Origin of the sequence: Streptomyces sp. NEAU-W12, assembly GCF_026242095.1 — a bacterium.
Lineage (GTDB): Bacteria > Actinomycetota > Actinomycetes > Streptomycetales > Streptomycetaceae > Streptomyces.
In genome coordinates this window covers 116737-203602 of the sequence record NZ_JAPJDM010000016.1, presented here as the reverse complement: position 1 = coordinate 203602, position 86866 = coordinate 116737, and the positions used below count along the sequence as shown (strand labels likewise).

General features: G+C 71.8%; 68 protein-coding genes, 1 rRNA gene, 1 pseudogene and 1 riboswitch (1 of these 71 cut by a window edge). Of the genes and pseudogenes, 22 read left to right on the top strand and 48 right to left on the bottom strand.

The genetic code is table 11. The annotated features are described in order from the left end of the window. Positions 1–107 (bottom strand): 16S ribosomal RNA (locus ORI94_RS21585); the annotation flags it as partial. A 558-nt stretch (positions 108–665) separates the two neighbouring features. On the opposite strand from ORI94_RS21585, the gene ORI94_RS21580 reads away from it, so the two are divergent. Both ORI94_RS21580 and ptsP read left to right on the top strand, forming a co-directional pair. Further along, positions 666–1115, top strand: a complete 450-nt coding sequence (locus tag ORI94_RS21580; RefSeq protein ID WP_266078176.1) for a PTS sugar transporter subunit IIA — start codon at positions 666–668, stop codon at positions 1113–1115. Positions 1116–1191: 76 nt separating this feature from the next. Then, positions 1192–2862 carry a phosphoenolpyruvate--protein phosphotransferase gene (gene ptsP, locus ORI94_RS21575; RefSeq protein WP_266078174.1) on the top strand — a complete coding sequence of 557 codons (1671 nt, stop codon included), beginning with the start codon at positions 1192–1194 and terminating at the stop codon, positions 2860–2862. Between the two features lie 113 nt (positions 2863–2975). Here ptsP and ORI94_RS21570 read toward each other — a convergent pair whose 3' ends face one another. Both ORI94_RS21570 and ORI94_RS21565 read right to left on the bottom strand, forming a co-directional pair. Continuing rightward, positions 2976–3863, bottom strand: coding sequence for a hypothetical protein (locus ORI94_RS21570; RefSeq protein ID WP_266078172.1), 888 nt, complete (start codon positions 3861–3863; stop codon positions 2976–2978). Between the two features lie 99 nt (positions 3864–3962). Beyond that, positions 3963–5930, bottom strand: coding sequence for an acetoacetate--CoA ligase (locus ORI94_RS21565; protein ID WP_266078170.1), 1968 nt, complete (start codon positions 5928–5930; stop codon positions 3963–3965). Between the two features lie 212 nt (positions 5931–6142). On the opposite strand from ORI94_RS21565, the gene ORI94_RS21560 reads away from it, so the two are divergent. Further along, complete coding sequence (locus ORI94_RS21560) at positions 6143–8509, top strand: glycoside hydrolase family 31 protein (protein WP_266078168.1); 2367 nt, start codon at positions 6143–6145, stop codon at positions 8507–8509. A gap of 67 nt (positions 8510–8576) precedes the next feature. Here ORI94_RS21560 and ORI94_RS21555 read toward each other — a convergent pair whose 3' ends face one another. The 6 genes from ORI94_RS21555 to ORI94_RS21525 form a co-directional block, all read right to left on the bottom strand. Continuing rightward, the gene (locus tag ORI94_RS21555; RefSeq protein WP_266078166.1) at positions 8577–9113 is read right to left on the bottom strand and encodes an NUDIX domain-containing protein; all 537 of its coding nucleotides are present in this window, start codon (positions 9111–9113) and stop codon (positions 8577–8579) included. A gap of 989 nt (positions 9114–10102) precedes the next feature. Beyond that, positions 10103–10708 (bottom strand): GTP-binding protein, encoded by a 606-nt coding sequence (locus ORI94_RS21545; RefSeq protein ID WP_266078164.1) that lies wholly within the window; start codon positions 10706–10708, stop codon positions 10103–10105. After that, entirely contained in the window at positions 10689–14384 is a 3696-nt protein-coding gene (locus ORI94_RS21540; protein WP_266078163.1) for a hydantoinase B/oxoprolinase family protein, read from the bottom strand. Before ORI94_RS21540 ends, ORI94_RS21545 begins: the two co-directional genes overlap by 20 nt. 24 nt (positions 14385–14408) lie before the next feature. After that, positions 14409–14804, bottom strand: coding sequence for a DUF742 domain-containing protein (locus ORI94_RS21535; RefSeq protein WP_266078161.1), 396 nt, complete (start codon positions 14802–14804; stop codon positions 14409–14411). Between the two features lie 9 nt (positions 14805–14813). Further along, positions 14814–15248: a roadblock/LC7 domain-containing protein gene (locus ORI94_RS21530; RefSeq protein WP_266078159.1), complete on the bottom strand. Its 435-nt coding sequence runs from the start codon at positions 15246–15248 to the stop codon at positions 14814–14816. Beyond that, positions 15245–18214 (bottom strand): nitrate- and nitrite sensing domain-containing protein, encoded by a 2970-nt coding sequence (locus tag ORI94_RS21525; RefSeq protein ID WP_266078157.1) that lies wholly within the window; start codon positions 18212–18214, stop codon positions 15245–15247. Before ORI94_RS21525 ends, ORI94_RS21530 begins: the two co-directional genes overlap by 4 nt. Before the next feature lie 420 nt (positions 18215–18634). Here ORI94_RS21525 and ORI94_RS21520 point away from each other — a divergent pair, with 420 nt between their 5' ends. Next, entirely contained in the window at positions 18635–19267 is a 633-nt protein-coding gene (locus ORI94_RS21520) for a hypothetical protein (protein WP_266078155.1), read from the top strand. A gap of 78 nt (positions 19268–19345) precedes the next feature. On the opposite strand, the gene ORI94_RS21515 is transcribed toward ORI94_RS21520, so the two are convergent. From ORI94_RS21515 to ORI94_RS21470, 9 genes are all read right to left on the bottom strand, one after another. Next, on the bottom strand, positions 19346–23995 hold the full coding sequence (locus tag ORI94_RS21515; RefSeq protein ID WP_266078153.1) for a hypothetical protein: 4650 nt from the start codon (positions 23993–23995) through the stop codon (positions 19346–19348). Positions 23996–24093: 98 nt separating this feature from the next. Continuing rightward, positions 24094–24975 carry a hypothetical protein gene (locus ORI94_RS21510; protein ID WP_266078151.1) on the bottom strand — a complete coding sequence of 294 codons (882 nt, stop codon included), beginning with the start codon at positions 24973–24975 and terminating at the stop codon, positions 24094–24096. Continuing rightward, positions 24972–25166, bottom strand: a complete 195-nt coding sequence (locus ORI94_RS21505) for a hypothetical protein (RefSeq protein ID WP_266078149.1) — start codon at positions 25164–25166, stop codon at positions 24972–24974. The genes ORI94_RS21510 and ORI94_RS21505 overlap by 4 nt, the downstream gene beginning before the upstream one ends. Further along, a complete protein-coding gene (locus tag ORI94_RS21500) occupies positions 25163–26689 on the bottom strand; it encodes a hypothetical protein (RefSeq protein WP_266078147.1) in 1527 nt (508 codons plus the stop codon). The genes ORI94_RS21505 and ORI94_RS21500 overlap by 4 nt, the downstream gene beginning before the upstream one ends. Before the next feature lie 69 nt (positions 26690–26758). Next, positions 26759–27055, bottom strand: coding sequence for a hypothetical protein (locus tag ORI94_RS21495; protein WP_416237864.1), 297 nt, complete (start codon positions 27053–27055; stop codon positions 26759–26761). 297 nt (positions 27056–27352) lie between these two features. Beyond that, on the bottom strand, positions 27353–28687 hold the full coding sequence (locus ORI94_RS21485; RefSeq protein ID WP_266078145.1) for a glycosyltransferase: 1335 nt from the start codon (positions 28685–28687) through the stop codon (positions 27353–27355). Next, a complete protein-coding gene (locus tag ORI94_RS21480; protein ID WP_266078143.1) occupies positions 28684–29808 on the bottom strand; it encodes a glycosyltransferase family 4 protein in 1125 nt (374 codons plus the stop codon). The genes ORI94_RS21485 and ORI94_RS21480 overlap by 4 nt, the downstream gene beginning before the upstream one ends. Before the next feature lie 162 nt (positions 29809–29970). After that, complete coding sequence (locus ORI94_RS21475; protein ID WP_266078141.1) at positions 29971–31389, bottom strand: HEAT repeat domain-containing protein; 1419 nt, start codon at positions 31387–31389, stop codon at positions 29971–29973. A 403-nt stretch (positions 31390–31792) separates the two neighbouring features. Further along, positions 31793–32185, bottom strand: coding sequence for an ankyrin repeat domain-containing protein (locus tag ORI94_RS21470; protein ID WP_042173970.1), 393 nt, complete (start codon positions 32183–32185; stop codon positions 31793–31795). Positions 32186–32499: 314 nt separating this feature from the next. On the opposite strand from ORI94_RS21470, the gene ORI94_RS21465 reads away from it, so the two are divergent. Together ORI94_RS21465 and ORI94_RS21460 are read left to right on the top strand one after the other, a co-directional pair. Further along, positions 32500–32694, top strand: a complete 195-nt coding sequence (locus tag ORI94_RS21465) for a membrane protein (RefSeq protein WP_042173973.1) — start codon at positions 32500–32502, stop codon at positions 32692–32694. Positions 32695–32744: 50 nt separating this feature from the next. Beyond that, the gene (locus tag ORI94_RS21460; RefSeq protein ID WP_266078137.1) at positions 32745–34478 is read left to right on the top strand and encodes an ATP-binding protein; all 1734 of its coding nucleotides are present in this window, start codon (positions 32745–32747) and stop codon (positions 34476–34478) included. Between the two features lie 68 nt (positions 34479–34546). On the opposite strand, the gene ORI94_RS21455 is transcribed toward ORI94_RS21460, so the two are convergent. Beyond that, the gene (locus ORI94_RS21455) at positions 34547–36046 is read right to left on the bottom strand and encodes a PLP-dependent aminotransferase family protein (protein WP_266078135.1); all 1500 of its coding nucleotides are present in this window, start codon (positions 36044–36046) and stop codon (positions 34547–34549) included. 98 nt (positions 36047–36144) lie between these two features. Here ORI94_RS21455 and ORI94_RS21450 point away from each other — a divergent pair, with 98 nt between their 5' ends. The 4 genes from ORI94_RS21450 to ORI94_RS21435 all read left to right on the top strand — a co-directional run bounded on the left by ORI94_RS21450 (position 36145) and on the right by ORI94_RS21435 (position 39612). Beyond that, on the top strand, positions 36145–36810 hold the full coding sequence (locus tag ORI94_RS21450; protein ID WP_266078133.1) for a YczE/YyaS/YitT family protein: 666 nt from the start codon (positions 36145–36147) through the stop codon (positions 36808–36810). Beyond that, a complete protein-coding gene (locus ORI94_RS21445) occupies positions 36807–37574 on the top strand; it encodes a glycerophosphodiester phosphodiesterase (RefSeq protein ID WP_266078131.1) in 768 nt (255 codons plus the stop codon). Before ORI94_RS21450 ends, ORI94_RS21445 begins: the two co-directional genes overlap by 4 nt. 47 nt (positions 37575–37621) lie before the next feature. Then, entirely contained in the window at positions 37622–38971 is a 1350-nt protein-coding gene (locus ORI94_RS21440; protein WP_266078129.1) for an MFS transporter, read from the top strand. Between the two features lie 266 nt (positions 38972–39237). Further along, complete coding sequence (locus ORI94_RS21435) at positions 39238–39612, top strand: RNA polymerase-binding protein RbpA (RefSeq protein ID WP_042173984.1); 375 nt, start codon at positions 39238–39240, stop codon at positions 39610–39612. A 139-nt stretch (positions 39613–39751) separates the two neighbouring features. Here the strand turns inward: ORI94_RS21435 and fxsA are convergent, their stop codons facing one another. The 4 genes from fxsA to ORI94_RS21415 form a co-directional block, all read right to left on the bottom strand. Further along, positions 39752–40333, bottom strand: coding sequence for an FxsA family membrane protein (gene fxsA, locus ORI94_RS21430; protein ID WP_266078126.1), 582 nt, complete (start codon positions 40331–40333; stop codon positions 39752–39754). 107 nt (positions 40334–40440) lie between these two features. Beyond that, complete coding sequence (locus tag ORI94_RS21425; protein ID WP_266078124.1) at positions 40441–41340, bottom strand: polyprenol monophosphomannose synthase; 900 nt, start codon at positions 41338–41340, stop codon at positions 40441–40443. A 526-nt stretch (positions 41341–41866) separates the two neighbouring features. Continuing rightward, positions 41867–43510, bottom strand: a complete 1644-nt coding sequence (locus ORI94_RS21420) for an amidohydrolase (RefSeq protein ID WP_266078122.1) — start codon at positions 43508–43510, stop codon at positions 41867–41869. Positions 43511–43604: 94 nt separating this feature from the next. Continuing rightward, a complete protein-coding gene (locus tag ORI94_RS21415) occupies positions 43605–44045 on the bottom strand; it encodes an Lrp/AsnC family transcriptional regulator (protein ID WP_042173992.1) in 441 nt (146 codons plus the stop codon). Positions 44046–44311: 266 nt separating this feature from the next. Between ORI94_RS21415 and ORI94_RS21410 the strand changes: the two genes are divergently transcribed. Further along, the gene (locus tag ORI94_RS21410) at positions 44312–44746 is read left to right on the top strand and encodes a hypothetical protein (RefSeq protein WP_266078120.1); all 435 of its coding nucleotides are present in this window, start codon (positions 44312–44314) and stop codon (positions 44744–44746) included. 379 nt (positions 44747–45125) lie between these two features. On the opposite strand, the gene ORI94_RS21405 is transcribed toward ORI94_RS21410, so the two are convergent. Further along, positions 45126–46301: an acyl-CoA dehydrogenase family protein gene (locus ORI94_RS21405; RefSeq protein ID WP_266078118.1), complete on the bottom strand. Its 1176-nt coding sequence runs from the start codon at positions 46299–46301 to the stop codon at positions 45126–45128. Positions 46302–46629: 328 nt separating this feature from the next. Between ORI94_RS21405 and ORI94_RS21400 the strand changes: the two are divergent. Then, positions 46630–47818, top strand: a pseudogene (locus tag ORI94_RS21400) (glycoside hydrolase family 18 protein). Positions 47819–47885: 67 nt separating this feature from the next. Here ORI94_RS21400 and ORI94_RS21395 read toward each other — a convergent pair. Both ORI94_RS21395 and ORI94_RS21390 read right to left on the bottom strand, forming a co-directional pair. Then, positions 47886–48542 carry a TetR/AcrR family transcriptional regulator gene (locus ORI94_RS21395; protein WP_266078116.1) on the bottom strand — a complete coding sequence of 219 codons (657 nt, stop codon included), beginning with the start codon at positions 48540–48542 and terminating at the stop codon, positions 47886–47888. 115 nt (positions 48543–48657) lie between these two features. After that, positions 48658–48816 (bottom strand): SCO1431 family membrane protein, encoded by a 159-nt coding sequence (locus tag ORI94_RS21390; RefSeq protein ID WP_266078114.1) that lies wholly within the window; start codon positions 48814–48816, stop codon positions 48658–48660. A gap of 162 nt (positions 48817–48978) precedes the next feature. Here ORI94_RS21390 and ORI94_RS35570 point away from each other — a divergent pair, with 162 nt between their 5' ends. Continuing rightward, complete coding sequence (locus ORI94_RS35570) at positions 48979–50160, top strand: IS3 family transposase (RefSeq protein WP_416237863.1); 1182 nt, start codon at positions 48979–48981, stop codon at positions 50158–50160. Then, the gene (locus ORI94_RS21385; RefSeq protein ID WP_266078112.1) at positions 50081–51196 is read left to right on the top strand and encodes a hypothetical protein; all 1116 of its coding nucleotides are present in this window, start codon (positions 50081–50083) and stop codon (positions 51194–51196) included. The genes ORI94_RS35570 and ORI94_RS21385 overlap by 80 nt, the downstream gene beginning before the upstream one ends. Before the next feature lie 3 nt (positions 51197–51199). Here ORI94_RS21385 and ORI94_RS21380 read toward each other — a convergent pair whose 3' ends face one another. Then, positions 51200–52177 carry a histidinol-phosphatase gene (locus ORI94_RS21380; protein ID WP_266078110.1) on the bottom strand — a complete coding sequence of 326 codons (978 nt, stop codon included), beginning with the start codon at positions 52175–52177 and terminating at the stop codon, positions 51200–51202. After that, complete coding sequence (locus ORI94_RS21375) at positions 52137–52523, bottom strand: hypothetical protein (protein WP_266078108.1); 387 nt, start codon at positions 52521–52523, stop codon at positions 52137–52139. The genes ORI94_RS21380 and ORI94_RS21375 overlap by 41 nt, the downstream gene beginning before the upstream one ends. Positions 52524–52896: 373 nt before the next feature. On the opposite strand from ORI94_RS21375, the gene ORI94_RS21370 reads away from it, so the two are divergent. Further along, positions 52897–54081 carry a glycosyltransferase family 4 protein gene (locus ORI94_RS21370; protein ID WP_266078106.1) on the top strand — a complete coding sequence of 395 codons (1185 nt, stop codon included), beginning with the start codon at positions 52897–52899 and terminating at the stop codon, positions 54079–54081. A gap of 18 nt (positions 54082–54099) precedes the next feature. Here the strand turns inward: ORI94_RS21370 and ORI94_RS21365 are convergent, their stop codons facing one another. Next, positions 54100–55086 (bottom strand): LLM class flavin-dependent oxidoreductase, encoded by a 987-nt coding sequence (locus ORI94_RS21365; protein ID WP_266078104.1) that lies wholly within the window; start codon positions 55084–55086, stop codon positions 54100–54102. A 196-nt stretch (positions 55087–55282) separates the two neighbouring features. Between ORI94_RS21365 and ORI94_RS21360 the strand changes: the two genes are divergently transcribed. Further along, positions 55283–56185, top strand: coding sequence for a glycosyltransferase family 2 protein (locus tag ORI94_RS21360; RefSeq protein WP_266078102.1), 903 nt, complete (start codon positions 55283–55285; stop codon positions 56183–56185). A gap of 212 nt (positions 56186–56397) precedes the next feature. On the opposite strand, the gene ORI94_RS21355 is transcribed toward ORI94_RS21360, so the two are convergent. The 8 genes from ORI94_RS21355 to ORI94_RS21320 form a co-directional block, all read right to left on the bottom strand. Beyond that, a complete protein-coding gene (locus tag ORI94_RS21355) occupies positions 56398–57306 on the bottom strand; it encodes a fructosamine kinase family protein (RefSeq protein ID WP_266078192.1) in 909 nt (302 codons plus the stop codon). 100 nt (positions 57307–57406) lie between these two features. Further along, positions 57407–59251: an ABC transporter ATP-binding protein gene (locus tag ORI94_RS21350; RefSeq protein WP_266078100.1), complete on the bottom strand. Its 1845-nt coding sequence runs from the start codon at positions 59249–59251 to the stop codon at positions 57407–57409. Further along, complete coding sequence (locus tag ORI94_RS21345) at positions 59248–61098, bottom strand: ABC transporter ATP-binding protein (protein ID WP_266078098.1); 1851 nt, start codon at positions 61096–61098, stop codon at positions 59248–59250. Before ORI94_RS21345 ends, ORI94_RS21350 begins: the two co-directional genes overlap by 4 nt. 188 nt (positions 61099–61286) lie before the next feature. Further along, positions 61287–62405: a Gfo/Idh/MocA family protein gene (locus ORI94_RS21340; protein WP_266078096.1), complete on the bottom strand. Its 1119-nt coding sequence runs from the start codon at positions 62403–62405 to the stop codon at positions 61287–61289. A 135-nt stretch (positions 62406–62540) separates the two neighbouring features. Continuing rightward, positions 62541–63899, bottom strand: coding sequence for a thymidine phosphorylase (locus ORI94_RS21335; RefSeq protein ID WP_266078093.1), 1359 nt, complete (start codon positions 63897–63899; stop codon positions 62541–62543). Positions 63900–64102: 203 nt separating this feature from the next. Then, on the bottom strand, positions 64103–65371 hold the full coding sequence (locus ORI94_RS21330; RefSeq protein ID WP_266078190.1) for a DegT/DnrJ/EryC1/StrS family aminotransferase: 1269 nt from the start codon (positions 65369–65371) through the stop codon (positions 64103–64105). After that, positions 65316–66482 (bottom strand): Gfo/Idh/MocA family protein, encoded by a 1167-nt coding sequence (locus ORI94_RS21325; protein ID WP_266078091.1) that lies wholly within the window; start codon positions 66480–66482, stop codon positions 65316–65318. The genes ORI94_RS21330 and ORI94_RS21325 overlap by 56 nt, the downstream gene beginning before the upstream one ends. A gap of 802 nt (positions 66483–67284) precedes the next feature. Then, a complete protein-coding gene (locus ORI94_RS21320) occupies positions 67285–68685 on the bottom strand; it encodes a peptidase C39 family protein (RefSeq protein ID WP_266078089.1) in 1401 nt (466 codons plus the stop codon). Between the two features lie 307 nt (positions 68686–68992). Between ORI94_RS21320 and ORI94_RS21315 the strand changes: the two genes are divergently transcribed. Then, complete coding sequence (locus ORI94_RS21315; RefSeq protein WP_266078087.1) at positions 68993–69613, top strand: hypothetical protein; 621 nt, start codon at positions 68993–68995, stop codon at positions 69611–69613. Between the two features lie 430 nt (positions 69614–70043). Then, positions 70044–71915: an AAA family ATPase gene (locus tag ORI94_RS21310; RefSeq protein WP_266078085.1), complete on the top strand. Its 1872-nt coding sequence runs from the start codon at positions 70044–70046 to the stop codon at positions 71913–71915. Between the two features lie 167 nt (positions 71916–72082). On the opposite strand, the gene ORI94_RS21305 is transcribed toward ORI94_RS21310, so the two are convergent. The 7 genes from ORI94_RS21305 to ORI94_RS21275 all read right to left on the bottom strand — a co-directional run bounded on the left by ORI94_RS21305 (position 72083) and on the right by ORI94_RS21275 (position 77004). Continuing rightward, positions 72083–72589 carry a PH domain-containing protein gene (locus tag ORI94_RS21305; protein ID WP_266078083.1) on the bottom strand — a complete coding sequence of 169 codons (507 nt, stop codon included), beginning with the start codon at positions 72587–72589 and terminating at the stop codon, positions 72083–72085. A 25-nt stretch (positions 72590–72614) separates the two neighbouring features. Continuing rightward, the gene (gene hisG / locus ORI94_RS21300) at positions 72615–73472 is read right to left on the bottom strand and encodes an ATP phosphoribosyltransferase (protein ID WP_266078081.1); all 858 of its coding nucleotides are present in this window, start codon (positions 73470–73472) and stop codon (positions 72615–72617) included. A 65-nt stretch (positions 73473–73537) separates the two neighbouring features. After that, positions 73538–73810 (bottom strand): phosphoribosyl-ATP diphosphatase, encoded by a 273-nt coding sequence (locus ORI94_RS21295; protein ID WP_266078079.1) that lies wholly within the window; start codon positions 73808–73810, stop codon positions 73538–73540. A 34-nt stretch (positions 73811–73844) separates the two neighbouring features. Continuing rightward, positions 73845–74330: a 6,7-dimethyl-8-ribityllumazine synthase gene (gene ribH, locus ORI94_RS21290; protein WP_266078077.1), complete on the bottom strand. Its 486-nt coding sequence runs from the start codon at positions 74328–74330 to the stop codon at positions 73845–73847. Between the two features lie 87 nt (positions 74331–74417). Then, positions 74418–75707, bottom strand: coding sequence for a bifunctional 3,4-dihydroxy-2-butanone-4-phosphate synthase/GTP cyclohydrolase II (locus ORI94_RS21285; RefSeq protein ID WP_266078075.1), 1290 nt, complete (start codon positions 75705–75707; stop codon positions 74418–74420). Beyond that, the gene (locus ORI94_RS21280) at positions 75704–76348 is read right to left on the bottom strand and encodes a nicotinamide mononucleotide transporter family protein (RefSeq protein ID WP_266078073.1); all 645 of its coding nucleotides are present in this window, start codon (positions 76346–76348) and stop codon (positions 75704–75706) included. The genes ORI94_RS21285 and ORI94_RS21280 overlap by 4 nt, the downstream gene beginning before the upstream one ends. Continuing rightward, positions 76345–77004 carry a riboflavin synthase gene (locus tag ORI94_RS21275; protein ID WP_266078071.1) on the bottom strand — a complete coding sequence of 220 codons (660 nt, stop codon included), beginning with the start codon at positions 77002–77004 and terminating at the stop codon, positions 76345–76347. Before ORI94_RS21275 ends, ORI94_RS21280 begins: the two co-directional genes overlap by 4 nt. 144 nt (positions 77005–77148) lie before the next feature. Next, positions 77149–77279, bottom strand: a riboswitch (FMN riboswitch). Between the two features lie 515 nt (positions 77280–77794). On the opposite strand from ORI94_RS21275, the gene ORI94_RS21270 reads away from it, so the two are divergent. Beyond that, positions 77795–78553 (top strand): SDR family oxidoreductase, encoded by a 759-nt coding sequence (locus ORI94_RS21270; protein ID WP_266078069.1) that lies wholly within the window; start codon positions 77795–77797, stop codon positions 78551–78553. Positions 78554–78643: 90 nt separating this feature from the next. Here ORI94_RS21270 and ORI94_RS21265 read toward each other — a convergent pair whose 3' ends face one another. Then, on the bottom strand, positions 78644–79852 hold the full coding sequence (locus ORI94_RS21265) for an ROK family transcriptional regulator (RefSeq protein WP_266078067.1): 1209 nt from the start codon (positions 79850–79852) through the stop codon (positions 78644–78646). A 156-nt stretch (positions 79853–80008) separates the two neighbouring features. On the opposite strand from ORI94_RS21265, the gene ORI94_RS21260 reads away from it, so the two are divergent. The 3 genes from ORI94_RS21260 to ORI94_RS21250 all read left to right on the top strand — a co-directional run bounded on the left by ORI94_RS21260 (position 80009) and on the right by ORI94_RS21250 (position 83738). Beyond that, positions 80009–81214, top strand: a complete 1206-nt coding sequence (locus ORI94_RS21260; protein WP_266078065.1) for an MFS transporter — start codon at positions 80009–80011, stop codon at positions 81212–81214. 207 nt (positions 81215–81421) lie between these two features. Then, positions 81422–82837, top strand: a complete 1416-nt coding sequence (locus tag ORI94_RS21255) for a uracil-xanthine permease family protein (RefSeq protein ID WP_266078063.1) — start codon at positions 81422–81424, stop codon at positions 82835–82837. A 214-nt stretch (positions 82838–83051) separates the two neighbouring features. Then, entirely contained in the window at positions 83052–83738 is a 687-nt protein-coding gene (locus tag ORI94_RS21250) for a DUF5995 family protein (RefSeq protein ID WP_266078061.1), read from the top strand. Positions 83739–83814: 76 nt separating this feature from the next. Here the strand turns inward: ORI94_RS21250 and ORI94_RS21245 are convergent, their stop codons facing one another. The 3 genes from ORI94_RS21245 to ORI94_RS21235 all read right to left on the bottom strand — a co-directional run. Continuing rightward, entirely contained in the window at positions 83815–85512 is a 1698-nt protein-coding gene (locus tag ORI94_RS21245; RefSeq protein ID WP_266078059.1) for a flavin monoamine oxidase family protein, read from the bottom strand. Between the two features lie 71 nt (positions 85513–85583). After that, positions 85584–86372, bottom strand: coding sequence for a carbon-nitrogen hydrolase family protein (locus ORI94_RS21240; protein ID WP_266078057.1), 789 nt, complete (start codon positions 86370–86372; stop codon positions 85584–85586). A gap of 353 nt (positions 86373–86725) precedes the next feature. Continuing rightward, on the bottom strand, positions 86726–86866 hold the 3' end of the coding sequence (locus ORI94_RS21235; protein WP_266078055.1) for an MFS transporter. 1101 nt of this gene lie beyond the right edge of the window; only the last 141 of its 1242 coding nucleotides appear in the window; its start codon lies beyond the right edge, outside the window — the gene reads right to left on this strand; it ends in the stop codon at positions 86726–86728.

The following is an 86866-nucleotide window of genomic DNA, read 5'->3' as shown; positions in this document are numbered from 1 at the left end:
CTCACCCGTTCGCCACTAATCCCCACCGAAGTGGTTCATCGTTCGACTTGCATGTGTTAAGCACGCCGCCAGCGTTCGTCCTGAGCCAGGATCAAACTCTCCGTGAATGTTTTCCCGTGATCGGGAACGACACGCACGAGAGCGGAACGGTCGGGCGGAATGAGCCCGGCCGTTCACAGCGTCCTCGCTGTGTTTGCTTCAAAGGAACCTCGTCCCGGCCGAACGACCGGAGACGGGGTATCAACATATCTGGCGTTGATTTTTGGCACGCTGTTGAGTTCTCAAGGAACGGACGCTTCCTTTGTACTCACCCTCTCGGGCTTTCCTCCAGGCGCTTCCCTTCGGTGTCTCCAACACTACCAGTGTTTCTCCGGCCCTCTGACCACCGTCCTGCGAGCATGCAGAAGGTGACCCCGGGATAGGATCTACACGTTGGATTTACTGCAGGACAGCGACGCGAGATCACGTCGTTCAGCCCCAGGCAGGTCCTCGACTGTACAGGGGGCCGTGCGGCGGGTGCAAATCGGCGAGAAGATGTGGTCTAGACCTCTAATCGGGCCTCTCGTACGGAACCGGTACTACCGGTGACATACGCTGCATCACAGTGCGCCGTCCGAGACCGACAGTGACGGGCCCCTATGAATCTCCGCCCTGGGAGGCTTCCCATGACCACCGTGACGTCCCCGCTCGCAGGACGGGCGATCGGACTCGACTCCGTGCCCGACCCCGTCTTCTCCGGGGCCATGGTCGGCCCGGGTGTGGCGATCGACCCCGTACGGGAGCCGTCCACGGCTGTCTCACCCGTCGACGGTGTCGTCGTCTCTCTGCACCCCCACGCGTTCGTCGTGGTCGACGAGAGCGGGCACGGCGTGCTCACCCATCTCGGCATCGACACCGTGCAGCTCAACGGTGACGGCTTCGAACTGCTCGTCCACAAGGGCGACACCGTGACCCGCGGTCAGGGCATCGTGCGCTGGGACCCTGCCGCAGTCGAGGCCTCCGGTAAGTCCCCGGTGTGCCCGGTCGTGGCCCTGGACGCCATGGTGGAGGCCCTCTCCGAACTGCGGGACGACAGCGAGGTGAAGGCCGGCGAACGCCTCTTCCTCTGGAAGTAACACCGGCGCCGTCTCCCGACGGCCGGCAGGGCAACCCACACAGCGGCGGAAACGCCGCACTACCGGAGACAGTGAGATGGAGACAACGCTGCAAGGCGTCGGTGTGAGCCATGGTGTGGCGATCGGCGAGGTTCGGCACATGGGAACGGCGGTGCTCGAGCCGCCGGCCAGGCAGATCCCGACTGAGGAGGCGGAGCGTGAGCAGGGGCGCGCCCGCAAGGCCGTGGAGGCGGTGGCGGCCGATCTGATGGCGCGCGGCAACCTCGCGGGCGGAGAAGCCCAGGCGGTGCTCGAGGCCCAGGCCATGATGGCCCAGGACCCCGAGCTGATGACGGACGTGGAACGTCGCATCGCCGAAGGCAGCACCGCCGAGCGTGCGGTGTACGACGCGTTCGCCGCGTACCGTGACCTGCTGGCCGCTGCCGGTGAGTATCTGGCGGGTCGTGTGGCCGACCTCGACGACGTGCGGAACCGCATCGTCGCCCGGCTGCTCGGCGTGCCGATGCCGGGCGTCCCGGACAGCGACGAGCCCTACGTTCTGGTGGCCCGTGACCTCGCGCCGGCGGACACGGCGCTGCTGGACCCGGCCCTGGTGCTCGGTTTCGTGACCGAGGAAGGGGGGCCCACCAGTCACAGCGCGATCCTGGCCCGGGCGCTCGGTGTGCCTGCCGTGGTGGCCCTGCCCGGTGCCGGTGAACTCCCCGAGGGGACACTGATAGCCGTCGACGGCAGCACCGGTGAGATCTTCGTGAACCCGAGCGAGGAGAAGAAGGGGCAGCTCGAGGCCGCTGCGGCCGAGCGCCGGGCGGCGCTGGGCGCGTCGACCGGTCCCGGTGTGACCGCGGACGGTCACACGGTGCCGCTGTTGGCGAACATCGGCGGTCCGGCGGACGTGCCGGCCGCGATCGAGGCGGGCGCGGAGGGTGTCGGTCTCTTCCGTACCGAGTTCCTCTTCCTGGACGACAGCAGGAACGCTCCCTCCGAGGAGAAGCAGGTCTCGGCCTACCGTCAGGTGCTCGAAGCGTTCCCCGAGGGCCGTGTGGTCGTGCGGGTGCTGGATGCGGGCGCGGACAAACCGCTGGACTTCCTCACCCCCTCGGACGAGCCCAACCCGGCCCTGGGCGTACGCGGTCTGCGGTCGCTGCTCGACCACCCCGAGGTGCTGCGCACCCAGCTTTCGGCCCTGGTCAAGGCCTCGGAGGGGCTGCCCGTCCACCTTGAGGTGATGGCCCCGATGGTGGCGGACCGCGCGGACGCCAAGGCCTTCGCCGACGCGTGCCGTGAGGCGGGTCTGCACGCGAAGTTCGGCGCGATGGTCGAGATTCCGTCGGCCGCGCTGCGGGCGCGCTCGATCCTGCGGGAGGTGGAGTTCCTGTCGCTGGGGACGAACGACCTCGCGCAGTACACGTTCGCCGCGGACCGTCAGGTGGGTGCGGTGTCCCGGCTGCAGGATCCGTGGCAGCCCGCGCTGCTCGACCTGATCGCGCTGTCGGCGGAGGCCGCGAAGGCCGAGGGCAAGGGCTGTGGTGTCTGCGGTGAGGCCGCGTCCGACCCGCTGCTCGCCTCGGTGCTGACCGGTCTGGGTGTCACCTCCCTCTCCATGGGTGCGGCGTCCCTTCCCTATGTGCGGGCGGCGCTGGCGAAGTTCACTCTGGCGCAGTGCGAGCGGGCCGCGGCGGCGGCCCGTGCGACGGACAGCGCCGAGGAGGCCCGTAGGGCTGCTCAGGCCGTACTGTCGGGCGAGTAGCAGGGCGAGCAGGATGCGGCGGGCGGGCCGAGGACCGCCGCTGCTCCCGGAGGGGCGCTCCACTCAAGGGGCGCCCCTTTCCGTGGCCCCGCTCCCCGCTACCCGCTCAGGGTTCAGTGGCGGTGGCTCGGAGGCGGACCTTCCCCGAGGTCGGGCGGCTCGCAGTAGTCGACGTTGGACTCCGGCGAGATGAGATCTCCCGATTCGACGTCGGTGCAGTAGGCGTCGAACACCTCGCCCGCGGTGAGGGGTTCGAGACCCTGGACGCGCAACCGCCAGCCGTGAACGCGGTCGGGGGCGCCCGGGGCGGTGGTCCGCATGACGAGCCCGCCCGGGCTGTCGGTGGCGAGGCCGACGGCCAGCACCGTGGTGAATTCGAGGATCTCGGCGTCATCCAGTTCGAGAGGCCCGCCGTTGTCGTCGGCGTGGAGGACCGCGACCAGGGTCTCGGGGGGTCCGGCGACGCTGCAGACGAGGTGCCGGCTTCCAGGACCTGCCGTTTCGAGGATGCGGACGACCAGCTGGGAGGCGCGGGCGAAGGCCTCGCCTCCCAGGTCCTCTCCGCACGTGGGGCAGGCGCCGAGACGGGCGAGCAGCATGGCCGCGTACTCCCAGGTCGCCTGGCGGACGCCCTCGTCGACGAGAGCGGGCAGGAGATCGGTCAGGGGCTGTCCCTCGTAGGAGACGGTGGGGCCGGTGGCCGCCAGTTCGGCCGTGAAGCGGGTGCGGCTGGCGTGGCTGTCCGGGTCGAGGCCGCGTTGTGCGCAGAACTCCGCGTACTCCTCGGGGTCGAAGAGGGCCAGTGTGGTGTGGCTGCCCTGCAGGGCACGGGACCTGAGGAGGGCCTCCATGTGCTCGAGATACGTACGGTGGTCGTCGAAGGTGAAGCTCCGGTAGTGCCGCATGGCGCGGAAGTCGTGTTCGTCGGTGAGCAGCCCGATGGTGCCCGCGATTTCGCGGCGCAGGACGCGTCGCATGGTTCGGTGGTCGGTGTACGTCATGTCTCCCCCTGCACGGTCGATCACTGCTCACTCACAGTAATCGGGGGTACTGACAGCGGCGTCCGGCCAGGCGGTCGGGACCCGGCGGCCGGGGTGGGTTCAGGCTCGTTCGCGGGCCAGGTCCTCGTAGAAGGTGAGCAGATCCGGATTGTCGACGGAGCCGGCGTTGACCGCCTTCTCCAGCGGGGTGCCCTGGAGAAGTCGTTTGACCGGGACCTCGATGCGTTTGCCCGTCAGGGTGTGCGGGACGCCGGGCACCTCGATGATCTCGTCGGGGACGTGGCGTGGGGACAGTTCCTCACGGATGGTTTGCCGGATGCGGCCCGCCAGGTCCTCGTCAAGCACGGCTCCCGGTGCCAGGTGGACGAACAGGGGCATCCAGTAGCCGCCGTCGGGCTGTTCGATGCCGATGACGAGGGATTCCTTGATCTCGGGAAGGCGCTCGACGGCCTCGTAGATGTCCGCCGACCCCATGCGGACGCCCTGGCGGTTGAGCGTGGAGTCGGAGCGGCCGTGAATGACGACGGACCCCCGGGAGGTGAGGGTGATCCAGTCGCCGTGACGCCAGACGCCGGGGTAGGTGTCGAAGTAGCTGTCGTGGTAGCGGCTGCCGTCGGGGTCGTTCCAGAAGTGGATCGGCATGGACGGCATCGGGCTGGTGACAACGAGCTCGCCGACCTCGTCGGTCAGGGGCCTGCCGCCCGGGTCCCAGGACTGCAGGTCGGTGCCGAGACAGGGTGCCTGCAGCTCGCCGACGTGGACGGGAAGGGTGGGTACGGCACCGGCGAAGCAGGAGCACACGTCCGTACCACCGCTGACGGAGGCGATCCACAGGTCCTCACGCACCTCGTCGTGCAGCCAGCGGAAACCGTCGGGCGGCAGGGGGGAGCCGGTGGTGGCGACGCACCGCACCGCTGAGAGGTCGAAGTCGCGCGAGGGGTGCACGCCCGCTTTGCGGCAGGCCATGACGTATGCGGCGGAGGTGCCGTAGAGGGTGGCGCCGGTACGTTCGGCGATCCGCCACTGGGCACCCGTGTCCGGGTAGCCGGGGCTGCCGTCGTACAGGACGACCGTCGTTCCGGTGAGCAGGCCGGAGACGAGGAAGTTCCACATCATCCAGCCGGTCGACGTGTACCAGAAGAAGCGGTCCTCGGGGCCCAGGTCGCAGTGGAGTCCGAGCTGCTTGAGGTGTTCGACCAGGATGCCGCCCTGGGACTGGACGATCGCCTTCGGCAGCCCGGTGGTGCCGGAGGAGTAGAGCACCCAGAGGGGGTGCTCGAAGGGCACCTGCTCGAAGACCGGTTCGGTGTCCGCGGAGGTCAGGGCCTGCCAGTCGAGTGTCCCGTCGGGGGCGTCCGTGCCGAGCAGGGGGATGTGCACGACGGCGCGCAGGGTGGGCAGTTCTCGGCGCAGTTCGGCGACGACGTCTCGGCGGTCGTGCTCCTTGCCCCCGTAGCGGTAGCCGTCGACGGTGAACAGGACGACCGGCTCGACCTGCTGGAAGCGGTCGAGCACGCTGCGGGCGCCGAAGTCGGGCGCACAGGAGGTCCACACGCCGCCCACGGCCGCGGTGGCCAGGAAGGCGACTACGGCCTGCGGGATGTTGGGCAGGTAGCCGCTGACGCGGTCGCCGGGACGTACGCCGAGGGCGCGCAGTCGGGCTGCGAGGGAGCCGACCTGGCGGCGCAGTTCGGTCCAGGTGACGGGCCTCGGGTCGTGGGTCTCGTCGACGTGGAGGAGCGCCGGCTCCTCTGCGCGGTTCGCAGCCGCGCGGAGGGCGTGTTCGGCGTAGTTGAGGGTGGCACCGGGGAACCACTGGGCGCCGGGCATCGAGCGGTCGCCCAGCACGCGCGCGTAGGGGGTCGAGAAGCGGACGTCGAACCACTCCGTGACGGCCTTCCAGAAGGTTTCCGGCTCGTCCACGGACCAGCGGTGCAGTTCCGCGTAGCCGCCCTCGGCGGGCGCGCCGTGGTGCTCGGCCGCCCATGTGTGGAACCGAGTGATCCGGGCACGGGCGATGCGCTCCGGATCTGGCTGCCAGAGCGGCTGGGGGTTCACGGTCGACATGGGCGGCTCCCGGACTGTGCGCGTCGTGTGCGTCCCGCGCGCACGGGCTGGGGTGGGCGCGTGACGCGGCTGACAGGGACGATGCCACGTGATCGTCTTCCGTACCAGGGGACGGCCCACATGGTCCCGGTCGTGAAGATGTGGGCCGATCATGGGTGAACGGCAGTTGAACGACACTCCCGCGAGGTGCCGGCAGTGGCAGGGTGAGCGCCATGGACGGTCGTGACCTGGTGCGTTCGGTGAAATCGGTCGGCTCGGTGGGGACGGCGCAGGGTTTGCGTACCGTACGGGCAGCGTGGCGCAGGCGGCGGGCCGATGCCACCGGGCTGCCGCCCCGCGGGGCGGAGCGCGCGCGCGTTCCCGGGCCGGTGCGGGAGGTGGAGCCCGGGCCCGGAGGGGGTGTCGTCCGGTTCGGCCGTGCCGAGCTGCGGATCCGGGTCGCCGTCAACGGGGCCGTCTTCTGGGGCTGGGACGGGGCGGCTCCGGAGCCGTCGTACGCACTGGCCGGGCGCTGTCCCGAACCGGACCCGCGAGCGGTGCTGGAGCCGGACACCGACGGCGGCTGGCGGGTGGTCGCCGAGCGGGTGACGGTCGCCGTCTCGAGGCACGGCGCGGTGGAGGTACTCACTCCGGGAGGCGTGGTGCTGCGTCGGGAGCTGCCACCGCGGTGGTGGGAGCCGGTGGCAGGAGGCCCGGCGCGCTGGATGCAGCGGTCCGAGGTACGTGCCGACGCACGGTTCTTCGGGCTCGGTGGACGGGCCTCGGGGCCGTGGCTGCGGGACGGTACCTACCGGCTGTGGAACACGGGTCCCGGTCGCGGTTTCGGGCCTGGCGAGGCTCCGCCGCCCGTCACGATGCCGGTGCAGCTGGTGGTGGCCGACGCGGGCACGCATCTCGCGTTCCACGACAGTTCGTGGGACGGCACCGTCACGTTGCGGGAGGGGGCGGAGGGCTCCGGTTCCGGGCACGACCGGGCGGGGTCCAGCGAGCTGCGGATGGAGGGAGGGCCGCTGCGCTGCTGGGTGGTGGTGGGCACTCCCGCGCGGGTGCTGCTCGTCTGGGCGTCACTGACCGGTGCGCCCGCGCTGCCACCCGCGTGGGCCCTCGGACATCATCACGCGCGGTGGGGCGACGACGGTGAGCAGGAGGTGCGGCGGACCGTCGCCGGCCACCAGGAGCACGGGCTGCCGCTCGACGCCGTCCACCTCGGCAGCGGCCACCACGACGCCCACCAGGGGTTCACCGTGGACCAGGAGCGGTTCCCCAAGCTCTCGGCGCTGGCCGACGAGCTGCGGCGGGACGGGATCCGGCTGGTGTCGGTCGTCGGCCCTGCGGTCCCTGCCGGGGACGGCCGTGCCGTGTACGACGCGGGGGCGGCCCGGGACGCGTTCGTGCGCGACGCGTCGGGAGACGTCGTCCAGGGTGTGTCCCGGTCCGGGGACGTGGTCTTCCCCGACTTCACCCACCCGCGCGTGCGCGCGTGGTGGGGCGATCTGTACGCGGAGCGGCTGAAGCAGGGGTTCGCGGGCTTCTGGCACGACATGAACGAGCCGACGTCGTTCACCGCGTTCGGGGAGCCGACGCTCCCCCGCTCGGCCCGCCACGCCCTGGACGGACGGGACGGTGATCATCGCGAGGCGCACAACGTGTACGCCCTGTGCATGGCCAGGGCGGCTCACGAGGGGCTGCGGGCGCTGCTGCCCGAGGAGCGGCCGTTCCTGTTCTCGCGCTCGGGCTGGGCCGGCATGCAGCGCTACGGCGGGATCCTGTCGGAGGAAGTGGCCACGGGCTGGCCCGGTCTGCGGGCCTCGCTGGCCCTGGTGCTGGGGCTCGGGCTGTGCGGGGTCCCCCACACGGGGCCGGACGTCGGCGGCACCGGCGGACATCCCTCTGCCGAGCTGTATCTGCGGTGGCTCCAGCTGGGCGCACATCTGCCGCTGTTCCGCACCCGCGCGGGGACGGGCACAGGACACAGGGAGCCGTGGGAGTCCGGTACCGAGGTGCTGGCGCACGCGCGCGCGGTCCTCGTCGAGCGCCGGCGGCTGCAACCGTACTTCGTGACTCTGGCGCATCTGGCCCGGCGTACCGGGGCTCCCTATGTGCGGCCGCTGTGGTGGTCGGCGCCGGAGGACCGGGGGCTGCGTGACTGCGAGGACGCCTTCCTGCTGGGCGACAGCCTGCTGGTGGCGCCGGTGCTGGATCCGGGTGTGGAGCGGCGTACGGTGCGGCTGCCCGGCGGGCGCTGGTACGAGACGGCGACGGGGCGGGCGTTCGACGGGCCTGCTCAGGTGGTGGTCGACGCGCCCCTGGACCGCGCTCCGGTGTTCGCCCGCGCGGGCTCCGTCATTCCCGTGTGCGGGCAGGACGGGGGGCTGGAACTGGAGGTGTGGGCGCCTGTCAGGGGGCGGACCGGCGGCGGGACGGTCGTCGCGGACGCCGGCGACGGCTGGGAGGAGCCGGACCTCGAGCGGTACACCGCCCGCTGGGCGGCCTCCCGGATCGTCGTCGAGCGGAAGAGCGAGGACGGCACCAGCCGCTTCTCCCACCCGGTGCGCGTCCGTGGGCTGGGACCCGACTGACCGGGGCGGGGCACGGCCCGCCTCCCGGCCGGGGCTGCGGACGGCGGGACCGAGGCGCGGCGTCGCGTCAGATGTACCGTCCCTCGAACCAGGCCCGCACGGCACGCGTGTGCAGCGGGAAGGCGAGTTCCTCCGCGTGCCGCAGCAGGTGCCAGCCCTCCGTCTCGTCCGTGGCGTCCGGCGGCGGCAGCCCTTCCGCGGGACGTTCCGGGAGCAGCCCGAACAGCAGCAGGTGTCCGTCGGGCGAGCTCATGGCGTCGGCGAGCCGTACGTCCCGGCTCGCCACGTCGATGCCGGTCTCCTCCCGGAGTTCACGGACGACGGCCTGGCGCCAGTCCTCCCGGTCGTCGATGTAACCGCCGGGCAGGGCCGTGCCTCCGCGCGCGGGGGCGATGGTCCGGGTGACGACGACGAGGGCGGTGCCCTTCGGGTCGTACACGGGCTGGAGGGCGACCGCGACCGGCAGCGGGTTGCGATAGGCGGCGGTGCCGCATGCCGGGCAGGTGCGGGGCCAGCCCGAGACGCCCTCGCCGAAGGGCGTGCCGCAGCTCGAACAGTGGGAGTCCGGCACGGGATCAGGGCCGGGGATCTGGGTTCTGGGCACGCGCGGACTGTAGCCGATCGGGGCGGAGGCGTCTCCGGGGAGTGTCCGGGGGCCGTTCAGCGGTGGCCGGTGAGCGGCCCCCGGGACACCGGAAAGCGGTGGAGAGTCGTGTCATGTCTCCTGTGTCCATCAGGCTGCGGTGGCTGCGGTGGCTGTGAGGGCTGTGAGGGCTGTGAGGGCTGTGAGGGCTGTGGGGGCTGTGAGGGCTGTGGGGGCTGTGGGGAAGCATCCTGCCCCTGCCCGCTCGGCCATGGCACGCTCCTGACGGCCCGTCGGGAGTTCTGGTCGGGGTGCCGGTGTCGGAGTTGTGCCCCGTGGAGGTGCGGTGACACGTGAGCGCACACCGGTGGCTGCGGGGTGGTTCGCCGAGGACGAGGACGGATTCCGGCTCCTCGGCACCCGCCGTTCGGGCCGCGCCCGGGTCTTCTTCCCACGAGGGAGGGGCCGTTGCCGCAATGCGTGATGCCGGGGAGGCGACCTGGTGGAGGCGCCGTCATGCTCCCGTGCGCTCCTGGACGGGCGGCCTTCGCTTCGCCCTCCCACCGGTGGCCGACCTGACGACCGGCGGGCCGGCGGGCCGGCGGGCCGGCGGGCCTGGAGACACGCGACCGTCCGGAGACAGGCGAGGACCTGGCCCGGACCTGCTGCCCCGGGCAGCAGGCAGCGGTCCGCGGGAGACGCTGTTTCCCCTTCACGTCAACGTGTTCGCCGGTACCCCCGCCGACCTCGGTGGGCCGGCCGTACCGTACGACGCCACGTGCGCGAGGCGGACGCTGTGCGACGAGTCGGGTGCGGTGCCCGCCGCGGAGTGCGTGGAGACGAGGAGCCAGTACGCGGCAGTGCCGGCGCACGGTGCCCGGTTGACGCGGGGCGGGCTGTTCGCGCCGTCCGCGCGGCTGTCCGGGGCGGTGCGTACGCGTCCGGTCCCGCGCGGTACGGAGAGGGCCGCGGCACTGGCCGGGGAAGGTCCGGCCGGGGCCGCCTCCGGTTCAGGTGGTGACGGCCTGGCGGCGCTGCGCCGCCTGTGCCATGGCGTGCTGGACGACGCCGACAAGAACCGTCTTGACCGACTCGCGGTCCCGGGCGTCGCCCATCAGGATCGGTACGTCCGGGTCGAGATCGAGCGCCCGGCGGACGTCCTCGGCCGGGTAACGCGCTGCTCCCTCGAAGCAGTTGACGCCGACGAGGAACGGTATGGAGCGCCGCTCGAAGTAGTCGACGGCCGCGAAGCAGTCCTGCAGCCGCCGGGTGTCGGCGAGGACGACGGCGCCGAGGGCACCCTCGGCGAGCTCGTCCCACATGAACCAGAACCGCTCCTGGCCGGGCGTGCCGAAGAGGTACAGCACCAGATCCTCGCGGAGCGTGATGCGTCCGAAGTCCATGGCCACCGTGGTGGTGTTCTTGGCCTCCACCCCGCTGAGGTCGTCGACCGGGCGCCCTGCCTCGGTGAGCAGTTCCTCGGTGCGCAGCGGCCTGATCTCACTGACCGCGCCGACGAGCGTGGTCTTGCCCACGCCGAAGCCGCCGGCCACCAGGATCTTGAGCGTGACGGGCTCGACCGGGGGCTTGTCGCGCTCAGAACGCCCGAAGATCATCGTACTTTTCTCCTGCTCGGTGAAGGTCCCGCGGTGGACCGTAGCCGCCGCCGCCGGGGGTTTCGACGACGAGCACGTCACCGGGGCGCACGTCCGCCGAATCGCTGCCGTCGAGTGGGGTGACGCAACCGTCCGCGCGGTCGATCCGGTTGGCGCCGAGCGCCCCGGGGGCGCCGCCCGCCATGCCGTACGGGGGGACCCTGCGGTGCTGGGACAACGTGGAAACGGTCATGGGTTCCAGGAACCGGATGCGGCGGACCGCGCCGTCCCCGCCGCGCCACCGGCCTGCTCCTCCGCTGCCCGCGCGCACGGCGAACGCGTCGACGCGGACGGGCAGTCGCCACTCCAGGACCTCGGGGTCGGTGAGGCGCGAGTTGGTCATGTGGGTCTGCACGACGGAGGCCCCGGGAAAACCGTCCCCCGCGCCCGAGCCGGAGGCGACGGTCTCGTAGTACTGGTGGCGGTCGTTGCCGAAGGTGACGTTGTTCATGGTGCCGGAGCCCTCGGCCTGGATGCCGAGCGCCGCGTAGAGAGCGCCGGTGATGCTCTGGGAGGTCTCCACGTTGCCCGCGACGACGGCGGCGGGTGGCAGGGGGGCCAGCATGGAGCCGGGCGGCACGATGATCCGCAGCGGCCGCAGGCAGCCGTCGTTGAGCGGGATGTCCTCGCCGACCAGGGTGCGGAAGACGTACAGAACTGCCGCGTTGACGACCGAGAAGGGGGCGTTGAAGTTGGTGGGCAACTGCGCTGTGGTGCCCGTGAAGTCGATGGTGGCGGAGCGGTCCGCGCGGTCCACGCGCACGCTCACGCGGATGACGGCGCCGGAGTCGGTCTCGTAGGCGTACCCGCCGTCCTCGAGGGTGTCGATGACGCGGCGCACCGAGTCCTCGGCGTGGTCCTGGACGTGCCGCATGTACGCCTGGACCACGTCGAGGCCGAAGTTCTCGATCATCCGGCCGACCTCGTCGACGCCCTTCCGGTTGGCGGCGATCTGGGCGCGCAGGTCGGCGAGGTTGGTCCGCGGGTCGCGGGAGGGGTACCGGGCGTCGGTCAGGAGGCCGAGGGTCTCCTCCTCGCGGAACCGGCCGTTCTCGGCGAGCAGCCAGTTGTCGAAGAGGATGCCTTCCTCGTCGATGTTGCGGCTTCCGGCGGGCATGGACCCCGGGGCGATGCCGCCGATCTCGGCGTGATGGCCGCGGGAGGCGACGTGGAAGAGGGCCTTCCTGTCGCCCTGCGTGGTGCCGACGGGCCCGGTGCCGAAGACCGGGGTGATCACGGTGACGTCGGGGAGATGGGTGCCGCCGTGGTACGGGTCGTTCACGGCGTAGGTGTCACCCGGGCGCATGGTGGAGCCGCGCCGCCGGATGACCTCCTTGACTCCGGTGCCCATCGAGCCCAGGTGGACGGGGATGTGGGGGGCGTTGGCCACCAGGTTTCCGTCCGGGTCGAAGAGGGCGCAGGAGAAGTCCAGGCGCTCCTTGATGTTGACGGACTGGGCGGTGGACTCGAGGCGGGCGCCCATCTGTTCGGCGATGGACATGAAGAGGTTGTTGAAGATCTCGAGCATCACCGGGTCGACTTCCGGGTCGGCCCCCCGGTCCGATTCCGTGCCCGGATCGGAACTCTGCGTAATCCCGACGCGTTCCATGACCAGATGCCCGTCCTGGTTCGGAGCGGCCCGCCAGCCTTCGTCGACGACGGTCGTGGTGCCGGCCTCGGTGATGATCGCCGGGCCGGTGACCGCCTCGCCGGGGGGAAGGTCCTCGCGGCGGTGGAGGGGGACGTCGCGCCAGGTGCCGCCGGTGTGGAGGCGGACGGGGCGCGCAACGGCGGGGCGGCCTTCGTAGGGGGCGAGGGCGGAGAGATCGGGGGGCTCGGTGATGCCTGTGGCTTCGACGGAGAGGGCTTCGACGACGATCGGGCGGTCGAGCGTGAAGGAGTAGGTGGCGCGATGACGTTCTTCGAAGGCGCGGCGCATGACGGTGGGGTCGGTCAGTTCGACCGTGAGGGTGGTGTCGGTGCCGTCGTAGCGGAGCTGGGCGCGCCGGGTGACCTCGATCCGGTCCTCGGGGACGTCCTCGGCAAGGAGTTCGGCGCGGGCCGCCGCTTCCAGGTCGTCGGCGATCCGGTGGATGCCGGGCATCTCGGCGGGTTCCAGGGGTGCCTCGGCGGAGTGTTCGCGCATGGCCGTGGTGTCGGCCAGACCGATGCCGAGCGCGGAGAGGACACCCGCCATGGGCGGCACCAGGACGGTACGGATACCGAGGGAGTCGGCGACCGCGCACGCGTGCTGCCCGCCCGCACCGCCGAAGGTGGTGAGGGCGTAACGGGTGATGTCGTGGCCCTTCTGGACGGAGATCCGCTTCACCGCGGCGGCGATGTTGGCGACGGCGATCCGCAGGTAGCCCTCGGCGACCTGCTCCGGGGTGCGGTCGTCTCCGGTCCGTTCGCGGATCTCGCGCGCGAGGGTGGTGAAGCGGTCGCGGACGAGTCCGGCGTCTAGGGGCTGGTCGCCGTTCGGGCCGAACACCGCGGGGAAGTGGGCGGGCTGGATGCGTCCGAGCATGACGTTGGCGTCGGTGACGGCGAGCGGTCCGCCGGCCCGGTAGCAGGCCGGGCCCGGGTCGGCGCCGGCCGAGTCCGGGCCCACGCGGTAGCGGGAGCCGTCGAAGTGGAGGACCGAGCCGCCGCCTGCGGCGACGGTGTGGATGTCCAGCATGGGGGCGCGCAGCCGGACACCGGAGATCCGTGTGGTGAAGACGCGTTCGTAGTCCCCGGCGAAGTGGGAGACGTCGGTGGAGGTGCCGCCCATGTCGAAGCCGATGACCCGGTCGAAGCCGGCGAGCTGCGACATGCGGGCCATCCCGACGATGCCGCCGGCCGGACCGGACAGGACGGCGTCCTTGCCGCGGAACTGCGCGGCTTCGGCGAGGCCGCCGTTGGACTGCATGAACATCAGCCGTACGCCGTCGAGTGCGTCGGCCACCTGCCGGACGTAGCGGCGCAGCACGGGCGAGAGGTAGGCGTCGACGACGGCCGTGTCCCCGCGCGGGACGAGTCGCATCAGCGGGCTGACCTCGCTGGACAGCGAGATCTGCGGGAAGCCGATGCGGGCGGCGAGTTCCCCGACCGCCTGTTCGTGGGCAGGGTGGAGGTGACTGTGCATGCAGACCACGGCGACGGCGCGGATGCCGTCGGCGTGGGCCCGCTGCAGCGGCCCGCCGAGGGCGGCGAGGTCGGGGGCGCGCAGGACGGTGCCGTCGGCGGCGACACGCTCGTCCACTTCGACGACCCGTTCGTACAGCAGCTCGGGCAGTTCGATGCGGCGGGCGAAGATGGCGGGGCGGTTCTGGTAGGCGATGCGCAGGGCGTCACGGAAGCCTCGGGTGACGACCAGGAGGGTGCGTTCGCCGGTGCGCTCCAGGAGGGCGTTGGTGGCGACCGTGGTTCCCATGCGTACGGACTCGACGGGATCGCGGGAGCCGGCCAGCAGTTCGCGCACGCCCGCGACCGCCGCGTCGGCGGCGGGTCGCGCCTCGCCGGGAGGAGGTCCGGGCCGGTCGAGGGCCGGGTTGTCCGACAGCAGTTTGCGGGTGAGGAGCCGCCCGTCGGGGCGACGGGCGACGATGTCGGTGAAGGTGCCGCCTCGGTCGACCCAGAACTGCCAGCCTGTCACGTCAGTACCTCGCTTCCGTGCCGCTCACAGCGCCCGGAGGCCGTTGATCACGTCGCGCAGAATACTCTCGTCCGGCAGTTCGGCAGGGGGGACGGGCCGGTTCACGTGGACGGTTTCCAGGTCGACGAGATCACCGACGAGGACGCGTACCACTCCGATCGGCAGGTCCAGTTCCGCCGCGAGTTCCGCGACCGTCTGCGGAGCGGCACGGCACAGTTCGACGATGTCCACGTGTTCCGGGGAGAGTGTGGGGTCCGTCTCCGGATCGTCGGCGTCGGGTTCGGTGACGACCACTGCGATCAGGTCGAGGCGGTGCTGGGCCGCACTCGAGGTGCGGCCCCGCGTCATGGCATACGGACGGACGACCGGTCCGGCCTCGTCGTCGAACCAGTGGCTGCTTCCCTCGCCGTCAGCACTCATGCCGTCCCACTACCCACCCGGGGGCAGATCGGTACGCGGTTCGGAATCCAGATGCGGCCCGACCCGCTTCACCAGGAGGGTCATCTCGTAGGCGACCTGCCCGACGTCCGAGTCGGCGTCGGCGAATACGGCGAGACAGCTGCCGTCCCCGGCGGCGGTGACGAACAGGAACGCCTCGTCGAGTTCGACGATGGTCTGGCGGACGCTGCCTGCCTCGAAGTGGCGGCCCACCCCCTTGGCGAGGCTGTGGAATCCGGAGGCGACGGCGGCCAGATGCTCGCTGTCCTCGCGAGTGAGGTCCTGGGAGGCCCCTGTGGCGAGGCCGTCGCCGGAGAGCACGACGGCCTTTCGGATACTCGCGACGCGGGCCACCAGGTCGTCGAGGAGCCAGTTGAGCTCCCCCTTGCCGTCGTCGGCGTGGCCGGTCGTGTGCGGTGCGGTCATCGACCGTCCCCCTTAGTCGTTCCTGGTCGGTTCTGGTCGGTCCTGGTCGTTTCTCGTGGTGCTGCCCCGCCGGAGGTGTTGTCGCCCGTGGCGTTCTCCTCACGGCCGCGCTGCCAGCCGCGCTGGAGTGAGGCCATGCGGCTGCGCACTTCCTCCGCGTCCCGTTCGACGGGCTGGGATCTCTCCTCGTTCCGTCGTGGCGCGCTCCGTTTGAGCTGAGGCGAGAGGCTGGCCTGCCGTACACGCCGGGGCAGCGAGGCCGGGTCTGCCGGGCCGCCGGTGCCTGTGTCCCGCGGGGCGCTGCCCGGGCCCGGACCCGCCGCGGAGTGCTCCTGGCGGGGGTCCGCCGCGACCGCGGGGTGTGCGGGACCGTCCGGGACGTCACCGGCGGCCGGGGCGACGGGGCCGTCGTCCCGGGCAGGGCCCCGGGGCGCCCGGTCCGCGGGACGGTCTGCGGCGTGTGCGCCGATCCGGGGACGGGACGCCGCCCCCCGCCGACGGGCGGGCAGGGGCGGCGGCTTCTCGCCCTCGGAGGGCTCCGGATCCCGCTCCGGGGAGGGTTGCTCACCTCGGCGGCGGGCCGGCAGTACGGGCGCCGGTTCCCGCTCCGGGCGGGCGGACGGGGCACCGGTGTCCTGGTCCGTCCGCTCCCGGCGGGCGTGCTCGTCGCCGACGGGGCGTCCGTGGGAGCTGACCAGCTTGGGCGTTCCCCTGCGGAGCGGGGCCTCCGGCCGCCCTTCCGTGTCCAGGTCCGCTCCGACGCCGTTGCCCTTGCCGGGGGCCTGCTGCTGGGGCTCGCGGCGGCGGCCCGGCCGCTCCTCCTTGGTGCGGGACGGGGAGCGGCGGTGCCCGAACAGGCCGCCGCGCCCCTCGTCCGCGGGCGCGCCCGGGTGGTCGTCGAGGGCGTCCAGACCGACGGGTGCCTCGAGTTCGACCGGGCCGTCCAGGAGCGCGGCGGGCAGCCCGGGCAGTCGGGCGGGCACCTGGGAGAGCGCGAGGCGGCGGCTGTCCTCCGGCTGCCTGTCCTTGGCCCGCCGGGGCCGGTCGAGACGGAAGCCGACGCCGTTGGTGTCGGGGACGTCGTCGGTGAGGAGCGCGTCCGGGATGAAGACGACCGCGGTGGTGCCACCGTAGGGAGACGGCTGCAGCGAGACCCGGACCTTCTGGCGCTGTGCGAGGCGGCTGACCACGAACAGTCCGAGCCGGTCGGTGTCGGAGAGCTCGAACTCCGGTGTCTCGGCGAGCCGCAGGTTGGCGTCGAGCAGCGCCTCGGCGGCCATGCCGAGACCCCGGTCGTGGATCTCCAGGGTGAAGCCGTTGGCCACGCGCTCCCCCAGGACCTGGACGGCGGTGTGCGGCGGGGAGAACACCGTCGCGTTCTCCAGGAGTTCGGCCACCAGATGGGTCAGGTCGGCGACGGCGGGGCCGGTGACGGCGACCCGCGGCAGCCGGCGGACCTCGATGCGCTCGTAGTCCTCGACCTCGGCGACGGCGGCGCGCACGACGTCCATGAGCTGGACGGGCTTGCGCCACTGCCGGGAGGGCGCGGCGCCGGACAGGATCACCAGGCCCTCGGCGTGCCGGCGCATACGGGTGGTGAGGTGGTCCAGGCGGAACAGGTCGGCGAGTTCCTCGGTGTCGTCGGTCCTGCGCTCCATGGTGTCGAGCAGGGTGAGCTGCTTGTGCAGCAGGACCTGGCTGCGACGGGCGAGGTTGACGAAGACCTCCGAGACGCCCGAGCGCAGTTCGGACTGCTTGACGGCCGCCTCCACGGCGGCCCGCTGCAGGGTGTTGAGGGCCTGGCCCACCTCGCCGATCTCGTTCCTGTCGTACTCCAGGCGGGGGACCTCGGTCTCGACGTCCACCTGTTCGCCCGCGGAGAGGCGGCGCATCACACCGGGCAGTCGCACGCCGGAGGCCTCGTGGGCCTCCAGACGCAGTTGCCGCAGGTCGCGGATGAGGCCGCGGCCGACGCGCACGGACAGGACGAGCGAGACCAGCAGGGCGACGAGTCCGAGGAGGCCGGCGACGACGGCCTGGGTGATGACGCCCACGGCGACGGGGCGGACGCGGTCCTGGTAGCGGTCACTCGCCTGGTCGTTGAGGGTGGCGAGTTCCTCGAGCACATGGCCGGCCGCGGTGTCCCAGCTCTTCGCGGTGATCCCGCGGGGCGGTCCGGTGCCGGAGGAGACGGCCGCCTCCTCGGCGACCCGCAGCGGAGCGGACGCCGCGTTCTTCCAGAAGCTCTCGTAGCGGTCCCGTTCCGACGCGGGAAGCTGCGGCAGGCCGACGCCGTACAGCAGCGTGCGCTGGGCCATGAGGTCGGAGATGTCCCGGACCTCGGAGGGGGAGAGCGTACCGACGATGAGGGCGGAGCCGAGCAGGGCGTCCTCGCGGGCGAGGAGTTCACGGGCGCGGGCGAGACTGACGAGGGCGCGGTACTGCTTGTCCAGCCCGACGTCGTCGACCACGTGCAAATCGGCCAACAGGATGTAGCACGGGTCGACCAGCCCGTTGTAGAGGTCGAGGGCCTGGGAGCGGTCGACCGTGCCGTCCTCGACACTGCGGCGCAGGGACTCGATGCCCTCGAGGGAGTCCAGTACCGCGTCCAGCGCTTCGGTGTCCTGGCCCATCGCGTCACGCACATCGGGTTTCGCCGCGTTCTCCCGCACGCTGTTGACGGCCTTGTCGGTGGCGATCCGGCTGCGGCGGAGTGCGGTGAGCCCGTCGGAGGCACGCGGGTCGGCAAGATGGACGAGGGTCTGGCGGCGTTCCTGCTGGAGGACGCGGACGGTGTCCTCAACGGGGTAACCGACCTCTTCCATCACCGACGACACCTCGAACAGATGGCTTGCCTCACGGCCCGTCAGCACGGTGGTGAAGGCCCAGATCGTCGTCAGGGACACCAGCGGTACGAGAAGCAGCGCCACGATCTTCCGGCGGATGGACTTCCCGCGAAAGCGCATGGCCTCCCCCAGCCCGGCTCCCGGAACGACCAGGAGCGCACATGTGCGTCAATAAACGGCGCGAGCCTACTACCGCGTCACGGCCAACTCGAAGGGCTCTCCGGAATCCGAACTTCCGCACTGACGGCGAGACATGACGAGTTGTCCGGGCATTGTGTGAGATTGACTCCCGGTTCACAGGGGGGACCGACGGGCTGGGCCGCAGCACCCGGGGGTAGGGTTTGGCCGGTTCCTTTCCTTACTCGGGAATCTTTGTGACGTGCCGTTCGTCCTTCTCTGTGGGCGACGGGGGCGGAATCGGCCACAGGAGCCACGTCCCGTATCCGGGCGGCGTAAATCAGTGCAAGCCGGGCAGTCGTTGGGGAACCGGGTCCTCGGACCCGAGAAAACGGTCTGCCGGCGGTGGGGAGTGACACGTTGATGGGCACGGCGGAGCGGTACAGGTCGCCCGAGGGCGACGCGGGGGCACGGGTGGTGGAGCGGCCGGATGCCGGGACTCCGAACCGCGACGAGCCCTCGGCCGGAAGAGGGGCGGCCGGCGCCCGGAACCTTCCGGCGACCGGGACCGACCGGGTGCCGGCGGGTGCGATCGGGGCACCGCCTGCCGGAACGACCGGTGGGAACGACGGCGCCCGGGCCGAGGCCCCCCGGCAACCGAACCACCGGCCGTTGTGGGCCGAGGAGCCCGCGCGGCGGCGCCGGTTGCCGGATCCGGTGCGTACGTCGGCCGTGCGGGCGGTCATCATCGTCGCGATCACGCTGATTCAGGCCATGGTGGCCTTCCTCTGCACGCTCGCCGGTTCCTGGCTCGCGTTCCCCATGGTCATCAGCAGTGTCGTCAGCACCGTCCTGGCCACCTGGGGCGTCCTCGACGTGTGGGTGACCCGCCAGGTCTGGAACCAGCGCAACGGCGTGGTGTCCGCACCCAGCAGCACCGCGCGGGGCCTGCGGCGCGAGCGGCGCCGCGCCCGTCGCCAGGAGCGGTCCGCGCAGCGTGCGCAGGCGCGAACACGCCGACAGGGCGGCGGCACCGGTCAGCTGTCCCACCCCTGATCCCGCCCTCCCCCTGCCGCTCCGCTGCCCTGCGGAAACACGCGGGCAGGCCCGGGGCACCGGGGGGAGCCTGCCCGGTCAACCGTTCGCCGGGGCGGGCCTCTTGAACATCCGGGTGGCCGTGATCTCGCTGTGCACGGCTTCCTCCCCGGAGGTCTCCCGGGGCAGGCCCGGCCTCAAGTGCTCCTCGACGCTGATGTACTTGAGGCCTGCTCGCAGGTCTGCGTCGTTCCGCAGGCGGATGACCAGGGGGAATTCCGCGAGGGCCGTCGTGTCGAACAGGCCGGTGGTGTAGAGGAGCTGCACACCGAGCGCGTCGGCCACGGCCCTCTGGAGCTCCAGCAGATAGGTGGCGTTGGCGCGGCCGATGGGGTTGTCGAGGAACAGGGTCCCGGCGTGCCGGTGCCGGTCGCGGCCCCGGTCGTTGGAACGCAGCGCGGCCATCGTGCAGTACAGGGCGATGGCGGCGGTGAGCAGCTGCCCTCCGGAGAATACGTCGCCCATCTGTCCGACGGGCACCCGCTCCGCGCGCAGCACCGCGTCCGGTTTGAGGATCTCGACGGCGATGCCCTTCGGCCGGACGGCGGCGGCGACTCCGCGCAGCAGCAGGGACATCCCGTCGCGGCGCAGGTCGGAGTTCTTACGGACGGCCGCGCGGGTCGCCTCGTCGACGACCTCGCCGAGCCGCTCGGTGAGGGTCGCCTGGTCGGGTTCCTCGAAGCGGATGCGCAGAAATTCCTGCCCGGACCACTCGCCGAGCCCTTCGGGCAGCCGGGACAGCCGCTGGGCGGAGCGCAGAGTGGCGAGAGCCGACTCGACGAGCCCTCTGAGCCGGTCCACGATCGAGTCGCGGTTGCGTTCCAGCTGTTCCAGTTCGTCGCTGAGGACCCGGAGTCGGGGCGCGAAGGCGTCCGCCCACTTCTGGGCGTGCTCGGGCAGCGCGGAGGCGGGCAGCTCCCGGATCTGCTGCCGCGCCGGGGTGCGGACCTGCTCGTAGCGTGTGGAGTTGGCCTGCCGGACGAGGATGTCGCTCGCTTCGCGCACCGCGGACTCGGCGGCCGACAGGTCGGCGGCGCAGCCGCGGAGTGACCTGCGGGCCTCCGCGGCGGACCGGCGGGCCTCCTCCGGGGTGCCGGGATAGGGGTCGGGCTGCTCCGGCTCCTCCTCGGATGCGTGTTCCCGCAGCAGGTCGCGGAGCATGGCGGCGATCTCGTCGAACCCTCCGGCCGCGTCCTCGGCGGCGCGGTGCGCGTCGAGGAGTTCGCCGTGGATCTCCCTGGCGCTGTCCAGCTCCTCCGTCCGGGTGGCCAGTTCGGCCGTGGTGGTCCGCAGCAGCGCCTGTGCGTGCTCGGCGTCGCGCGGCACCAGCTCCTCGGGAAGCACGGTGTGCCGGTCGCCGTCCTCGGGCGCCAGCCGCTCGGCCTCGCCGCGCAGCCGCCCGAGCTGCTCGCTCGCGCTCGTCATGCGGGTCTCCAGGAGCTGCACCAGTTCCTCGGCACGGGCGGCGGCGGCCTGCCGGCTGGGGCCGTCCGAGCCGTCGGTGGACTCGAGCAGCTGCTCCGCGCGGTTGCGGACCTTGTTGCTCAGTCGGTCCAGCTCGGCGCGGGCCGCGCTCTCGTCGCTCTCCGCGCGTGCCTGCTCGGCGCGCAGGTCGGCGCCGACACCGACCTTCTCGTACACCTGGGACGCGGCACGGTAGGCCTCACGGAGGGCAGGCAGAGAGATCCGCGACGGCTCGGTGCCGGCCCCGGGCACGTCGTCGGACACGTCGTCGGGGGCGCCGGCGATCTCGGAACGCTCGGCACGCAGCGCACGCGCGGTGCGCCGGGCGTCGTCGGCGGCCCGCTGTGCGCCGCGCCGGTCCTCGTCGGCGGCCCGCGCGCGCTCCAGACAGGCCCGGGCGCGGGCCTCCGCCTCGGTGGCGTCGTCGGCCAGTTCGCGCAGAGCGGTCTGCCAGCCTGCCCGTTCGCGGAGCCGGAAGGCGAGTCCGGCGAGAGCGTCGGCGGCGCGCCTGGCCTTCTGCGCGGCCTCCTGGCACTCGTCACGCACCCGGACGGCCTCGGCCGCGGCCTCCTCGGCCTCCGCCCGCACGGCTCGCGCCTCGGCCAGCTCCGCCTCCGACTCCTGTGCGAAGACGCGGGCGTCGTGGGCGGCGCGGGCCAGTTCGGTGAGCCGGCCGGCCGGGCAGCCGGTGCGCCAGGAGGTGAGCCGCGCGGCCAGTTCCCGGTCCTTGGCGAGCCGTGCCGCGAGCGCCCGGATCTCCTCGTCGCGGGCGGTCGCGCGGGCGCGCAGTGCCTGTCGCTCCTCGTCGGCGGCGTGTTCGTCGTGCATGGCCGGGTTCGGCGGTACGAGGAAGACATCGCCGGTGTCCGCCTCCGGTGCCGGGGTCGGCGCGAGGAGGGCCGCAGCCGTGCCGACGGCGACCGCGGAGCGGGGCAGCAGGGCGGCGTCGCCCAGGACCTCGCGGGCACGGGTGTGGGAGTCCGGGTCGGTGATGACGACGCCGTCGACCAGTTCGGGGCGGGCGGCGAGCACGCGCGCGTGGTCGGCGGGGTCGACCGCCTGGGCGAGGTAGCGCCAGCCGGGCAGGGCGGGGATGCCGTGCTCACCGAGGAACTCGACCGTGGCCAGCACGTCCGGCCCCGGCGGCAGCAGTCCGCCGTCGCCGAGGGCACCGAGGATGCGGGCGTCGTCGGCGGCGGCGGTGCGCAGTTCGAACAGCTGCCGTTCGGCGGAGGAGACCGCCTCCTCGAGCAGTTCGCGCAGGTCGTCGGCGAGGCGGTCCAGTTCCGTGGCGGTGAGGGCGCCTTCGGTGACGGGGGCGCCACCCGGTTCGGTGTCCGGGTCGGGCCGGGGCATCGGAACGGACGGGCGGGTCCCGGTACCGGCCAGGCCGAGCAGTTCGGCCGGGCGTTCCTCGGCGGCCAGGGCCTGGGCGGTGCGCAGCTCTCCCTCGTGGGCGCGGCCGGCCGCCGTGGCCGCGTCCGCCGCGCGGGCGGCGGTGAGTTCTGCGCGGGCCTCGCCCGCGGCGGCCTCACGCGCGTGCTCGGTCGCCCGGTGGGAGGCCTCACGGGCCGCGTCCCAGGCGGCGACCGCGGTCTTCTCCGCGTCGCTGGCCGCGAGGGCGGCGCGGGCCGGGTCGGCGTCGGGGGCGCTGTCGTCGAGCCAGCCGGCCCGGACGGCCTCGGTGGTCTCCTGCTCGACCTCGGCAAGCCGCTGCCGGAGGTGGCCGATCTCGCTGCGGGCGCGCTGCGTCTCGGTCGCGGCGGAGGTGGCGTCGCGGTGGGCCGTGTCGCTGACCTCCTGGAGAGCGGCGGACCGCTCCTCCTCCTCGTTGGCGAGGTTCTCGGCGTTCTGGGCCGCCGTGTGCAGGGCACGCACGAGGTCGACGGCGGCCTTGGCTCGGGCGGCGAGTGCGGGCGCCGCGTCCCTCTCGGCCTCCTGGATCGCGGCGGAGACCCTGGCGACCCGGTCGGCGGCGGCCCGGTGGCGCAGCGCCGTCTCGGCGGCCTGCCAGGCCGCGTACAGGGTGCGTGCGTCGGCGAGTTCACGCTTCTGGGCGGCGGCGGACTTCTCGGTCGCGGCCAGAGCAAGGGAGGCGTGCCGGTAGGCGATCTCCGCGGAGATCAGCGCGCTGTGCTCGCGCTCCGCCCCGGCCCTGGTCACGGTGCGGGCGGCGGCGGTGACCCGGTGGGCGAGGTCGGCGGCGCGGACGCGTTCCTGGTGGCCGCGCGCGGAGAGCCTGCGGGCCAGGGTGCGGGTACGGCGCTCGGCGGCGGCGTGGATCTCGCGCGCCCGGGTACGGGCGCCGGCGGCTTCGACGATCCGGCCGAGCAGTTCGACGGACCCGGCGGTGAAGTCCCGTTCGGCGATCAGTTCGGCGCGTCGACCGAGTTTGTTGCCGAAGCCGCCGACCAGGTCGGCGAGTCCGTCGGTGTCACGGGTGTCGGTGACCGCGCGCAGCAGCAGGTCGGTGAAGTCGGAGTCCTTCTTGACCGCGAAGAGGCCGGCGGCCTCGCCCTCGTCGGCGTTCATCTCCCGCTGGTAGCGGAAGAGTTCGGGGTCGAGTCCCAGCTCGCCGAGGTGCTCGGTCCAGCGCTCGTGGGTCTCTTCCCAGTGCACCTCCAGGTGCGGATACGTCCGGCCCGCCTCCGTGAGCGCGTCCCGGAAGCCCTTCATGGTGCGGCGGCGGCCCCGCGCGCCCGACTGGCCGTCGGCGGGCGGCCGTACGGAGGTGGCCTCGGCGACGGGAAGGTTGTCCAGGCCGAGCCCCGGGCCGGGCCGCAGGGAGTACCAGGCCTCGGCGAACTTCCTCGGGTCGTTGGAGACCTGGCGCCCGCGCCATTCGCTGACCTTGCCGACGACGACGCACTCGCCGGTCAGCACGTGCTGCCACTCCAGGGCCACGTGGCCGCAGTCGTCGGCCAGCAGAAACTTGCGCAGCACACCGGAGCTGGCACCGCCGAGGGTGTTGCGGTGGCCCGGGAGCATCACGGAGAAGATCAGCTTCAGCAGGACGGACTTGCCACCGCCGTTCTCCAGGAAGAGCACCCCGGCGGGTGCGGGCCGACGGGGCGGGCCGACGGGCTCCTCCTCGAAGAACTCCGCCTGCGTCGGCGCGGGGTGCGGCACGGCCTCGCCGACACCGCGCAGGTCAAGCACGGTGTCGGCGTAGCGCGCACCGGCGGGTCCGATGGAGTAGAGGCGGACCCGGGACAGCTCGTACATGGCGGACTCTCGAAGTCTTCGGCAGGTCGGGGGGGGAGGGAGGAAGGGGGCGGAGGGCGAGGGTGGGGGAGGTGGAAGCGTGCCGCGGGGCCGGCGGCTCAGGTGAAGTGGAAGGGCAGTCCTGCGTCGGCCGCCAGGTCCAGGTCCTCTCCACTGTCCGCGGGCAGCAGGGTCGGGGTGCCGTCGGTGACCGGGACGACGCCCAGCTCCAGCAGTTCGGCCAGGGCCGCACTGCCGGCCAGGTCGCGTACCTGGAGCTGGTAGCGGGCAGTTGTCCGGTAGGTTCCGCCGTTGTCGTCGCCGGTGCGTTGCAGGAAGCCGGAGTCGGTGAGGAAGGTGACGGCCTTGGCGACGATGCCGGTGGTCGAGCCCGCGAGCCTGCGGGCGTCCTTGGTGGCGCCGGTCGCGCTGCGTCTCGCCCAGATCCGCCAGGCCGTCTCCAGCCCGGGGGCGTCACTGGCCGGGTCGGTGTTCTCGCCCTGCTCCGCGGCGCGCTCCTCGAGCCGGTGGCAGGTCTGGCGCACGAAGGCGTCGACGCCGTTGACGGTGACCCGCCCGATGTAACCGTCGTCGGCGAGGTCCTCGGGGCGCGGGAACGCCATGACGGCGACGGCGAGGTGCGCGAGTCCGTGCAGGAACCTGTCCCCGCCGTCGGCGGAGGTGCGCCGAGCGTAGTCGCCCATGCGGATGGCGAACACCGAGTCCTCGGCGGCGGTCACCGCCATTCCCGCACGCGGGGACACCTCCAGGACGATCAGCCCGAGGCCGGTGGCCACGGCGTCGGCGAGCCGCGCGAACGGCGGGTCCTCGCGGTAACGGCGCAGCAGGTCCGCGTACTCCTGGTCGCGGGCCGGCTGGAGCTTGGGCTGGAGGCCGAAGGCGACGAGCCGCGCCGCGTCGGCGGCGTCGGCGGGGGTGACGGCGCCGCTCGCCGGTGCGGCGGAGGGCTCCGCCTCGCCCCACTCGGCATGCTCGGTCACGGACACGGGTCCTCCTCGCGCAGGACGACGACGGGGGCGGCAGGGACGGCAGGAAGGCCGGGGAAGGCGCCGCGGACGGCACGGTCCGCGCGGGCGGCACGGTGCGTGCGGACAGCGCGGAGCATGCGGACGGCTGCCCCGGGGCGGTCGGCCGCGACCGGCGGCCGGACCTCCGGCGAAGGCGTCGTCACGCCGCCTCCGTGCGGTCCGCGGCCATGCCCGCCGCGTCGAGCAGGGCCGTGCCGACGATGAGGTCGGCGCCGCCGAACTCGGGGTCGTCCAGCTCGGCGCCGTCGTCCACCGCGAAGAGCAGCCGCCGCTCGCCCTGGCGGTAGGCGGTGCCGACCGGCGGGCTGGCGGCGTGGACCGCCAGCAGGGCCACCAGGTACGGCAGCTCGGGATCCTGACGGCGGGCCTCGGCGAGCAGTCCGGACAGCCGGCGGGGCGCGTCGGCCGGCAGTTCCAGCAACGTGGTCGCGGCCGCCAGCTGCTCCTCGGTGAAGCGGCTGTCGTCCGGCGTGGCGATCAGGTCGGGTTCCGGCATCTCGGCGCCCAGGTGCTCCCGCTCCACCGGCGGGGTCAGCAGGATGTCCACGAGGTCGGCGACCCGGACGGACACCGGTGTACGCAGTCCGGTGCCGCGGGCGAAGAAGGCGTCGGTGACCCGGACCGCCTGCTCCAGGGGCAGCGGGAGCAGCGGTGCCAGGAGGTGTCCGTAGAGGTCCGTGCCCGAGGACGACGCGGGGGTGGCGAAGGCCTGCCGGTCCTGTTCGGCGCGGAACAGCGGGCCGGCCTCCAGCAGCCGGGACTGCAGCTGGGTGTGCCTGCGGATGCAGTCCTTGACGATGTCCACCAGCTCGGCGGCCCTGCGCTTGTGCTCCGGCTCCTCCGACTCGTCGCGGGCCCTGCGGATGTTGGTGAGGATCGCGTTCTCGTGGCGGTACCGGTCCGCGACGTGGTCCAGGGCCTCGGCGATCATGTCCGGGACGGCACTCAGCCAGTCCACCGCGCGCACGTTGCGCCGGGTGGCGTCCAGCGCACGGCGCAGGGACTCGGAGTACTGCACGGTCCGGTAGCGGGCCTGCTCGGCGGCGAGCTGGGCGTCGGCGAGCCTGCCGCGGTTGATGAGTACCTCGAGTTTGACCTCGGCGGCGATCTGGGCGCTGGTGACGTCGGTGTCCAGGGCCCCGACCAGGACGTTGACCGCCTCGTCCGTGGTGCGGAGGTAGACCGTGCCGCCGGGGCCGGGGACCTCCTCGATGAGCTTGAAGTCGTAGTCGCGGCGGACGTAGGTGCCGTCCGCGCCGAACACGCCGTACACCGCGCGGAAGCCGCGGTCGACGCTGCCGACGTTGATCAGGTTCTCCAGGACCCAGCGGGCCACCCGCTCGTGCTCACCGGCGGGCCGACGCGGGGCCTGGGCGGCGATGCGCGGGATGAGCCGGGCCACTATCTGTTCGTGGTCGGCGCCCGTGTCGAAGTCCATGTTCAGTGTGACCAGGTCGATGGCCGCCAGGGCGATCTCCGCCATGCCGTACACCGAGTACTCGCCGGCCAGGTTGGCCTTGCGCGCGTCCAGGTCGTGCAACGGCGCGGTGCAGGCGAGCGCACGCAGCCGCCGGGCCAGTCCCTCGTCGGCCGCCGGTCCCGAAGCGGGCCGCGGCCCCGCGCCGAACTGGGGCGGAGCACTGTCCGTCGATGCTGGTGAAGTCACGGTGCACAGACTAGGTCCTCGGTCTGACAACCACCCAAACAGCACAGATGCGCCACGGTGTCGCGGTGGTCACACACCCTGTTCCGCCGTCCCCGCCCTGCGCCGGTAGACCTCCGCCATGCGCTCGAGCGAGTCGTCGGGGCACCCCGCCGGCAGCGTCTCGGCCCGGTCCCGCTCCCCGGACCGCAGAGCCCGAAGGATATCCTCCTTGCGCGCTATATGCGGTTCGTGGAGCCGGTGGGGCTCGTCCACCGCGTGGAAAGCGAGCCTCAGTTCGGCGAACACGCCGCGCGTCGGCTCGTTCGTGCGGTCGCTGCCGGCCAGCGCCACCCGTTCCCGGTGGAAATGGATGTCGGCCGTACCCACTGCGTTCCAGTCGCGTCCGGTCGTCCGGCAACGGCGTGGATGCCGAAGCTCCGGCGCAGGGTGCTGTTGGCCCCGACGACGACCAAGACCGGTTCGGACCCCAGGGTCAGTGCCGCAGGCAGCTGCGCTTCGAGCACGTCGCACGTCTGCGCCCCGTTCCTCGCGGGGTTGCTGAACCGCGCGGCTGCTCACCGGGCGACCCGGCGAGCAGCGCGGCCCGGCCCCGTCGTCCGCCGGCGGTGCGGTCCTCCGCGCCCTCGGTCAGTGAGTCTCCGAGGGCCACGGAGCACACGGGTCTCACAGCGGGCCTCCCGGCAGCACCGCGGGCACGTACCGGACGGGCACCACGTCCTCCCGCCCGTCCTCCGGGGCGCTCTCCCGCACGCCGTCCGGTACGGACGCCCTCCGCGGGGCCTCGTGGGCGTCGAGGAAGGCCGCCACCGCCGCCGGCCACCCGAAGCGTTCCGCACGCGCGCGCGCCGCCTCGCGCCGCTCCGTCTCCGGCCGCTCCAGCAGGAGTTCGACGGCGTCCGCGAACGACTCGCCGCGGTCCCCGGCGGCCGCCCCGGCGGGGCCGAGCACCTCCGGCAGCGCGGACGAGGTGCTCGCCACCACCGGCGTTCCGCAGGCCATCGCCTCCAGCGCGGCGAGCCCGAAGGTCTCCGCGGGCCCCGGCGCCAGGCACACGTCGGCACAGGCCTGGAGGGCCCCGAGGAACGTCCGGTCGAGGACGTGGCCCAGGAAGACGACGGGCAGTCCGCGTTCCCGCGCACGCTGCTCGAGACGTGTCCGCAGCGGACCGTCCCCGGCCACCACCAGTACCGCCTGCCGTCCACGCCGGCGCAGCGCCTCGAGCGCGTCCAGCGCCGTGCCGGGCCGCTTCTCCACGGACAGCCGGGTGCAGGTCACCAGCAGGGTCTCCGCCGCGCGCGCGTAACGGGCCCGCACCGAGGGGTCGTGCAGCGCGGGATGCCGCTCCGCCAGGTCGACGCCGAGCGGCGCCCGTACGACGTTGCGGGCGCCGACCCGGGTGAACTCCCGCTCGGCGAAACCGGTGGTGCACACGACGCGTGCGTAGGTGTGGGCGGTACGGATGTTGAGGGCGTCGGCGGTGCGCCGTGCGGCCCCCTCCGGCATGCCCCAGGTGCGCAGCACGCCGTCGGCGGTCTCGTGGGAGACCATGACCGCGGGCACCCGCGCCCGCCGCGCCCATCTCCCGGTCCAGCGCAGGGTCGTACGGTCGGACACCTCGAGCCGGTCGGGCGCCAGCTCCTCGAGCAGGGCGGCCAGCCGCCGCTTGTCGGTGAGGACGCGGTAGCCGCCGGTGCCGGGCAACAGCGGTCCCGGCAGGGTGATCACCCGTCCCTGCTCGGTCTGCCGGTCACTCGGCCGGTCACCGGGGACGACGAGCACGGACTCGTGCCCCGCCGCCCGGTAGCCCTTGCCGAGCTCCCGCAGGGCGGTGCGCAGTCCGCCGGAGGCCGGTGCGACGAAGTTCGCGAGCCGTACGATCCGCAGCGGGCCTCCGGCCCCCTGGGTGCCGTCCGCCGTCGCCGGCACCGGGCGGACCGCCGGGGCTCCTGCGGGCGGGGCACCGGCCGGCCGGGTGCCCGCTCCCGCGGGCGTGCTCATGCCGCCACCGCCGTCCGGCGCCCGCTGAGCACGTCCGCGTAGTGGCCGATCAGCTGGTCCCCGACGGCGGCCCAGGTGCGTCCCTCGACCCTGGCGCGCCCCGCCGCCCCGTAGGAGGCCCGCAGTCCGGGGTCCGCGGCCAGGGACCACACCGCGTCCCGTACGGCGGCGGTATCGCCCGGCGGCACCAGGAGCCCGGTTCGCCCGTGGACGACCAGGTCCAGCGGGCCGCCCGCGGCGGGCGCGACCACAGGTACGCCGCTCGCCATGGCCTCCTGCACGGTCTGGCAGAAGGTCTCGAAGGGGCCTGTGTGGGTGAAGACGTCCAGTGAGGCGAAGATGCGGGCGAGTTCGTCGCCGGTGCGGCGCCCCAGGAAGACCGCGTCGGGCATGGCCTGCTCCAGGCCCGGCCGGCTCGGTCCGTCACCCACGACGACGACCCGTACCCCGGGCAGGGTGCTCGCCCCGGCCAGCAGTTCGACCTGCTTCTCGGGGGCGAGCCGGCCGACGTAGCCGATGATCAGCTCGCCGTTCGGGGCGAGTCCCCGGCGCAGCGCCTCGTCGCGCAGGCCGGGCCGGAAGCGGACGGTGTCCACGCCCCGCGGCCACAGTCTGACCCGGGGGATGCCGTGCGCCTGGAGGTCGCTCCGTGCGGCGCCGGACGGGGCGAGGGTGAGGTCGGCGGCCGAGTGCACGGACCTGATACGACGCCAGGCCGTGGCCTGGCCGGCGCCCATGTACGTGCGGGCGTAGCCGGCGAGATCGGTCTGGTAGACGGCGACGGCGGGCAGACCGAGACGCGAGGCCGACGCCATGCCGCGCACCCCGAGCACGAAGGGGCTGGCCAGGTGGACGAGGTCGGCCCCGTGCTCGGCGATCGCCGCGGTGACACGTCGGCTGGGGAGAGCGACGCGGACCTGCGGGTAGCCCGGGAGCGGTAGGGAGGGGACCCGGACGACCGGACACGGAGCCTGGTCGTCGGGCTCGTGGCCCGCGGTGGCGGGGGCGACGACGACAGGGGTGTGACCGCGGTCGACGAGGTGCCGGGCGGTCTGGAGCGCGCAGTGGGCCACGCCGTTCACATCGGGGGGAAAGGATTCGGTCACGATGACGACTCGCATACGGGTGTTCTCGCCGCGCCGGACGTGGCCACGTCAACGTGGATCTTTCCGGTGGGGGAACGTCCCATGAGCGTTGCCTCACGCACCCACGCGGGCCGAACGCCCTCCACGCGCGCCTGACCCGCGGGGCGTCCCTTGTTCACACTGCGCGCGTCCGGGCAGTCACACGACGGTCTCCCCGGGACCCATCCGGCTGCGTACGGCGGTCTGCACCTCGGCCTCCTCGGCCGGGTCGGCGGCGAGCCGGCGCAGGCGCTCGACCACCCGGGTGTCACCCGTCTCGGCGTGCCGCGCGGCGATCTCGCGGGTGGACTCCTCACAGTCCCAGAGGCACTCGACGGCGAAGCCGCTGCCGTAGGAGGGGTCGGTGGCCGCGAGGGCACGGGCGGCCCGGCCGCGCAGGTGGGAGGAGGCGGTCTCGCGGTAGATGTGCCGGAGCACGGGAGCGGCGCAGGCGATCTCCAGGCGTCCGGCACCGTCGACGAGAGTCCACAGGGTCGGCGCGTCGGGGCCCTCGCCCCGCACCGCCCCGCGCAGGGCGGCGAGGACCAGGTCGCGGTCCTGGACACCGCCCCGGCAGGCGAGGACGCGGCCGGCGGCGGCGCCCAGGACGTCGGGCCGGCAGGCCCAGAGGCGCGCGCGGTCGACGGCGGCGGGACTCCGCATCCGTTCGAAGGCGTCGACGGCGGCCTCCACGACGGGCGTGGGTCCGGTGGCCACGGCCCGCTCGATCAGGGTGAGGGCGTCCGGGTCGTTGCCGTCGGCCAGATAGCGCAGGGCGGTGCAGCGGGCGCCCTCCGTGCCGTCCTCGGCGGCGCGGACGATCCCGGGCCGGTCCTCGGGGCCCGCGACGGCGGTGAGGCAGCGGGCGGCCGGGACATGCAGGGCGGCACCGCGCTCGATCCCTTGCTGGGCCCATGCGAACACGGCCTGCACGCTCCACCCGGGGCGGGGCCCGGCGGGACGCATCTGCCGCTGCCAACGGTCGAAACAGCCGGCCTCCTGGGCGGCCCGTACGCGCGCGGCGACGGATTCACGCGGGTCGTCGGCCCACAACCGCCAGGGGCGCGGCTCGAAGGCGTCGCGGACGGCGGCGGCCAGTTCGGCCTCGCCCTCGGGGTCGGTGGCGAATCGCGCGAGCACGGGGGCGGCGAGGGCGCGCAGACCCGCGTCGTCGTCCCGGAGGGCCAGTTCGTCCAGGGCCCAGGCCCAGTTGGCCCCCCGGGCGGCGTACCTGCGCAGCAGGGCGAGTGCGTCCCGCCTGCCGTAGGAGGCGAGATGTCCGAGCACGGCGAGGGCGAGGCCGGTGCGGGACTCGTCGGTGTCGAGGATGTCCTCGGCGTCGAAGAGGTGGGCCTCGATGGCGTCCAGTTCGCCGTGCAGGTCCAGGTAGAGGCGGGCGTAGTAGAGGGAGCGGTTCTCCACCTGCCAGTCGTGGCGCGGGTCGTGGAGCACGCAGTGGTTCAGCGCCTCGAGCGTTTCGGAGCGCGGGGCGGTGAGCGCGTGCAGCGTGCCGTCGCCGCGACCCCGCTGGAGCAGGCCGAGCAGCGTACCGCTGGGCGCTATGACCGGATCGAACATGGGAAACAGCCTCACATCAAGCGTCGACGCAACCGGGGACGTGCATTACCTGGCCGCGTGCCAACACGTCGGGGCGCCCGCCGTTTCCTGCTTGCTGTAGACCATCTTCCTCTGCCTCTCGTCGGGGCCCTCGCGGACCGCGTCACGGCCCGCGCGGTGCGGCAACACCTGCCCAGCCATCGCGTCCGTGAATCACGTCGTCATGATGACCCGGCGGTCACATCTGCCGCGACCGAATTCCGGCGGCCCTCCACCGCCTCCCCCGTTTGCCGTGCGTTTCCGCTGCCGTCTCCGCGCCTTCGCCGTTCGGGGCGTGCGCGCCCGCGCGGTCCGGTGCCGTTCGGTGCGCTTCTTCGTCGCGCCGCCCCCCGTCCGCCGCGTTCGTCCGCCGCGCCGGCGCGCCTCAGTTCGCGCCGAACAGCTCGAGCAGCTCCGCGCGGGCGAACATCCGGGCCGTGTCGACGGCCGAGGGAGTACCGGCGGCCGGATCGGCACCGCCCCGCAGGAGGGCCTTGACCACTTCGGTGTCGCCCTTGAAGGCGGCTCCCGCGAGCGGGGTCTGCCCCCGGTCGTTGATCCGGTCGACGTCGGCGCCGCGTTCCAGCAGCGCGCGGACCGCGTCGGCGTGACCGTGGTACGCGGCGAGCATCACGAGCGAGTCGCCCCGGTCATTGGTGAGGTTGGCCGGCACGCCCGCGTCGACGTAGGCCACGAGCTCCTCGGTCCGGCCGCTCCGGGCCATGTCGAAGATCCTGGTCGCCAGCTCCACGACCTCGGGGTCGGGGGCTTCAGTCATATCGGCCGAACCGCCTCTCACCACGGATCACTCCGCGTATCGGGGACAGGGCGTACGTCTGCGAGCAGGGCAGAGCCGTACGGGTGAATCGCCAGGGTACTGGCTCGCTCGGGCACGTGGACCGACGTGCCCGAGGCAAAGATCACGGCATACCCGGCCGTGCGCAACCGCCCACGTCGTTCGGACCGGGAGCGGTCCGCCGACCGGGCGAAATCATCATTCATTCACCCGCTTGCACCTTTTGTCGTATAGATACATTCTGTGAGCCTGGAAGTACTCATGGTGACTGTCCCCCGCGAACCAGGAGAACTCGCATGATCCTCTCGATCTCAGGCGTCGTCCTGCTCGGCATCGTCCTCTTCATCCTCTGCCGCAAGGACGGCCTGAAGCCGTTGCACGCCGTGGTGGCGATGCTGTTCGGCTTCTATCTGGCCAGTACGGCCATCGCGCCGAGCATCAAGGCCGGCGGCGAGAGCCTGGCCGGCCTCCTCGGCGGCATCAGGTTCTGACCCCGCCCCCCAAAGCCCTCACCCCCCTCACCCACGCCCTGGAGGCAGCAGTGGCCCGGCGTCCCCTTCCCCGCGTCCTGAGCAACCGCGGCGCCCACCTCGCCCGGAGCCGGGAGCTGGCCCGGACGGCGGCCGACGGCGCCACCGACGTCCTCCACCCGCTGATCACGATCGCGCGCGGACTGCGCCGGCTGGCCTCGGCCGGGCGGCGCAGGTGGCTCGCCACTCCCAAGGACCGGCACGGTGCGCTGCTCTTCCTGCTGGCGTCGGTGATCCTGGCCGTCGCACTGCTCCCGTACGGTCCGCTGCTCGCCGCCATCACCCTGATGGCGGCGGCGGCCTGGCAGGGCCGGGACCGTGCCCCGGCCGCACCGGACGGCCCCGACGAGTCGCAGGCCCAGCGCCTCAAGGCGCTCTACGACGCCCTGGTGCCGTACTTCTCCTCGGCGGGCGACCCCAACCCCCTGTACACCCACGGCGGCACGTGGGAGAAAGCCTTCCCGGCGTACGAGTTCGACGGCACCGGTCGCATCGCGCACCTGGTGATCGCCTACCCCGCCTACTACACCGACGGCGAGGCGGAGTCCCGCGCACGGATCGAGCATCTGCTCGCCGCCAAGTCGGGGCGTGGCCGCGAATACCACTTCGCCTGGGACGAGGAGGGCAATGAACTCACGGTCCGGGTTCTCGCCCCCCTGCCCGCCGACATCACCGTCCAGCGTTTCGTCACGTCTCCCGGTGAGACGGTCCTCGGTTTCACCGACCCCCTGCACGTGCGCCGGACCCTGCCGCTCACCCGTGGCGAGGAGCGGCGCGACGTCCCCCCGGTCGTCTGGCGCACCGGCATCCGCTCCACCGAACCCCACCTGCTGGCGGCCGGGCAGCCCGGCAGCGGCACCACCACCCTGCTGCGCTCGGTCGCCCTCCAGGCGCTGCGCCACGGCGACGTGGTGATCGTCGACGGCGGCGGCACCGGTGAGTACGCGTGCCTGACCGGCCGGGACGGCGTGCTCGCCGTCGAGTGCGGCCTGGCGGGCGCGCTGGAGAGTCTCCGGTGGGCCGCGCACGAGACGGAGCGCCGCCTGGTCGCGGCCAACCGTGCTCATCAGGCGGGCGATCCGCCGCCCGAGGACACCAAGCGGCCCCTGTGGATCCTGCTGGACCGCCCCACCTCGTTCACGCACCTCGCCGTCGCCGACGGGCGGGAGAACCCCCAGTCGCTGCTCCAGGTCCCGCTGCGGCACGGCCGCCCGGCGAACGTCACGGTCGTCGTCGCCGATCAGCTCGACAGTCTGGAGACTCTCAGCGCCGCGGTACGGCAGCACACCCGTGCGCGTGTCGTCCTCGGCCCCGCGACTCCGGAACAGGTGACGGCCGTCCTGGGGACGCCCCCGCACACCACCCCCCTCGATCACGTCCCCGCGGGCCGCGGCTACGCCCGACTGGGTACCGGCCCGGTGCACCGCCTCCAGGTCCCGGCCGCACCGAACCCGTACGACGACGCGACCGGCGACGACCAGCGGCAGGCGGTACTGGACCTGCTCCCGGCCCGCTCCGCCCGGGACCACGCACGGGCGGTGCGGGAGCACACGGCACCGGAACCCGGCCCCGTACGCGGGGACACGGCGGACACGACGCCCGTGGACAAGCACTCCATGGACAAGAACCCCCTGGACCTGACCACCACGGACAAGACCGCCACGGGCACGCGTACGGCGGACGCGGACAAGACCCCTCTGGAGGCGGTTCCCGCGGAGGCGGCCGCCACCGAGGCCTCCTCCTGACCGTCCGCCGCGCGCCGACCGTGTCGGCACACCTCGCCGCCCGTCCGGCATGATCCGTCGGACGGGCCCTACGCCACGAAGGTGCGCGGCGCCTCCACCCCCGACGTCCCGCCGTTCTCGACCATCCGTGCCGCCGCGGCCAGCCGCAGCGCCGCTTCCTCGGCCACCGCGCCGCCCACGGTGAACGGCAGCCGCACATATCCCTCGAACGCACCGTCGACCCCGAAGCGGGGTCCCGAGGGCGCTCGTACGCCGACCCGCTCCCCCGCCTCGGCGATCCGCGACCCCGAGAGCCCTCCGGTGCGCACCCACAGGGTGAGCCCGCCGCGCGGGACCTCGAACTGCCAGTCGGGCAGTTCCCGGCGCACCGCGCCGACCAGCGCGTCCCGGTTCTCCCGGGCCTGTGCGCGCCGGATCTCCACGGCCCGCTCCCAGCCGTCCGTGCCGAACAGCCAGTTCACCGCCAGTTGCTCCAGGACGGGCGTGCCCAGATCGGCGTAGGCGCGCGCGGCGACGAGGCTGCGGACCACGTCGGGGGCCGCGCGCACCCAGCCGATGCGCAGGCCGGCCCAGAAGGCCTTGCTCGCCGAGCCGACCGTGATCACCGTGGACCCGGCCGGGTCGAAGGCGCACACGGGGCGTGGCATCTCCACGTCCGGGTCGAGCCAGAGCTCGCTCATCGTCTCGTCGGCGACCAGCACCGTCCCCGCCGACCGCGCCGCGTCCACGAGCCGGCGGCGCTGGTCCTCGTCGGCGAGCGCGCCGGTCGGGTTGTGGAAGTCGGCGACGACGTACGCGATGCGCGGTGCCGCCTCCCGCAGCACCCGGCGCCAGTGGTCCACGTCCCAGCCGGCCAGCCCTTCCGCCATGGCCACGGGGACCAGCCGGGCCCCGGCCTCGCGCATCAGCTGGAGGATGTTGGCGTAGGACGGCGATTCGACGGCGATGCGCTCGCCGCGGCCGCCGAAGAGGTGGCAGATGGCGTCGATGGCGCCCATCGCCCCGGTCGTCACCATGATCTGCTCGGGCATGGTCGGGATGCCCCGCGCGGTGTACCGGTCGGCGATCGTCGCGCGCAGCGCGGGCAGTCCGGCCGGGTAGTCGCCGTGGGTGTGCGCGTAGGGCGGCAGTTCCTCCAGAGCGCCCTGCACGGCGCGGGTGAGCCAGGGCTCGGGCGCGGGCAGCGCGGCGCAGCCGAGGTCGATCATCGAGCCGAGCGCCTCGGGGGGCAGCGGTTCCAGTCCCCGCGCGGGGACCGGGTTTCCGGCCGGGACGGCGGTCCAGCTGCCGGCACCGCGCCGCGACTCCAGGAAGCCCTCACCGCGCAGCGCCTCGTAGGCGGCGGCGACGGTGGTGCGGCTGACGGACAGGGACAGGGCGAGTTCCCGCTCGGCGGGCAGCCGGGCGGCCACGGGGACGCGTCCTTCGAGCACCAGGAGCCGGATGCCGTCGGCGAGGGCCCGGTAGGCGGGCGGGCGGCGGGTCCCGGGGCCGGCAGGGCGGTCCTGCTGGGAGTTGAGCAGCCGGGCGAGCTGCGCCGCACCCACCGCCGAGGTCCACTGCGCCATCACGATCAGTCCACCTTCCCCGAATTGGCCATGGATGAGATCTCCATCCACGCCACAGGGTGTCATGCGTCGGTCCACTTCCACCACAGGGGGACATCTTGTCCAGCCACCCGCCCCGGCACGGGCACCTCGCACGGCGGCTGCTCCAGCTCTACGCCGGCCTGGCGCTGTACGGTGCGAGCTCGGCACTGCTGGTCAGGTCCGGGCTCGGTCTGGAGCCGTGGAACGTGCTGCACCAGGGTCTGTCCGAGCGCACGGGCCTGTCGATGGGCGTGGTGCTGACCGTCCTGGGCGCGGCGGTGCTGCTGCTCTGGATCCCGCTGCGCCAGCGCCCGGGGCTGGGAACCGTCTCCAACGTCCTGGTGATCGGGGCGGCCATGGACGCGGCCCTGACCGTGGTGCCCGAGGCGCACGGCACGGGCCTCCGGGTGGCGATGACGGCGGCCGGCATCGTGCTGAACGGCGCGGCGACGGGGCTGTACATCGCGGCACGCTTCGGTCCCGGCCCGCGCGACGGGCTGATGACGGGGCTGAACCGGCGTACGGGGGTGTCGATCCGGCTGGTGCGTACGGTGATCGAGGTCACGGTGGTCGTCACGGGTTTCGCCCTCGGCGGCACCGTGGGCGTGGCGACCCTGCTGTACGCGGTGCTGATCGGCCCGCTCGCCCAGCTGTTCCTACGGGTGTTCGCCGTCCCCCCGGCATCCGGCGGCAGCACGGTCGTTGCCACAGGTCAACCGCGTGGAGCGATACTGCGTCCGTGACTTCGCCGATACGCCACCCGTACCTCGACCACCCCGGCCCGATCGCCTTCGCCCACCGGGGCGGGGCGGCGGACGGCCTGGAGAACACCGCGCGCCAGTTCCGGTGCGCCGTCGAGGCGGGCTATCGCTACATCGAGACCGATGTCCACGTCACCCGCGACGGCCGGCTCGTCGCGTTCCACGACACGACCCTGGACCGGGTGACGGACGGAGCCGGCCTGATCGCCGACCTGCCGTGGCGGGACGTGGAGCAGGCTCGGGTGGCGGGCCGGGAGCCGGTGCCCCTGTTCGAGGAGCTGCTCGGCGACTTCCCCGAGGTGCGGTGGAACGTCGACGTCAAGGCAGAGCCGGCCCTCCTGCCCTTTCTGGATCTGATCGAGCGGACGGACGCCTGGGACCGGGTCTGCCTGGGCTCGTTCTCGGAGGCACGCGTGGTGCGCGCCCAGCGGCTGGCCGGTCCCCGGCTCGCGACGTCGTACGGCACGCGGGGGGTGCTGAACCTCCGGCTGCGCTCGTGGGGTGTGCCGGTGGCGGTGCGCCGGTCGGCCGTCGCCGCCCAGGTGCCCCACGCCCGGTCCGGCGTCCCGGTGGTGGACCGTCGCTTCGTGCGCACCGCCCATGCGCGGGGGCTTCAGGTGCACGTGTGGACGGTCAACGAGCCCGAGCGGATGCACCGGCTCCTGGACCTGGGGGTGGATGGCATCATGACCGATCACATCGGCACACTGCGCGAGGTCATGGAGGACCGCGGCATCTGGGTCTGAGACCCCGCCCGGCCGCCGAGCGCGTTCACGGGGAGGCGAGGGCTCGGGTGGGCAACGACACCGTGCGGTCACCGGCGGCGAACGAGGCGGCCGGCCGGCGGTACGAGCAGCGCGGCTGGTACGTCTACGACTGGGCGTGTTCCGTGTACTCCACGAGCGTGCTCACCGTGTTCCTCGGTCCCTACCTGACCTCGGTCGCCGAGGCCGCCGCGGACGCGGACGGGTTCGTGCATCCGTTCGGCGTCCCGGTGCGCGCGGGGTCCTTCTTCGCGTACGCGGTCTCCCTGTCGGTGGTCACGGCGGTGCTCGCGATGCCTCTGGTGGGCGCCGCCGCGGACCGCACCGGCCGCAAGAAGCCGCTGCTCGCGGCCGCCGCCTACACCGGAGCCGCCGCGACGGCGTGCATGTTCCTCCTCGACGGCGAGCGGTACCTGCTGGGCGGTGCGCTGCTGATCGTGGCGAACGCGGCGCAGTCCGTGGCGATGATGCTCTACAACTCCTACCTGCCGCAGATCGCGACCCCCCAGGAGCGGGACGCGGTCTCCTCGCGGGGCTGGGCCTTCGGCTACGCGGCGGGCGCCCTGGTGCTCGTCGCCAACCTGGTCCTCTACACCGCCCATGACCGTTTCGGGCTTTCCGAGGGCATGGCGGTCCGTGTCTGCCTGGCGTCGGCGGGCCTGTGGTGGGGTGCCTTCACCCTGGTGCCGCTGCGGCGGCTGCGCGACCGCCGCGCTCCCGCGCGGGAGGCGGGCGCCCCGTCCGGTTTCCGGCAGCTCGCGGCGACCCTCCGCGACATGCGCCGCCACCCTCTGACCCTCGCCTTCCTCCTGGCGTACCTGGTCTACAACGACGGCATCCAGACGGTGATCTCGCAGGCCTCGGTCTACGGCTCGAAGGAGCTGGGGCTCGGGCAGTCCACCCTCATCGTGGCCGTGCTGCTGGTCCAGGTGCTGGCGGTGGTGGGCGCGCTGGCGCTGGGCCGGCTGGCCCGGATCCACGGGGCGAAGCGCACGATCCTCGGCTCGCTGGCCGCCTGGACGGTGACACTGGCCGCCGGCTATTTCCTGCCCGCCGGGGAGCCGGTGTGGTTCTTCGTCCTGGCGGCGGGGATCGGCCTGGTTCTCGGCGGCAGCCAGGCGCTGTCCCGGTCGCTGTTCTCGCACCTCGTACCGCCCGGCAAGGAGGCCGAGTACTTCTCGGCGTACGAGCTGAGCGACCGCGGGACGAGCTGGCTCGGGCCGCTGCTGTTCGGGCTGACCTACCAGCTGACGGGCAGCTACCGGGACGCGATCCTCTCGCTGGTGGCCTTCTTCGTCCTCGGTTTCGCGCTGCTCGCGCGGGTGCCGGTGCGCCGGGCGATCGCCCACGCGGGGAACCCCGTTCCGGAGAGGATTTAGCACTCGGCGCGAAAGGGCTGTAGTGTACGCGTTTGGCCTGCCAGGTGTACCGTTACTGCGCGTCAAAGATGCCGAAACGCTGTGTCATGTCTTTCATCAGATGTGACAAACCGGGCGCCGGTGGGTACTGCACTGGTTGACAAGGCTGCGGCTACGACGGCGACACATGGCCCGGAACGGGAATCTTTACCGCCGACCGGACGTTGACCGGATGACGACGACAGCGACACCTGTCCTGTGGGCGACAAGCCCGGGAGGCACGATTCATGAGTGAGCGAGCTCTTCGCGGCACGCGCCTCGTGGTGACCAGCTACGAGACGGACCGCGGCATCGACCTGGCCCCGCGCCAGGCCGTGGAGTACGCATGCGAGAAGGGGCACCGCTTTGAGATGCCCTTCTCGGTCGAGGCGGAGATCCCGCCGGAGTGGGAGTGCAAGGTCTGCGGTGCCCAGGCACTCCTGGTCGACGGCAACGGCCCTGAGGAGAAGAAGGCCAAGCCCGCGCGTACGCATTGGGACATGCTGATGGAGCGACGTACCCGAGAGGAACTCGAAGAGGTCCTCGAGGAGCGTCTCGCCGTTCTGCGCTCCGGTGCGATGAACATTGCGGTTCATCCCCGGGACAGCCGAAAGTCGGCTTGATCCCGGCGAAGGACCGACGGGAGAACTGAGCACAGCGGCACACAGGACCGGGGGCGTCGTACCAACTGGTACGACGCCCCCGGTCCTGTGTGCGTTCGGCCGCCTGTCGGCGTCCGTGGCGCCGCCCCCGTTCTCGGCGTCAGCGGGAGAGCGGCGGGCGGGGCTCCTGCGGGAAGCCGCCCGGTGCGGCCCCGGGCTCGTTCCGGATCACCTCGCCCTGGACGACCTTTCCGTCGGTCCGGTGCATACGCGCCTGCTGGAAGGCGCCCCCCAGGGGGCCCCGGGTGGCCTCGCGGAGCTTGCGCTCGAGGGTGCGCTCGGCATGGCGGCTCACGGCCTTCTGGGCCGGGGGCACCAGCAGGAGCAGACCGACGGCGTCGGAGACCAGGCCGGGAATGATCAGCAGCAGTCCGCCCAGCATCATCAGGCCGTTGCCCTCGCTGTTCGGCCGGGGCTCGGCCGGCATGCCGTTCTGCTGTTGCTGCAGCGTCTCGGTGAGGTTCTTGAAGGCGCGCCGGCCGGCGCGCTTGATGACCACCGACCCGAGAAGGAGACCGGCCAGCAGCACCAGGAGGACCACCAGCCCGTTGGACGCCCCGGCGACGACCGTGAGCAGCCAGACCTCCAGCACCAGCCACGCGGCGACGCCGAGCGGCAGGAAAGTGCGCAGCCGGGAGCGCCGGGGCCGGACGGGGTTCGGGGTCTGAGCACCAGTCGTCATGGTCCCAGTGTGCCGAACACCGGCTCAGTTCGGGATAAGCGGTGCCTCCCGCGACAGCGGGCCACCGGGAACGCCCGGCACCGGGGCGGTCCGAGCGGCAGGCCGGCCTACGGCGTGACCTGTTCCGTGTGTCCGGACCGCTCCACATCCGCATCCGTCGCCGTCGGCCCGGCGGCCTGCCCGGCCCGCCCGTCCCGCTTCGGCTGCCCGGCCCGCTTGTCGTCCTCGCGTCCGAGGACCTTGCCCACCCGCTCCCCCACGCCCCACGCCGTGACCCGCCACAGCGCCTCGACGAGGATGTCGCGGCTCATCTTCGAATCGCCGTGTTCCCGCTCGACGAAGGTGATGGGCACCTCGACGACGTGGTAGCCGGCCTTGATCGCACGACGGGCGAGGTCGACCTGGAAGCAGTAGCCCTGGGAAGCCACCTCGTCCAGCCCGAGGCCCTCCAGGGCCTCGCGGCGGAACGCGCGGAAGCCGCCGGTGATGTCGCGCAGCGGCAGATCGAGCGCCATGCGCGAGTAGAGGCTGCCGCCGCGCGAGATGTACTCACGGGACTTCGGCCAGTTGACCACCCGGCCGCCGGGCACCCAGCGCGAACCGAGCACCAGGTCGGCGCCCTTGAGAGCGGTGAGCAGACGGGGCAGTTCCTCGGGCTGGTGGGAGCCGTCGGCGTCCATCTCGACGAGTACGCCGTAGCCGCGCTTCGCACCCCAGCGGAAGCCCGCGAGGTAAGCGGCGCCCAGGCCTTCCTTCCCCTTGCGGTGCAGCACCTGGACCTGGTCGTCCCCGGCGGCCAGGTCGTCGGCGAGCGTGCCGGTGCCGTCGGGGCTGTTGTCGTCGGCCACGAGGACGTCCGCCTCGGGGACGGCCTTGCGCACCCGGCCGACGATCGCCTTGATGTTCTCCGCCTCGTTGTAGGTCGGGATGATCACCAGGGTTTTGCCGAGCGGGCCGAAGGTCCTCCCCTGGGTCTCCGCCGCGCGGGTCCCGTCGCCGTCGTTCACTGCAGCCCCTTCATCTCCTGTGCAGGGTCCCACCATAGTGGTCACGGCCGCCGGCGATGTGTAAAAGGGCGTTCGTACGGTGCTGTTGTTGCCGGACGATCGGACGACAGTGCACCGTTCTGTGCGCATCGGATGGGGGCCCGGCACCCTTCGGGCCGACCTGGGACCCGCTGGCTGCGGGTCGACCTGAAGCCGTTGTCTACTGAGCGACCGGGCCCCACCCGGGTCACACCCTCCGGTCGACCTGCCGGAACGTTCCCTCGGTGCCGCGCCGTCGCTGAGCCTGGCTCCCAGTGGCGATGGGCCGTACGGCACACCGTCCCTGACCCAGCGGCGCTGCCACGAGTGGGCGGAAGTCCCCGGTCGGGCGTCCGGTGGTGGACCCGGCCGAACCTACCGGCCCCCCGCCGCCTGTCAACATCCGCTCGATCTACGCAATGCGATTTTCATACCTGGTCGGCGGGAGGATGTGCAGGTCGCGCGACGCGGGCGCGCCGCGGGCTCGTCGCCGGGCGGCCCGCGTAGATCACTCGCCCGGCCGTACGAAGACCGTGCGTCCGCCGACCACCGTGCGCCGGCAGACGGGCAGGTCACCGCCCGGGGTCAGGTCCGGCAGGCCGGGGGTGCCGGAGCGGGGGTCGGTGGACCAGCGCGCCACCCGGTCGTCGGGCGCCTGCACCACGAGAGCGCCGGTGTGCCAGACCGCGTAGTCGGCGGGCGCGCCCGGCACCAGGACGCCCGCGTCGTCGCGTCCGACCGCCCGCCAGCCGCCGCGCGTGTGTGCGGTGAACGCGGCCCGCACCGAGATGCGGTGCTCCGGCGTGCGGTGGAAGGCGGCGGCGCGGACGGTGCCCCACGGATCGAGGGGGGTGACCGGGCTGTCGGACCCGAAGGCGAGCGGGACACCGGCACGCAGCAGGGCCGCGAAGGGGTTCAGGGTGCGGGCCCGCGCCGCGCCCAGGCGCCGGGCGTACATGCCGTCCTCGCCGCCCCACAGGGCGTCGAAGGCGGGCTGGACGGAGGCGGTCAGGCCCAGTTCGGCGAAGGCGGTGACGGTCCGGGGGACGAGCATCTCGGCGTGCTCGACACGGTGCCGGGCGGCCCGGACGCGGTCGAGGCCGACCTTCTCCGCGGCGGCGCGCACGCCCTCGGTCACCGCGGCGACGGCGGCGTCGCCGATGGCGTGGAAGCCCGCCTGAAGACCCGCCTCGGTGCAGTCGACGACATGAGCGGCGATCGCGGCGGCGTCCAACTGGCCGGTGCCGGTGTGGCCGGCATCGGCGTACGGGGCGTGCAGGCAGGCGGTGTGCGAGCCGAGGGCACCGTCGGCGAACAGGTCGCCCGCGGCGCCGGCCGCGCCCAGTTCGCGCGCCTTGGCGACGTTCCGCTCGGCCCAGTAGCCGACGACGCGCGGGCCGGGGCTCTCGGCGGCGAGCCGCAGCAGGCCGGTGAAGTCGTGCTCGGAGGAGATCTCCGGGCCGCCGCACTCGTGGACGGTGCCGATGCCGAGCGAGGCGGCACGCGCCAGCGCGGCGCGCTGGGCCTCGGTGCGCTGGGCGGGCGTGACGGCATCCAGGGCGGCGGCGCGTACGGCGTGATGGGCGTCACCGGTGAGCGGCCCGTCCGGCCCGCCCCCTGCGGCCTGCCCGCGATCGACGAGGGCGAGCAGCGCGGTGCTGACGACCGCGGAGTGGACGTCGATCCGGCTGAGGTAGAGAGGGCGCCCGCCGGTGGCCGCGTCGAGTTCGGCACGGGACGGTGGACGGCCGTCGGGCCAGCGGGCGGTGTCCCAGCCGTGCCCGAGCAGGACCCTGTCGGCCGGGCGGGCGGCGGCGAACTCCCGTACCCGGGCCAGCGCGGCCTCCAGTGAGGGCGCCTCGGACAGGTCGAGACCGGTGAGGGCCAGTCCGGTGGCCGTGGTGTGCACGTGGGCGTCGGTGAACGCCGGGGTGACCAGCGCCCCGTCGAGGTCGATCACCTCGTCCACCCCGTCCGCGAAGGAGTCGGCGGCACCCTCGGAACCGACCCAGGCCACCTGGCCGCCCTCGACGACCATCGCGGTGGCGAAGGGATCGGCGGGGCTGTGGACCTCTCCGCGGCGGAGCAGGACGGTGCGCGGCGGGTCCGTGGGCTGCGGGCCCGCGGACGGCGGGGCGGTGCGTTCACTCATGCCCCACAGTCTCGCCCCTCGGTGGCCCCGGCCCGCGCCCAGGGCCGCTGTTCACACCCTGGGCGCGCCGCGTACGCCCGCGCGCGCGACGGTTTCAGACACGCGGCGGGCGGGCCTCGTACGGTGTGGACAGGACCACGGTCGTCCGGGTGGAGACGCCCGCGAGCGAGCGCACGCGCGCCAGCAGTTCCTCCAGTTGGTGCGGGGTGGCCACACGCACCTTGAGGATGTAGTTCTCGTCGCCCGCGACGCTGTGGCAGGCCTCGATCTCGGGCACGCCGGCGAGCCGGTCCGCGATGTCGTCGGGGGCGCTGGGATCGAACGGTTTGACCGAGATGAAGGCGGTCATGGGCAGACCGACGGCATCGGGGTCGACGACCGCGGCGTAGCCGCGGATGACGCCACGCTGTTCCAGTCTGCGCACCCGCTGATGCACGGCCGACGTGGACAGGCCCGTGGCCTTGCCCAGGTCTGTGTAGCTCATCCGCCCGTCCTTGACGAGCAGCTGCACGATCTGTCGGTCCAGCTCCTCCATGGCGCAAGAACCTACAGTGCCGTTGATCTCGTCGGATACCCGAGCTGTCCAGGTCATGGCCGGTTCGTGACGGTCCGGGTGCCCGTCCCGGGCCGGGCGGGGGGCAAAGCCGTCGCAGGGGGCGCCTGCGGTCGGCATGTGACGAACACCACAGCCTTCGAACGGTCTCCGTGATGCCCTCGTGATTACCCCTGACGGGGGACGGGAAGTGCTTGCTGTGGTCGAGGTCGCAGTGCCTTCACGACCCAGCCCGAGGGGGAGAACCCATGCAGAGCCTTAAGCGTCCCGGTCGCAGCACGTCCAAGCGGCAGCAGCCGGTCGTCGAACTCGTCCCGGAGTACGTCGACCCCGACGCGCTCGACGACGAACTCGACGCGTACGACACCTTCGAGATGTACCGGGTCGTGTGCCCGGACTGCGCTCAGCCCATTGCCCTGCTGGCGGACGAGGAGGTCCTGCCGGAGCACGCGCTGTGCGCCACGCCGTGGAACCCGTTCGGGCTGACGGTCTGCGCCGGCACGGGCCGCAGCGCCGACGACGCGCGGCCGGCGGACGAGTCCGCCACACCCCAGGAGCAGGACACGGCGCTCCTGCTGACGCTCCCCCAGGGGCTCGACTGGCGCACCCAGCCGTTCTCGCACGTCGGGGGCCCGGCTTCGCGCCCGATGCGGGTCCCCGTCATACAGCGCCACGCGGCCTGAGCCGCCCGCCCCGTCCGGCGCCAAAAGCCGGACCGGCCGGCAGCGCGTCCGCGGACGCACGCACTGTTCGGGCGGTCGGCGGCCCGCCCGGCCGCTCCCACGTCGCCCGGGTATGACGCCCCCCACGCGCGCGACGACCGGGCGTCAGCGCCTTGCCCTCGTCCCACCACCCGCACCACGGGCCGTACCGCAGGCCACGGCGCGCACCGCGGTCGCGGCGTTGTCCGTACCGCCACGCCACCGGCGCCGCCCCGGCTTCCGGACCCGCTGATCCCCCGGGAACCGATGCGGGCCCGGGCCGACAAGGTCCGCGCCCTGCCCGGGCGGCACGATCCAAAGCGGCCCCGGCTCGCGGCGCCCCGGCGAGGGCCCGACCGGTTCAGCTCGTCTGCGGCCCCGCGAGATGGCGGGCGATGACCATGCGCTGGATCTGGTTCGTCCCCTCGACGATCTGCAGGACCTTGGCCTCCCGCATGTAGCGTTCGGCCGGGAAGTCCGCGGTGTAGCCGTAGCCGCCGAGGATCTGGACGGCGTCGGTGGTGACCCGCATCGCGGTGTCGGTGCAGTGCAGCTTCGCCATGGCCGCCTGCTTGGCGAACGGCCGCCCGGCGTCCCGCAGTCGGGCCGCCGCGAGGTACAGCGCGCGCCCGGCCTCGATCTGCGTGGCCATGTCCGCGAGCATGAACCGCAGCCCCTGGAAGTCGGCGATCGGCCGCCCGAACTGCCGTCGCCCGGACGCGTAACCGAGCGCCTCGTCGAGCGCCGCCTGTGCCAGGCCGATCGCGCAGGCGGCGATGCCGAGCCGGCCACCGTCCAGCGCCGACAGGGCGATCGCGAAACCCCGGCCCTCCTCACCGATCCGCCGGCGGTCGGGGACCCGTACGCCGTCGAAGTGGACCTGCGCGGTGGGTGAGCCCTTCATGCCCATCTTCTTCTCCGGCACGGCGGCGCTCAGCCCCTCGGCGTCGCCGGGCACCAGGAACGCGGTGATCCCGCGGGGGCCGTCCTCACCGGTGCGGGCCATGACGGTGTAGAAGTCCGCGATGCCGCCGTGCGTGATCCACGCCTTGGTTCCGGTGAGCACCCAGTCTCCCCCGCTCTCGCGCACCGCTCTGGTGCGCAGGGAGGCCGCGTCCGACCCGGAGGCGGGCTCGGAGAGGCAGTAGGCGCCGAGCAGGCCGCCGCCGAGCATCGCCGGCAGGTGCTCGGCCTGCTGCTCCTTGGTGCCGTGGGTGGCGAGTGCGTAGCAGGCGAGGGTGTGCACGCTGACCCCGAGGCCGACGGTCAGCCGGGCCGCGGCAAGCTCCTCGAGGACCTGAAGGTAGACCTCGTACGGCTGCTCCCCGCCGCCGTGCGCGGAGTCGTAGGGCAGGCCGAGCAGTCCGGACTCGGAGAGCAGGGTGAAGACCTCGTGCGGGAAGCGGGCCCCGTCCTCCTCCTTCGCCGCCTTCGGGGCGATCTCGCGCTGCGCGATGTCGCGGACGAGCGAGATCAGGTCCCGTGCCTCGTCCGTGGGCAGTTGCCGGTCCACCGGCTGCGGGGCGTGGTCGGACATGGCGACGCTCTCCTCCCTGTTCGGGCACGTCGGCGGCTCTGCGCCTCGGGTCGGGGGCGGCTCCGCCGGATCGTTCCGGCGCCTGGCCGAGGCATGCGCCTCCGGGTCTCGGAGACAGCCGGCCAGCCGCTGTGAGCTGTGAGTATGCCCGATCGAACAGTGCACGTCACTTGTTAACGAACGCTTACTCCAAGAATTTTCCGGACGCCGGGATTGGTCCGCACCATTGACCGCACCGGTCTGGTTCTCCTACTGCTTCGCTCCACCGGGTCATTGCGTTCATGCCAAGCGATTCACGTCTCCCCTCCCCCACGAGGAGACACACCGGATGCCGTCCCCCGCCGTCCTCGGCGCCGGACTGCTCGCCGGCGCGGGCGCCTCGACCACCGCCGCGGCGGCCCCGGAGACCGCCGCAGGTTCCGAGGGCATCGGGTGCTTCACCCCATGGGGCACCTACGACCGCGCCCACCACGTCAAGAGCATCGAGGCTTCGGGCTCCGCGGGCAGGCTCCCGCACACCAACTACGCCTTCGGCAACGTCACCGGCGGCAAGTGCGCGACGGGCGACGATTACACGGCCACCGAGCGCACCCACACCGCCGGCGAGTCCGTCGACGGCGTGGCCGACACCTGGGACCAGCCGCTGCGCGGCACCTTCCACCAGTTGCGCGAACCGAAGCAGAAGCACCCCGGCCTGAAGGTGCTGTGGTCGTTCGGCGGCTGGACCTGGTCCGGCGGCTTCGGCGAAGCCGCGCAGGACCCGACCACGTTCGCCCGGTCCTGCTACGACCTGGTCGAGAACTCGAAGCGGGCCGACGTCTCCGACGGGATCGACATCGACTGGGAATACCCGAACGCCTGCGGCACCACCTGCGACACCAGCGGCCGTGAGCCCTTCACGGCCCTGATGTCCGCGCTGCGCACCACGTTCGGCTCCGGCGACCTGGTCACCGCGGCGATCACCGCCGACGCCGCGGCCGGCGGCAGGATGGACGCGGCGGACTACGCCGGCACCGCCGAGCACGTCGACTGGTACGACCCGATGGCGTGCGACTTCTCCGGCACCCGGGACGCCGCCGGTCCCACCGCCCCGCATTCGCCGCTGACCGCCTACGACGGCACTCCGAAGGCCGGCACGCACACCGCGGCGACCACCGCGAGGCTCAGGGGACTCGGCATCCCGGCGTCCAAGCTGCTGCTCGGCGTCGGCTTCTACGGGCGCGGCTGGACCGGCGGTCACGCAGTCGGAGCCCGGTGGCACCGCGACCGGCCCGGCGGCGGGTGCGTACGAGCCGGGCATCGACGACCACAGGGTGCTCGAGGACAAGTGCCCGGCGACCGGTACGGTCGGCGGCACCCCCTACGCCAAGTGCGGTGACGACTGGTGGAGCTACGGCACCCCGGCCACCGTCGCGGCCAAGGCGGACTACAAGGACCGGCAGGGTCTCGCCGGCACGTTCTTCCGGGAGCTGAGCGGCAACACCGCGGACGGCGGGCTGATCGGCGCGCCCAGGTAAGCGCGGGCGGGTGCGCGGTGGCGGAGGTTCCGCGGGGAACGGCCGCCCCCGCGCGGTGCCCGGTGTGTCAGGCGTCGCGGCGGGCGGCCTGAGGGGCCGGGTGAGCGGGGTCCAGTTCCTCGATGGCGCGCATGGCTCCGCCGAGCGTCTTCACCAGCAGCTCGCGCATGGTCTCGCGGGACAGCCCGGGGCGGCCGATCCAGTCGAGGGTGGCTCCCTCGACGCTGCAGACCCAGGACAGCAGACCCATCCGCGCCACGGGTGTGATGTCGGCGGTCCCGTACGCGCCTTCGGCGATGGTCGCGACGATCGCCTCGCGCACCCCGTCCCGGACGGCGTGCACCTCGGCGTCGAAGCCGACGCCGCCGCTGACGAGCGTGCGGTACGCGGCCTGGTTGTGCTCGGCGTAGCGCAGATAGCTGTCGACGGCGCGGTGCACCCGCTGGGCGGGCGGCAGTTCGACACCGCCCGACGCCAAGGTGACCAGGCCGGCGACCGAGTCCTGGATGATGGCGAGGTAGTAGCCCCGCTTGGAGTGGAAGTAGTAGTAGATCAGCCCCTTGGCGACATGCGCCTGACGTGCGATGTCGTCCATGGAGAGCGCGTCGTACGACGTGTGGGCGAACAGCTTCCGACCGATGGCGATGAGTTCGGCACGGCGTGCCAGCGAGCGCTCGGTGCCGCGCGCTCCAGGGCGCACGGCAGATTGCTGACTGGTATTCAATCCTGACCTGTTTCCTGCGGGGGCGGGACATCCGCAGTATGGCAGGTCGGCCCTCACGGCAGGCCGGAGCGGCCCGGGAGGCCGCAGCGGTCCGAGCGGCAGAGAAGCCCGGAGGTCAGAGGAGTCCGAGCTGCGTCACGAGCATCGCGACGGCCACGACGAGAATCCATCCCATGACGTGCTCGAGGATCTCCGGGCCGTCCTCCCGGGGGCCGCCGGTGCGGGCACCAGGGACGACGGCAGGGGCGGTGACGGTGGCTGCGTTCGCGGTCATGGCTTCTCGCTGGTCTCGGGGACCGTGGACTCCCCCACGGCGCTGTCCACCTTGCCACCGTGAGCGCCTTTTGCGTCCGAGAGCTTGGTCACACGGTACGCACCGGGGCGGTGCGGCGGACCGTCCGGCGACCGTCGGACGGACGGCGGCGGTGACGCCGGCATGCCCCCTGGCGAGAAGGAAGAGCTCAAGCGCCTGCGGCGGGAGAAGGCCCGACCGAAGGAGGACAATGAGATCCTCCGGAAAGCCGCCGCCCTCTCTTGCACGGGAGACAACACGGTGATCCACTTCCGTTTCGTCGACGAGTACCGAAACGCCCACAAGGCGGAGCGGATGCGCAATGTTCTCGGCTGGGACCGCTCCGGCTCCCGCACCTGGCACCAGGACAAGGGCGCACGGCAGGGGAAGGCCGGAGAGGAAGAGAATCCGACCCGCCGCATCCGGGAGATCCACACTGCTTCGCATGGAGCCTGCGGCGCCCGGCGGATCACCCAGGAGCCGCGCGGCCCCGGATGCGTCGTGCACCGCAGAAGCGTCGCGCGGATCATGCGGGAGTATGAGATCACCGGGACAACGCGAAGGAGGTCACGGTCGCTGACGAAGCAGGACCGCACGGCGCCCCCCGCACCGGATCTCATTCAGCGGGACTTCACCGCGCCGGCACCGGGCCTGAAACCAGTCGGGGACATCACCTGTCTGCCGACTGCAGAGGCTTGGCTGTATCCGGCGACCGTGATCGACCTGTGCCCGCGGGAGGTTGTGAGCTGGTCGACGGCCGATCACCTGCGCACCGAGCTGGTCACGGACGCCGTCCGGATGGTCCATGCGGGCGGGCGTACGGCCGGCGACGCGATCTTTCGTCCGGATCGCGGCCCGCACTGCTTTTTCCACCGATTCCGGGGAATTATGGCCGAGTCGAACATGAGACAGAGCACCGGCCGAACCGGTTCACGCTTCGATGACGCCGCGGAGAGCTTCTACACCGCCCTGAGAGCAGAGATCGGCACGACGGTCCGGAAGGTCTTGGACGCAGGACCGGCAGGACGTTCCCCGGCGGATCGCGAAACGTTGCAACCGGGAGCGGATCCGCTCGACGATCGGCTGCACCACCCCGTACCGGGTGAGGCTCTGCCGCCATCAACGGCTTGGCCTTGCTGCATGAAACGGAAGTGCCGGGACCCGAGGGGTCACTTCGCTCTTCCACCACTACCCGTCGAAGGGATGCCGAGTGCCCGAGCAGCAAGGGCGGTTGTCCGTAGCCGTCATGACCCATCAGTTACGGCTGGAAATGGCCGAGGAGTTGCGGGACGGCCACCCTCATCTCGATATGCGCATCGCCTGTGACACCGGGCCTCACGGGGAACGCGGATCGCTGCGCGCCGCCCGGCTGGCATGGGCCGCAGCGGGGCCGGAAGCCACACATCACCTCGTCCTGCAGGACGACGTCCGTCTGACGAAGGATTTCCTGACCGCTGCCCAGTCGCTGATCGCGACCCGTCCGGACGGCGTGACCTCCCTCTTCGTCGAGTGGGGGGCCTGGACCGCCTCCGTCGCGCGGATCGCGGCGCTCACCGGCGCCGGCTGGGCCGAGGTCGTCGACAACTACGTTCCGACCCAGGCCGTCATCATGCCTGTGCGAATCGCCAAGGACGTCAGTGAGTACTTCGACGTCGCACTGCGCGGCGACGAACCCGACGATGTCGCACTGCGCGACTACCTCCGTTCGGCCGGGCTCACCCCGTACGTGTCCGTGCCCAATCTGGTCGAGCACAGGGATGTCTCCAGCCTGACCGGCAATCACCGCCATGGACTGCGCTGCGCCACCTGTTGGGCCTCCGCCGCTCCGCCGTCCGGAGTCGACCTGCGTCGGTCGGTCACCGGCATCGATACGGTCCCCGCCATGGCCTGGTGGGGAGAGCCAGGTGCCTACTTCCGCATACGTGATCCAGAGGCATCCGAGGGCTGGCGCAAAATACCGGCCCTGAAAGTCCTCGACGGCCTCGGCCTGTCCGAGCACGACGTCAGGCGACTCGGTCGGCATGCACTGCGTTCCGAGGAGAGCGCGGAGAGCGCCCGGGCACTGCTCGGCGAACACCTCCTGTTCGAACTGTGGCTCGCCTCCTTCAGTCTGGGTCTGCGCGCCGCCGACGTCGGCGCGGCCCTCACCTCCGAGGTTCCCACCGCGGCGGGAATCTCGACCCCCGCCGGCCGCCGCGCCCTTGCCACCATGGCGCTGGGTGCGGTGCGGAATCTCGTACCACGTCGCTTGTTCTCAACCGCTACCGCCGTACTGACGCCGATCGTGCGCGGTGCCGTCCGGCTCGGTCTGGATGTCCGGGGAGCGGACGGCACGGGTCACCTGTCCGGGACTACGACGTAGGCGTCACTGGCGTTCGTCCCCCGCCGGCGCCGCCGTCGGGGGTGGCCAGTCGTTGTCGTCGTCCGGATCGGGCAGGGCCACGAGTTCCCTCCCTCCCCCTGTCCGGAACCGGATTCGTTGGCTGTAGCCAGCGGATCGGGCATACCGGACGAGCGTCCGGTACTGATCGGCGGCTTGTTCCGGGTAGTGCGCGTCACTGGCCAGGGTGATGGGGATCGCCGCCTCGTGACACATCCGCAGCAGCGTCGACGCCGGATATGGTTCCAGTGCCTCGTAGCGCAGACCCGCGCTCGAAACCTCGAAGGCCACGCCGTGTCGCTGCGCCGCGTGGACCAGGCGGCGATACAGGTCGACAGGCTCCTCAGCGCAGCGATGACCGAACTTCTTCACCACGTCGGGATGGGCAAGCACCTGGACCATGCCCGATTCGGCCAGTTCGACGACGAGTTCGAAGTAGTCCTCATAGGATCGGCGCACGCCGCGGCGCTCGAATTCGGCCGTCATTCCGTCGTGGTCCACAGCCCATGCGCCGATCCAGTGCACAGACCCGATGAGGTAGTCGAACGGGAGGGAGGAAAGGATGTCGAGAATCTTCTCCATGCGTCCCGGCAGGAAGTCGACCTCCAGGCCGAGCAGCACCGGCAGTCCACGGTCCCTCGCGGCCAGTACGGCCTCTGTGTAGCGGTCGAGGCGGAGGTTCAGCTCGTCGTAGTAGTACCTGCGGGAGCGCTCGGTGAGCTCGGCCGATGAGCCGACGTTCCAGAATCCCGCGGCCACGCGCTTCAGATCGACGAAACGGTGCATGTGCTCGGTGAAACCCACCTCGGTGGCACCACGCGACAGTGCCCGCTCGACGTACGCGTCCACGTGCCCTTTCGGATACACACCTGGAGGCGGGCTGTCCGGGCGGGGCACGTGCGGGTGCAGATGAACGTGGTAGTCACCCACGCCGATCGTCCGTTCCCGAACCGGAACGCTCATCGGTGAACCGCTCCTCGTACCGCTTCAGTGTCGCGAAGAACTCCGCCTCGGAGTCCAGTCCCGCCGCGTCCGCGAAACTGAGCAGAGCGAACAACGCGTCACCGAATTCGGCCCGCACCCGGTCCGACGGTGGAGAGTCCGCGAGGCCGTTCGCGCCAGAGGGTGCGTAACGGCACTGCTTCAGATAGGCGCCGGCCAGTTCCCCCAACTCGGCACACGCGTCGAGCAGGGCGACATCCGCCGTGACACGCATGGCCGACCGTTGACGGAACGCCCCGGACATGTCCTGGCAGGTGGTGAGCGTTGCGGGGGCTGTGGCGCCGGTCGAGAGCGTGTCGTCGATCATCGGTGGTGACCTCGCCTTCGTGCTCGAAAGGGCTGGAAGGAGCTGCGGCACAAGCGCAGCGCGGTTCCTGCGACGCCGGTCGGGAGAGGAATGGTGATCGCCGAGGACACCGCCGACCGGCACGGCTCCCTCCACCATCAGTACCACGCCCCCCGCCGGCCTCGTGGCCCATTGGGTAAACCTGCGCAATGGCTTTCCCCGTCGGCCGGGTGAAGCGCATTCGAGAGTCTCCCCCGAATGAGGATATTGCGCTCATGTCGTTCATGGTCCGGGCCATGGCGCGACACTTCCGGAAAGGCTGGCGACCCGGAATAGGGCTCTACGGAGCAGGGCATGGATCGGTGCGGGACGACAGCAGCGGGACAGGAGTTGCATGAGACTGATGGTGATCGCTTCCAGTTTCCACCCGACGATCGGGGGTGCTGAGACCTATGCGCACGTGATATCAGAGGGACTTGCTGCTCGCGGCCACGACGTCACGCTGGTGACCGACGCTCCGAGAGGTGGACTCCCGGGGCAGGTTATCGACGGTGATCCGCGTGGCGTGACCGTGCGCAGGCTCTTCCGGTATCGCGAGCGACTCACCGACCCCAGCAAGGTTCTGTGGGAACAGATGGCCTTCGCGCTGGCGCCGGAAATCTCCGCGTGCGCAGAACAGTCACGTCCAGAACTGATCTTCACGAATACGCTCGATGCCGCCCTGGCCGGAAAATGGCTTGCCGTGGACAGAGGCATCCCATGGGTCGCGACCTTCCACGAGCACGAGCCGGAGGCACAGCCCCTGGGGCACGCGCGACTGCGGGTGGTGCACGAGATCTTACGTCCCTCACTCGTTCTGGCCTGCGCGCAGAACTACGCCGACCGCGCCCGTCGGCACGGATCGGCCGATGTCACCAGACTGATTCCTCATGGCGTGGACACTGCAAGGTTCCGCCCCGACCGGGACACGACGCGGGTACGCCGACGTTACGGTTACGCCGAGGACGATCTCGTCATCGCCTGCGCGGCTCAGCTCAAACCGCGGAAGGGCATCCTGGAGCTCATCCAGGCTTTCTCGGTGATCCACGCCCGCAGACCGCACACCAGGCTCCTTGTCGCGGGTGCCATCAGTTCGTCGTCGGGTGACTACCCCGAGAAGCTGCGGGCCGAGATAGCAAGGCACGGGCTCGATGACGTGGCGCGCATCGACAGCGAGGTGACGTTCGATCTGATGCCGGACGTGCTGGCCACGGCCGACATCGTCGCGCAGCCCAGCCTGGGGGAGGGCCTCAGCCTGGCCATGCTCGAGGCCATGAGTTCGGGCCGCCCGCTGCTCACCACCGACTTCCCCGGCATCGGTGAACTGGTGCGGGACCCCGGATCCGCCCTTCTCGTGCCGACCCCGGACCCCGGACACCTCGCCGACGCCCTGTGCACGCTTGTCTCCGACGACTCCATGCGCCGCCGCATGGGCGAACGGGCACGTGAGCAGGTGCTGGCGCACTTTTCGCTCCAGCGGATGGTCGGCCGGACGGAGGCGGCCCTGCTCTCCACGCTGGGCAGCGGCTCCCAGGACTGAGCAACCGCCGCCCGCCGGTCAGTTCCGCAGCCGGCGGGGCACCTCACTCAGCTGTTCCAGAGCCGAAGCACCGTCGACCGCTGCCACTTGGAGTGCCAGAACATCGGGCGCGATCCCGTCGACTATGGTCCGGCACAGTTCGACCACTTGAGCGACATCGCCGTAGCGGGGAAAGCGCCGGAGGACGCTTTCGCTCCCCATCGCGTCGGCGTCCTCGCGCAACCGGCGCGGACTGCCCTCCCACAGCCGCCGCGGGGTGCGCATACCCCGCCAGGGCCGGAGCGCCTCCCACGCCTCCTCGTCACTACGGGCGAAGACGAGGAAACAGGTGAGGACCACGCGGGGAGGCCGCCTGCCCGCTGCCTTCGCAGCCTTCCTGGCCACGTCGACGACTTCCCGCTCGGTGCGGGCCACGTCCTTGACCGACGTGATCACGCCGTCCGCCAGCCGTCCGGAAGCCTCGGCCGACCGCGGTCCGGACGCGGCCAGGTAGACCGGCATCGGCCAGGGACTCGGGCTGTGCAGCTTCATGGCCGACACCGGGTAGTGCGGCAGGTCGGAGCTCACTTCCTCTCCTTGGAGGAGCGGGCGAATCAGGCTCATGGCTTCGGTGGTGCGCTCCAGCCGCTCACGGTACGGCGGCAGGGGCCCCAGCAGGGGTTGCTCGTTGACCGCCTGCCCCATGCCGAGCCCCAGCTCGAACCGTCCTTCGGAAAGCCGGTTGACGGTTGCCGCCGCCTGTGCGACCAGCACCGGGTGCATCCGGAACAGCGGGCACACGGCCGCCGATATCAGCGCCGCGGTACGCGTGGACGCAGCCAGCGCACCCAGTGTCGCCCAACTGAACCCGGCCGCCCCGTCGACATCACTCCAGGGCTGGAGATGGTCGGACACGAGAAGCGCGTCGAACCCGGCCGATTCGGCCAGCAGCCCCTGCCGGATCAATGACTCGGGCTGCCATTCCTCGTGCGCCAGGAACCATCCAAAACGCGTCCTTGACCTCACACAGACTCCCTATAGTAAATGCAAGCGGTCATATTGATACCGGCCACCCTCTCCTCGGCAAGTGCCGGACGAGGCCGCCTGCAAACCTTGACAAGATGCCCGAACGGCTGGAGAGTAATTCGCGGTCGGCCCGGACAGGCCGACGTGGACACGATAGACCGAGTCAGGATGGGGCATGACTTTACGCTTCGTTTCCGTGGTGGGCGGCGACATCTCATTGCTTCCCTATTCTCTGGCTCATTACCGGGACATGGGAGTCGAGAGCTTCCATGTGATACGCCATGTCGAAAGCCGGGATGACCCGAGTCTGCTCCCCTCGACAGTGGTGATGCGAAACGCCGGGATCGATTTCGTCGACATCTGCGTCTCCCCCTGGCACGAGGACCTCAACGCCGCACTTATCCGGAAGGAGATGAGCGCTCACCCGGACGACTGGTGGATCGTCGCCGACCTGGATGAGTTCCACGTCTACGACAGGCCCGTGGCCGACGTCGTCGCATACTGTGAACAGCACGGGTTCGACTTCGTCGAAGGAGCCTTTCTCGACCGCGTCTCCGCCGAGGGGTGTCTCACCGGCCCGGCCCTTCCCGGACACACGCCGCTCTGGCGTCAGTACCCCCTGGCCGGTCTTCTCACCTTCCATCTGCTGGGCGGCAGGCCGACGAAGGTGACGCTCGCCCGGGGCTCGGTGGAGCTCGACCTCGGTCAGCACTACGCCTGGACCGGCAGAGGCGTCCCCGTGCGCGAGATCTACGCTCAGGTGCATCACTTCAAGTGGACGGCCTCCGCACGACGTCGCCTGGTCAGAAGAGTGGGCGCCTACTCGTCGGGCGAGTGGCGCCTGTTGCACCGTTCCATCGTCGAAGAGTCGCAGGCGTTCCTCGGCCATCTCGAAGAAAACGGCGGCAGGATCAACGTGGACGAGCCGTCCTTCCGCTTTTCGCGCTGTTCCCTCGACTACGCGGACCATCCGAGATGGAACGAGGTGGGGGCCATGCTCAGCAGCCGCTTCCGCGCATACGACGCGGCCCGGCAGGAGAAGCGCCGCTCCGCACTCCGGCCGGCGGCCGACGGCGCCGGAGAAGCAGCCGGCACCTGAGTGCCGTGCGGCCCTCTCCCTCCTGCCTTTTGGCGGTTCCGCAAAAGGGCCGCCGGTCTCCGGGCCCGGCATGACGGTGTCCCCCTGTCGGTCGATGGCCTGGGGGCACGAACCCCGGACCCCGCACCTCGCTCGACGAAAGACTCGGGGCTCCCACGCCCGGTCACGTTCACCCCGTGCACCGCCGGACGGCGTCCCCGAGCAAGGGCGTACTAGACCGGAACGCCCGATGCGCCCTGCGCCGTCCCGCCGCCGCGCCGGAACGGCGCGATGATCTTCCGTACGGCCTCGGCCGCGCCCCAGTCGTCGTCGTCGTGGGCGATGATGCTGAGAAGTTCCCGGAGATGCAGGAGCGGCATCCGCTCCTGCCATCCCTCCTGGAGCCCGGCGATGTCCTGGTACGCCGCAAAGAACCGCTCCGAGGCGGAGGCGCGCGGGGAACACCACAGCATGCTGAGGTCGGCCTCGGGCCAGCTGTAGGACACGGCGGGGTCGATGAGCACCGGGGCGCCGTCGCCGGTGGCGACGATGTTCTCCTGCCAGAGGTCGCCATGGGTCAGGCACGGGGGCTGGGGCGGAACCAGCTCGGGCAGGGCAGCGCACAGCCGTTCCAGAGCCCGGCGCTCCTCACGGTCGAACGCGGCCTCGACCAGCGGTTCGGGCAGCCACCGCAGAACGCGCCGTTCCGCGAAGAACACGTGCCCGTCCGTTTCCCAGGTGTTGTCCTGGCGCAGCCGGCCCAGCCAGCCGTCGCGGTGCCAGCCGAATCGGTCGGAGACGGTGGACATGTGCAGGGAGGCAACCATGTGAGCGAGTTGTTCCCAGAAGTTCTCGTCGTCCCGGCGTGGCTGCATTCTTTCGAGTACCAGCAGTTGCGGAGATGCGAACAACACGTCCGGCGTGTTCGCCCCGCCAGGATCACGAAGCTCGGACAGACCGGCCGATTCGACTGGGAATATGTCCAGATCCGGCCCGAGCAGTGTCTTCGCGAATAGCCGCGAGTCGTCCTGAAGAGTAACCAGACCCGCGATGGCGACCACCCCTCCGGTGGCCCTTTCCACATGTTTCGCGGCGTACCCCGCTTCACGTAGCCGATCGGCAAGTAATTCCTCGTGTGACATTCGGAAATCAAAGCATGTTTCCCGTTCACGCACCAGAGTCGGTCAATGCGGAGTGCGCGCGGTGATTGCCGCATCAGCCGAGTGCCCGGTCCCGCGAGGGTCAGCGGTAGGCGCGGGCCTGCAGCGTGTACAGCTCCGCGTACAGGCCTTCGCGACCGACCAGGGCGGCGTGGGACCCGGCCTCCACGACCCGGCCGTCCTCGATGACGACGATGAGGTCGGCCATCCTGACCGTCGAGAAACGGTGCGAAACCAGCAGCGTGATCCCGCCGTCGGACGCCGACCTCTCAGCCTGCGCCGCATAGCGTTCGAAGAGAGCGTGCTCCGTCTCGGCGTCGAGGGCCGAGGTCGGTTCGTCGAGCACGAGCAGCGCAGGCTGCTCGCGCATGAACGCCCGTCCGAGAGCCAGCTTCTGCCACTGGCCGCCGGAAAGCTCCACCCCGTCCGCGTAGCTCTTGCCGAGCTGGGTGGCGAGACCGTCCGGCAAAGGGTCGAGCACGTCGGACGCCCGCGCCCGGTCCAGAGCGGTCAACACGGCCTCCTCCACGTGCTCACGTGGGAGATCTCCCACGCCGACGGTCCGTCCGACTGCGAACTCCCATCTGACGAAGTCCTGGAATCCAGCAGCTGTCCGAGCGCGCCAGGCCTCGGGCGGGATGCGTCTGAGATCGGTGCCGTCGACGAGGATCTCGCCGGCGGTGGGCTGGTAGAGCCCGCATACCAGCTTGACGAGCGTCGACTTGCCCGCCCCGTTCTCACCGACGACGGCGACGACGGCACCGGCTGGGAGATGGAGGTTCACGTCGCGCAGCGAGGGTGTCACGCTGCCGGGGTAGACGAACGAGAGCCCGCGCAGCGTGATGCCGTTCCGGACAGGCACGGGCACGACCGCGTCACGGGACATGGTGGGGACCCGGGGCCTGCCGGACCCGGCCGACGGGGTGTACACCGATGGCGTGCCGGCGTCCACCGCAGTCGGGTCGAGAGCCTGTCGCAGTTCGCGAAATCGCCGGTCGACGCCCGTCAGGCGCTGCAGGTCGGGCACCAGGTTGACGGTCTGCACCACCTGGGTGTTGGTCTGTGCGGCGAGCACGACGATCAGCACCACATCGCCGACCGTGTGCCGGCCGGTGGCCGCCTCGTGCAGCATCAGCAGCACCGCCCCCAGGTAAGCGGCGGCGAACACCAGCTGGCTCAGGGCTCGTAACACGGCGGCCCGGCGCTGTGCCCGTCCCAGGATGTCACTCGTCCGCTCCCACAGGACGGCGTGGCTGGTCCGCACCTCGCTCTCGAGCTGGAATGTCTGCAGTTCCTTGGCCGAGGCGGTGTCGGTGGCCTGGCGAACCAGGTTGAGGGCACGCCGGGTCGGCTCGGCCGTGGCACTCCTGGCCGCGTCCACGAGCCGTTCCGCTCGGCGTCCGGCCAGCAGCGGCACCATCGCGGCCAGCGGCAGCAGGAGCAGCACCGGATGCACCAGGGCCAGCACCAGAGCGGTCAGCAGCATTCCGGCACCGAGGCCGGCGAGGGTCAGCAGTGCCTGGAGGGTGTTACGGGTCTGGAGGACCTCGCGCTCCAGGACGGTGAACTCATCGGCGCGTTGCGCGTTTTCGTGGCCGTCGAGACCGGAGGTCCCGTTGGCGAGGCTGATCAACTCGTCGCCGTAGTACATCGTGTTCAGCTCGGCGAGTTCGAAGTACGCGATGTGCGCGAAGTGTTCGCAAGTCAGCGCCGCGATCACCATCACGGCGACCACGACGCCCGCGACCACCGCGTCGCCGGTCGCACCCTTGTGTGCCGCGTCGAATAGTTGGCGCAGGCCGACCCCGATCAGCGGCGCCGCGGTGCCACCGGCCACCATCAGCCCGAGCGCTGTCGCGGTCTTGCGGCCGCTCTGACGCCGGCACATGGCCAGCAGACCCGTGGCGGCTCTGACGAGACTGCTCATATGTGAGCTCCGGGTATGTCCGGTGAAGGGCGGTCCTCGGCGAAGCGGTACGCCTGGAGCCGGAACAAGCGGGCGTACTCACCGTTGTTGTGGAGCAGTTCGTCGTGCGTGCCCTCCTCGCTCACTTGCCCGTGCGCCAGGACGACGATGTGGTCGGCGTGCCGCACAGTGGAGAAGCGGTGCGAGATCAGCACGGTGGTCGCATCGCCCCGTACGAACTCCTGGAAGAACCGTGCCTCGGCACGCACGTCGAGACTGGCGGTCGGCTCGTCGAGCACCAGCACCCCACCGCCGTGCCGGAGCCGGAACAGTGCGCGGGCGAGCGCCACCCGCTGCCATTGCCCGCCGGACAGGTCTGCACCGCCGGACAGGTGTTTGGCCAGCGGGGTCTCGAAGCCGCCGGGCAGTGCGTCGAGGGCGTCGGCGACCCCTGCGTCCCTCGCTGCCGCACGGATTTCCTCCCGGGCGGCAGCGGCGCCCTTGCGCTGGATGTCGCCGTAGCCCACGTTGTCGAAGGCACTGGCTTCGTACCGGTTGAAGTCCTGGAAGACGACAGCGACGCGAGCCCGCCAAGCTGCCACCGGGTAAGAGGCAAGGGGCCTGCCGTCCACGGTGATCAGGCCCTCGTCAGGTTCGCACAGCCGTGTGAGCAGCTTGACCAGCGTAGTCTTTCCCGCACCGTTGACCCCCACGATCGCCGTGCACCTTCCGGCGACGATCCGCAGATCGAGGCCGTCGAAGACCCGCTGCTCCCGGTTTGGATAGCTGAAGGACACCTTGGAGAACCTGATCTCCCCGAGCGGCGCGGAGGCGAGCGTCTCCGTTCTCCCCGGTCCGTCGGCCCACGCCGCTTCGCGGGCCGCGAAGCGCTCCACACCCTGCTCGAATGCCGTCAGTGCACGGTGGGCGCCCATACCGAGGATCATCTGCATGTCGGACTCGGGGGCGAACCCGCCGAGCCGGATGCCGACAAGCACGGCCTGGGTGGTCAGGGCCAGAGCGGTGAGCGAGATGTTCCCTGCTCCGGCCGCTGCCACCGCGGCCAATACCGCCGCCGTGACCACCAGACCGAATGCCGTGTATCCGAGATACGGCCACAGCAGCAGTCGGCGACGCTCCGCCCACGCCGGCACCATCCACGCCAGCGACGCCCGGCGATGGCGGTCGCGCAGCCAGTCGGCCATGCCGAAGATCCGGATCTCCTTGCCCGCCTCGGCACGTGTGGCCAGGTCCCGCAGATAGCGTTCCTCTCGTCGAAGCCCGGCCAGGGCCGCCCAGCTCTCCGTGTGCTTGCGCAAGCCACTGTGCAGCCCATGGCGGAGCGCCTGAACGGCGACCAGGAGCCCGAGCGCCGCCGGCCAGGAGAAGCAGAACCCGATGACCACGACGCAGCCTGCCAGCTGAACACCACGAAGGAGCAGGTGCAACAGACCGGCGCATGCCTTGCCGGGGCTGTCCGCTCCGGACTCCAGCCCGCGCCGTGCCTCGCTGAGGTGGGCGAGCAGCCGTTGGTCCTCCAGCGGGCCGATGCCCGGGCCTTGCAGGGACGCGGTGATGAGACGGTCGTAGAGCCGCCCGTCGATGCGCCTGGCGACCAGTTCGCCGAGCACTTCCTGGAACGGGGCCATCACCTGCTGCAGGGCAAACGCGGCGGATGCCACGACGAACACGGCCATGACCGCCGACCACTGCGCCGAGCCGGTGCCGGCGGCCAGAGCATCGGGAATCCGCCCCATCATGAGGCTGCTGCTGACCACGAAGACCACGGGCAGTGCGCCGAGCAGCACGTTGCACGCGAGCGTCGCCAGCACCGGGCCCGGACCGGCCTGGGGCAAGAGCCCCGCCATCAGCCGTAGCCGGACCCAGGACTCATGGACTGCGGTGCGAGCAGGACCGGTCAGGGTCCGCCGGCCCATAGGACATCCCCTCTCGAGCGCCCTGTCGGTCGTTGCGGCCTGCTCACCGCGCTTCAGCCGCCTCACGGGCTGATCAAGGTCGCCGGCCCTCCCCGGTACCGGCGTACGCGAAGAGGGCTTCAGCTTGCCCACGGGAGCGGCTCCGGTTGGTCGAACTCCGAGGCGATCGCGGTGACCCCGGTGGTCGAGGTCATCGCGAGGGTGACCTCGAGCACGTGCAGGGCATGGCGGGCGGACAGCCGTGGAACCCGTTGCCCTCCGACGGCGGCGGCCAGCTCGGCTATGCCACGCGGGAAGTCCATCCGGTGGTTGGCGAGGTAGCGCTCGTGGTGGAGGTAGGGCCGCGCGTGCTCCACCTCGCGCGCCTCACGCAGGTAGTCCGACCTACGGCCGGCGATCGTCCGCACGGTGACCGGGGAACCGAAGTCCCAGCAGTTGTCCAGACGCAGTACGCCACCGTCGCCGACGACGGTCAGCGACCGGTCGGGCGGTGCAACGACGCTGCACGTCAGACGGGTCAGAGTGCCCCCCTCGAACGACAGCGAGGCCGTCACGAAGTCGGGGCCGACCACACCCGTCTCTCCCGGCGGGAACTTGTCCGGCATGAGCGTCGCATGGTCGGCGACGACCTGGCGCACCGGTCCGAGCATGGCGGTCAGGGGTGCCAGGTGGTAGGCCGCATGCTCGACGGTGCAGCCCGCTCCGAATTCCTCCCGGTAGGGCCAAGGACTGCCCGTCGTGTTGTGCCAGTCCTGGTAGCCCATCAGATGAACCGCACCGTCGTCGAGTTCGGCGTGCACGAGACGGGGGACGCCGATCGTGCCGTTCCTGACCTCCCGCCACAGGGTCTGGAACGCCTCCCCCAGGATGTTCGCCGGGGCGCACGCCACCAGCAGGTCCCGGCGTTCGGCTTCCGCGACGATCCGCTTCCCGTCCGCGATGCTGGTGGCCAGGGGCTTCTCCGAGTACACGTGTCTGCCTGCGGCCAGGGCGGTCAGCGTCACCTCGGCGTGGCTGCTCGGGTTCGTCAGGTTGACGACGATGTGCACGCGATCGTCGGACAGCAGGTCCGACAGCGTCTCGTAGACCTCGACTCCCTGGTGCTCGCCGACCGCGGCGGAACGGCCCGCGATCCGGTCGTGCACTCCGGTAAGCACGAGCTCGGGGTGATCGGTCAGCTTACGCAGATAGAAGTCCGACACGAAGCCGCAGCCGACGATCGCGACGCCCGTACGCACAGGGCTCACCGGACGCCCTGGGAGACGACGCGGGCGAAAGGGCCGGCGGTCACCGGCTCGGCCGGGAACATGCCGCAGCAAGCCTGCCGCCGCGTGAGGATGCCCGGCCTTTCCGGACCTGTTGTCACAAACATGTCATGCTCCCCGGGGGTCGAAGACCTGCTGGACGGCCGACGGCGCGGTGACCGCCCGGTCTCCGAGGCGGAACGCCGACTCCACGAGTGACCGCGCGGTGTCGGCGTCCCCTCGGTCGTAGAACAGTTCCGCGAGGACATCGCCCTTGTCGACGTGGTCGCCGACCCGGTGCCGTAGCAGGATGCCGGCGCCGTAGTCCAGTGGTGCGTCGTACGTCAGGCGTCCGGCCCCGACCAGAAGGCCGGCTTTGCCCACAACGCGCGGGTCGATCCCGGTCACCCAGCCGGATTCGGCCGCCTTGACGACATACCGGTTCGAGGCGGTGGGAAACCGCTCCGCTTCGAGAGCGGCGGCGGCGGCTCCCTGCGCGACGGCCCACCGCACGAACATCTCGTACGCGGAACCGTCGTCGAGGACCCGGTCGATCTTGGCCATTGCCTGCTCATCGGTGAGCAGGGGGTCCACACTCTGCAGCATCTGGCGGCAGACCGTCACACACAGGTCCCACAGCCCGGGTGTCCGTTCCCCACGGAGCACCGCCAGGGCCTGCCGGATCTCCAGGGCGTTGCCCACCGAGGGGCCCAGCGGCTGGCTCATGTCGCTCAGCACGGCCCTCGCGCTGAGACCGAACACCCGGGCCAGGTCGAGCATCGTCTGGATGAGCTCCACCGCACGGTGCCGTTCCCGGATCAGTGCTCCGGAACCGGTCTTCACGTCAAGGACGAGCCCGTCAGCCTGTACGGCGAACTTCTTGCTGATGATGCTGGCGGCGATCAGCGGGATGCTCTCCACTGTGCCGGTGACGTCACGCAGCGCGTACGTGGCGCCGTCCCCCGGAGTCAGATCGGTGCTCTGGCCGGTGATGACCATGCCGACCGACTTGAGCACCGGCACGATTTCCTCGACCGGGAGCGAGGTCCTGAGACCCTTGATCGACTCGAGCTTGTCGAGCGTGCCTCCCGTGAAACCGAGGGCCCGTCCCGTCATCTTCGCCACCGGTGCACCGCACGCCGCAACCACCGGCACCACGATCAGGGTGGTGGTGTCACCCACACCGCCGGTGCTGTGTTTGTCGACCACCGCGCCGTCCACCCGGCTCAGGTCCAGATGCCCCCCGTCCATGGCATAGGCACGGGTCAGAGCCACCAGTTCCCCGGTGGACAGGCCTGTGCAGGCGATCGTCGCCAGCCAGGCCGCCATCTGGTAGTCCGGGATGCGGTCGTGGACGAAGTCGGCGACGACGCCCGCGATCTCCTCGGCGTCGAGGACCTCGCCCGCACGCTTGCGGGTGGTCGAATCGACGACACGGGCGGAGGCCACCGTGTTCCTGGCCTCCCCCGGAGACGAGGTGGTGCTCATGCTCTCTCCTTCCGCGCTCTTCCCACCGATTCGGCAGACGAGCGCCGGTGACCTCTGTCGATCGCACGGGCGAGGCCGGCACCGCCCGGTTCATCGAGCGTGCGTTCAGCCGCTTCTGGTCTCCTTGGCATGCTGCCGGGCGGGTCGGCCACGCGCCCACGCCGAGGGCCCGGGGTCATCCGCCTGCCGGGTCTTGGCTCGCCTCACCCGGCCTCGCCGGACAGTCCACCGGTGGCGGCTCTCAGGCGCCCGGCGGAACCGGACGCGTAGTCGCCGACCTTTTCGGCAACAGCTTTCACAGCCGCGAGGTACTGGGCGTCCTCCTGCTCGAAACCCGCCGGGGCACAGGGCACCGAGATCTTGAATGTGCGTGCCGCGAGCCGGTCGGCGACCGGGAACCCGGCGCGGATGCAGGACCCGTCGTAGGTGGTCACGGGAGAGATCGGGTTCTGGAACAGATGCAGGGTGTGCAGCGGCGAGGTGGCCTTGGGGACGTCGATGTCCTCGAGCCCCTCGGCATTGCACGCCTTCACCAGCCAGTCCCTGCCGCCCTGGACGCGGTCCGGATCGACTTCGAGGAGAAGGGCGTAATGAGCCGATATCCGCTCGCTCGTCGACAGTGTGAGGGGCGTGATCCCCTCGATCCGCGAGAACAGCCGCGCGATCTCCTCGGCGAAGTCCTGTTTGCCCTTGACCCAGGACGCCAGCTCGGCGACCTGGCCGACGGCGAAGGCGATCCCCAGCGGATGCGCCCGGTACTTCAGGCCGAGGCCTGTGACGGAGTACGCGTAGAGCGGACCCTCCGGGTCCATCTCCTTCATGGCCCGCTTGTTGAAGTGGCCGAGAAGCTGGGCCCGGTCGTAGACCTCACGGCTGCGCGTGGTCATCACGCCGCCCTCTCCCGCGGCGATGAGCTTCTGGGTCTGCATGCTCCAGGCAGCGGCGGCGCCGAACGTACCGACCGGACGCCCGCGGTAGGTCGCGCCATGTGCGTGGGAGCAGTCCTCGATCAGGTCGAGCCCGTACTTCTCGGCGAAGGCCACGACGGCGTCCATGTCACACGGCAGGCCCCACATGTGCGTGATGACGATCGCCTTCGTGCGCCGGGTGACCAACGCCGACGCCGCCTCGGTGTCGAACGAACCGTCAGGCAGGCAGTCGACCAGCACGGGCAACGCCCCCAGTTGGAACACCGGGGCCGCAGTGGCGAAGAAGGTGTAGGCCGGGCACAGGACCTCGTCACCGGGCCCGAGGCCGATGCCGTAGAAGGCGGAATGGAGCGCCGCGGTACCGGAATTGGTCACCAGACTGTACGGAGTTCCCTGAGCCGCAGACCACGCGTCCTCGAACTCCGCGACCACCCCTGACCGGTCGTAGATGGAAAGCTTGCCGCTTTCCAATTGACGGCCGACGCGCTCAGACCATTCCGATCGCCGCTTCGGCCATGGATAAACCGTCGCCCGATTCAGCATCGGCCGCCCCCCGTGGATGGCCAGATCCGACACAGACACCACGCGTCTCCTCAAACAGCGGCTTCACGGAATCCTGTTGGGCAATGGAGCGATAGAGCGATTCGATTGTGGCGGTCACCTGCACTCCGTCGAGGATCTCCTGCCGAGTGACCTCCGGACGGGAGAAGTTCTCGAGCGCGTCCACCAGCACTCCGGATGTCGAGTTCCAGGAAGGCTCACCGGCGAACCGCTCGACCAAGTCGTTCGAGCGGTCGAACCGTTCAAGGGAATCCCGAGTGAGCGTGATGTGCCCGCCGGAACCGTAGATCCTTATCAGCTCTTCCTTGCTGGCTTCACAGAGCGAGAGCCTCAGCGTTCCGGCAACTCCGTTCGGATACGACAGGTTCGACAGCACGGTCTCTTCCACGTCGTATGCGGCTGTCGGGATCAGCTTGGGCGCCGCACTCGCGTAGACGAGTGAAGGCATACCGAAGAACCAGTGGAGCAGGTCGATGGTGTGGTAGCCCATGTCGTTGATCGCACCGCCGCCGGAGGTCTTCGAGCTGGCGCGCCATCCGGCCTGGTAGGCATCGGTACTGAGCTGATAGGTCGCCTCGAAGTGTCGGACCTCGCCGATCTCCTGCAGCACGGCCTTCGCGCGTACGTACAGCGGATGGTAGCGGCGCTGCACACAGAGACGCATATGGCCGTCGTATTCCTTGACGGCTTCCGCGAGTTCGTAGGCGTGCGCCAGCGACAAGGCGAAAGGCTTCTCTTTGACGACGGGAATCCCGCGCCGGAACAGTTCCTTGGAGATGTCGTTATGCGTGTGATGCGGTGTGGCGACGATTGCGAGGTCCGGACGCACCGCGTCCAATAACGATATGTGATCCGTGAAAAAATGTGGACGCATACCACTGCCGCATCGTTTCAGCGCACCGGTCAACCGTGCTTCTGCGGCCGGATCCACGTCACACGCGGCGACCAGATCAATACGGCTGGATAAATCAACGAGAGCGGGCACGTATTTTTTTAACGTCCTGCGGCCGACACCGATCACCGCACAGCGCATCGCAGACGAGCCTTGCAAGGGACCAACCCCTTCGGTCAGCTTCGCGAGTTCGTTGCACAACTTGCAGTCTCAGAACGCAAACCGTAAAGGAGCTTAACCCTGAGGTTGCCCGGGTACAAGCAGCCGGGTGCCCCGACCGACCCCGGAGAGCGGGTCGCCACGGCCACAGGGCGGCCCGGGCGAAGCCGTCGCCACTGCACACGCCCCTGGGGGACGGGCGGCAACATGGACATCCCGTTCGTCCTGCACGGCCAGTTGGCCTCGTCGTTTCGGTTGGGGTGATGAGGCGTCGTCGTTCGTCTGCTGCCGGGTGTGCGGCGTGATCTCGCTGCTCGGGCATGGTGAAGTCCCGGCGCGGGACCGGGTTCTCCAAGGCCTTTCGGACCGGGGCGGTCAGGGACTCGCTGGTCGGCCCGCGGGACGGGACAGCGCGGCAAGGCGGTGGAAAGCCCTGGCCGGCTGGTGTCTCCAGGGCCAGGTCGCCGATATCCGCAAGCGCAGACGCCGGCCGCCGCGGGGGAGGAGAGCGGCGACGTGCGGCAGTCGGCAGCGGAACTTCTTCGGCTCGGCGATGGCCGGTTCCCCGTCCGGCAGCAGGACGCGCGTCCGGTCCAGCAGGTCGATCGCCGTGGGACCGGTTCGACCCGGAGGGCGTTGACACCGAAGTCGCGTGAGGGAAAGCGGCCGAACCCGGTGGCCCTGCCGCACCGGGTCGGTCCTCGGCAGCAACCACACCCGACCGAGACGGTGAGGCCGGGACATCGCCCGATCAAGGCCACGGTGGAGCGCTACGGCCACCTCGCCCAGGACGGCCGGGAGCGCTGCCGCCAGGTGGTGGGTGCGGCCGTGAGACCCCACATGGTCAGATCAGCCCGAACGACCGCAGAACGCGGCGCTGAGCCGGTGTTGAGTTGACGGGCCAGTAGAGGTAGCAGACCCCGCCGGTACCGCCCCTGACCTGCCCGTTCACATCGTGACGCTTGGTCCGGAGCCAGATGTTCTCCCATTCACGGCGCCGGTAGACGCGCCGGACGGACTCGTTGTCCGGGGAGGCGGGGTCGTTGGCGATGACGTCTCCGTCGGGCGTGAAGCCGATCACGGTCATCAGATGTCCGGCGGTGCCGTACCCCGCTCCGGTCAGTTCCTCCTCGATGAAGGACTGGGACGTGATGACCGGGATGCCCGCCGCGATCAGCGTCTCCAGGTCGGTCAGCGATCCGAGCCGGGTGACGACGCCCTGAAGTCCCTCGAAGGTGGCCGCGTAGGCGGCGTTGAAAGGCCAGTTGCCGCAGCCCTCGTACTGGTGGTCGTAGGTGTGGCGGGCCGCGTGGCACACCTGCGGGTCGGCGTAGGAAGGGTCGACCCAGGACAGCTGCTCCTCGGTGAGCCGGCCACCCCAGTACTCGACGACCATCTGCGAGGAGGTCGGACTGCACCAGGCCTCGCCGCCGTTGTCGTACTCCGGGTACTGGCCCTTGTGGATCTCCTGCGAGTAGCGCGGGACGATCAGTTCCCGGGCCGCGCCCGGCGTGGACGCCGGGACGGTGAAGCGGTCGGGCACGTCGGAGCCCATCGCGCCGATCCGCCACACGGTCGGGGTGAGTTCCGTGCCGGGACGGCGGTGGAGGGTCAGCCGCAGCCGGTACGAGACCAGGCGCAGGCCCGAGGCCGCGTCGTCGACGGCGAGGGTGTCGGTCCAGACCGTGCTCCGGCCGTCGCTCTGGCCGTCCACCGAGGTGCGGAGGATGTCCTGGTCGCCGGCCGCCCAACGGCCCATCACGTACCAGGGCGTGTCGGTGCCGTCCGTGTACGTGCCCCGCAGCTCGGCCTGGATCCAGGTGCCGTCGGGGGTGCGCGCATTCCAGGAGACGACGACCTCCGTCGCCGGCACGGTGAGCCGGTGGACGGGGGAGGTCCAGGTCGCGTACTCCCAGGCGGCGGTCCGGCCGGTGTGCGGATCGGTGTGGTCGGTGGTGCCGGCCGCCGTCGCGATCACCAGGCCGGGGCGGACGCCCGCGACGGCACGGGTGCCCTCGGCGCCACCGGTGCGCCAGTCGCTGTACGAGGTCCAGGCCCGGTTGTCGACGTGGCGGGCCGCGGCCGCGCCGGGGTCCGTGGGGGCGCCTGCCGGGCCGGCGGGCCGGCCGGGCGCGGGGCGGGCGGACGCGGGGCGGGCGGACGCCGGGCCCGCGCTCGACACGACGGCGGCGACGACCGCTGCGGACAGGAGGGTTCTGCGGGAAGGCTGTTCGGCTCTGCTCATGGGTGAAGGGCCTCCAGGTGTCGGAGTCGGGCTCGGGGTCGGTGCGGGTCCGGTGCCCGGCGGGCCGGGCTGACCGCGTCCACCGGGTGGAGCGACGTCCGCCCACTATGGACGCACCGGGTGGACCCCGCCAGCACCCCGGGCCGTGCCGCGCCGACCGTCATCGGCCCCGGCCCCGGCCCCGGCCCGTGGCAACCGGGGTGGCAGGCCGTCGGTTCCGGGGCGGCGGGCAGGTCCTAGAGTGGGACGCCGCCACCGCCTCCCCCCTTCCCGCCCCGACCGCCCCGCCTCACCCCGGAGACCAGCCATGCACGATCTCGTCTCCCGCATCCGCCGGCTCGGCCCCTCCTGTGGTCCGGTCCGGCTCGTCGGGGTCGACGGACACGCCGGCTCGGGGAAGTCCACGTTCGCCGGGCGGCTGGCCGGCGCACTGGACGGCGCCCCCGTGCTGCGGCTCGACGACGTCGCCAGCCACGAGGAGCTCTTCGGCTGGACCGGGCGGCTGCTGAGCCAGGTGATCGGTCCGCTCGACCGCGGCGAGCAGGCGTCCTACGCCCCCTACGACTGGCGGGCCCGCGGCTTCGGGCCGCCGCGCCCGCTGCCGCCCGCCCCGGTGGTCGTCGTCGAGGGCGTCGGCGCGGGGCGGCGGGCGCTGCGGCCGTACCTGGCCCTGCTGCTGTGGATGGAACTGCCCGCGGAGGCCTCCTGGTCGCGGGGGCGGGCGCGGGACGGGGAGGAGCAGCGGGAGTTCTGGGACGGGTGGGTCGCGGCGGAACAGCGGCATTTCACCGACGACCCGTCACGCCCCTTCGCCGATCTGCTGGTTCGGGAGTGCGGGAAGGGATACGAGGTGCTTCCCGGACCTGCCGGGACCGCTGGCCCGAACCCGCCCCTCACCCACGGTGACGGTTCGTCCGCAGTGTGCTGAACTTGTGAAGACCCTCTCCCGGGCAGGCCTCCGGAGCGCCCCGACGCCGCTTGACCGGGGTGCCGTACAGGTCTTACGTTCTCAATGTGCGGCCGTTCGGAGCCGCCCGCGGACGCGAAGCCCCCGATTGTTCCCCCGTGATCGGGGGCTTCGTTCTGCCTTCTTCACCCTTTCCGGATGCCCAGCGGCACATGGCGGTCACCCTCGGTCACGGCACGGTGGAACGTTCCCCCTTCCCGCGTCGTCCCGCTGCGGGTACGGCCCTCTACGGAGGTGACGGCGCCGCAGGTACGATGCCCTCGGTGCGGCCTACGGACGCTGCTTCGCGCACCGTGCAACTCCGGTCCGCGGTACAGCGGTTCGCCCCAGGGCAGCCGGCGGGCGAGGGCCGGTGGGGCATACCGACGGGGCACGGTTTGTGAGGGACGTGATGGACTTCGGCACGCAGGGCCCGCAGGCCCCTGCCGACCTCGCCTGGCTGCGGGGCGTGGACGCCTACACGATGGGCGCCTATCCGCAGGCCGAGGAGGAGTTCCGGGCCGCGGTACGGATCGACCCGGGGATGGCGGACGGCTGGCTCGGGCTGCACGCGCTGCGCGTCGACACGACGGCCTCGCTGCTGCGGATGTTCCGGCACCGGGACCGCTTCGGCGAACAGCGCGCCCGGCACCGCCGCACCCTCAACTCCTGGTACTGGCTCGGCTGGTGGGTTCAGCCGGTGCTGGAGAACCCGCGCGATCTGCTGCTCGCGCACGCCTCCCACTGGCTGGACGGCCGCCACGTCCCCGAACTGGACCGCGCGCTCGCCGGACTCCCTCCGGTGGACGCCGACCCGCAGGTCCGCTTCCTGCACGCCTGCCGCGCCTACCTGGTCAAGGACTGGGAGCAGCTGGTCCGGCACACCGACCCGCTGCACGGCGACCCGCTGCTCGGGATCGAGACAGGCCTGTTCGGCGGGATGGCCCGGGTACGTCTGGAGATGTACGGGCAGGCCGAGCCGCTGCTGTCGGCGGCCCTGATGCGCTGCCGCAGCGAGCAGCCGCAGCGCAAGGAGCTGCGCTACTGGCTGGCGCGCGCCCACGAGGGCACCGGCCGCAGCGCCGCCGCACTCCCCCTGTACCGGGCCGTGCACCGGGTCGATCCCGCCTTCATGGACACGTCGGCCCGGCTCGCCGCCATCACCGAGGGGGACGGCTACGACGATTCGGGCGACCTCGGCGCGGTCTCGCCGGGCGGTGCGGGCGCGGATCTGCTGGACGGCCCGGACACCCTCGACCCCCTGTTCGACACCGAGGGCCGCGATCTGATGCTGTCCGAGCAGGAGCCGCCGCCTCCGCCCCTGCCACCGGTCACGGGCCCTTCGGTGCGCGCGAGGGCTGGCGATCCGGTGACTCCGCTGCCCACGGGCCCCACCGATCCCGCCTTACTGGCGGAGGCGCTCGCCGAGCTGGAGCGCATGGTCGGGCTGGAACCGGTGAAGCGCCAGGTCAAGGCGTTGTCGGCACAGCTGAACATGGCACGGCTGCGGGCCGGGCAGGGGCTGCCGGTGCAGCCGCCGAAACGGCACTTCGTCTTCTCCGGGCCGTCCGGCACCGGCAAGACCACGGTGGCCCGCATCCTGGGCCGGGTCTTCTACGCTCTCGGGCTGCTCGGCGGCGACCATCTCGTGGAGGCCCAGCGCGCCGATCTGGTCGGCGAGTACCTGGGCCAGACAGCGGTGAAGGCCAACGAGCTGATCGACTCGGCCCTCGGCGGGGTCCTCTTCGTCGACGAGGCGTACGCACTCTCCAACTCCGGCTACGGCAAGGGCGACGCGTACGGCGACGAGGCGCTCCAGGTACTGCTGAAGCGGGCCGAGGACAACCGCGACCATCTGGTGGTCATACTGGCCGGCTACCCGGAGGGCATGGACCGCCTGCTGGGCGCCAACCCGGGTCTGTCGTCCCGTTTCACCACCCGCGTCGACTTCCCCTCCTACCGGCCCCTCGAACTCACCGCGATCGGCGAGGTACTGGCCGCCGAGAACGGCGACGTGTGGGACGAGGAGGCGCTGGACGAACTGCGGTCCATCGCCGGGCACGTGGTGGACCAGGGGTGGATCGACGAGCTGGGCAACGGGCGATTCCTGCGGACGCTGTACGAGAAGAGCTGCGCGTACCGGGATCTGCGGCTGTCGGCGTACCCGGCGTATCCGGGCGCACTGACCCGGGAGGACCTGGCGACGCTGCGGCTGCCGGACCTGATGCAGGCGTACGGGGAGGTCCTGTCCGGGCGGGGTCCGCAGGACCCGCCGACGGCGTGACGCCGACGGGCCCCGCGGCTGCGCTCCGTGCCCGGCCGGACGCGCGCGGCGCATGAAGGTGAGGGCGCCGTCCGGCGGCAGTCCGGGGGGCGCCGTCCGGCGGCAGTCCGGGGGCCTGCCTGCGCGTCAGAGCTGCCGCAGGACGATCCGTCCCTCCCCGAGGAAGGTCACGGGGACGCTTCGGGGCCGGTGGTCGTGGTCCGTGCCTCGGCGAGCGCCCGCAGGGCCCGCGCGTCGGCGATGGCACGCTCCCTGGCGATGCCCGGCTGGATGCCGAGCACCGGCAGGCTGGTGCCGTCGCTGAGGTCGAGGAAGACCCAGGGATCACCCGGGCGGAGGTTCACCCGGAGGATCTGGGCCCAGTCCAGGCGGCGCCGGGTCGTGATGTTGACGACGGTGACGCCCGTCTCGTCGGCGTCGACCTTCGGCCGGGCCAGCAGGACCAGGACTCCGGCCAGCAGGGCGGCGGTGAACACGAAGCTGAGGCGCTCGCCGGGGCTGAGCTGCTCCAGCAGCAGCGCGATCAGGGAGATGGCCGCGAAGAGCCCGACGGCCGCGGCGAGCAGCACCGCGCGGGTGCGGCCCGGCCGGAAGGTGACGGGCAGGGCGGGCAGCTGACCCGACGGAGGGACCGGGGTGGCATCCGGGGAGGGCTCGGGGGTGGCGTCCGGCATGGTGCGGCTCCGGGATCGGTCCGGGTCAGAGGCGGCAGGCGTGGATGGCCGTGGTGAGGATGGCACGGGCGCCGAGGTCGTAGAGGTCGTCCATGATGCGCTGGGCCTCCTTGGAGGGGACCATGGCGCGGACGGCGACCCAGCCCTCGTTGTGCAGCGGGGACACGGTCGGGGACTCCAGGCCGGGGGTCAGCGCGACGGCCTTCTCCAGCTGCTCGACCCGGCAGTCGTAGTCCATCATCACGTAGGTACGGGCGACGAGGACTCCCTGGAGGCGCCGCAGGAACTGGCCCACCTTGGACTCGACGCCGCCGTCGGCCCCGGTGCCGGTGCGGCGGATGACGACGGCCTCGGAGGTCATGATCGGTTCGCCGATGACCTCCAGGCCCGCGTTGCGCAGGGAGGTGCCGGTCTCGACCACGTCCGCGATGACCTCGGCGACACCGAGTTCGATGGCGGTCTCGACGGCACCGTCGAGGTGGACCACGGAGGCGTCGATGCCCTGCTCGGTGAGGTACCGCGCGACGATGCCCTCGTAGGAGGTGGCGACCGTGCTGCCGTTCAGGTCCGCGACACTCCTGGCGGCGCTGGGCTTGGCGGCGAAGCGGAAGGTGGAGCGGGCGAAGCCCAGGGGCAGGATCTCCTCGGCCTCGGCACCGGAGTCGATCAGGAGGTCGCGGCCGGTGATGCCGATGTCGAGGCGGCCGGACGAGACGTAGATGGCGATGTCGCGGGGGCGGAGGTAGAAGAACTCGACCTCGTTGACCGGGTCGACGATCCGCAGTTCCTTCGACTCCCGGCGCTGCTGGTAGCCGGCCTCATGCAGCATCTCCGCCGCAGGGCCTGCCAGTGAACCCTTGTTGGGGAGTGCGATGCGCAGCATGAGGTCGGCTTCCTTTGGGGTGTGACGGTGTACCGGTGGTCAGGGGTGGCAGGGAGTGCCCGCGCTCACAGGTGGGCGTAGACGTCGTCGAGGGAGATGCCTCGGGCGACCATCATCACCTGGACGTGGTAGAGCAGCTGCGAGATCTCCTCGGCGGCCGCTTCCTTGCTCTCGTGCTCGGCGGCCATCCAGACCTCGGCGGCCTCCTCGACGACCTTCTTGCCGATGGCATGGACGCCCTTCTCCACCAGTTCGGCGGTACGGGAGGTGGCGGGGTCGCCGTGCGCGGCCTTGTGCTGGAGCTCGGTGAAGAGCTCCTCGAACGTCTTCTTGGACATGGTGGTCCTTACCCTACGCGGTGCCGGGGGCTGCTCACCGCCAGGGTTCGGATACCGAACGCAGTGTGGCCGCGGTCGCCACCGCCGCCGTGACGGCCTCGTGCCCCTTGTCCTCGGTGGAGCCGGGCAGTCCGGCACGGTCCAGCGCCTGTTCCTCGGTGTCACAGGTGAGCAGGCCGAAGCCGACGGGCACGCCGGTGTCGGTGCTGACCTGGGTGAGGCCCTGGGTGACGCCCTGGCACACGTATTCGAAATGGGGTGTGCCGCCCCGGACGACGACTCCGAGGGCGACGATCGCGTCGTAGCCGCGTCCGGCGAGGACCTTGGCGACGACCGGGAGTTCCCAGCTGCCGGGGACCCGGAGCAGGGTCGGCTCGTCGATGCCGAGGTCGTGCAGGGCGCGCAGGGCGCCGTCGACCAGTCCGTCCATCACCTTCTCGTGCCACTGTGCCGCGACGACGGCGACGCGGAGGTCCCCCACGTCGCGTACGGACAGTTCCGGTGCACCCTTGCCGCTCACATCTCTCCTCGGTGGTTCTCGGCCGGCCGCCGCGGGCCGGCTCTCCTGCGGGTCCTCGCGGTCACTGTCCGCCGCGGGCGGGTACGGTCACTGGTTGCCGCAGGCGGGCACGGTCGGCGTGTCCAGCCAGGGCAGGTCGTGGCCCATCCGGTCGCGCTTGGTGCGCAGGTAACGGATGTTGTGCTCGCCCGCGGTGACGGGCATCGGCTCGCGGCCGGTGACCTCGATGCCGTACCGGACGAGCGCCTGGGACTTGTCGGGGTTGTTGGTCAGCAGGCGGACACCACGCACCCCGAGGTCGGCGAGTATCCGCGCTCCGGCGGCGTAGTCGCGGGCGTCGGCGGGCAGGCCGAGTTCGAGGTTGGCGTCCAGGGTGTCGCGTCCGCGTTCCTGGAGTTCGTAGGCGCGCAGCTTGGACATCAGGCCGATGCCCCGCCCTTCGTGCCCGCGCAGGTAGACGAGGACGCCCCGGCCCTCCGTCTGGATGCGGTCCAGCGAGGCGTCCAGCTGGGGACCGCAGTCGCAGCGCTGGGAGCCGAAGATGTCGCCGGTGAGGCATTCGGAGTGGACGCGTACGAGGATGTCCCGGCCGTCGCCGATGTCTCCGTGGACGAGGGCGACGTGCTCGACGCCGTCGACGGTGGAGCGGTAGCCGTAGGCGGTGAACACGCCGTGGGAGGTGGGCAGCCGGACCTCGGCCTCGCGGCGGACGGCGGGCTCGGAGCTGCGGCGGTAGGCGATCAGGTCCTCGATGGAGATGATCGTCAGGCCGTGTTTGCGGGCGAACGGGATCAGTTCGGGCAGGCGCAGCATCCGGCCGTCCTCGCCGGCGATCTCGACGATGGCACCGGCCGGGCGCAGTCCCGCGAGACGGGCGAGGTCGACGGCGGCCTCGGTGTGGCCGTCGCGTTCGAGCACACCGCCGGAGCGGGCACGCAGCGGAAAGACGTGGCCGGGGCGGACGAAGTCGGCGGGTTCGGCGGCGCCGCCCGCGAGCAGTTGGAGCGTGGTGGCCCGGTCGGCGGCCGAGATGCCGGTGCTCACGCCGTGGGCCGCGGAGGCGTCGACGGAGACGGTGAACGCCGTCTTCATCGACTCGGTGTTGTCCTCGACCATCTGCGGGAGGCGGAGCCGGTCCAGTTCGTCACCCTCCATGGGGGCGCAGATCAGTCCGCGGCATTCGCTCATCATGAAGGCGACGATCTCGGGGGTCGCCTTCTCCGCGGCCACGACGAGGTCGCCCTCGTTCTCGCGGTCCTCGTCGTCGACGACCACGATGGGACGGCCGGCCGCGATGTCGGCGATGGCCTGTTCGACCGGGTCGAGCATGGGGCTCTCGAACTCCTCGGTGCGGTAAAGGATCGGTGCCGTGCTCATGCCGGCGCTCCTTCCATTGCGGGGCGCGCGTCCTCGCGGGAGCGCAGCCACCAGTCGCGCAGTCCCCACAGGACCAGTGCGCCGTAGACGACGTAGACGAAGCCGGAGAAGGCGAAGCCGTTGGCGAAGTTCAGCGGTACGCCGACGAGGTCGACCAGCAGCCAGGCGAACCAGAACTCGACCATGCCGCGGGCCTGGGCGTACATGGCCACGATGGTGCCGACGAAGATGTACGCGTCCGGCCAGGGGTCCCAGGACAGGGACGGGAAGGCGGTGAACAGGCCGCCGACGGCGAGGGTGCCGACGGCCGCGAGGCCGGCCAGCGCGCCGCGCTCGCGCCAGGTGGCGAACCTCACCGCGATGGAGCCGTCCTGCGCCTGCTGCCGGCCGCGGTTCCACTGCCAGAAGCCCCAGGCGGCGACGGCCATGACGACGATCTGCTTGCCCGCGCTGCCGGAGAGGTGGGCGGTGGCGAAGGCCGTGAAGAGGATGAGACCCGAGACGAACTGGGCGGGCCAGGTCCAGATGGAGCGCCGCCAGCCGAGCGCCAGGGCTGTCAGTCCGATCACGTTGCCGATCATGTCCGACCACTTGATGTGCTGGTCGAAGAGGGTGAAGGCCTCCGAGTTCAGCCAGTTCACCGCACGGCCCCCTCACCGGTGGTGCCGTCACCGGCGGCCGGGGTGCCGCCGACCGGGACCCCCGTCGCGCGGTCGCCGATCATCCGCTCGACGTATTTGGCGATGACGTCCACCTCGAGGTTGACCGGGTCGCCGCTTCGCTTGAGCCCGAGGGTGGTCAGGGCGAGGGTGGTGGGGATCAGGCTGACGGTGAAGAAGTCCTGCCCGGCGTCGACGACGGTGAGGCTGACGCCGTCGACCGTGACGGAACCCTTCTCCACCACGTAGCGGGAGAGTTCGGCGGGCAGGGAGATCCTGACGATCTCCCAGTTCTCGGACGGCTCGCGCTCCAGGATCCGGCCGGTGCCGTCGACGTGCCCCTGCACGATGTGGCCGCCGAGACGGGCACCCAGGGCCATGGGGCGTTCGAGGTTCACGCGGGAGCCGACGGCGAGGGCGCCGAGGCTGGAGCGGTTCAGGGTCTCGGCCATCACGTCCGCGGTGAACTCGTCGCCCTCGTGGTCCACGACGGTGAGGCAGACGCCGTTGACGGCGATCGAGTCGCCGTGCTTCGCGCCTTCGGTGACGACGGGGCCGCGCAGCCGGAAGCGACAAGCGTCCTCGAGGGTCTCGACGGCGGTGATCTCGCCCAGTTCTTCGACGATTCCGGTGAACACTTCCCGGGTCCTCCTGCCTCTTCGGGCACGGACTCCGGGGCTGCCGACGACGGCAGAAGAACGGGCGAAGGCACCGGGAGCGACGCCGGACGGGGCCCGTCACGAGGACGGACCGGTACGGCGGCGCGCATGGATGCCCGCCCGCCGCGCACTGCCTCCCATCCGGACTTTAACCGTCGGTCCAGGAATTCCACCTGGTCAACCGGCCACTGGAAGTGGCCGGGTCGCGGACTGTAACCGCCGGTTCGGACTTTCACCGACCCCGGAGTGCGCTGCTGCTGATACAGGGCCAGTCTGCCACGCCCGTCCGTCGTCCATGCGGGCAGCGGATGTGGGCTGGCTCACAGCCGATGACACGGTGTGCCGCCACCGCAGGACGGGCCGCGGGGAGGCGGCCCGCCGTCGGCTCCGCGACCGCCGGCAGCCGTCCGCCTCCGCGCCCTTGTGCGCCATCGGGTGCCACCGGAGCGCTCCCGAACGCTCCCCGTGACTGGTCCATACCTATTGACGGACTGGTCTAGTCCTCTTAGCGTCTGCTTCAGCCTGTCCAGAGACCGGCCCGGCGGCGGTGACGACGGCCCTTGCCCGCCGCCGGGCCTCACCACCGCGTCCGACGCTCCCGCCGGCCCCGCCCCGCCGGCCCCACCCCGCCGGGCCCGTCCCGCCGGGCCCGTCCGAGGCCCCGTGCCCCGTTCCCGGAGGCGGTCCCGTCCCTCCTCTGATGCACTTGACGAAGGCGCGCCGGCCGGGGTGCCGGCGTCCGACGACCGCATCCGAGGAGCTGAACGGCATGACCACGATCCTGGTGACCGGCGGTACGGGAACCCTCGGCCGGCACGTCGTCGGGCGGCTGCGGACGGGCGCGCAGGAGGTGCGGGTGCTCAGTCGGCACTCCCAGCCGTACGCCGTCGACCTGCGCCGGGGCGGCAGCACGCTGGACACGGCCGTCACGGGGGTGGACACGATCGTCCACTGCGCGAGCACCCCGCGCGGCGGCGACGAGGCGGCGGCGAAGAACCTCCTGGCGGCGGCGCGGCGGGCCGGGGTGGGGCACCTCGTCTACATCTCGATCACAGGGGTCGACCAGGTGCCGTTCGGCTATTACCGGGCCAAGTCGGCGGTGGAGCGGCTGATCGAGGAATCGGGGCTCGGCTGGACCGTGCTGCGTACGACTCAGTTCCACGACCTGGTGTTCACGCTCCTCCGACACCTGGGCAGGGCTCCGGTGATGCTGCTGCCTGCCCGCGTGAAGGACCAGCCGATCGAGGTGTCCGAGGTCGCGGACCGTCTGGCGGAGCTGGCCCGGGGCGGGCCCGCGGGGCGCGTCACGGACATGGGCGGGCCGGAGGTGCGCACGTTCGAGTCCCTGGCGCGTTCCTACCTGGAGGCCGCGGGCCGCCGCCGCGCGGTGGTCAAGGTCCCCCTTCGGGGTGCGGCGTACCGCGCCTTCCGGGCCGGCGGCCATCTCGCCCGGGAGCACGCGGTGGGCAAGGTCACCTTCGAGGATTTCCTGGCGGCGCGGGCGGAGCAGGCACGCGCGGGCGGGTGAGCGCGCGCCGGGTGGAGTGAGCCGCCGCGGGTGCCGGGGCCCGGGGGCACGCGTGCGCGGTGCCGGGCGGGCCCGCCCGTGGGCGGCAGGTCAGCGGGCGTGTCCCTGCGCGGCCGGGCCGAAGAGTTCGTCCTGGGCGTGGCCGCGGGCCGTCAGGAGGGCGCCGCGCAGAACCGCGCCGCCCCCCAGTGCGCTCGCCCGCACCTCGGTGGGCAGCGGCGACATCCGGGCCGTCCGTTCCTGTACGCGGGCGGCGAGCCCCTCCCCGCCCGCCTGGCCGATCTCCCCGCCGAGCACCACGCACCCGGGATCCAGCAGCGCGGCCACCGACGCGACCCCCACGGCGATGCGGCCGGCGAGGGCGTCGAGGAAGCGTGCGGCCGCCGGGCCCTGTCCCTCCCGTGCCCGCGCGGTGGCCGCCCGTACCGCACCCGCCGCCGCCGGGTGCACGCCCGGCTCGGCCACGATCCCGTACTCCCCCGCCAGTTCCGCGACCGCCGCCGACGACGCGAGGGAGTGGAAGCCGCCGCCGCAGTCCGTGGCCGACGGCAGGCCGGGCGTACCCGGGACCGGCAGGAAGCCGATTTCCCCCATGCCTCCGGAGGCACCCCGGCGCAGGGCACCGTCCAGGACGACGGCCGCGCCGGTGCCGTGCCCGAGCCACAGCAGGACGAAGGTGTCGCGGTCGCGGGCGACCCCGTCGCGCTGCTCGGCCAGGGCGGCGAGGTTCGTCTCGTTCTCGAGGCTGACCCGCGCCCCGGGCAGCCGTTCCTGAAGCGCGGCGACCAGCCGGCGGTGCCATTCCGGCAGCCCTTCGGAGTCGCGCAGTTCCCCGCTCGCGGGGTCGATCAGCCCGGGGGCGCCGACCCCGACGGTGTGCAGCCGGTCGGCGCCCGCCTCCTTCGCCGTCCGCTCGACCAGGGTCACCGCCCGCTCCACGGCGGGCCCGGTCCCGGCGTCCACCGTGATCGGCGCCGAGGCCTCGGCCAGGACCGTGCCGACGAGGTCGGACACGACCACGGCGACGCCCTCGGTCCGTACGTCGAGTGCGGCCAGGTGCGCCCGGTCGGCGACGATCCCGTACAGCTTCGCGTTCGGCCCTCGCCGTTGTTCCCCGGCCTCCCCGACCACGGTGATCAGCCCGGCCGCGGTCAGCCGTTCGGCGAGGTCGGCGACGGTCGGCCGGGAGAGCCCGGTCAGCTGCTTCAGCTGACCGGCCGTCAGGGGGCCTTCCTGCTGGAGCAGACGCAGGGCGAGCCGGTCGTTGATGGCTCGGGCGGTGCTCGGGGATGCGGCCATGGCGTGATCCTTCCAGATCGGCGGAGGTCGACGGCGGACGGCGGCAGGACCGGGCAGGAGGAGGGCCGACGGAGATCCCCTTATCTTTCAGGCAGGGACCCTGATAGTTTACGCGGCGCGTCAGGGATGCCTTGGGCGACCGGGAGGGGCGGGACCATGAGTACAGAGGTGTACGGGCAGCGGGAGGTGCGGCGGGCGCGGTACGCCGTGGGGGCGGTCTTCGCCGTGCACGGCGCGGTCACGGGCTCGTTCGCCACCCGCGTGCCGTGGATCCAGGACCATGCCGGTGTGAGCGCCGGGCAGCTGGGGATCGCGCTCGCCTTCCCCGCGATCGGCGCGTCGGTCGCGATGCCGCTGGCGGGGCGCGTCAGCCACCGTTTCGGCGCCCGCGCCGCGCTGCGCGGGCTGATCGCCCTGTGGACGCTCGCGCTCGTCCTGCCGTCCGTCGCCCCGAACCTGCTCACCCTCTGCCTGGCCCTGTTCGTCTACGGCGCCACGGCCGGCATGTCCGACGTGGCGATGAACGCCCTGGGCGTGGAGGTGGAGAACCGGCTCGACCGGTCGATCATGTCCGGGCTGCACGGCATGTGGAGCGCCGGCGCCCTGATCGGTTCGGCGGCCGGCACGCTCGCCGCACACCTCGGCACGGACGCCCGGCTGCATCACACGCTCGCGGCAGGCGTCCTGACGGTGGTGGGCGTCGCCGCCGCCGGCCACGTCCTCGATCTGCGGTCCGCCGTGGACGAGGAACCGCCCCCGAGGTTCGCGCTGCCGCCCCGCTCCGCGCTGCTGATCGGCGCGATCGGCTTCTGCGCGGTCTTCGCGGAGGGCGCGAGCCTCGACTGGTCTGCGGTCTACCTGCGCGACCGGCTGGAGGCCTCGGCCGGTCTCGCGGCGGCCTGCACCACCGGTTTCACGCTCACCATGGCGGTCGCCCGGATCGCCGGTGACCGGGTGGTGGACCGCTACGGCGCGGTCCGCACGGTCCGGGCGAGCGGTGTGGTCGCCGTCTGCGGCGGACTGCTGATCGTCCTCGCGCAGCACCCCGCGGCGGCGATGGCCGGGTTCGCGCTGATGGGTCTGGGTATCGCGGTGGTGGTGCCGCTGTGCTTCGCCGCGGCCGGCCGCAGCGGCAGCAACCCGAGCCTCGCCATCGCGGGCGTCGCGACCATCACGTACACCTCGGGGCTGATCGCTCCGAGCGCGATCGGGCTGCTCGCCCAGGCGACCAGTCTGATGGTGTCGTTCGTCCTGGTCACGGTGTTGTCGTGCGGTCTGGCCGGCTTGGCCGGTGTGCTGCGTGCCGGGGACCGGGTGAGGATGGCCCGGCCGGACGCGGCGGTCCCCGGCCCCCGGGCATGAAGTTCTCCCGGGCCCGAAGACCTCGCCACGGACCGTCCCGCCGGACTCCCGCTCCGGGACCGCGGGACCGGGCCGGGCCGGCGCGGGCCCGGCCGCATCGGAGCCGCCCGCACGGCCCGGTCCCCGGCCGCCCCCGTGGACGAGGCACCCCTGACCAGCCTTCACAATGGTCCGGACACGCTGCACGAACGACGAAAGCGACAGCTCATGGATCTCGGCGTCCGCTGGACACTGCACGGCGACGGACGCACACCGGCCCCCGGTGCGGTGGTCCGTCCCGACGAGCGGCTCTCGTGGCCCCGCACCGCGGGACTGGGCGCCCAGCACGTCGTCGCGATGTTCGGGGCGTCCTTCGTCGCACCGGTCCTGATGGGTCTGGACCCCAATCTCGCGATCATGATGTCGGGCGTCGCGACCATCGTCTTCCTGCTGGCCACGCGCGGCCGGGTACCCAGCTATCTGGGCTGTTCGCTGTCCTTCGTGGGCGTCGCCGCGGTCATCCGGGCCCAGGGCGGGTCGAGCGCCACCGTCACCGGCGCGGTGTTCGTGGTCGGGGCCGCGCTGTTCCTGGTGGGGCTCGCGGTGCGGCACTTCGGGGCGCGGATCATCCATGCCGCGATGCCGCCGATCGTCACCGGCGCGGTGGTGATGCTGATCGGATTCAACCTGGCGCCGGTGACGGCCGCCACCTACTGGCCGCAGGACCAGTGGACCGCCCTGTTCGTGATGCTGTTCACCGGCCTGGCGGTGGTGTGCCTGCGCGGTTTCTGGTCCCGCATCGCGATCTTCCTCGGGCTGGTCTTCGGGTACGTCCTCTCCTGGGGCCTGGACCGGGTCTTCGGGCAGATCCACTCCGCGGACGCGAGCGGTGAGATCACCGACCACTGGCGACTGGACCTGTCGGGCGTCGGCCAGGCCGACTGGATCGGCCTGCCCACCCTGCACGGCCCGTCGTTCGAGTGGTCGGCGATCCTGGTCGCCCTGCCGGTCGTCATCGCGCTGATCGCCGAGAACGCCGGGCACGTCAAGGCCGTCGGCGAGATGACCGGCGACAACCTCGACGACAAGCTGGGCACGGCCATCTCCGCCGACGGCGTCGGCTCCATGCTCTCCACCGCCGTCGGCGGCCCGCCCAACACCACGTACTCCGAGAACATCGGCGTCATGGCGGCGACCCGTGTCTACTCGACCGCCGCGTACTGGGCGGCCGCGGGCTTCGCGCTGCTGTTCGGCCTCTGCCCGAAGTTCGGCGCGGTCGTGGCGGCCGTTCCCGGGGGCGTGCTCGGCGGCATCACCGTCATCCTGTACGGCATGATCGGCCTGCTCGGCGCCCAGATCTGGATCAACGCCGAGGTGGACCTGCGCAATCCGCTGAACCTGGTGCCGGCCGCCGCGGGCATCATCATCGGCGTCGGCAACGTCACGATGGAGTTCACCGACACCTTCTCGCTCAGCGGCATCGCGCTCGGCACGCTCGTCGTCATCACGGGCTACCACGCGCTGCGCGCCTTCGCGCCCGCCCATCTCAAGACGCAGGAGCCGCTGCTCGACGAGGGCACCTCGTCCTACGACACGGGTGACGGCGAGGCGGAGGGCGGAAGCGGTCAGCGCGCCAAGTCGTAGGCGCACGACGAGGTGAAGGTGCCCGGCACCCTCTTGCAGGCGTCCGACCCCCCGGCAGCTCGACCCACAGGTAGGCGTCGATCCCGGCCTCCTGGGCACGCGAACCTGACACCGTACTGCTCCCCCTCCCCCCACGACGGGCGCGTTACCCCGTTCCGGGGAAGCGTCGGGCCCGCCGTCACGGGCACCACGGCAAAGGTGCGACTCTGCGCTCATGTCGCGATGCGAGCAGGTCCACACCCCCGTAGACACGGTCGTCTCCCGCATGCGCGCCCTCGACTCCGCCCTGCCCCGCCGGGACGGGATCGCGGTCTTCAACCGGGTCTACCTCACGGTGACGACGGAGGCCGACCGGCGTATCGACGCGGGTCCGCCGGCGGACGACGGGGCGGCGGTCACCCTGAACGTGGTGTTCGCCGAACGCTACCTGGCCGCCGTCCGGGCGGTGTCCGAGGGGCGCCGCCCTCCGGCCTGCTGGCGTCCGCTGTTCCAGTTCCGCCACCACCCCGGCGTACGTCCGCTGCAGTTCGCGCTGGCGGGCATCAATGCGCACATCGGTCATGATCTGGCGCTCGCCGTCGTGGACACCTGCCGTACGCTCGGCTGCGGACCCGCCCGGCTGGAGGACGAGTTCGAGCAGGTGGGCGACCTGCTGGTCTCGCTGGAGGAGCGCATCCGCGAGGACCTGATGCCCGGTCCCGATGTTCTCCAGCTCGCCGACCCGCTCACCCATCTGGCCGGCGCGTGGAGCCTGGACCGCGCCCGGGACGCGGCGTGGACGGCGGCCCGCGCGCTGTGGGCGCTGCGCGGGCTGCCGGACGTCACCGAGGAGTTCACCGAACGCCTGGACACGGCCGTGGGCTTCGCAGGGCGCATGCTGCTCACACCGCTGCCGGGCTGAGCGAGAACCGCGGCCGGGCGGTCGCCGCGACCGCCGTGCGCCCCGGCCCGTCGCCGCGCTCCCGGTGTGGTCCGGCTCAGTCGTCGGAGAGTTCCACCGGAGCGATCTCGTCGTACACGTCACCGGGCCCGGGGTTGGCCGCGTCGGTTTCTCCGCCGAAGTGGTGCATGACGCCCCAGACGGCGTTGAGCGCGGTCTGGACGGCGCCCTCGGCCCAGCCGGCCGTCCAGGAGATGTCGTCGCCGGCAAGGAAGACTCCCCGCTTGTCCTCGGGCAGCCGGTCCTGCATGAAGTGCGTGAACAGGCGCCGCTGGTAGCGGTAGTGACCGGGCAGGTTGGCCTTGAACGCACCCATGAAGTAGGGCTCGTTCTCCCAGGAGACGGTGACCGGGTTGCCGATGACGTGCTTCCTGATGTCGACCTTCGGGTAGATCTCGCCCAGTGATTTCAGCATGACCTCCATCCGCTCGTTCGGTGACAGCGGCAGCCACTTCAGGCTGTCGTCGCACCAGGTGTAGGAGAGACAGATGACGGCGGGCCGGTCCGGGCCGTCGTCCAGCAGATAGGTGCCCCGGGTCATCCGGTCGGTCAGCGTCATCGACATGACGTCCCGCCCCGTCTCCTCGTCCTTGTCGAGCCAGAAGGGCCGGTCGACGGGTACGAAGAGCTTGCTGGACTCCATGTAGTGGGTGCGCTCGATGGCGGTCCAGTGGTCGATCGGGAAGAGAGCGTCGTCGCAGGCGATCTTGGACAACAGCATCCAGGACTGGGCGGTGAAGACGGCCGCCCTGTAGGTGCGGACGTCTTTGTTCGCGTCCGTCACCGTGACGCGGTGGCCCGCGGTGCGGTGCAGCCGCGTCACCGCGGGGCGCGGCTCGCCGTCCGCGTGCAGGGACCTCAGCGAGGTGCCGTACGGCCAGTGGACGAGCTTCTCCGGCTCGCGCTCCCACAGGCGCAGCGGCAGTTGCTGCGAGCCGCCGACGATGCCGCGGTGGTGGTCGTCGGCCTCGGTGTAGACGACGCGCAGGATCTCCAGGATGGAGTTGGGGAAGTCGGTGTCCCAGCCGCCGGTGCCGAAGCCGACCTGGCCGAAGATCTCGCGGTGCCGGAAGGACCTGAAGGACTCGGAGTCGCAGAGGAAGCCGTAGAAGGTCTGGTTGTCGAGCTTCTCGACGAGCCGGGACCAGATCTCGCGGATGCGCGGGACGTCCCGCTCGCGCAGGGCGCGGTTCATGTCGGAGAAGTCGGCGCCCTCCTCCAGGCACCGGGCCCAGGCATCGGCCACGTCCCGGTAGACCTGCGGGAGGTCGTCGAGGGTCCGGGCGTAGTGGGACTCGCCCTTGAGGTCGACGACGGTCGAAGGAGTCGACGCGGCGAGCGGGTTGGGGAACGGGCGGGTCTCGAGGCCCACCAGGTCGATGTAGTGCTGGAGCGCGGTGGAGGACGGCGGGAAGCGCATCGCGCCCATCTCCGCGGTGAGCGAGGGGTCGCAGCCGTCGAAGCCGACGGTGCGCAGCCGGCCGCCGATCCGGTCGGCCTCGTACACGACGGGCTTGAGGCCCATCTTCATCAGCTCGTAGGCGGTGACGACGCCGGACAGGCCGCCGCCGATCACCGCGACCTCGGTGCCGTGCTCCGTCGCGGGGATCTGGCCGAGGCCCGCGGGGTGGGCGAGGAAGTCGTCGTACGCGTAGGGGAAGTCCGGACCGAACATGGTGATCGGCGGCTGCTGCTCGTCGGCGTGTTCGACGGCGTTGGGCACCGTGGACGTCATGGGGTACGGACTCCTTGCGCTGATGATGTCGAAGGTGGTGCGGGGAGAAAGGTGCTGCGGAGGAGGCGGGGTCAGCCGCGGGCCCCGTACAGGGCGGGGCGGCGGTTCCGCAGGTACGGGTTGTGCTCGCGGGAGGCGGCGAGGAGCACGGGGTCCGCGTCGGCGAGGACCAGTTCCTCTCCGCGCCCGGCCCGGGTACGGGCGACCCCGTCGGGCCCGGCGAGGGTGGAGAGCCCCGCGAACTCCCACTCGCCCTCCTGGCCCACCCGGTTGACGTACGCGATGTACATCTGGTTCTCGAACGCCCGCACCGGCACGAGGGACTCGGCGACGAACTGGAACGGGTGCATCAGCGCGGTCGGCACCAGCAGGAGGTCGGTGCCCGCCAGGGCGTGGGCCCGCGCGTTCTCCGGGAACTCGATGTCGTAGCAGGTCAGCAGGCCGACGGTGAGGCCGTGCAGCTCGGCCTGGACGACCTGTCGGTCGCCGGGGGCGAAGTGGGCCTGCTCGAAGGGGCCGAAGAGGTGGGTCTTGCGGTAGTTCGCGAGGCGGGTGCCGTCCGCGGAGACGAGCTGGGCGGAGTTGTGGACCGCGTCGCCCGCGCGTTCCGGGTAGCTGTAGGCGATGGCGAGCCCGTGCCGGGTGGCGGTCCGGGCGATCGCGGCGGCCGCGTCGCCGTCGGCGGGCTCGGCGAGCACCGCGATGTCCTCACCGATCGCGTAGCCGGTCAGGAACAGCTCCGGGGTGACGAGCAGCCCGGCACCGGCCGCGGCGGCACGGCCCGCGGCCTCGTCGAGAACCTCGAGGTTCCCGACGACGGAACCGGGCCGTCCGGAGCTCTGGAGCAGGGCGGTACGCATGCGTGTGTTCCTCGTCGGTGCGCGGGAGGGCAGGGGAGGGGGCGGGAGGGCCGCTGGGAGGGATCGCATAGACGGTACGTTCGGCCGGCTCGGCCGGACAAGCGGAAGCCGTTGCGCTCCGGTGAGCGGATCGTTGCGTCCCCGGCGGCCCCGGCGGCGAGTCGGGGCACGAGCCGTCCGGGACCGCCCCGGTGAGGCGGGGCCGCGGCGCCGGCCCCGCCTCACCGGAGGACGACCGGCCGGGCGAGGAGGAGCCACGGGGATCGGTACCGCCGTCCCGGAGGACGCCCGGGGCGCCCCGGTGCGCTCCCCTCTGCGCGTCTGCCTGCCTGAGACGGCCGGTGCGGGCCGTCTCAGGCAGGGTCCTTCACTGCACGGGCCCCCTCGGCCTGCTTCCCCGCTCCGGTCCGCGTCACTGCCCGTGCTCCCGCCACCAGCACCGCCGCCGTCACCGGATACGACACCGCGAACACGGCGAAGGCCGTGCTGTGCGG

What these genes read in the sequence shown, in the direction of transcription:
- ORI94_RS21580 (WP_266078176.1), top strand. Translation starts at nt 666, where the DNA reads ATGACCACCGTGACGTCCCCGCTCGCAGGACGGGCGATCGGACTCGAC.
- ptsP (WP_266078174.1), top strand. Translation starts at nt 1,192, where the DNA reads ATGGAGACAACGCTGCAAGGCGTCGGTGTGAGCCATGGTGTGGCGATC.
- ORI94_RS21570 (WP_266078172.1), bottom strand. Translation starts at nt 3,863, where the DNA reads ATGACGTACACCGACCACCGAACCATGCGACGCGTCCTGCGCCGCGAA.
- ORI94_RS21565 (WP_266078170.1), bottom strand. Translation starts at nt 5,930, where the DNA reads ATGTCGACCGTGAACCCCCAGCCGCTCTGGCAGCCAGATCCGGAGCGC.
- ORI94_RS21560 (WP_266078168.1), top strand. Translation starts at nt 6,143, where the DNA reads ATGGACGGTCGTGACCTGGTGCGTTCGGTGAAATCGGTCGGCTCGGTG.
- ORI94_RS21545 (WP_266078164.1), bottom strand. Translation starts at nt 10,708, where the DNA reads ATGATCTTCGGGCGTTCTGAGCGCGACAAGCCCCCGGTCGAGCCCGTC.
- ORI94_RS21535 (WP_266078161.1), bottom strand. Translation starts at nt 14,804, where the DNA reads ATGAGTGCTGACGGCGAGGGAAGCAGCCACTGGTTCGACGACGAGGCC.
- ORI94_RS21530 (WP_266078159.1), bottom strand. Translation starts at nt 15,248, where the DNA reads ATGACCGCACCGCACACGACCGGCCACGCCGACGACGGCAAGGGGGAG.
- ORI94_RS21525 (WP_266078157.1), bottom strand. Translation starts at nt 18,214, where the DNA reads ATGCGCTTTCGCGGGAAGTCCATCCGCCGGAAGATCGTGGCGCTGCTT.
- ORI94_RS21520 (WP_266078155.1), top strand. Translation starts at nt 18,635, where the DNA reads ATGGGCACGGCGGAGCGGTACAGGTCGCCCGAGGGCGACGCGGGGGCA.
- ORI94_RS21515 (WP_266078153.1), bottom strand. Translation starts at nt 23,995, where the DNA reads ATGTACGAGCTGTCCCGGGTCCGCCTCTACTCCATCGGACCCGCCGGT.
- ORI94_RS21485 (WP_266078145.1), bottom strand. Translation starts at nt 28,687, where the DNA reads ATGAGCACGCCCGCGGGAGCGGGCACCCGGCCGGCCGGTGCCCCGCCC.
- ORI94_RS21480 (WP_266078143.1), bottom strand. Translation starts at nt 29,808, where the DNA reads ATGCGAGTCGTCATCGTGACCGAATCCTTTCCCCCCGATGTGAACGGC.
- ORI94_RS21475 (WP_266078141.1), bottom strand. Translation starts at nt 31,389, where the DNA reads ATGTTCGATCCGGTCATAGCGCCCAGCGGTACGCTGCTCGGCCTGCTC.
- ORI94_RS21470 (WP_042173970.1), bottom strand. Translation starts at nt 32,185, where the DNA reads ATGACTGAAGCCCCCGACCCCGAGGTCGTGGAGCTGGCGACCAGGATC.
- ORI94_RS21465 (WP_042173973.1), top strand. Translation starts at nt 32,500, where the DNA reads ATGATCCTCTCGATCTCAGGCGTCGTCCTGCTCGGCATCGTCCTCTTC.
- ORI94_RS21455 (WP_266078135.1), bottom strand. Translation starts at nt 36,046, where the DNA reads ATGGCGCAGTGGACCTCGGCGGTGGGTGCGGCGCAGCTCGCCCGGCTG.
- ORI94_RS21435 (WP_042173984.1), top strand. Translation starts at nt 39,238, where the DNA reads ATGAGTGAGCGAGCTCTTCGCGGCACGCGCCTCGTGGTGACCAGCTAC.
- fxsA (WP_266078126.1), bottom strand. Translation starts at nt 40,333, where the DNA reads ATGACGACTGGTGCTCAGACCCCGAACCCCGTCCGGCCCCGGCGCTCC.
- ORI94_RS21420 (WP_266078122.1), bottom strand. Translation starts at nt 43,510, where the DNA reads ATGAGTGAACGCACCGCCCCGCCGTCCGCGGGCCCGCAGCCCACGGAC.
- ORI94_RS21415 (WP_042173992.1), bottom strand. Translation starts at nt 44,045, where the DNA reads ATGGAGGAGCTGGACCGACAGATCGTGCAGCTGCTCGTCAAGGACGGG.
- ORI94_RS21410 (WP_266078120.1), top strand. Translation starts at nt 44,312, where the DNA reads ATGCAGAGCCTTAAGCGTCCCGGTCGCAGCACGTCCAAGCGGCAGCAG.
- ORI94_RS21405 (WP_266078118.1), bottom strand. Translation starts at nt 46,301, where the DNA reads ATGTCCGACCACGCCCCGCAGCCGGTGGACCGGCAACTGCCCACGGAC.
- ORI94_RS21390 (WP_266078114.1), bottom strand. Translation starts at nt 48,816, where the DNA reads ATGACCGCGAACGCAGCCACCGTCACCGCCCCTGCCGTCGTCCCTGGT.
- ORI94_RS35570 (WP_416237863.1), top strand. Translation starts at nt 48,979, where the DNA reads ATGCCCCCTGGCGAGAAGGAAGAGCTCAAGCGCCTGCGGCGGGAGAAG.
- ORI94_RS21385 (WP_266078112.1), top strand. Translation starts at nt 50,081, where the DNA reads ATGACCCATCAGTTACGGCTGGAAATGGCCGAGGAGTTGCGGGACGGC.
- ORI94_RS21380 (WP_266078110.1), bottom strand. Translation starts at nt 52,177, where the DNA reads ATGAGCGTTCCGGTTCGGGAACGGACGATCGGCGTGGGTGACTACCAC.
- ORI94_RS21375 (WP_266078108.1), bottom strand. Translation starts at nt 52,523, where the DNA reads ATGATCGACGACACGCTCTCGACCGGCGCCACAGCCCCCGCAACGCTC.
- ORI94_RS21370 (WP_266078106.1), top strand. Translation starts at nt 52,897, where the DNA reads ATGAGACTGATGGTGATCGCTTCCAGTTTCCACCCGACGATCGGGGGT.
- ORI94_RS21355 (WP_266078192.1), bottom strand. Translation starts at nt 57,306, where the DNA reads ATGTCACACGAGGAATTACTTGCCGATCGGCTACGTGAAGCGGGGTAC.
- ORI94_RS21350 (WP_266078100.1), bottom strand. Translation starts at nt 59,251, where the DNA reads ATGAGCAGTCTCGTCAGAGCCGCCACGGGTCTGCTGGCCATGTGCCGG.
- ORI94_RS21345 (WP_266078098.1), bottom strand. Translation starts at nt 61,098, where the DNA reads ATGGCGGGGCTCTTGCCCCAGGCCGGTCCGGGCCCGGTGCTGGCGACG.
- ORI94_RS21335 (WP_266078093.1), bottom strand. Translation starts at nt 63,899, where the DNA reads ATGAGCACCACCTCGTCTCCGGGGGAGGCCAGGAACACGGTGGCCTCC.
- ORI94_RS21330 (WP_266078190.1), bottom strand. Translation starts at nt 65,371, where the DNA reads ATGCTGAATCGGGCGACGGTTTATCCATGGCCGAAGCGGCGATCGGAA.
- ORI94_RS21320 (WP_266078089.1), bottom strand. Translation starts at nt 68,685, where the DNA reads ATGAGCAGAGCCGAACAGCCTTCCCGCAGAACCCTCCTGTCCGCAGCG.
- ORI94_RS21315 (WP_266078087.1), top strand. Translation starts at nt 68,993, where the DNA reads ATGCACGATCTCGTCTCCCGCATCCGCCGGCTCGGCCCCTCCTGTGGT.
- ORI94_RS21310 (WP_266078085.1), top strand. Translation starts at nt 70,044, where the DNA reads ATGGACTTCGGCACGCAGGGCCCGCAGGCCCCTGCCGACCTCGCCTGG.
- ORI94_RS21305 (WP_266078083.1), bottom strand. Translation starts at nt 72,589, where the DNA reads ATGCCGGACGCCACCCCCGAGCCCTCCCCGGATGCCACCCCGGTCCCT.
- hisG (WP_266078081.1), bottom strand. Translation starts at nt 73,472, where the DNA reads ATGCTGCGCATCGCACTCCCCAACAAGGGTTCACTGGCAGGCCCTGCG.
- ORI94_RS21295 (WP_266078079.1), bottom strand. Translation starts at nt 73,810, where the DNA reads ATGTCCAAGAAGACGTTCGAGGAGCTCTTCACCGAGCTCCAGCACAAG.
- ORI94_RS21285 (WP_266078075.1), bottom strand. Translation starts at nt 75,707, where the DNA reads ATGAGCACGGCACCGATCCTTTACCGCACCGAGGAGTTCGAGAGCCCC.
- ORI94_RS21270 (WP_266078069.1), top strand. Translation starts at nt 77,795, where the DNA reads ATGACCACGATCCTGGTGACCGGCGGTACGGGAACCCTCGGCCGGCAC.
- ORI94_RS21265 (WP_266078067.1), bottom strand. Translation starts at nt 79,852, where the DNA reads ATGGCCGCATCCCCGAGCACCGCCCGAGCCATCAACGACCGGCTCGCC.
- ORI94_RS21260 (WP_266078065.1), top strand. Translation starts at nt 80,009, where the DNA reads ATGAGTACAGAGGTGTACGGGCAGCGGGAGGTGCGGCGGGCGCGGTAC.
- ORI94_RS21255 (WP_266078063.1), top strand. Translation starts at nt 81,422, where the DNA reads ATGGATCTCGGCGTCCGCTGGACACTGCACGGCGACGGACGCACACCG.
- ORI94_RS21250 (WP_266078061.1), top strand. Translation starts at nt 83,052, where the DNA reads ATGTCGCGATGCGAGCAGGTCCACACCCCCGTAGACACGGTCGTCTCC.
- ORI94_RS21245 (WP_266078059.1), bottom strand. Translation starts at nt 85,512, where the DNA reads ATGACGTCCACGGTGCCCAACGCCGTCGAACACGCCGACGAGCAGCAG.
- ORI94_RS21240 (WP_266078057.1), bottom strand. Translation starts at nt 86,372, where the DNA reads ATGCGTACCGCCCTGCTCCAGAGCTCCGGACGGCCCGGTTCCGTCGTC.